Here is a 115,343-nt window from a genome sequence, read left to right on the forward strand (position 1 = left end):
TTTAATACTTATGGAACGATTTCCATTCCTCATTTATTGCGGGGCAGCGATTCTTGCCTATACTGCAGGAAAAATGGTTACACATGAAGACAGACTTGCAACCTTTTTTCATAACAATCCAAGTTTCACTACAAGCATTCCTTATTTGTTCATTTTCACTATTTTATGCATCGGCTTTATCGTACAACAAGTTCGATTACGCAATGTGAAACATTAAAAAAAACCTTCTACTATATAATAGGTAGAAGGTTTTCATATTATTATAATTAATTTACAAGACGTTGTGCTTCACGTAATTGGAACGTTCTTACTGTACGTGGTAAGAAACGACGAATTTCGTCTTCGTTGTAACCAACTTGAAGGCGTTTCTCGTCAATCATAATTGGACGACGTAAAATCCCTGGATAGTCACGAATCATCTTATATAAATCTTGAAGTGGTAAAGACTCTAAGTTTACATTCAATTCTTGGAAAACTTTCGAACGAGTAGAAATAATCTCATCCGTTCCGCTTTCTGTCATACGTAAAATCTCTTTAATTTCCTCAATCGTTAATGGATCTGAGAAAATATTACGTTCTGTATAGGGAATATGATTTTCCTCTAGCCATAATTTCGCCTTTCTACAAGACGTACAGCTTGGAGAACTATATAATGTTACCATACAAAGCTCACTCTCCTTAAAGAGTACAAATTCTGTACTAAATACAGTTTTAATTTCTAACTTCAGCAATTTTTCGCGATAACTTGTCTTATTGAAAAGTACAAAAATCGCATTTCATGTAAGCAACAACTTATAATAAACAACAATTACTTTTAATAAGTAACTTCTATAATCATTATACAATAGATTTTGCAAGAAATATACAGTAAATTTCCTGCTAGTTGAGAAAACTCTTCCGTGCATTTCACTGCTATGTAACATGATTACGCTCACTTCAGCTGTACTTTAACAATAACTTTCAATCCTTTTACTACTCACTTCTCATAGATTTTTCATATAATATATAGTTATTTATCTATAATCTTCCCTATGAAAAAGAGAACGTTTTCTTACTTTTTCTTGATAAATCAATTAAGAAATGTAAGACTATACAAATGAGAATAAAAAGGAACATTTGTTCTTATTTTAACAAATATCCTCCCTCCTGTCTACACGATTTCTAAAGTAAATTAAATATTTTTCTGACATTTCTTTCTTTTTCATTTTTTATCTCATACAATAAACATACAGACAGGCAAAGGGGGAGTTTTCAAATGATTGCTTTTTTTATTGATTTTATTACGGTTGCTGCCCTCATCATCGGAATAACAGCATTGATTGGTGTCATTACAAATAGCATCGGCGAAAAGCTCTTTGGTGGAAAAGAAAAAATGAAGTTTGTTAACAAAAGTTTGGGTGTACAATCTGGCTGGAACCAAGTTGGCGGAAAAGGCATTTATAAGAAACGAACGTATTAAAAAAAAGCAGGCGATCGCCTGCTTTTTTTCTTATTTCTCTACTGACGCCCATTTAAAGCTTAAATCGCCGCCATATTTATGGTTATACATATTTTTAATTGAATCTCTTTGTAAATATGCTCTACCACGTTGATATACTGGAACAATCGCAGCATCATCAAGTAACATTTTTTCTGCTTCTAATAAGTTCTTCCAACGAGCATTTACATCGCTTCCATCTTTTTTCGCCTTCATAATGATTTCATCGTATTTTGGATTAGAGTACTTCATCTTATTTTGTGACCCATCTGTTACAAACATATCAAGATATGTAATTGGATCTGGGAAGTCCGCACTCCATCCAGAGAATGACATGACATAATCGCCCGCATCTTCTAATTTTAGTTTTTGTGCGAATGGTTGTTGTTTAATTTTTACTGTTAAACCTGGTAAATTCTTTTCTAATTCACCTTTTAAATATTCACCAGTTTTCTTTGATAACTCTACATCTTCATTTAATAATTCTAATTCGATTTCATTTTTACCAAGTTCTTTTTTACCAGCTTCCCAATATTTCTTCGCTTCTTTCACGTTTGGTTTTACAATATCCCCGTTTACAGCACGGAAATCTTTTTTATCTGGTCCTTTAATGAAGTTATCAGGAATTAATCCTGTTGCTGGCTTAGAACCGTTATTTAATAATGTATCCACGAATGGCTTACGGTCAAAAGCAAGTGAAATTGCTTTACGAATATTTTTATTTGCTAAAGCTGGATCTTTTTGATTTAAACGAAGGAAGAATACAGATGTATCTTCTACTGTTTGGAAATCTGGTTTTCCTTTATATTTATCAATAAACTCCGCTAATAACGACGCTCGATCAATTGCATTTGTTTCATATAAGTTAATTGGCGTAGATGTATCTTTTACAATATTAAAGTTTACTTCTTCAATCTTCACTTCTTTATTGTCCCAATATGACGCGCTCTTTGTCATTTTAAAGCTACGTTCATGTTGCCAATCACTTAATGTAAATGGCCCGTTATAAAGCGTTGTATTCGCTTCCAAACCAAACTTCGTACCTTGCTCTTTCACAAACTTTTCATTCACAGGATAGAAGATTGGATATACCATTAAATCTACAAGGTATGGAATTGAATTATCTAATTCCACTTCTAATGTATAATCATCAATCGCCTTTACCCCTAATTGATCCGGACTCATCTCTTTTTTATTAATTTTCTCTGCATTTTTTATATCATACATAATGTACGCTGATTTCGCAGCTGTATCTGGGTTAATCGCTCTTTGCCATGCGTATACGAAATCTTTTGCCGTCACAGGATCACCATTTGACCATTTTGCGTCTTCACGTAATTTAAATGTATATTTTTTACCATCTTCTGATTTTTGGAATTCCTTCGCTACACCAGGAACTAGCTTATCATCTTTTCCTAAACTGTATAAGCCTTCCATCGTATTACCCATTACTCTTGAAGAAACTGCATCAGCTGATAACGCTGGATCCATCGTTGGAATTTCTTGCGTTTCAATTAAGTTAATAACTTGCTTCGCACCGCTTTTCCCGCTATCCCCTTTTGCGTTCGCTTGCGGTTCATCTTTTTGGTAGCTACATGCCCCTAACATCATGCTCATTGCTACTGTTGATACTACAAAAACTGGCATCTTTTTTTTCATACTTCCACCCTCCATAAAAATGTTAGCCCTTTCATTTTCAAACAGAAAGAAATATATATATGTTCTAATAATTCATATTATACACACAAATATATTTTTTGTATATTTATATTTCTATTTCATTAAAATTTCCTGTTAAAAAATAAATCTTTGTAAACGTTTCATATTGCTGATTATTCTTACTAAAGTGTTAAAAACAATATTTTTTACACTTTTCTAAATTATCAGAGAAAAATGAATTTTATATCTCATAATACTTTATGTATAATTATCCTTTTGTTTTTATCATAAAATAGCACTCTCTTCATAATAAAAATATGTAGGCTAAAATGAGTGCAAAGGTTAAGAAAGTATGTTACGATACATTTTGCTAAAAATAGATATCGGTAAAGAGGGGACGGACATGGCAGCAATTCAGGCAAAAAACGGGCCTACTGAGAAATTAAGTTTATTCTTATTAACATGGCCTATTTTTCTAGAAGTTTTTCTTTTTATGTTAATGGGGATCGCTGATACTTTCATGTTAAGTGCATTATCAGACGATGCTGTATCTGGGGTTGGTGCAGCGAATCAATACCTCCATATCGCTATTTTGGTACTAGAAGTCATCGGGAACGGCGCAGCTATCGTCGTATCTCAATACCTCGGTTCCAAACGCTTTATGGAAGCATCTAAAATATCAGCATTAGCCGTCACATTAAATTTAATAGTTGGGCTCGTTATAAGCGCTGGTTTTCTTTTATTTTCGAAACATATGATGCTCGCAATGAACTTACAAGGCGATGTACTAACGTATGCGCAAAACTACTTATCTATCGTCGGAGGAGCCATCTTCCTACAAGCTATTATTAACTCATTAGCCGCAATTATCCGTGTACACGGTTTCACAAAGCAAGCGATGTTTATTTCACTCGGAATGAATATGATTCATATCGCTGGAAACTATGTACTCATTTTCGGGAAATTTGGTTTCCCTGAGCTCGGTGTACAAGGGGCTGCCATTTCTTCTGCTGTCAGCCGACTTATAGCGCTTATTGTTTTCTTCTGGTTACTATACCGCGTTATGGAATATCGTGTAAAATTACAATATTATTTCACCTTATCAAAAGAATATATCGGGAAAATTTTAAAAATCGGGATTCCATCTGCTTTTGAGCAAGTTATGTATCAAGCTTGTCAAATTGTCTTCTTATACTATGCAACATATTTAGGAACGGAATCGTTAGCGGCTAGACAATACGCTACGAACATTTCTATGTTCACTTATTTATTCGCTATTGCAATTGGTATGGGAACAGCCATTATTATTGGCCGCCTCGTTGGTGGTGGCGAAAAAGATGAAGCATACGAACGCTTGTGGAAAAGTGTAAAATGGGCGATTGGTGTAACTTTATGTATGGTCGCTCTCGTTATTACATTCCGTACACAATTAATGGGACTGTTTACAGATAATCCGTACATTATCGGGTTAGGCGCAAGTGTTCTTTTACTAAGTGTACTACTTGAAACGGGACGTACGATGAATATCGTCATCATTAATTCGCTTCGTGCAGCTGGTGATGCAAAATATCCTGTTTTAATCGGTGCCTTCTCTATGGTGTTAATGAGTTTACCACTAGGTTACTTTTTCGCCTTTCATTTAGATATGGGGCTCGTTGGTATTTGGCTAGCAATCGCCATCGACGAATGGACACGTGCCATTATTATGTTCTTCCGCTGGAAAAGTAGAGCATGGGAGCGTTATGCACTTGTTAAACCTGAAGAACAAGAGGAGAATGTTTCTGTTCAAGTTCAGTAATTTTGCATATGGATATCACTAATGATACATGAGATTTATATCGGCGATTCTTTAAATATATCGACTGACCGACAAATGTATACAATTCTTTTATATAGTAGAAAAAGAGCCATCCTTCCATAACAGAAGAATGGCTCTTTTTCTTATTGATAAATCTCTTTATATTTCTTGTACTCCGCTTCCGAACATAGTACGAAATGTCCTGGGCGAATTTCACGCATTGTTGGTGCTTCACTACCATAATTATGCTGTGATGGATCATATACGATACGTTTACGATTGCGCTCATAATCTGGATCTGGAAGTGGAATCGCTGATAATAGTGATTTCGTATATGGATGAATTGGATTCGCATATAATTCATCACTTGTTGTTAACTCAACGATTTGGCCACGGTACATTACACCAATACGATCACTAATGTATTTTACCATTGATAAATCATGGGCGATGAATAAGTATGTTAAACCTTTTTCTTTTTGTAACTTTTTCAGTAAGTTTACAACTTGCGCCTGAATCGATACGTCAAGTGCTGAGATCGGCTCATCGGCAATGATAAATTCTGGGTCTACAGCAAGCGCTCGAGCGATACCGATACGCTGACGTTGTCCACCTGAGAATTCGTGTGGGAAACGGTTTGCGTGCTCTTTATTTAAACCAACTGTGTTTAATAGTTCATGAACACGGTCCATGCGCTCTTTTTTACTTTTCGCTAATCCGTGAATATCAATACCTTCTGCGATAATATCCCCTACTGTCATACGAGGATTTAATGATGCGTATGGATCTTGGAAAATCATTTGCATTTTACGGTTGAATTTCTTCAGTTCTGCGCGTGATTTCTTACCATGTACGTTTTCACCATCGAACAATACTTCACCAGCAGTTGCATCATATAAACGAATAATCGTTCTTCCAGTTGTCGATTTACCACAACCTGATTCTCCTACAAGACCAAATGTTTCTCCGCGGTAAATATCAAATGAAATATCATTAACCGCTTTGACAACACCACCACTCACGTCGAAGTGCTGCTTTACATTTTTTACTTCAATTAATTTCTCACGTTGTTTAGTCATGTTGTTCACCTGCTTTCATTTGAAGAATGCGTTTTTCAACGACTGCTGGCGGTTTTACTTCTGGAGCTTGCTCGTGAAGTAACCAAGTTGCCGCATAGTGCGTATCACTTACTTTAAATAAAGGTGGGTCCATTTCAAAATCAATTTTCAGTGCCTGCGGGTTACGTGGTGCAAAAGCATCTCCCTTTGGCGGCTTCAATAAATCTGGAGGCGTTCCAGGAATTGCATATAACTCTTCTTCTGAACCATCTAAACTTGGCATAGATGCGATTAAACCCCAAGTATATGGATGTTTCGGATTGTAGAAAATTTCATCTACAGTTCCAATTTCAACAACTTTACCAGCGTACATAACTGCCACTCGGTCCGCAACGTTTGCTACTACACCTAAGTCATGCGTAATGAAAATGATTGCTGCTTCTGTTTTTTGCTGAATGTCTTTCATAAGTTCTAAAATTTGCGCCTGAATCGTAACGTCTAGCGCTGTTGTCGGCTCATCGGCAATTAATAATTTCGGGTTACAAGCTAACGCCATCGCAATAACTACACGCTGTCTCATACCACCTGAGAATTGGTGAGGATATTGTTTTAAACGAGCTTCTGGATTTGGAATACCTACAAGGTCAATTAATTCTAAAGCAACTTTACGTGCATCTGCTTTACTCATCCCTTGGTGTTTAATTAGACCTTCCATAATTTGATTTCCAATTGTCATCGTTGGGTTTAATGATGTCATTGGATCTTGGAAAATCATCGCGATATCTTTACCGCGTACTTGCTGCATTTCTTTTTCTGTTAATTTCGTTAAGTCACGACCTTCAAATACGATTTCACCATTTTTAATGCGTCCAGGAGGATTCGGAATTAATCCCATTAACGCTTTAGAAGTAACTGATTTCCCTGAACCAGATTCTCCTACAATCGCCAATGTTTCTCCTTTTTTCAAATCAAAAGTAACGCCGCGTACAGCTTGTACTTCACCTGCATGTGTATCAAAGGAGACTTGTAAATCTTTTACCTCTAACAATGTTTTCATCTTTGCCTCTCCCCTCTTTTACTTACGCATTTTTGGATCTAACGCGTCGCGTAATCCGTCTGCCATTAAGTTAAACGCTAAAATTAATATACTGATGACAACCGCAGGGATGAACATCATATGCGGATACGTTTGAATAGATTTATAACCATCATTTACAAGAGAACCTAGTGACGCAAATGGCGGCTGAATTCCTAAACCGATGAAACTTAAGAACGCTTCACCAAACACCGCTGATGGAATTGTAAACATTGTCATTACGATAATAGGTCCCATTACGTTTGGAATTAAATGTTTCACAATTAATTGTGTATTTGTTGCACCTAATGTACGAGATGCTAATACATATTCTTGGTTTTTTAACTTTAAGATTTGTCCACGAACAATACGCGACATCCCTATCCAACCTGTAATCGCCATCGCGAGTGTAATTGACCAAATACCAGATCCCATAATGATTACCATTAAAATAACGATGATTAAGTATGGAATACCGTTAATAATCTCCATAATACGTTGCATAATGTTATCTACTCTACCGCCGTAGAATGCTGAAATACCTCCGTATGCAACCCCAATTACTAAGTCAATTGCTGCTGCTAAAAGAGCGATATATAATGATACGCGTGTACCTTCCCATGTTCTTGTCCATAAGTCACGGCCAAGATCATCTGTACCAAACCAGAAGTACTCTTTAATATCACGTTTTTCATATTGGTCAACACCATATTGATCTGTACCGTCAAATGGTAACCAATGAACATTTTCAATAACTGGAATTTTTGGTGGTAATTTCGCTCGACCTAAATCTTGCTCTTTATACGAGTGTTTACTTACCATCGGTCCAAAAATCGCTAATAGTGCAATGATAACTAATAATACAAGGCCAAGCATCGCACCTTTATGTTGGAATAAACGTCTTCTTACATCTTGCCAAAACGTTAGGCTTGGACGGGCAATGACTTCATTATCAACATTATTTTGATTGGCTTGTTGAAATAAATCTGGAGATAATTTTTGTACATCTTTCATCATTTTTTCCCTCCCGCTAAACGAATACGAGGATCAATAATTCCGTATAAAATATCTACAATGAAAATAACTAAAATGAAGATTGCACTATAGAAAATCGTAGTTCCCATAATAACTGTATAGTCATTTAAAGTAATCGATTTAACGAATTGTTCCCCAAGTCCTGGTACAGCATAAATTTGCTCGATAACAAGTGTTCCTGTAATTAATGCCGCAACCATTGGTCCTAAAATTGTTACAACTGGAATTAACGCGTTACGAAGTGCATGTTTGACAATGATAACGCCTTGGCTAATTCCTTTCGCTTTCGCTGTTAAAATGTAATCGGCTTGCATAACTTCAATTAATTCTGCACGAGAGAAACGTGCGATTGTTGCAATAACTCCCATCGATAATGCAATTGTAGGCATTACAGTAAACTCTGGTCCTTTCCAGAATGCTACTGGGAACCAGCCAAGTTTTACCCCTACGAAATATTGCAGTAATGCGGCGAATACGAATGATGGTACCGACATTCCGAGTACCGAAATAACTGTTGCACTATAATCTACCCACGTATTATTACGAAGTGCGGCAACAATACCTAAAATTAAACCGATAAATGTTCCTAATATAATCGCTTGTAAACCTAATTGGGCTGATGGTCCAATACGATCCACAATCATGTCTGTTACTGGGCGGTTATCATATTGGAATGATACCCCTAAATCACCTTTTGCTAGGTTACCTAAGTAACGTGCGTATTGAACTGGTACCGGATCATTCAATCCGTATTTTTCAAGAATGATTTCTTTTTGTGCCGGTGATAGCTTCTCCTGGTTTTTAAGCGGAGAACCCGGAAGTAATTTCATCAAAAAGAAAGTCAGTGTAGTAATTAAAAATAATGTCAAAGCCATGTACACGAAACGTTTTAATACATAACGTCCCATATCAAGCACCTCCCCGTTTTTCTCAAAAGCAATAAGATAGTTTAAAATATTCTTACTTTTATTTTTTTAAAATAAGAGCATATGCCCATCATAGGCATATACCCTTGTAAACGATGGAAAAAAAGATTATTTTTGTTCAACAGATGCCCATTTGTAAGTTAATTTACCACCATAGTTAATTGGGATAATATCTTTTACGGCACCTTTTACTACATACGCTGAACCTTTTTGGAAGATTGGAGTGATAACTGCATCCTCTTTAATTAACATCTTCTCTACTTCTAGAAGGTTGTCCCAGCGAGCTTGTAAATCTTTTGTATCTGTTTTAGCTTTTAGGATTAACTCATCATATTTCTGATTAGAATACCCTGTTTTATTTTGAGAACCATTCGTAACAAACATATCTAAATATGAGATTGGATCTGGGAAATCTGGTCCCCAAATACCAAACGCAATATCATATTGCTGAGAATCTTCTAATTTATTTTTTTGTGCGAATGGTTGCTGTTTAATTTTAATTGATAAACCTGGTAAGTTCTTTTCCATCTCACCTTTTAAGAATTCCCCAACCTTTTTAGCATCTTCATTATCAAAGTTTAAGAATTCTAGTTCGATTTTATCAGTTCCAAGCTCTTTCTTCGCTGTTTCCCAAAGCTTTTTCGCTTCTTTTGGATTTGTTTCAACTAGCTTTCCATTTTCAGCTCGGAAATCTTTTTTATTCGGACCTTCAGCGAAATCTTTTCCAACAAATCCGTAAGCTCCAATTGCACCGTTATTTAAAATAACTTTTGCAATGTTATCACGGTCAAAGGACATTGAAATTGCTTTTCTTAAGTTTTTATTACTTAAGTACTGATTACTTTGATTAAATCTTAAGTAAGCAACCCCTGCTTCTTTTCTTGTTTGGAACTCTGGACTTTTTCTAAACTTATCAACAAATTCAGACGTTAAAGCCGCTCGGTCAATCGCGTTTGTCTCATATAAATTTACATCAGTTGCTGTATTTTTTACAATATTAAAGTTGATTTCTTCGATTTTAACCGTTTTATTATCCCAATATGAAGGATTCTTCTTGAATTGGAAACTTTGTTCATGTTTCCAATCACTCATAACGAATGGACCGTTATATAATGTTGTATTTGCCTCTAAACCAAATTTATCACCTTGTGCTTTTACAAAGTTTTCATTTAGTGGGTAAAATACTGGATAAACTGTTAAATCGATAAAGTAAGGAACGGGATTGTCTAATTCTACTTCTAATGTATAATCATCAATCGCTTTTACACCTAATTGGTCAGCAGGTAATTCTTTTTTATGAATTTTCTCTGCATTTTTAATATCGAACATAATGTACGAATACGTTGCTTTTGTATCTGGATTTACTGCTCTTTTCCATGAATACACAAAATCTTTAGCTGTTACAGGTTCCCCATTCGACCATTTCGCATCTTTTCTTAATTTAAATATGTATTTCTTCCCATCATCTAGCTTTTCGACATCTTCTGCAACTCCAGGCATTCTCTTTTGATCTTTGCCAATACGATATAAACCTTCCATCGTATTATTTAATGCTGTAGAAGATGAAGAATCAGATGCCAATGATGCATCCATTGACGGAATTTCAGATAACTCTGTTAAATTAAGAATCTGTTTTCCGTTACTACTACTCGTAGCGTTCTCTTTCCCTTTTGCTTTTGCGTCATCTTTTTGGTAGCTACACGCGCTAAGCAACATACTTGCAGTTAAAGTTGATGCAAGTAATAACGGTATCTTTTTCTTCATGTTGTGTTGCCTCCCCTAATTGCACTTCCTGTACCCTCACTTGTTAAAAAGTAGAATTGAAAGAATAATCTCCAAGTTTCTACAATTTTCATTATACATATAATATAACAATTGTGAATATAGTTTTTTGTTTTTTTGTTAAAATTTTTAATAAAATATTTATATTTTTAATTTTTCGTAAAGGGATACATTAACATTGCTACCATCATCTTAAAATCAGACCTTTAATTGCGTATAATTTTCAAAAAATTAATCCTAGTACTTATTATAGCTTTTATAGTATAATAATTCTAGTAATATTTTGACGGAGGGGAATATTTTGAATAAAGTTTTTTTTCATACTTGTATACTAATTTTTATAGCGATGATTGCTTCTAGTATTGGTGCATTCCTCATTTCATCTCAATTTTTGTTGAACTTTGTCAACATTTTGTTTTATATTGCACTGTTTTTTATTCTGATCGGCGGTTTTTTATACATATTTCAAAATGGTTTTTTCAATGTAACCATTTACGCATTCCAAAGAGTATTTGGTACGAACAAAAAGATTGACTCTTTAATTGAAGAAGTCGAGGAACCTACAGATAAGAAAGAACGTATTTATAAAACATATTCATTCAAATGGACATATCCAATTTGTATTACAGGTATCTTCCTTGGGTTGTTCTCGACCCTCATTAGCTTTACTATTTTGATGTAGTTTGCAAACACTATCCCATATGATATAATAATCAGCAAAACATTTTGTTATAAAACTTTAGTTCTTTCATATTAAAAGAGCTCAAGTAACAATAAATAAATTTATATGTATGCGATGATAAAGAAGAGTACATATTGAGGCAATTTCAGAGAGCTTGTGGTTGGTGTGAACAAGTAATTGTACAGTATGGAATGGGCTTTTGAGCACCAAACCGAACCGAAAGTAGTAGGCTTTGGCGTTATATCCAAACGTTATTATGGATTAGAGAGATTTCACAGTAGTGAAATAATTAGGGTGGTACCACGGTCCATTCGTCCCTATAGTTTTTGGGATGAATGGGCTTTTTTGTTTGCCTTCTCTTCCCCACATCACGCATTCTATTTTAGGAGGAATTACTTATGTCAGTTATCTTTTCTGGTATTCAACCAAGTGGAACGATTACACTTGGAAACTATTTAGGAGCAATGAAGCAGTTTACAGAGCTTCAAAATGAACACGACTGTTATTTCTGTATTGTAAACCAACATGCGATTACAGTACCTCAAGATCCCGTCGGGCTTCGTAAAAACATCCGCAGTCTTGCTGCACTTTATGTAGCATGCGGCATCGATCCTGAAAAAGCTACTTTATTTGTACAATCAGAAGTACCAGCACACGCTCAACTAGGATGGATCATGCAATCTGTTGCTTACGTTGGAGAATTAGAACGTATGACGCAATATAAAGATAAAGCTTCTGGTAGAGATTCAGTTCCAGCTGGATTACTTACGTATCCACCATTAATGGCTGCTGATATTTTACTTTACAACACTGAAATCGTGCCGGTTGGTGATGACCAAAAGCAACATATCGAATTAACACGTGACTTAGCAGAGCGTTTCAACAAACGTTACCGCGAAATCTTCACAATGCCTGAAATTCGCATTCCAAAAGTAGGAGCTCGCGTTATGTCATTAACAGAGCCTACGAAAAAAATGAGTAAATCTGATCCGAATCCAAAATCAATGATTAGTATGCTTGATGAGCCAAAAACAATTGAAAAGAAAATTAAGAGTGCTGTAACTGACTCTGAAGGTATTGTGAAATTTGATAAGGAAAACAAACCTGGTATCTCTAATTTATTAACAATCTACTCTTCATTCTCTGGAAAAACAGTTGAAGAAATCGAAGCAATGTACGAAGGAAAAGGATACGGCGACTTCAAAGGCGACCTAGCGCAAGTAGTCGTAGAAGCTATTCGTCCAATCCAAGACAAATATAACGAACTAATCAACTCACCAGAACTAGACGAAATCCTAGACAAAGGTGCAGAAAAAGCAAACCGCGTTGCATTCAAACAACTACGCAAAGTAGAAAACGCAATGGGACTAAGCAGAAAACGTAGGTAACATATAAAGCGGAGGCGACTGCTTAGCCCTGACGGCTAAGGTTCTTTCCCACAGAAGGTGCTTTTTACCTTCTTGTGGGGAAGGTTCTTAGACGCGAAGGGTTAGGAGCCGGAGCTAGATTACATATAAAGCGGAGGCAGCTCGTTCAGCTCTGACTGGATAAGGTTCTTTCGCATAGAAGACGCTTTTTGTCTTCTTATGCGGAAGGTTCTTAGACACGAAGAGCTCGCTGCCGGAGCTGGATTTGTACATAAAGTGGAAGCGGCTCGTTTAGAATGTTCGGTGGAACTAGATTACTACAAAATTAAAAAACCGCCAATTGGCGGTTTTTTAATTTACCTTTTGCTCATTTTCCATTTCCCATAACTTTTCAAAAAATGGCTGTCCTTTTACGAGACGCTCGCATAATTGTTCGTGCTTATCAGACCAGCCTGTTTTCGCTTCATCATACAGCTTAGCCCAAATATCTTCAAATTCCATATGTTGAACCATTCCATACGCTGATGGATCCCACTCTGTGAACCAATAGCGAATTTCTGCTGTATTTTTCGTTGTATGTAATTGATCTAACGCCATAAATAATAATTGTTTTAGCTGTCTTTCTTTACGAGTCAAGCCATTCATAATGAAAGGCGATGGTGATAAAATGTGATGTTCTTTTTCTGTTTCTTCTACTTGGAACTCATACTTTTCTGCTTGTACGTTTTCTACCATCTCATATACCATTTGCTCTTGGCGTGGTATAAGTCTACTTTTGCGAATTGGTACATTGTAACCAATTGTGTCAATGGCAATAATGCCTTTCCCATCTGTAACAACAAAGCAATACTCTTGCTGCAAACGTTCATGATTTTTACGAATATAAGCCTTATGATGTACGTCTTCCAGCATTTTTTGCGGAAGCTCTAACAATTCGTTCTCGATGTAATGATATAATGTGGCATCTACTTTTAATAATGGCACTTGATCTAATAGCTCAATCGTATCATCTTTCCGCCATTCGTAAAAATGACAAACGTTATACCCATTTTCTTCACCTTCAAACCAATTTACCCATACATCATGTAGATATAACATTCACTACCCCTCACTTCACTACTGTTTGTACCAATCATTATGTTCATTTTTGCTTAACTTTATTCCACTTGAGGAAATATATTCTAATTATTATTTTTTCTTCTATTAATACTAAAAAAACAGGAAATAGAATTCCTGTTTTTTTATATATGAAATGTATTTGCTTTATTCAATATTTCTTTTGCATCTATAGATAATAAAGAAAGTGTATCTTCTCCTTCCAAAGTTACACAATCTTTGACAATATGAAATCCAAGCGCATAGCCAAGCATCTTCGGATAAGAGTGAAAGCCATTTAATAAGATGTCATGTTCCCTTGTTCCTCGTTTTATACTTATTCTTTCATGTACAACATTTTTCCAATAATAAACAGCCTCTTCTTTTGAAAGATACGCCGTCCACGGTGCATTGTTTTTTTCTGTATACCTTTCTGTTACTGCTTGTTCCGCTAGCCCTTCCATAATCATCGTATCAAGTAATGTATATTCTGTTTCTTTCGTCTCAATTTGATGTAACCTGCATATGTGATGATATTCATGCGCCAATAACACTTTTAATTCTTCTACCGAATTCCGCCCACATACGAATAAGAAAATAACATGACGCATAGATAATCCAGCCCTACCGTTATACTCTTCTTGTACAGTTCGATTATAGGAATCTGATAATAAAATAAAGACAGGGACATCTGGACCTTTTAACCAATTTTTCAGTTTATCATACTCCAGGCTCAATTCTTTCCAAATTTCCTTTTCCTCTAATTCTTTAATTTCCTTTTCTCCGCGCATGATCGGGCGATACATCCCTTTTGAAATTAAAAAGCGATACAACCTTTCTTTTGGCAACGGAATATACTTCGTAAATTTCTCACAAAGTTTTTCTGGCCGTCCATAATATAAATGTAGCCATTCAGCTGTTTCAACAATCCCCATCTTTATCCCTCCTTTTTCTTATGTATATGCTACAGGAGAAAAAGGCGTAAAAATAAATAAGGAGTTTTTTCGCAATATATTGCGAAAAAACTCCTTATTTTATCGATTATTTATACGATTTAAATACTAACACTGCGTTATGACCACCAAATCCTAATGAGTTACTTAATACTGCATTTACTTCTTGGTGTCTCGCTTGATTTGGTACGTAATCTAAGTCACATTCTGGATCTGGTGTCTCATAGTTAATTGTTGGAGGAATTACTCCGTCTGTAATTGATTTAATAGAGAAAATCGCTTCAACAGCACCAGCTGCTCCTAATAAGTGACCTGTCATTGATTTCGTTGAGCTAATTGCTACTTTATACGCGTGCTCGCCGAAAGTTTCTTTAATTGCCATCGTTTCATATTTTTCATTCGCATCCGTACTTGTACCGTGCGCATTAATGTAATCAATATCTTCTGGCTGTAGGCCTGCATCAGCTAAAGCTTGACGCATTGCGCGCACTCCGCCTTCCCCACCAGGAGCAGGCATTGTAATATGGAATGCATCTCCAGTTGCACCATAACCAGCAATTTCCGCGTAAATGTGAGCACCACGTGCTAATGCGTGCTCTAATTCTTCAAGAATTAGAATACCTGAACCTTCACCCATTACGAAACCGCTACGGTTTTTATCAAATGGACGGCAAGCCGTTGCTGGGTCTTCATTAAATGTTAATGCTTTCGCTGAGCTAAATCCTGCGAATGCCATACTTGTTAGCGGCGCTTCTGCTCCGCCTGTAATCATTGCATCAGCATCACCACGCTGAATTGCTTTAAATGCATCACCAATTGAGTTTGCACCAGATGCACAAGCCGTTACAGAACAAGTGTTAATTCCTTTTGCTCCTGTTGCGATTGATACTTGACCTGCTGCCATATCTGGAATCATCATCGGCACGAAGAATGGGCTCACGCGGCGTGGGCCTTTCTCAGTAAAAATCTTAAATTGTTCTTCGTATGTTTCCATACCGCCAATACCAGATCCAATCCATACACCAATTCGAGGTCCGTTTTCTTCTGTAATTTCAAGCTTTGCATCTGCAACTGCCATTTTCGCTGCTGCTACTGCATATTGTGTAAAGCGATCCATACGGCGCGCTTCTTTTTTATCAATATATTTCTCGACTTCAAAGTCGTTAATTTCCGCTGCTACTTTTGCTGGAAATAGTTCTGGATCAATTCTTGTAAGTCGCCCGATTCCAGATACACCCTTTTTAATGTTTTCCCACGCTGTTTCAACATCTGTTCCGACCGGTGTAACAGCTCCTAGTCCTGTAATTACGACCCTCTTTTTTTCCATACAAAATACACTCCTTTTTTTCTCTCAGTCCTTATTTACCCCAACGAAGAGCAACTGCTCCCCATGTTAATCCGCCGCCAAAACCAACAAGTATAATTAAATCACCGTCTTGAATACGTCCGTTTTGCAATTCCTCTACCATTGCAATCGGAATTGAAGAAGCTGATGTATTACCGAACTTCTCAATCGTCATACTCATTTTTTCTTGTGGTAAATTTAACCTCTCTCTTGCAGATTCCATAATACGAATGTTTGCTTGATGCGGTACTAAGAAATCCACATCTTCTTTCGTAAGACCAGCTTTATCTAAAACGCGAAGACAAGAATCACCAAGTTGACGAACGGCAAATTTAAACACTTCTCTGCCATTCATCATAACATACTCGTCTTGATAAAGGTGCTTGCCGCCACTTCCGTCTGCTCCTAATTCAAAAGATAGAACACCTTTACCTTCTGAAACAGCTCCCATTACGATAGCACCGGCTCCGTCTCCAAATAGTACTGCTGTATTTCGATCGTTCCAGTCTACAATTTTAGATAGTTTATCACTACCAACTACTAATACATTTTTATACGTTCCTGTTTGAATAAATTGCTGCGCTGTAATCATTCCGTACATAAAACCGGCACATGCTGCACTTAAATCCATTGCAGCTGCATGTTTCGCTCCTATTGCTTCTTGAATTACACAAGCAACTGCTGGAAAAGCACGATCTGGTGTTACTGTTGCTACTAAAATAAGATCGATATCCTCTCCGCTAATTCCTGCATCTTCAAGTGCTTTTTTAGAAGCCTCTACGGCCATATATGAAGTATCTATTGTATCATCGGCAATGCGTCTTTCTGCAATTCCCGTTCTCGTACGAATCCATTCATCGGATGTTTCCATTATTTTCTCTAAATCGTGATTTGTGACTACTTTTTCTGGCACATATCTTCCGATCCCTAAAATGCCCACGTTCACATCGCAGCCCTCCGTTTTATATCAATTATTATGACTTGGTACTAATTTTAAAACATAAATGTATTTTTGTCTAGAATATATTTCGCATAAAACAGAAAGCTAACGCATTATTCACGTTATTTTTCATTAAAAGAAACAGAAACATACCTCTTAAATATAAAAAGGCTCAAACCGCTTCTATTCACGGTTCGAGCCTCTCTTCCATCTTAAGAAGATGCTTTTTATTCTTGATCTGCTTTCCTTCTAAACTAGAGAGTTCTCCTCACTACTTTTCCTTTATCCTCTTCATATCTCTGGTTTTCTCCCAGGCGAGAATAAAAAAGGCCCTGACCGCTTCTATTCACGGTTCGAGCCTCTCTTCCATCTTAAGAAGATGCTTTTTATTCTTTTTATTCTTTTTATTCTTTATCTGCTTTCCCGAGCTCATAGGCCTCGTTCATAACTTTCATTAACAACTCTAACACCGGCTGTGCCTTCTCCATATCAAGTGCAATTCCATTATCATCTAAAATTGCCTTTGCTTCCGGTAAATGCTTCATTGCGATTTGTAAAAACTGCATGCTTTTTTCGTTCATATTATGCTCTTCCTCTCCATTAAAACTTTCACATACAATAGTGTAACACGCGTACTACCCTTCGTATAACTCTTTATATTTTTTCATGTGTGCCAGTTGTTTATTTAAACCGTATTCTAACGGAGTATTTCTTTTTATTGAAATTACCTCGATAGCCTCATCTCTTACTTCGTTATTATTTTTATTTACTTTATCATCCGCGCGTAAAAGATTCATACCTTTTTCCCATAATGACTGTTTACCACTAAGTAAATTGTATATACCAAGCTGCGCCCCGTTCGTTCCATTTTCCCATAAGTATTCACATACATCTTCAACGTAAAGTAAATCATTCCCCTTTTCCTCAATCGTACAACGGCACTCTTTTTCACCTAATTCTGATAAAATAAGCTGATGAAACATCATAAAGGACGGTTGCCACGGTCCATATAATGTTGGAACTCGAAATACACTATATTGTAAATTCCCTTTTTTCAATCCTTCTTCTACTTTCAAAAATAGGCGCTTATTTTCGGATTCATCTGTACTGCCTACTTCAATAGAAGAAATTAAATTTAACTTCACTTTTTGTTCTTCACACATTCTTATAATTCGCTTTAAATATTGTAATATGACTCTTTCATTCCGAAATCCACTTTGCTGATTTGGCTCATATAAGCAAAAATAAACAGTATCGAATCTCTCTTCCTCAACCGATCTCCATCCATCTTCATCTCTTATCGAATAATACGTAAATAACGCATTTCGCCCAATTAATAATAACTTCTCTTCATTAATTTTCGTCATACTATCGAATTCATCAAAATCAAGACCATAGACTTCCACTTCTTCTGCAATCATTTTATTTACAAGGTGATAACCTACAAACGTAAGTGCACCTATTATCAGCACGCGTTCCATACCACCAACCCTTTCCCTCTGAAACAAATAGCTCCTCATTTATGTATATGGGAGCTTCATAATTCTTCTTCATATTTTTTAAAGAAATCAGTCGTTTGCCTAACCATTTTATATTTCACATCTTGCAGATGGAACAAGACAGAAGTATCACATTGATTTAGTTGCCTCATTTTCTCATATCTACGCAACTGCTGTTTTCTTCCTCTTTTTTCTTGTGTTGATACGAAAATTTTAACAGGTACACAAGATGGAAGAAGCGTAAATGATTTCTTATTTATTTTTGATTCTAATTCTTCTTCTTTGGCATCATACGCCAAACTTAATTCCTTCACGAGTCTCTTGTAAAAAAATTTATGCTCTTTCTCAAAACTTACATATTCCGGTAAATCTAAACACGGATTTAGCATAACAACAGAACGAATACATTCAGGATATTTGTTCATCATTTCAAGTGCTACAAGCGCTCCCATACCATCTGCCATAATGTGCATTTTCGCATTTAACGTCTCTTTTCTCAAAACAACATCATATAAACGTTTTGCCAGACGAACAGATTGATCGTTTCCCCAATGTCTTCCGTATAAATTAGAGGAAAAGACCGTGTAGCCTTGTTCAATAAGACCATGTAAAAAATAAGATTTACCCGCATGTTGTGTCCATAAACTTGTACCATTCTCAATAAAGTAGTTATAATCACCGAGGAGCATAACAGAAAATCCATTTGGCTTCTCCGGTAAATAAATGACACATGGTTCTTTTTCTAAGTAAAAAAAACGTTCCGTAATACTCATTTTTCCCCCGCCTTATTTTCTAAACATATAAAAGTACTCTTTTATAATGTATGAACGGAATGCAAATTTGCGTTGAAAAATCTACAAATATTTTTCTATATTCTTTTTTCAATTGTGTTACAATAAGGACAGATTGAACGAATAGAGGTGTAAAATATGCGTTTCATTTGGGCATTAATTTGGTCGTTCTTACTTGTACATATGATGAGCTATGTAATCGGCTCTATGACTGGCGGTACATACGACTTTAACCAAGCGTCTATTTTCTCAGTTGTTCTTGCTGTGTTAGTACTAGCAATTTCAGCTGCAATTCCAAACGAGCCAGTAGAACAACACTAAAAAAAGAGTCCGGATTTTATCCGAACTCTTTTTTATTTTTATTTCACATGAACGACTAATTCGTTATTTTCTACATCAACAACTACGTGACTATTATCAGTAATTGTTCCTGCAATTAATTCTCGTGCTAATTTCGTTTCCACTTGACGCTGTACGTATCGTTTTAATGGACGAGCTCCGTACATTGGGTCGAAACCGGCTTCCACAACAAATTCTTTTGCTGCATCTGTTAATTCTACTGTAATGTGACGGTCAGCTAGACGACCTTGTAGTTCTTTTACAATTTTATCAACAATGCCTTTAATTTCATTCGTTGTAAGAGGTTTGAATAAAATAATTTCATCCACACGGTTTAAAAATTCAGGGCGGAAATGTCCTCTTAATTGCCCCATTACAAGGTCTCTTGATTCCTCTTTAATCGAACCATCTTCTTCTAATCCATCTAGTAAATGAGCAGATCCAATATTTGAAGTCATAATAATAACTGTATTTTTAAAGTCCACTGTACGACCTTGCGAATCTGTAATGCGTCCATCATCTAACATTTGTAATAAAATGTTGAATACTTCTGGATGTGCTTTTTCAATTTCATCTAATAAAACAACGGAATATGGTTTACGTCTTACCGCTTCTGTTAATTGACCGCCTTCTTCATATCCTACATATCCAGGAGGTGCACCAATTAAGCGAGACACGGCGTGTTTTTCCATATACTCAGACATGTCAATGCGAATCATTTGCTCTTCACTATCGAATAAAGACTGGGCTAACGTTTTTGCAAGTTCTGTTTTACCAACACCTGTTGGCCCTAAGAAGATGAAAGAACCAATCGGGCGGTTCGGATCTTTAATACCAGCCCGAGCACGAAGAACCGCGTCTGACACTAAGCTTACTGCTTCCTCTTGTCCGATGACACGCTCTGATAAGATTTGCTCTAAGCGTAATAATTTCTCGCGTTCACCTTCCACGAGTTTCGCAACAGGAATACCAGTCCAGCGTGAAACAATATCTGCAATTTCTTCTTCACTTACTTCCTCACGTAATAAACGATTTTCTTGTTTATTATGCGCGCCCATTTCTTCCGCTTCTTTTAACTCTTTTTCAATTGCGGGAATTTTCCCGTGACGAAGTTCGGCTGCTTTATTTAAATCGTAATTGCCTTCTGCTTCTTCTAATTCACGACGCAAACGTTCTAAATGCTCACGTAAGTCACGAACTTTGTGAATGTCTTCTTTTTCTTTCTCCCATTTCGCTCTCATGCCACTGGCAACTTCTTTTAAATCCGATAATTCACGTTGCAATGTTTTTAGACGCTCTTGGCTACCACGATCCGTTTCTTTCCCAAGAGCCGCTTCTTCAATTTCCAGCTGCATAATGCGGCGCGTTACTTCATCTAATTCTGTTGGCATAGAATCAATTTCTGTACGAATTGTTGCACACGCTTCGTCAACAAGATCAATTGCTTTATCTGGTAAGAAGCGATCTGAAATATATCGATCTGATAAAACAGATGCTGCTACAATCGCACGGTCATGAATATTTACACCGTGATAAATTTCAAAGCGTTCTTTTAATCCACGTAAAATGGAAATCGTATCTTCAACAGTTGGCTCTTCTGCTAATACTTGTTGGAAACGTCTTTCTAGCGCTGGATCTTTCTCAATATATTTGCGATATTCATCTAGTGTTGTGGCTCCAATACAATGCAGTTCACCACGTGCAAGCATCGGTTTTAACATATTTCCTGCATCCATGGCTCCTTCTGTTTTACCAGCTCCAACTATTGTATGAAGTTCATCAATGAATAATAAAATGCGTCCTTCACTCTTTTTAATTTCATTTAATACAGCTTGCAGACGCTCTTCGAACTCACCACGGAATTTCGCACCAGCTACGAGTGCACTCATATCTAACGCAAAAATCGTTCTATCTTTCAATCCTTCAGGTACATCCTTTTTCACAATACGCTGGGCTAGCCCTTCAACGATTGCTGTTTTACCAACACCTGGCTCCCCAATTAAAACCGGATTGTTTTTCGTTTTACGTGAAAGAATACGGATTACACGTCGTATTTCACTATCACGGCCGATTACAGGATCAATTTTCCCTGCTCTCACTTCCGCCACTAAATCACGACCATATTTTTCTAACGCTTCATAAGTTGCTTCTGGATTTTGACTCGTCACTCTTTGATTCCCCCGAACTGTCATTAAAGACTGTAATAAGTTATCTTTCGTAATATGCAATCTTGTAAATAATTGATTTATATCGCCTTTTTCTTCAGAAAAAGCAAGCAATACATGTTCTACTGAAATGTAATCATCCTGCAGTTTTTCTGCTTCTTTCCCTGCTCTTACAAGCAGTTGTTGCAGAGCGCTCGTTACATACAATTTTCCAACTTCTGCACCGCTCCCCGTTACAGAAGGTTTCTTTTTAATTAAACTTTCAGCACCTTGCTTTAATGCTTCTATATCAACATTCATTTTTTGAAATATACGTACCGCTAACCCATCTTGCTCTTCTAATAATGCAAATAATAGATGAATAGTATCCACCTCTTGGTGATGATGAGATACCGCTAAAGATTGGGCACTCATAATCGCCTCTTGTGTTTTTGTTGTCATTTGATTTAAGTCCATCTTTACAGCCCTCCAAAAGTTTGACTTTCTTTGACCTTTGATTTGATTATACGCCAACTGACTTTTTTATACAATAATTTTGCCTATGTATTTTCAAACTTATTATTTGAAAAAGAAAAAGAGAGCATTCATTATACCGCTAAAAAATACGGTAAATGAAATTACAATGTGTAACGACAAAAAAGCCGCAATAATGATTGCGGCTTCTGTTACGGTTTTCTTTTATATGTCCACTGGCGGTTATGATTCGTGTTATCCGGAAACTTTTCACCGGCAGTTAATTTCACCATTTGCGGATCTTTCACCATACTTCCCGTTTCACCAATTTCTACGTAAATGCCATCATTCGGCGCTTTTTGTCCAGAACGAAACCTGCGATTTTGTCCCATCTTCATTCTCCTTCCATGACGTCTTGCCTCATTAGTATATCCATTTTAAAAGAAAGCTTTTCTGTCATGTTTAGGAAACAGTACTACATCTCATTCTTGTACATATATATGAATGACACAAGCGTAAGCAGGGATTTCTTTCCTACTTGTAGAAAAAAAAGAAACCAACCTACTCTAGGCTAGTTTCAAAGGAGAGTCAAACATATACGAGAAGATTACATGTTCATTATATGCCTCATCACACGAGCAATGTAACCCTTTTCACAATTTGTACATAATGAAAGAAACATTGTTTGAACTTTCTAAAAAGATGTTGACTTTTCTTAATTTCCAACGATAAATAGTAGACACCACAGCACTTTGAGACGTAAGATGGATATATAGTGAAATTTCCATCTATGGTGATTTCACCGAGTCTAACCTCTTATTTCTGCATATTAAAAACGGAAATACAGATAGATACAAAAAAATTATTATAAGAGGTGAAATTATGAACAAACAACATTTAATCGCATTAGACTTAGACGGCACTTTATTAACAGACAACAAAATAATTTCCACTCGAACGAAACATACAATTGCAAAAGCAAAGGAACAGGGACATATTGTCGTTATTTCAACAGGACGTCCATTCCGTGCTAGTTATGATTACTATAAAGAACTTGATCTTAACACACCTATCGTAAACTTTAACGGCGCTTACGTACATCATCCTCTTGATTCAAACTGGGGAACACATCACTCTCCTCTTGAGCTAGCAACAGCGCAAGAAATTGTCCGAGCTTGCTTTGATTTTGGCGTAAAAAATATATACGCGGAAGTAATGGACGATGTGTATGTTCGTGAAATTGATGAAGATAAAAAACATATTTTCGAATTCGGCTCTCCTAAGATTTTTACGGGAGACTTATTAAATATTTTAAACGATCATCCAACTTGCTTATTAATTGACGCCCATGACGAGCATTCTACTGCAATTCGTCAACATTTAACCGATATGCATGCGGAAGTAATCGACCATAGAAAATGGGGCGCACCTTGGCCGATTATTGAAATTGTGAAAAGCGGATTAAATAAAGCAGTTGGATTACAAAAAATTTCTAGTCATTACAACATTCCACAAGAGCGAATTATCGCTTTCGGTGATGAAGATAATGATTTTGAAATGATTGAATTTGCTGGTCACGGCATCGCAATGGGAAATGCCATCCCTGAATTAAAATCACTCGCAAACCATACGACGTTAACGAACGAAGAAGATGGTATTGCTTTATATTTAGAAGAGGTTCTTGGGTTGTAATCTAAAAATTTCCTACTTATAGTTTCCTGCCAAATGTCCATACTATAAGTAGACGCATGAGACATTGCGTCGATTGTTTTCAGCTAAATAAAGGGGGTTTTTCGAATGGGTAAAAAGAACAAATCAAAACGTTTTATCCAACAAGGAGCCGATGCTGTTATGAAGCATGATGCAAGATTCCCGTACAGAGGTACATTAGCTGAGGCAGAAAAAGCAAGAAGTAACTCTTCTTTTGGAGGGGTTTAAATGGGGAACTTACTATTCCAACAGGCTAGAGATGCTGTTGAAAATGCCGTATCTTGTTCAAGCGGTACTGAGCAACAAGATCTCGTGTATAGAGCAAAAAATGCTTTGCAATCCGCTTACGCAAACTCTTCAACTGCTGAAAAAGTTCAGCTCCGTGAAATGCAAGAGCAATTGCAAAACATCACGAATTTACATTAAAAAAGAGGACCAACTTTGGTCCTCTTTAATCTTTCCGAAACAATCCGAACACCCCAACTGTTTGCAGTATATTTGTAAATGCACCTGGGTCCACTTGTTTAATAATCCTCTCTAATTCGTATAACTCGTAACGGGTAATAACCATCATTAACATTTCTTTATTTTCATTCGTATAAGCACCTGTTGCTGGTATCGTTGTAATCCCTCTTACTAATCGCGAGTGAATCGCCTTTCTTACGTCTGCCCCATTCTTCGTAACAATTAATGCTGTAATCTTTACATGACGAGTATGAATTGCATCAATAATTCTCGTTGATACATATAAAGTCACTAGCGTATACAACGCTTTTTCCCATCCATATACATAGCCAGCAGCGATAATGATAATTGCATTAAAAAAGAAAAAGTATGTACCGACAGGCTTATCTTTTATTTTTGATAAAATCATGGCGATAATATCTAATCCACCTGTAGAAGCACCCCACTTTAAAGCAATCCCTACTCCAATTGCCGAAATAATCCCGCCAAAAATCGCATTTAATATGATATCATTCGAAACCGCTCTAACAGGGATGATCTCTAGAAACAAAGTCATAAATATAACACAAAGAAAACTGAAAAAGGTGAAGGCCTTTCCAACCTTTTTCCACGCTAAAATAACGACAGGAATATTAAATAAGCTAAACAATACTCCCGTAGATATGTGAATCGATAAAAAATCACCTAATATTTGTGATAATAATTGAGACAATCCAGCAAAGCCGCTCGCATACACTTTTGCTGGCGTTAAAAATAAATTCATCCCAATCGCGTTTAATAAACCTGCGATGATTACAACGATTAACTTCTTTATAAGTTCAGTATAATTCAACTTCAAATCCATTTCGAATCCACCTTTACCCTTCATAAATGCACCGCTATACATAGTCTTTACGAAAAAGGAAATGATAAACGTACAACGTTTAGAAATGGAGTTGATACATATGCCACATACGAGTGATAACGACAAAAAAGCACGCGATAATAACGCAAAACGCACACAAAAAAATGAGCAAGAGCAAAAAAATATTCAGCAAGGTAAACGTGCATACTCTAAAAAGACCGATCACCTTTGATTCCATCGTACATCAACAATTATGTTGATGTACTTTTTTACATTTTAAAGGAAAAAAACATTAAAAATTCACTTCATGTTCACTTCTATATTCTACAATAGCGATAACATATTCGGATGAGGTGTTGGCATGAGAGGGAAACATATTTTCATTATTACTGCACTAATAAGTATATTGATGCTATCTGCTTGCGAACAAAAAAATGGCTCAGCTACAGTCGCTACAGCAACAGACTCGACCATTACAAAGGATAACTTCGAAAAACAATTGAAAGATCGTTACGGAAAAGACATGCTATACGAAATGATGGCACAAGACGTCATCACAAAAAAATATAAAGTACCTGATGAAGAGGTAAATAAAGAAGTAGAAAAAGTAAAAAAACAATATGGAGATCAATTCAAAAAAGTATTAGAAAATAATGGTTTAAAAGATGAAGAGGATTTTAAAAATCAAATTAAGTTCAAACTTGCTATGAATGAAGCGATTAAGAAAAGCATTACAGAGAAAGACGTAAAAGACCACTATAAGCCAGAAATTAAAGCGAGTCACATTTTAGTAAGTGACGAAAATGAAGCGAAAGAAATAAAGAGTAAACTAGATGCTGGTGCTTCATTTGAAGAATTAGCAAAACAAGAATCACAAGATCTACTATCAAAAGATAAAGGCGGAGACCTTGGATACTTCAATTCAGGTACAATGGCTCCTGAATTCGAAACGGCTGCCTACAAACTAAATGTTGGACAAATTAGCAACCCCGTAAAATCATCAAACGGTTATCACGTTATTAAATTAACTGATAAAAAAGATTTAAAACCTTACGATGAAGTAAAAAACTCTATTCGCAAAAACTTAGAGGAAGAACGTACTGCTGATCCTGTATTCAGCAAAAAATTGTTACAAGAGGAATTAAAAAAGGCAAATATTAAAATAAATGATAGTGATTTGAAAGATACATTTACTCTTGTTTCTCCGCAAGGAAATTAAAAAAAGCACACCCTTATCTTTTTAGATAAGGGTGTGCTTTTTAATCTTTCATCTTATTTCTTAAAGTAAGTCCAACCTTCTTCTTGGTAAACCTTTTCTTCTTTCATCAACTTACCAAGTGCGCGCTTAAATGCAGCTTTACTCATGTTAAAGCGTTCTTTAATATCTTCTGGATGGCTCTTATCCCAAAACGGCATTGCTCCGCCTCGTTCTTCCATATATGCATAAATTACTGCAGCATCATCTTCCATTCCTTCTTCTTTACGAGGAAGAAGTGAAATGTTAATTGTACCGTCATCTTTGACGTCAATAATACGGCCCGTTACACGCTGACCGATGCGGACTTGTTCTTTTCTTTCTGTATGGTGTAGGAAAGCACGGAAATGCTCATCCGTTAGTATGAATGAACCAACTTGAAGTGAACGATATACACGTCCGTTTACGTTTTTATTACGCATAGATGGCGTTGCATCTACGATAATTTCTTGCATATCACTGTCTCTTGCCGGAAGAGCAATTAAACGATCACGATTCGTTAATTTTAACGTACAATATAATTCGTCGCCTACTTCTGGCCATACCGGCATATAAATCGGGAACTCATCAGCTGGAATTAGTATATCTTTTGACACACCAATATCAACAAACACACCTAAACTAGGAATAACTTCTACAACCTTTACCCAGTTCCAATCATAAGTTGTAATAATTGGTTCCTTCATTGTTGCTGAAATACGATTTTGGTGATCAAGGTATAAGAATACATCAATCGTATCGCCTTCTTCAATTTCTCCAGCCACTTCGTTTTTATGTAGGAAAATTTCTTCTTCTTCATTCCCAACCATATATCCGATTTCCGTTTCGCGTAAAACAGTTACCTGTTCAATCGATCCTATTTGCAAATACATATTTTTTAATTCCCTTCTATATATATAAAATTATCTTTTTTATCATTCCAAACAAAAGTTAATTATAACATGATTTTTCCTATATTTGTCCAACTGCCCAAAATTCACTATAATAAAATGAGGTTACATGAATATAAGTACGAAAACACTTAAGTCTAGACTCGTTTTCAGCTATACTTTAGTATGTACAGTACATAAAAAGATTAGAAATTTATTTGGAGGTGCTAACTATGGCAAAAGATAGTTCTTTTGACATCGTTTCGAAAGTAGAATTACCTGAAGTAACAAACGCAATTAATATCGCATTAAAAGAAATCCAAAACCGATATGACTTTAAAGGAAGTAAAAGTGATATTAAATTAGAAAAAGAAGTACTTGTTTTAACTTCTGATGACGAGTTTAAATTAGAGCAAGTAAAAGACGTTCTTATCTCTAAACTTGTAAAACGTAACGTTCCAATTAAGAACTTAGATTACGGAAAAGTTGAAGCTGCAACTGGCAACACTGTTCGCCAACGCGCAACACTTCAACAAGGTATCGATAAAGATAACGCGAAAAAAATTAACAACATCATTAAAGAAATGAAATTAAAAGTAAAAACACAAGTACAAGATGATCAAGTACGTGTTACAGCGAAAAGCCGTGATGACTTACAAGCAGTAATCGCAGCTGTTCGTAGCGCTGATTTACCAATCGACGTACAGTTCATTAACTACCGCTAAAAAGAAAACTCCTCTTAATTAGAGGAGTTTTCTTTTTGTCTTGTAGAGACAATATTACAAGAACAAACCATAGAAAAAAGGGTATGTGCGGTAAAAATCGCTAAGTAAATTGAAAATAAGGAAAAGACACCTTAAGACGTTTTCCCTTCGATTTGAATTACTTTTCTTAGCAATTACATCCTAGGCCAAAGTCATCTTAAAAATTGCTATAACTCATAATTCCTCTCCTCGTCGAAACGTAACAATTTATGAGTATAAGAATATTTCCCAACCTTTAATATAATGTAAAATTAATAAGGAACTTAAAAAATGTTAATTAAAAAAGAGTTAGAAGTGGTTATTTGAAGAAATTAATATTATGGTTTTTATTGGCCACATTCTCCCTAAATACTGTAGGATGTTCTAATAATACGAATACACTAACGGATAAGTCTAACTGTATCAACAAAGCTTGGTACAAAAAAAATATGTCATGTAATCATTTAAAAAAACATTAAATAGTTAATGATAAAGGTCATAAAAAAAAGACACCTCAAAGTGCCTTCCTCCGACTTGAATCATCTCAATATTAACAATATTTGGATGTGATTAAAAAGAAGCATAAATTGTTAATAAAGATGCAGACTTCAAAATAAAAAGTACACCAAGTAAACTCTTATTCAAAAATTTATATTAAGCACTAATATTTTAGAAACAAGTTTATAAGTATAAAACCTACAGAGATTTTCCCTGTAGGTTTTATTATATTTCAAGTGATTTCCAAATGAATTATAAGTGACTTTTTTCAGTTTGGTTTTCAAAATATTTTTCTTTAACCATTTTTATCAGATTTTCTTTTTCTGTTAGTTCAAATATAAATAATGCTTTTTTCATGTTATTTGCAATATCTTCTTCATTCTGTTGTTTAAATCTTAATAAATTCCATCCTTTTAAATAGTAAAGTTCACCTAATAAGTATAGAGTATTTAGATTAATAGCTAATTTGATGCCCTTATCAATGTATTTTACCGCTTCTTCATATTGATAGGTCATACCTAAACATTTCGCTAAATTAAAAATGATTTTTAATTTAATCGCTTTATCTCTCGGAAAATCTAATTTATTAAAATTAGTTAAACATCTTCCTAATATAGTAATACTTTTATCATATTCTTTATTTTCCGCATAAAATATAGACATTGTCTGCATAATATCTATTTCTCTTTCTGATAAAAAATCAACATTGGTTAAAGTTAGTTTTAATGCATTATTTAAAAGCTTTAAAGCAGTTTTTATGGATCTGTTCACCTCAAATATAGCAATAGCTTCATGCCATAGGAGAAATTGTTTATCTTCTTTTGCCTGGAAATTCTTTTCATCTTTCTCTTTTTTCACGATTTCATAAAGTTCATTATATTGTTTTTGCTTTAAGCAATCTTTTATTACACATTTTACATTTTCTACATATTTTAGCTTTTTGTTTTGAGTTAATGCAAATATATTATTTGGGTCAATACCAAGTCTTTCTGATAATTGATATAACAATATACTAGATGGATAAATCATACCTTTTTCTATTTTGCTAATTTGACTTTGCGAACATATTCCATGACATAATTCGGATTGTGATATATTTTTTTTAATTCTAAGCTCTTTAATGGTAATACCCAAATCGTAAAATTCCATTTTCCCACCTACTATTTAGTACTATATTAGTATAAGAGTATTCTCTAACTTTTAATGTAATGTAAAATTAATATAGTTGCAATTATTGTTTGTTTCAAAGGTCTTTCTCTATCCGTATTGACACAAAAACAGGCTAGGAAGAAGACTTTCTCCCTAACCTGGCCCCACCGAACAAACTTACAAATCCAATAAGAAGACATGAACATAGAGTGAGTAACTTCTCATCTCATCTACGTTTCCTTTTAACTGCAATTAAAAACGCAATAAATAATACATTCACACCAACGATTAAGGAGATAAATAACCAATTCACACCTGTTTCTCCGTTAACTTTATACACGTTTGATTCTTCACGCTTTAAAACGAGATAAAATTTTCCATTTTCCTCTCTTATAATTTCATCCTGCAACAATCCTCTTAACTCTTGTTTTTCACCAATTTCACTTGCAGGTAAGGAGACTTTTTGTGTTTCTTTCGTATTATTAATTGCTACTAAAGTTACTTCATCTTTATATTTTCGTTTTAGTATACTCATCCCGCTCTTATCATACAGAAGCTCAAACGTACCGCGTCGTAAAGACGGTCTCGCCTGCCTAAGTTCACCTAGTTTTGTTATGTGCTGCATAAATTTTTCGTCTGACTTAAAATCCATTAATCGTCTATTATCGGGTACACTTCCTCCATCTAATGCAATTTCAGTTCCGTAATAAAAATTCGGAATCCCAGGTGATGTTAACAAATAAGTAAGCGCCAACTTTAAACGTGATGGCGGATAATACATATTTTCTTTTGCAATACGCGCATATCTTTTTGTTTCTTGATCATCTAAAAACGTAACAAAGTCCCCTTCTTTTTTACTCACATCGTATAACGATTTCACCGATACATCCGCTTCGGAAAACGATTCTACTATTTTTTCGTTGTATTCGCTATCCTCCTTTGTCATAATACGAAAATCTTTCTTTATCACTTGCATATCTTTTTGCGCGTTATCCCAAAAGGAACGCGGCTTTTTTTCACTATGTATAACATAACTTCCGTCTAAATCAACTTCTTTTATCCACCATTTCATTGCGTCAATTACCTGTCGTTCGTTTTCTCCAAGCGGAAATTGAAATACAACTTTCATTCCTTTTGCATGAGCTTCTTTTACAAGTTCTTTCACATCATTTTCTGTCCCGAAATGTTCATTTACCTTTTTAAAATTTCGCACGTCTAATCCATCGTACTTTCCACTTTCAAAAAGCGGCGAAAGCATAACGGTAGTAAAACCCATTTCTTTTATGTAATCCAACCTTTTTATAATTCCTCTTATATCCCCGCCTTGATACCCTTCTAAATTACCAACTTCCAATTGTTTGTCATTTTTCGGTTCTCCATTATTGAAGCGATCAATCATAATGGAGTATATAACTTCATCTTTCCACTCTCTTTTTTCGTCTGCAAAAGTATGTATTGGTACAAACAAAACAAAAGCTAAGCAAAAACAAATGAATAGTTTCCTAGTCCGTATTTTTCCCACACGCATCCCCCAAGTTTTTAATTGTAAGAATATTATACCAATTATCCAAGAGAAACGCATATGTCGATTTCAATCCTCACAAAATAATCTATGTTATATTTTCTAACATCATATATATATTTTTCTGAATTTTTAGTTGATTTTTAGTTCCTTTTCGAATATGATATGAAACATAACAAAACGATGTTATTTTTTCTAACATTATAGGAGGAGAGCTCATGAATATGGGAGATACAGTTTTTATGTTTGTGACGACAGTAATGGTCATGTTGATGACACCAGGATTGGCACTTTTTTATGGAGGTATGGTTCGCAGCAAAAATGTACTCAGTACAACGATGCATAGTTATAGTGCAATGGCTATCGTTTCGATTCAATGGATTGTTATCGGCTATTCTTTATCATTCGGACCAGATTGGCACGGGCTTATCGGTACACTTGATTGGTTCGGTCTAAACGGAGTTACCTACGCACCAAATCCAGACTACTCATCTACTATTCCTCACAATTTATTCATGATGTTTCAACTCATGTTCGCCATTTTAACTCCAGCTTTAATTTCAGGTGCATTTGCTGAAAGAATGCGATTTTCTGCCTTTCTTATTTTTATCCTTCTATGGACAACGATTGTTTACAATCCTGTCGCTCATTGGGTATGGGGCGTCGGCGGGTGGCTAAGGGAACTTGGTGCACTAGACTTCGCTGGCGGAAACGTCGTTCACATCACTTCCGGAGTTGCTGGTCTTGTATTAGCTATTTTCCTTGGAAAACGAAAAAACATAAATGGTTCTTCTCCTCACCATTTGCCATTTACAATGTTAGGCGCAGGATTATTATGGTTTGGCTGGTTCGGTTTTAACGTCGGAAGCGCATTATCTTTAAATGATGTAGCTTTAACTGCATTTATTAATACAAATATAGCTGCTGCTGCCTCAGCATTAACTTGGATACTTTCAGAGTGGTTCTTCCAATCAAAACCGACTGCGATGGGAGCTGCTTGTGGCGCCGTTTCCGGTCTAGTCGCTATTACACCAGCTTGCGGGTTCGTTACACCTTTCTCAGCTCTTCTTATCGGAGCAATTGGCGGCGTATTATGCTTCGGAGCGGTCTTTTTCTTAAAAACAAAATTCGGATACGACGATACACTCGATGCATTCGGATGTCACGGCATCGGTGGAACTTGGGGCGGTATTGCGACAGGATTATTTGCAACTACTGCCGTAAACGGTGATGGCGCTAACGGATTATTTTACGGAAACGCCTCGCTGCTGTTGAAACAACTTGTAGCGATCGGCGCAACATATGCGTTCACAATTATAATGACGTATGCCATTATTAAAGCAATCAACTTCTTCCTCCCTGTCCGGGTAGATGAGCACGAGGAACATATGGGACTTGATATTTCGATGCATGGGGAGAAAGCTTATGAGTATACTGAGCGAGTGAACTAAAAAAGAGATGCAATCTATCGATGATAGATTGCATCTCTTTTTTGCGTACCGGGCAACATACCCCACCTAGTATAACCGGAAATATATTAACGGTTTTTTGGATATATCAACGATTTTTCAAATATATCGATTGTTTCTTTCAATATATCAACGGTTCGACACAACATATCGATTTACCAACAAATTCCGACATGTTTTACATGCGAAATACCCCACATAACTTTATACAAAAAAGACGACCGAAGCCCGGTCGTCTTTTCCTATTTATTTCGGAGCATTTCCTACATATTGCGTAATATCAACATTTAATGCCTGCGCTAAACGCATACCGTATTCTTGATCTGCACGGAAGAAGTTACAAACAGCTAATAATTTTGTGCGTTCATTTACGTCTTTCAAGTCATTTGTTAAGTTTGCAATTAAGTTATCTTGCTCTTCTTTAGAGAATGAACGGTAACGCTCACCTGCTTGTTTAAAGTCATTTGGTTTCTCAATTTTTTCACGAGATACATAGCCTTCTACTTTCATAGTTGAATCGCGGTAAGCTGGGTCTTCAACTGGATTTTCAGCATGACGGCTCGGTTCGTAGTTGATTGTAGATGGGTTTTGATTTACTTGCATCGCACCATCACGTTGTTGGTTATGAACAGCTGCGTATGGGCAGTTTACAGGAATTTGTAAGTAATTTGCCCCAAGACGATAACGTTGTGTATCTGGGTAAGAGAATAAACGACCTTGTAATAATTTATCTTCCGATGGCTCAATACCATTTACAGTTGCACTTGGAGAGAACGCTACTTGTTCTACTTCTGCAAAGAAGTTTTTCGGATTACGATTTAACGTCATTGTCCCTACTTCCATTAATGGGAAGCGATCTTCTGGCCACACTTTCGTTGGATCTAGTGGATCAAAGTCTAAAGAGTCCATTTCATCTAATTGCATAACTTGTACGTGTAAATCCCATTTTGGGTGATTTCCTTTTTCGATTGCATCGAACAAGTCACGAGTTGCATGATTGAAGTCTTTCCCTTGTACTTCTTGCACTTCTTTCGCATTTAGGTTACGTACACCTTGCTGTGGTTTCCAGTGGTATTTTATATAAACAATTTTACCTTCTTCATTAATCCATTTAAATGAATGGACGCCAAAACCCTCCATTTCACGATAGCTTGCTGGTGTACCGTAATCAGAAAATACCCATGTCATCATATGTGTAGATTCTGGACTTAACGTCATGAAATCCCAATAACGATCTGGCGTTTGAATATTCGTATCAGGTGCTGGTTTTAAGGAATGTACCATATCTGGGAATTTAATTGCATCACGAATGAAGAAAACTGGTAAATGATTACCTACGATATCGTAGTTTCCTTCTTCTGTATAAAATTTAACAGCGAACCCACGTGGGTCACGTGCTGTTTCAGGAGAACCTTGACCATGAATAACCGTTGAAAAACGAACAAATACAGGCGTTTCAGTTCCTTCATTTTGTAAAAATGCCGCTTTCGTATATTGCTTCATACTATTTTTCGTTACGAATACACCGTGAGCACCTGCACCACGTGCATGCACAACGCGCTCTGGAATACGTTCACGATCAAAGTGTGCAAGTTTTTCTACTAAATGATAGTCTTCTAATAATACTGGTCCACGACGACCAGCTGTACGAGAATTTTGGTTGTCTCCAACTGGAGCACCTTGGTTTGTTGTTAAGCGATTATTTGGATTCATCTAGGGGGATCCTCCTCTTTATTTCGTAGTAATTATTATTTATTTAAAATTATTATAAATTAATTATTATTCAAAACTAAATCTTTGTCAACTATTTCCTTCACTTTTTTGGAAACAATTTCAGCCAAACAGTCGATAAATGCTGATTGTGCATTCGGCATATTTGGTCTAAAATATTTGGCATTTAATTCATCAGTTACAACTTTACATTCATAATCGTTGTCATATAAAACTTCTAAATGCTCCGCTACAAAACCAACTGGGCAATATATGAAAGATTCGTACCCATGCTCTTCATATAAATCTTTCGTTAAATCTTGCACATCTGGACCAATCCACGGATCTGGAGTATTCCCAGCACTTTGCCAACCGATTGTATAGTTTTGAATATTTGCAGCTTCTGCAATTAAATCTGCCGTATGCTTTAGTTGTTCTACATAAGGGTCTCCTGCTGCAATAATTTTTTCTGGCAAACTATGCGCTGAAAAAATTACGACTGCTTTCTCTTTATTTATAATATTAGTAAACGTCTCTTTTATTTGGTCTGCCCAATACGAAATAAACTTCGGTTCATCGTACCATTGTTCAATTGGTTCAATAACAGGACCACCGATTTCTTTTGAAAGACGAATAGCACGGTCATTATACGCTTTAATGCTAAATGTAGAGTAATGTGGCGCTAATACGATACTAATCGCTTGCTCGATCCCATCACGCTTCATTTCTTCTACCGCATCTTCTATAAATGGTGCAATATGTTTTAAACCTAAGTAACAAGTAAATTGATACTCTGTAAATATGTTATTCATTGAATCTGTTAATTTATGCGCCTGTTCTTTCGTAATTTTTGCAAGCGGCGAAATTCCACCAATCGCTTTATAGCGGCCAATTAAATCTTCAAGCGCTTCTTCTGATGGCGTACGCCCGTGACGGATATGTGTATAATATGCCTCTACATCGTCTAATGATTCTGGTGTTCCATACGCCATTACGAGTAAACCTATTTTTTTCTTTGTCATATATATAACACCTCAATTTTATAAATGAGAATACTTTTCAGAACATTCGTTTCCAATTATAACAAGTAATAATAAATACGTCAAAATAATAATTCTAATTAAATATTATTTATAAGGTGATTTTGAATTTTATATGAAAATTTCTTTAATAAAAAGCGACTTACATAATTGTAAGCCGCTTTTCCCTTATTCCTTAATATTTACCCCATATTCTTTAAACCAAACGTGAATTTGTGCTAAATGAGCTAAAAGCTGTGGCCCAGTCATCAATTGACCAAACCATGGTGTTTGAAATGCACTGCCGCCAGACTGAATTAATCCGCTCAACTGCTCTTTATCAAACAGTTCGTGTAAAATTGAACCTTTATCCGTTAATAGATTTTGAAGCCATACTGTTACTGCTTTTGTATAGTGCGGATTGTGCGTTTTCGGATAAGGACTCTTCTTTCTATATAAGATGTCATGTGGAAGTACACCTTCTAACGCTTTACGTAATAGACCTTTTTCGCGGTTTTTATACATTTTCATTTCCCAAGGAATATTCCACGCATATTCGACAAGACGATGATCTGCAAATGGAACACGTACTTCTAAGCTCGCTCCCATACTCATGCGGTCTTTTCTGTCTAATAATGTTGTCATAAACCATACCATATTTAAATAAAATAATTGGCGTCTTTTTGCTTCTAGCGGACTTTCCCCCTCTAAAATAGGAACTTCTTGAATCGACTCTTCATAGCGCCTTTGTACATATTGTTGTAAATTTAATTTATTTCTCCATTCTTTTTTTAGAAGTTGTTCACGTGCCTCTGTAGAACGCATCCACGGAAATGCACTCGATTGTAAATCATCTTCTCTATAAAACCACGGATATCCACCAAATATTTCATCTGCACATTCTCCAGATAAGCCAACGACAAAATCTTGTTTAATTTCTCGGCAAAACCATAATAATGACGAATCGATATCTGCCATACCAGGCAAATCACGAACGAGTACTGCTTCAGTTAAATACTCTGCTAATTTTTCATTCGAAATGACGCAGCGATGATGGGTTGTTTGAAATGTCTCAGTCATTAAATTAATAAACGGAGCATCTGAATTTGGCTGGAATGCATTCGCTTTAAAGTATTTGTCATTATCTTCGTAATCAATAGAATACGTGTGTAATTGCCCTTTTCCCAATCTCTCATATTCTTTCGCTGCAATAGCTGTAATAGCGCTCGAATCTACACCACCCGATAAAAAAGTACATAGTGGTACATCAGAAACAAGCTGTCTTGTAATAGCATCTTGTAATAAAAAGCGCGTTTTCTCTACTGTTTCTTCAAAAGAGTCTTCATGTTTTTTACTTTCTACATTCCAATATCTCCATATGCATAAACCGTTCTTTGAAAATGTCATCGCATGACCTGGACGCAATTCTTTTATACCAGCATAAATACCGTGGCCAGGCGTTCTTGACGGTCCGAGCCCGAATATTTCTGATAATCCTTCTAACGTTACTTCCGCCTTCACATCTGGATGCGACAATATCGCTTTTAACTCCGAACCAAATAGTAAGCGTCCGCTATCATATTTATAAAAAAGTGGCTTTACACCTAATCGATCTCTCGCAATAAATACTTGCTCTTTCTGTTCGTCCCATACTGCAAACGCATATATACCGTTTAAATGATCGACACATTCTTCTTTCCATTCAATATAAGAAGCTAATAATACTTCTGTATCAGAATGACCTTTGAACGTATATCCTCTTCTTAATAATTCCTTTCGAATGTCTTCTGTGTTATAAAGTTCACCGTTATAGCAAATGGCGTAATTCGTTTCATCTTTTAAACAAGTCATCGGCTGTTTACCGCCCTCAGGATCCACAACGATTAACCGCTTATGCCCAAATGCGACATTTCCTTTAATCCAAACTTTATTATCATCCGGCCCCCGTTTCGCTAACGTCTCAGCCATCTTCGTAACGACATCTCTTTCTCCTTCTAATGAGCGTTTATAATCCACCCATCCTGTAATCCCGCACATATAAATCATCCTTCCATCTTATTTCTTTTCTTGAACGTGCAGTAATCCCCACCCTAAGAGTGCGGATCAAAAAATGAAAAACTTGACGATAACCTACTATCCACATATGGAATAGCATTCTCACTCAGTAAAACGTGTTTTATTGTATGCCCACCTATGTCTAGATGTGTCTAGTTATAAAGAACGCACGAACTGTCTATAACAGGAATAACTACTTTTCATAAAGGAGAAATCGTGTATGATACAACGTAAACATATTTTATATAATCAGCCCCGTGCTCATACAGTCGGTAATGTAGAATATATAAACAATGAGTGGGTATTCTTTGATGATGAAAATGATGAAGCGTTTTTATTAGAAGATATTGCCGAAGATGGGTTTGAAATTTTGTATAATAACAATTGGCTACCAGCCCGTTTCTATGAACAAGATGTATTACAAATCGCCAACGAGCAACACCATTTGCAAAATGGTGAAATGATACGTATTCGAAAAAAGTTACTTCTTAGCTATAATGAATGGCTGGAGGAATTACCTGACTCTGTCTTCACATTATTAACCGAATCATTGCAATCACTTCACTACTCTTTATATGATTGCATGTATTGTCATAATTATTTATCTTTCTTACCGCAAGAGGAGTCACGCGAAGGAGTAAATATTCTTTTGTTTGATAACGAAGAAATGATCTGTACACTGCAGCACCATTTCGTCCGTCACACTACGTCAAATAAAAATATGTTCCGTTTTACGAAAGTAAATGGAGAAGAGTTGCATATCGATGCGACATAAAGTGAAACTTTAATCAGTGGGGTAGCCCACTGATTATTAGCCTTCACCAATCTGATGTTTACGGGATAAAGTAAAAAACCACCTTATAATCTCCCAAGTCTTTGAGATTATAAGGTGGCTTTATTTTTTATTAGAATACTTTCCAGCCAATCGGTAATTTCAGCCCAAGGTAAAATACTGCTACTAGCGCAACAATAAATAAGCCCCAAACCGCCCCTGTTGGTTTGTTTTTGCTCATTTTCACAAGAACCATTTCCATTCCACCGATAACTAAAATACCAGCTAACATTTTTAAGCCATACCACATGTGCATGCTACCTGTTGCTGTCTTCACAATACTCATGTACAACATGAAGCCTGTCACAATAATAATGATATACATTAGGCGAAGCCCCATATGTACACCTTTCCCTTTTCTTCCTGCTGAATAAAGTGAATACGCAACGAAGAATAAAATTAAACCTAACGCCCATGCTGTAATATGCATATGTACCATCGTATCCCTTACCTCCTCTTTTCACACTTTTTCACTCTATATGATAACATGTTCATTTATTTTCAGGAAATGTTTCGCTTTTTTACATTTAAATGCTATAATATTTAGAGTATTTACAAACTTCTTGTAATAACAAAAGGGGGAACAATCATGATTCAAACTAAGGATATTATCGAACTTACAGACACATACGGAGCAAATAACTATCACCCACTTCCAATCGTTATTTCTAAAGCAGAAGGTGTTTGGGTAGAAGATCCTGAAGGAAACCGCTATATGGACTTATTAAGTGCATATTCTGCAGTAAACCAAGGTCATCGTCACCCGAAAATTATTAACGCTTTAATTGACCAAGCTAATCGTGTTACGTTAACTTCTCGTGCTTTCCATAGCGATCAATTAGGTCCTTGGTACGAAAAAGTTGCGAAACTAACTAATAAAGAAATGGTACTTCCAATGAATACAGGTGCTGAAGCTGTTGAAACTGCAATTAAAACAGTTCGTCGCTGGGCTTATGATGTGAAGAAAGTGGAAGCAAACCGTGCTGAAATCATCGTTTGTGAAGATAACTTCCACGGACGTACAATGGGTTCTGTTTCCATGTCTTCAAATGAAGAGTACAAGCGTGGATTCGGTCCAATGCTTCCTGGCATCGTTGTAATTCCTTACGGTGATTTAGAAGCATTAAAAGCCGCAATTACACCAAACACAGCAGCATTCATTTTAGAGCCAATTCAAGGTGAAGCAGGAATTAATATCCCACCAGCTGGTTACTTAAAAGAAGCTTTTGAAGTATGTAAAAAAGAAAACGTTTTATTTGTAGCAGATGAAATCCAAACTGGCTTAGGCCGTACTGGTAAAGTATTTGCTTGTGACTGGGACAATGTAACTCCTGACATGTACATACTTGGTAAAGCACTTGGCGGCGGTGTGTTCCCAATCTCTTGCGTAGCAGCAAACCGCGACATTTTAGGTGTATTTGAACCAGGTTCTCACGGTTCTACATTCGGTGGTAATCCACTTGCATGTGCTGTTTCTATCGCGGCTCTTGAAGTGTTAGAAGAAGAAAAATTAACAGAGCGTTCTCTTCAATTAGGTGAAAAATTAGTTGGGCAATTAAAAGAGATTGATAACCCAATGATCACTGAAGTTCGTGGTAAAGGTTTATTCATCGGTATCGAATTAAACGAGCCAGCTCGTCCTTACTGTGAACAACTAAAAGCAGCTGGTCTATTATGTAAAGAAACACACGAAAATGTAATTCGTATCGCACCACCTCTAGTAATCTCTGAAGAAGATTTAGAGTGGGCATTCCAAAAAATTAAAGCTGTATTATCGTAATGATAGAGAGGTTGTCCGACATGTTGGGACAACCTCTTTCTTTTTATATTCATTTATATTAAGATGAAATTGTAATTTTCTGTATTTTAAAATCGTAAAGGAGGTGCGACATGCTATTAAGATATGGTAAACATATTAACTATTTAGCTACAGCTTTTATTTTAGTTACATTCTTTGGTTTCCTACTTTCCACAACATGGCTTCATTACTCAACTCCTACTACACTCACACTACTGAAAGCATCATTTTGGACTGCTGTTATTCTTACTATCATTGGTTTTGGACGAGAAAAAAGCGCACTTACGGTTATACTATTTGGCATTTGTACACTTGCATTCATTGGTCTTTACACTTTTGCCGTTATCGATTACCTCTATAACCCAAGGCCATAAAAAAGAGCTATCTTTTAACAAGATAGCTCTTTTCTTTATTTCACTACATTTCGTAAAGTACCAATTCCTTCTACTGTAATGACCACTTCATCACCAGCATGTAAAAACTTCGGTGGTGTAAAACCTTTTCCGACACCAGCCGGCGTTCCTGTTGCGATAATATCGCCTGGTTCTAAAGTCATTCCTTTACTTATCGTTGAAATAATTTCTTCTATTGAAAAAATCATTTTATTTGTGTTAGAAGTTTGCCTTACTTCTCCATTTACTACCGTTTCAATGTGCAATGCATTCGGCGCATTAACCACCGATTTATGAATTAAATACGGTCCCATCGGACAAAATGTATCGAAGCTTTTCCCAAGGAAAAACTGTTTATGTTTTCTTTGAATGTCTCGAGCTGTTACATCATTGATAATCGTATAACCAAAAACATGCTCAAGCGCTTTTTCTTTTTTTATTTGTTTCCCTCGCTTACCAATAATGATAGCTAATTCTCCTTCGTAATCTAGTTCGTCCGTTGCATGAGGGTGACCATTAATTTGCTCATTTATGCCAATAACTGTTGTTGGTGCTTTCGTAAAGATCATTATATTTTCTGGAATAGACTCTACTCCGCCCATTTCTACCGCATGCTCACGATAGTTTTTTCCAACGCACAAAATATTCTTTCTTGGCCTTGGAATCGGCGCTAATATTTTCACCTCTGTTAACGGATAATACGCCGCTTCCCCGTTCTCTTTTGCCCAATTTACAATTTCACATACTTTCTCAAAGCATTCAGTCCCTCTTTCAATACACTCTAACATTGTAATAGGGATTGTAACCTTTTCCCCTTTTTGTCTTTGCGCTTCTCTTAAGTGTAATACCTTTTCTTCTTCTTCATCTACAATACCTACAAATACCTTTTCTTCTTTCTTCGCCGTTACAAAACGCAATATTTCCACTCTCCATCCTAAAACTCATACCCTTTAATTGTATTCGCATCCGCAAGAAAAAAACCTTCTCATGCACGCTAATTTTTACAATATTCTTCTCATCCCCTATTCGTTACCCCTTTATCATTTGGCATAAAATGTAGAAATTTTACTTTTTTTAGCGAATGCATTTCTTTTTTATGAAGTTTTTGTATAATATGTACTACATATATACTAAAAATTTCATTTAGAGATGGAGCCGATTTCAATGTTTGAGCAAGCGATTGAAAAAAAACGTGAAAAAATGATTTATTTTGCTGAACGCTATGGAATGACTTCTCAAAAAACAGTGGATTGTAGCCAAGAACTGGACAGGCTCTTAAATGTAATTTGTCATGTACATACGGATTTACACCCTAATCAAACGTTCAAAACACACACGCAATAATGCGTGTGTTTCTTTTATTTCAAAAAAATACACATTTTATTGGAAACGCCCATACAATAGTAGAAAAGAAAATTTTAAAAGCGAAGGGTGTTTTGTATGCCAGCTATGGTCGGACATATTCGTATCGTCAATATTGGATCAAGTGGTATTTTTCATATTGGAGATGTATTTGCGATTAGGCCTATTAGTTACTCACGTGCTTTCGCCGGGGCCGGCTCTTTCAACGTTGGAGATAATGTTTCTGTCTACAATTATCAAAGTGCAACGACTGTCAACGATTCAGATGTAATCGATCAAGCGATAATTGGCTCAACTTAAAGGAGGCAATTGCATTGAATTTTTATGTAAACCAAAGTATCATCATCAACAGTATTAAAATTGATAGCATTACAACCTCTTCTGTGTTCCAAATTGGTACTGCCGGAAGTATTAAAGCCCTATCTAAATTTTCAAATACGGGCGGATTTACGGAACCGCTTCGCCCATTACAGGCGAAAGGACAAATTATTTCTATCAAACCATCAACTAGTTCTTCTTAAGACATCCTTGTCATAAATATATAGCAGGAATATTTTTACCCTCCCTATTGAAAAGGAGGTTTCACAAATGAATCAAGATATATATACTTACTTACACCAACTTCAACAAGCTCTTCAAACACAACAAGCAACCATCCTGAATTTAGAAGATCAAGTGCGCCAACTCCAAGAAGAGCTTAACGAATTAAAAAATCGCCCCTCCTCTTCTGTAGGAAAAGTGGAATACAAATTCGATCAATTAAAAGTCGAAAATTTAAATGGTACTTTAAATATTGGTTTAAACCCATTTTCAGCAAAAGGACAACAAATTGAAGATTTTCAAGTGGATACAGAAACATTGAAGGTAAACCCTGAAACCGAAACAAACCCAGACTTTTATCAAGGTATCCTCCAAGAAATGCATCGATACTTAGATGAAGAAGCATATAATCGTATTCTCCATTTTGAACAAGAAGAGAGAACACCGCTTGATGAAATGTATCGACAAATGATGGTGGATGACATAAAAAAACAGATGGAGCATCGACTCCCTTATTATTTATCACAAGCGCAATCATATGAAGGTATTTCAACAGATCCAGACTATTTACGAGATATCATTATTCAGGCAATGAAACAAGATATTGACAAAGCCTTTCTCTCCTTTATTCAGCACATACCGGGAAATTTCCGAAAGGAGTAAGTAGGTATGAACCTTAACGTTGTAAACCGTGAGTTAAAAGTCGGACAGATTAAAATGAACGGTGTATCGTCGTCCGCACTCTTTTTAATTGGAGATGCAAATCTCCTCATTCTATCTTCTATTCTCGATACACCATTTGAAACAGTTACAGAGGGTCCATTTGTACCATTAGTAACAGATGTCCCTCCTACTCCAGGTTAAGGAGACTGAAAAATTATGTTGCATCATGTGTCTATTGTCCAAAATGTTTCTATTGTTTCGTTAGGGATTGCTGCCGTATTTCAAGTTGGAGATGCCAATCAAATGGAATTAAAAAGTAGAGCTATTGCCGTCCACCGTGAAATTCCTTGTTATATACGGGGAGAAGGTAGCTTTGATGCTTTTGAAATCTTTACAGATGAACACATTACAATTCCAAAACGAACGACAGATGTAAAATTAAATATTGTAAATGAATGCCCTTTTATTGAAGTGAATAACGTTGAATTGCGCACACTTTTAAACTCTGGTGGATTTCAAATTGGAAATGTTGATTATGTTTTTAATAACTCTCGTATTATGCAAATCCGCCAATATATTACAGATGAACCTTCCGCACAATAATTCATATAGTAATTACAAAGTTTAGTAAAGTAGGTGGATGGATATGCCTTCTGTTGTTGGAAATCTCGTCGTTCAAAACAGTAACGGTTCTTTCAATTTAGGAGATTTTTATAACGTTTCTCCGAAAGAAAACACGAAAGCTTATAATGGGTCCGGAGCTTCCAATGTTGGATTTGTCGTGAATACGTTTAACGGTGTTAGTGCAACGAATACATTTGATTCTGATGTGGCAGATCAAGATCAGATTGGAACAGCGTAAAAAAAGTAGGAGATATTCTCCTACTTTTTTCTTTTATCTAATTCAAAATTATTAAAATGAAATTTTAATAAGCAAGAGCTTGACTGTCCACAAATAGTGGTATAAACAAGTAAGTAGTGAAGAGGCACTATTTTATTTAAATGATAACCCACTCTCCTCCAAAGCCTTCCTAAGCTTCGGCAAAGACGCAGGTCCCATACCATGCAGTTTTAAAATTTCTTTTTCACTATATTTTGAGAGTTCTTCTACAGTTTGAATTCCACGGTGCTCTAATGCCCTTCTTGCTGGCGCTGAAAGAAGAGAGAGAAAACCTTCTTTTGGTTTTCTCTCTTTCTCACAGACTGGGCAAGTTGGACAATCGCTACTTTTATAGTACTCGTGTCCCTGTTCACAAGTTCTTAACGTTTTTTCCGTTACCATTTTCAAGCCCCTCTATTCTTCAATATTTACAACGTGATTCCCATCAAAGAAGTATAAACATTTCTCTTTTACAGGATGTTGTAAGCTTTTCTCCAGTGCTTTTGCATATAAAGAAAGCTGCACTTTATATCGATCTTCTAAAATTGGTTTCGCTTGTTCGAATCCGCCTGGGAATTTCCCTTCAATCGTATCTGTTTTGAAGTCGATTAACGTAATGCCATCTTCCTCTTCAATCATGCAGTCGATAACCCCTTGGACAAGAATCATTTCCCCGCTCTTCCCTTGCCAATCTTGATATGCTTCTTCTGCTGCAAGCATCATCGTAAATGGTACTTCACGCTCAACACTTTTCGCCGCTAATACCCTTTTACCTAAGTCACTGTCAAAGAATGAAATTACTTTTTCAATCGCTATTTCTTCCGCCTGCTCGAATGTTAATAATTCCTTATTTACCATTCCAGCAATTTGCTCTTGAAGAACTTCAACCGTAATCGGCTTCTTCAAATCAACATGCTGCATAACGGCATGGACTGCTGTTCCGCGCTCTGCGTACGTTAACCCTTTTTTCTCCATAAATCGCGGGCGTGTTTTAATTGGTGCACGTAGTTTTTTAATAAAGGCGTTATCGCTACCTTCTTCAGATTGATAATTTCTCTTTATTTCTGTAACAGATTGCTTCGCACGATGAGATGTCGCATCCTCATATCCGTACTTCCACATTAATCTGTCGTACACTTCTTCTTTCCGTTCACTTTGCAGGGGAACAGCCTGTTTCTCACGAAGCGCTTCTAACAATTCTTGTTTCTCTTCTTGAACTGGCTCTGGTGCAAGTAGCGTGTTACCGTCCACAACTTCTACTTTCCAGCTAGTGTCATACTCGTAAATTTCATCTGGAATACTTCCTTGTCCTAATTCAAGAAGCATTTCACTATCACGGTGTCTATATAATGAAGGTGCAATCCAGTCTAAATAACAAGACGCTCCAGCACGTATGTGATCTGGTAATAACCATTCACTATGTTCCCTCGCATCAAGCCATTTTTCCATTTCCTTATTTGCATCCTTAACTGTGCCGATTAAAATTAACTTCTCTTTCGCACGCGTCAATGCTACGTATAGTACGCGCATTTCTTCCGCAATTAATTCCATTTTCATTTTACGCTTAATCGCAAGCTGTGATAATGTTGTATATTTAATTCGTTTACGCGGATCGATAAATTGCGAACCGAAACCGAAATCTTTATGCAATAAGAAACGTTTCATTAAGTCTTGTGTATTAAAACGACGACCGAGTCCAGCTACAAATACAACTGGGAACTCTAACCCTTTACTTTTATGAATTGTCATAATGCGAACAACGTCTTCTTGTTCACCGAGAGCCCTCGCCGTACCCATATCATCACCGCGTTCTAAAATACGTTCAATAAAACGTAAGAAGCGGAATAATCCTCTAAATGATGTTGCTTCATATTGTCTTGCGCGGTCATATAGTACGCGTAAGTTTGCCTGCCTTTGCTTTCCAGCCGGTAAACCGCCAACGAAGTCGTAATAACCTGTCTCACCGTACACTTTCCAAATTAAATCAGAAAGTGATTGTTGACGGGCGAATTCACGCCATCCTTGCAGTAAGTTATAAAACCACTCTAATTTATCATGAAGTTCTTGCTCCTCTTCAAGCGGTGCCCCTTTTAAGAATGAGCTCATTACTTCATAAAACGAGCCTTTCTTTCCATGAGCACGAAGCGTTGCAAGTTCTTCATCGCTCAATCCAACGATTGGGGAACGAAGTACAGCGGCAAGCGGAATATCTTGCATCGGATTATCAATAACGCGGAATACGTTCATCATAATATTTACTTCTGTCGCTTCAAAATAACCAGTCGCGAGGTCAGCGTATACTGGAATTCCTTGTAATTTTAACTCTTCCATAATTTGCGGGGCCCACGGCATGGAGCGAAGTAAAATAACGAAGTCGCGGTATTGTACCGGACGCATACTATCATTTTTACGGTCATACACTTCATAACCGGAATCAACCATCGCTTTAATGCGCTGCGCCATAAGGCGAGCTTCAAGCTGTGCTTTTTCGACTTCTGCACCTTCTTCACCGTCTATTACTTCTTCTTCCGTTTGCTGAATACATAGTAATTCTGCTGCTACATCTTCACCTTCTGGATAGGTAGCACCTAGCTTTAGTTCAGCGTCAGCATCGTAGTCAATTTCCCCAACTTCTTCGCCCATAATTTGTTTGAAAATAAAGTTCGTACCTGCTAGTACTTCATGACGACTACGGAAGTTTTTCGCTAAGTCAATCTTCATTCCGCCGCCTAATCCTTCTTGTGTGAAGCGTTTATATTTTCCTAGGAATAGTCCTGGCTCGGCTAGTCGGAAACGATAAATCGACTGCTTTACGTCACCAACCATGAACAAGTTTCCTTCACTCTCAGAATCTTTCGTTACGAATTTAATAATCGATTCTTGTACGAAATTCGTATCTTGATATTCATCGACTAATACTTCAGCAAATTTATTACGATATTGGAGCGCCACTGCTGACGGATTCATTTCACCATTTTCACTTTGTTCACTTAAAATTTGTAAACAGAAATGCTCTAAATCTGTGAAATCGACCATTCCTTTATCTCTCTTCATCGCTTGGAAACGCTCTGTAAATACTTTTACAAGTTGAACAAGCTTTTCTAATACTGGGTGCATATCTTGAAAATCTCGTAAGAAACTTTCAGGTTTGCGGCTAAATAACTCTTCTTGTAATTTCTTCACTTCATCTTTCGCTTTATTACGAAGAGAGTCTACTTGTTTTACAACATCTTCATTGTAATCACTTTTCTTAATACGCTTTAACGTTTGCCACGATACGTTTTGCATCGCTTCATACACACTTGTCCATGACTCACGAGCAGCTGATGATAGCGTTCCAAGTAATGCTACATCTGCTTGCAGGGTTTCAATGCGAGGCGCTGGACCGTCAGGAAGCATTGCGAGTTCAGTTGCCTTACGAATATGCTGTTCCGCTGTTTCAAGCTGGAATTTCACATCTTCTAATAAATAAGAAGCATACACTAAATCTTCAATTGTCTTTCCTTCTACGTCATATGCTTCTACTAATTTATCAAGCCATTTTTCCGGATTTGGATGCGCTCTTGACTCTGTATGAAGCACTAAAATCATACGTTGTAAGTCATCATCACTACGGTCACTCGTATAACGATCAACAAGTTCAAAGAAGATTGTATTATCTTCGATTCCGTACTCTTCTTCTAATATGTCATCTAGCACTTCTTCTTTTAACAATTCATTTTCTGTTTGATTCGCAATACGGAAACGAGGATCAACATCAAGCATGTAGTAATATCCTCTAATTACTTGTAAACAAAATGAGTGAATTGTTGAAATGGAAGCTTTATTTAATAGGCTCAGCTGCTTTCTTACGTGTTGAGAACCTGGTTCATCAATTAATACCTTTTCTAACGCTTCCCCGATTCGGTTTTTCATCTCTTGCGCTGCTGCATTCGTAAATGTTACAACGAGCAGGCGGTCGACATCGACTGGATTCTCTTCATTAATAATCTTTTTAATAATACGTTCAACTAATACTGCTGTTTTACCTGATCCAGCTGCAGCCGCAACTAAAATATCACGCCCGTTCGCTACAACAGCTTTCCACTGGTCATCTGTCCATTGACTACCTTCTGGTTTTTTAGGACAATTTTCTATCATTCTCCGCCAACCTCCTCTCTTATTTTCTCCATCGCTTCGCTATCTTTCATATCTTTTAACGATCGGAACTGATTATCTTCCAGTGACTCATCAAATTGACAAACAGACTTGAAGTTACAGAACGTACATGCTGCTTTATTTCCCATTTTATAAGGAGCAATATCGATAACACCTTCTGTAATATCTTTTCCGATATTTTCAAACGTATGGTGTACATATTTTTGCAGTACGTTAAACTCTTGCTCACTTGCAATACTTGAACGCGCACTAAAGCTACCGTCTTTTTTCAGGCCAGCAGAAATAATATCTGAGCTTCCTGTTGAAAGTTTGTTATCCATTAAACGAACAACGTCAGCATCTCCTAATACGAGTCCTTTCATTTTAAATTTCTTTAAAATTTCTTTTTCAATTTCAGCTTCAGATGCGTCACCTTTCATCTCAACGATTGGGTTATGAATATGGAAATACAATACACCAGCTGGTGATGCTGCGTGGCCTTTTTTCATCCACGTCTGTGCATTCGAAGTAACGACATCTAAATACGTTAACATTTGAAGTGCTAATCCGTAATACACTTCCGTTAAATCTAACGCTTTTGAACTTGATTTATAATCAATAATACGTAAGAACGTCCCGTTTTCATCTTCTGCCTTATCAACACGGTCAATACGACCGACTACTTCCATCTTCACACCATTTGGTAATGAGAATTCCATCGGCGGAAGTGATCCTGTACCACCCATACCGAACGGCACTTCTAAATCAACTGGTACGAATCCGCTTGACTTCGCATGTTCACGAAGAATGATTGAAGTACGGAAAATGATTTGTTGTAGTTTTTGTTTTAAATAGAAATGACGGTTTGAACTTAATAAAATTTGTCGTTGTAATAACGGTGCGATTTCTTCTATTACTAAAACAGAAAGATGCTCACACTCTTTTATGGATAAATCCGCCCAAGTACGGTTTTCACGCAATAACTTGTCCGCAATTTTCTTTAATGCCGCATGGAATAATTCGCCGATGTCTGGCGCATCAAGCTTGAAAATATCACGCTCTCTAAGCGATAAACCGTGCTGCGCAAAATGAGCGTATGCACAACGGTTAAATAGTTCCATACGAGAGACACTTCCTTTAATTATATCTCCGTATAAATCTCTACTTACTGCTGTACTTAATTTCTTCGCACGATTTCGATAGAATAAACTTGATAAGACGCGGCTGCTTTTTTGTTTCCATTCATCTGAAGTTACGTAGAAATTATATACGTCCCACCAAAAGTCTAAATTCCCTTCAAATCCGTATCGCTTCCACGTTTGTAGTTGCTGCATAACGTAAGATAACGTTACTTCTGGCGTTGCTACGTATGAAATTTGTTCTGAACGTGATAAATCGTTTACATCATTCGTAATAAATGAATCTTTCACATTAGGGAACATTCTTTTTATTTTCTTAATAAAGCTAGACGCAAGTAACGTCTTTCCTTCTTCATCTGCAAGCGGGCATGAAATGTATAGCTTCTCAGATGCTCTCGTTACCATTTGATACATAACGAACTGTTCTTCTAACAAAGTTTGTCTCGTCGTTGGCCCTAATTCAATCCCTGCTGCACCAAGAACTTCTCTTTCTTCATCAGAAAGCATACCTTCGTCCATAGGTGCTGCTGGAATAACACCCTCATTTACACCTATAATAAACGTTGCTTTCACGTCAGATAATCTGGAGTGATCAATATTAGCAATTAACACTTGGTCTAATGACGGCGGAATGTTAGCAAATTGAAGCGCCTCAAGACCAGTCGACATAACGTCCGTAAACATAGAAAGAGACATTTTCTCCTCACCAAGCATCTCTACAAACGTATCAAGAAGGCTCATTACTTCTTCCCATACTTGTTCATGATCTGTCGCAAATAAGAAATCTCCACTTTCTTCTGCACGTATACGTAATTCTTCTAGTTTTTTCGGAACATCCAGTTCTTCTAAAAATAAGTAAACTGCTTCACACATTTGCATAACTGTTCCTGCACGCTTTAACCTTTTTTGCATGCGAATAACAGGTGTTCTTACAACGTCACGTAACCTATTTATTTTCTCTTCCATTTCACGTTCACTGTCTGTGATCATCCCGTTCGTATCATCAAGAGAACGATAACGGCGATACATCCATGGATCCTCTGAAGTCCATCTCTTTCCTTGTACACCGTACGCTAAACAGTAATTTTCAAATTCATCCATTTCTTCACGCATCGTTTCTTTTCTTACGTCTAATGGATATAAAAGCTCTGTTTTCACGCAACGGAACACCGCATCATAACGCCAATTCCCACTAATAATCTCGAGTGCAGAACGAATACATTCTACTAATGGGTGGTGTGACATCGGGCGCTTTTCATCGATGAAGTGCGGGATATTATAATCTGTAAATAACGTTCGCATCACATCGTAATAACTTTCCCCATTACGAAGAAGCACTGCAATATCCCGGTAACGATATTTTTCATTCGCAACAAGTTTACGAATTTCACGCGCAACACCTTCTACCTCCGCTCGTAAATTCGCAGCTGTACTAATCGTTACACTCGCTTCACCGTTAAATTTTTCATTCGGACGCGCTTCATAATGAGCTTCTAAATGCGCTAATGCCGGAGAATGAAAACGCGGCTGTTCCATAAGTGGAATTGTTTTTTCAATTTCTATTTTCTCTTCACGCGCTACTTGTTTTATTTTTTCATACGTTAACGTCGTTTCATAAAATAAATCGAGTTCATTTACTGGCTGCGCTAACGTTTTTTCATCTATCGTTAACGTGATTGTAACTCTCGCTCCGCAAATCATAAGCTGTCTTACAATCTCTAACTCTTGCGGGGAGAATGAATGAAATCCATCTATATAAATTTCCGCACCATTTACATATTCAGACTGCGGAAGCTTTTCCACTAGCAATTGCAGGTAGTCTTCTGAATCTAAGTATTTTCCAATTAAAGCACGTTCAAAATCATCGTATAATAGCTGTAAATCATACACTTTATTCGCTAGTAACTTTTGTTCGGCACTGCTACTATGCGCATCTAATTGTTGCCACATTTCATATACGTTAGATGGCGTTACATTGTAACGTTTAAACTCTGCAATCATACTGCCAAGATGTTCAAAGAAACCGTTTTGCTCCGCTGCTTTTTGGAACACCGATAATCCATCTTTACGAGACTCTACAATTTTACGGAGTAACATATGTACACCAGCTTCATCAATATGAAGACGACTCGCTCCGCCAACTTCTTGCAGTACCTTCCACGCTAATCGTGAAAAACTAAAAACTTGTGCCCGAATAGAACCTCTTACATCCTCACTTCCAATTAACGCCTGCTGCGTCTGGAATGTCATCTGTTCTGGCACAAGATATAATATTGTTTTCCCTCTCGGGCGTTGTTTTAACTCTTCTTGCACTTCGCGTAAACAAAGTGTACTTTTTCCACTTCCCGCTCTACCAATCACAAATCGAAGTGACATGTAACCCCACCTTTCACTTACATAACGAACGTTAGTTTGCTACTATAATTGTATTATAGGACACGAAAAAAGACAAACTGAGTTGTTTGCCTTTTTCTATACTTCTATCTATTATATCAACCTTTTGAAAAATTCGTTTGCACCTCTTGAATTGGCCAATATCGCAAATCAACTTTACCGACGACTGTATCAGCTTTTACAAAGCCAAAGTGTCTACTATCCCAGCTCCCGAGCCGGTTATCACCTACTACAAAAATAAACCCAGGTGGCACCAGTTTTTCTTTCGTTAACTCTTCTAATGTAAAGTCGCCTGTTAGTTGCCTTCCGTTTATCTCTTTCTTATACTTCTCTAAATACGGCTCATCAATAAATTGACCGTTTATATATAACTTATCCTGCTTATATTCAATATGATCTCCAGGTAAACCGATAATCCGCTTTACATAGTCCTCTTTTTTATTCGCATGAAATACCACAACGTCAAATCTGTTCAAGTCCCCAACTTGATAACTCACCTTATTTACAACTAGCATATTGCCATCTTGCAATGTCGGCATCATTGACTTCCCCTCTACAACATACGTTGAAAAGAAAAACGTTCGAAAAAATACAGCTAATAATACACCAATTAAAATTGTTCGTATCCACTCCATGCCTTCTTTTTTCAAAGTTTTCTTCATCTGCTTCTCCCCTTATCCTTTAATACTGAAGCTTTCCTTTACAAAGAAGACTATTCTTAATGTAGTTCTAACTTTACTTCGATTTTCTTACCGACATACCATAAAATAAAAATACCAATCGCTACAATAACTGATTTCACCGGATTATGAATAAATGACATTAAATCATGACCGATATACGTTAAAATAAAAATCATCACAAGTTTTCCGAATGCTAACGCTAGACCAAACTGTTTTACACTAATTCGGGATAAACCAGCGACAACATTTATGAGCGCTGACGGTGTAAACGGAAAACAAAATATAACAAAAATCGGTGCGAATCCTTTCCTTTCAATCCACCCCATTGCTTTTCGTACTCTCTCATGCTTATTTACAAACGAAAAGAAACGACTGCGACCAAAATGGCGGATGATGAAAAAGACAAGTAATGCACCCATTACTGATCCAAGCCATGAATAAAGAAAACCGAGCCAAAAGCCAAATGCAACAGCATTCGCCAGTACAAATACGATAAGCGGTAATGCTGGAATCAACGCCTCTATCATCGGTAAACCAATACCAAGAAGTGGTCCGAACGCTTTATAACTCTCAACAATATGATCCATATTTTCTGGTGAAAAATACTCTTTGATTGTCTGAAAATCCATTCTACACTTTACCCCTTTACTCTAAATACTATCCCTACTGTATCATTGCTTATATGAAAGAGGAAATGGTAGATACGACATATGGAGATGTATTTATTAAAGTTTCCATATCTTTCATAAGAATTCCTTCATTATTTAGCTATGATAATCTATCAATATTCGACAGGACGTGTCGTTCGTTTTGTTATTTAGATTGTTTTTTGATTTTTTCGGTAAATGAAATTACAATGGTGATTTTCTAAATATAACAATTACAACTCGGTTTTTCTAATATATCGCCTTACCTACAAAGACTGATAAAGTGAAACTTTAATCAGTGGGGATTTTGTTGATACCCCGCTTAACTTCTTTGCTTTCGCTGAATTTTGAGGCGGGGTCTTACTGCCCACAAATAACAGGATAAACAAAAAAAGAATGGGGATTCCCCCATCCTTTCACACTTCGCCTTCCTTTACAAAATACACACTCTCATAAGCGGGTCTTAATGTTGATTCCTCTTTTTTATCAACCTCTTTAAAACAAGGATTCCCTTGTTTTTTCCTACGATCTTCATATTCAGTACGTAATTTTGCTGTACGATTTTGTTGATTTTCAAAACTAGTTTTTGATATCTCTAATTTCACAGCAAAGCCATTTATAAATCTAATAATAAGATTTCCATCTTTTAATTCTTTATTACTTTCAATATAAAAATGAGACAACCAAGCACACTCTTTTCTAGAGTAAGAATAGGTAGGGAAAAAATAAAGTTGATCTGCTGGACTAATCGCAATCGGTGCTTTATGTGTAATATGAGTTAACTCTTTCGTTCCTTCTTTTCTGCCTAAGAAACTAGAGCCATGCTTGCGGCAACTTCTTTCTATAATATCTAGAGGTTTTTGAAATACGAAAAAAGAATCATTCATTTCAACGACTCGCGTAACAATTTTCTTTTCACTTAGAATAACAGGAAGTAAGGCCATCGTATTTTTCGTTACAACATAATTTTCGACATAGCGTTCCACTTTACTTTCCATACTCCATTATCTCCTTTTTTCCATTTATATTAGCAGCTGCATATATAATTTTAGCATCTATGAAAAGGAAATAGCTTACAAGTTCCGCTTTTTTACAATTTTTTATCATTTATCAAACATTTGTTAAATAAAAAAATCACGATATAGTAATGATTTAATTTTAAAGTTATAAAAACAGCATTTATACTACCTATAAATATTTATTATCCCTTCCTATTTTCACATCATGAAAACAATTAACTTTGCTATAATTAAAATGTAAATCCAATATATGGAGGGCCACTATGGAAGAAAAAGAGATCCAACCATCGATTCAAATGAAAAATAGTAGCGTCATTATCGTGAAAAACTCAGCTAGTATTATATTCGGTTTATTTTTCATTCTGCTATTCTTTGCTAAACCGTTTCGTAAATCAAAATGTCCAGAATGTAAAAAACGTGAGAAGACAAAATCATGACAAGAACAATAAAAGGCCTTCCTTTATGGAATGCCTTTTTACATTCGTAGTATCATTTTATTTATTCTTCTTCCCCCTAAAAAACGACTATATTTTCTTCCAAGGTTCTCTACATCTTTTTTGATTTGTAATATGATCCTTATATAAAACATGAGAAAGAGTATTACTTGTTACCCGCTTTTAATTTTTATTAAACACTTCAAATTTGTACATCTTTATCCATCACTAACAATTCGTTAATTAGTTAACTTTGTAATATAAGTTTTGTATATAATGTCATTCAAAAACACAATATATATAAGTAGCTATTTATAATTACATTGCTTTTTATCGAATTCTAAAAAGGAGTTGTATACTATGGATAAAGAAAATCCATTAAATCAGCAGGTTAATAGCATTCCCTCAGATGCTCTGAATACCCCTAGTAAGGAACAAGAACAACTGTTAGAAACATCATCTCAAAACGTACAAAATTCCAACAACAATGCTAACAAAAAAGATGTTACTCAAGGTCTATCTGAAAAAGATTCCCCTATTTCAATAGAGAATACAAATTTATAGTTATTTACTATCATACGCAGCAAATGCTCTTGCTGAACTAATTCTTCTACAGAAACTAATACGCATTCCAGATAATTTTTCACCCGTTGTAACATAGAAAAAGAGATTTAGATATAAAAACAGGCTCTGAAAAAACTTTCCCCACAACAAAAAAAGGATGGCATTAGCCATCCTTTTTTCCATCATCAACTATAAAATTATAGTTTGATTACGTTTTTAGCTTGAGGTCCACGGTTACCGTCTTCGATTTCGAAGCTAACTTTTTGACCTTCTTCTAAAGATTTGAAACCGTCAGTTTCGATTGCTGAGAAGTGTACGAATACGTCGTTTTCGCCTGGAACTTCGATGAAACCGAAACCTTTTTCGTTGTTAAACCATTTTACTTGTCCTGTTACTGCCATAATTATTTCCTCCTAAGAAAATACAAATTTTAAATTTTTTAGTCTTCCTGTCTAAAAAAAGAATCCACACATTATCAAATACGAAACATAAACTAGTTCTCACATACTTTTTCTCGTTCGTTTTCAGCACTTGATAACATATGGATTGCTTAATTTAACTATTCAACTGACATCATCATAGCACATTAAAATAAAATGTACAATCTTTTTCGAAAATAGAATTTCTAATTTTTAGTATTTCTTATAAAATATACTTATCTCTATTCTAAATAAGGAGGAGTTTATGACCAATAAAATTCCTAGAAAAACATTAAAAAGAATTGAAGAGGATATTGAAAATAATAATCTTGGAAAAGCAAGAGATAGATTGCACGGCCTCATCTTTACATACCCAAATGAATTACATCTTCGAAAACAACTCGGAGATATTTATTATACATTACAATATCCAGAAATGGCTGGACGTTACTGGTATCTAGAAGAGCATAAAACAGATATTATGCATGAATCATGTTTATTATTTGAAAAATCAATGGGAAATAGTCCTCATCATATTGCACGTGCTTTAAAGTTTAAAGGCGATTCTAACCATATAAAAGGTTTGTATAAAGATCAACCTTTATCTTCAGTGCAGAAGAAAGTAGCAGAGGAGTTAATTTATGAGTATAAAGAAACATGGCAAGATAAGCTAGTTCCTTTTGGCTGTCTAGCATTGCTTGCTTCCCTTCTCTTTTCTGCCGTTGTTGGTCTATTCACTATTTGGAATTGGATTTTTTAATTACAGGGGGAATTTTCACATGTCAAACTACGCTAAAGAAGAAAGGCTAACAGGGGGAAACGTCTCAAGCGTATATCGTTCTGAAAATACTGTTCGGCGAGAGTTAAAGCCAGGCAGTGAAAAGATTCATAAGCTATTGCAACATTTAGAAAACAAAGGATTTCATTATGCTCCAAAGTTTTTAGGTGTAGATGAAAAGGATAGAGAGATTTTATCCTTTATTGAAGGAGAAGCTGGCAATTATCCTTTAAAAGAATATATGCGATCTAATGATGTATTAAAAGAAATAGCAAAGATGCTCCGCCTTTACCATGATGCTGTAAGTGATTTTCCGTTATTAGATGATTGGAAACCGATGGATCATACTCCAAATAACATTGAGGTTTTATGTCACAATGATTTTGCCATATATAACATTATTTTTAATAATGAGAAGCCAGTAGGGATTATTGATTTCGATGTTGCTGCTCCTGGTCCAAGACTATGGGATATCGCTTATACACTTTATACTTGTGTGCCTTTAAGTAGAGTATATTATACAGAATCCGGTGAAGCCGTTCATTATGACTCATCGCAACATGCAGATCGTATTAAAGAGAGAGTGAATTTGTTCGTTCAGTCCTATGATAAAAATATGGATGAAGATTACTTAGGAATGGTGTTGCTTCGATTAGAAGGGTTATGTACATATATGAAACGAAAAGCTCAAGAAGGCGACTTGAATTTCCAAAGAATGATCGATGAAGGACATCTAGAGCATTATGAGAAAGATATGAAGTTTATTCGTGATCATAGGGCTGAGTGGAGTTGATTTAGTAATAAAGAAAAGTTAGTATCGTTTTTTGCCGAAAACTCAATCTCTCTTTTCGAATCGTTTAGAAAATAACAAGGGGCACCTTTCAAAAAGGTGCCCCTTCCTTTTATTTCGTAAACTGTGCTTCTTCCGTAGATCCTTTTAACGCTGTCGTTGATGAAGTTCCGCCTGTAATCACTTGTGCCACTTCATCAAAGTAACCTGTTCCTACTTCGCGTTGATGACGTGTTGCAGAGTAGCCATGTTTTTCAGCTGCGAATTCTGCTTGTTGTAGTTCAGAGTATGCTGCCATGCCGCGCTCTTTATAGCCACGTGCTAGTTCAAACATACCGTAATTTAATGAATGGAATCCAGCAAGTGTTACGAATTGGAACTTGTAACCGTAAGATGCGATTTCCTTTTGGAAGCTTGCAATTGTTTTTTCATCTAGTTTTTGTTTCCAGTTGAATGAAGGTGAGCAGTTATATGCAAGTAGCTTCCCTGGATGCTCCTTATGAATTGCGTCCGCAAATCGTTTTGCATCTTCTAAATTTGGTTCTGACGTTTCACACCAAACGAGGTCTGCGTACGGTGCATACGCTAAACCGCGCGCAATTGCTTGATCAAGACCTGCATTCGTACGGTAAAATCCTTCTGGTGTTCTTTCTCCTGTAATAAATGCTTTATCAACAGGATCAATATCGCTCGTAATTAAATCAGCTGCATCCGCATCTGTTCTTGCAACGATAATTGTCGGCACTCCCATTACATCTGCTGCAAGGCGTGCAGAAATTAAATTGCGTACTGCTGTTTGCGTTGGTAGTAGTACTTTTCCGCCTAAATGGCCACATTTTTTCTCTGAAGATAATTGATCTTCAAAATGCACACCTGATGCACCTGCTTCAATCATACCTTTCATCAGTTCGAATACATTTAATTGCCCACCAAATCCAGCTTCAGCATCTGCTACAATCGGTACGAAATAGTCTGTATCATCGCTTCCTTCCATATGCTGAATTTGATCCGCACGTTGAAGCGTTTGATTAATTCGTTTTACTACAGCAGGTACGCTGTTCGCTGGATATAAACTTTGGTCTGGATACATATGCCCAGAAAGGTTTGCATCAGCTGCTACTTGCCAACCACTTAAGTAAATCGCTTTTAACCCAGCTTTTACTTGTTGCATCGCTTGGTTTCCTGTTAATGCGCCAAGTGCGTTAATATAGTCTTCTGTATGAAGCGATGTCCAAAGCTTCTCAGCACCACGACGCGCTAACGTATGTTCAATATCAATTGACCCGCGCAGGCGAATTACATCTTCTGCCGAATATGGACGTGTGATCCCTTTCCAACGCTCATCTAATTCCCAGCTTTCTTGTAACTTCTCGATTCTTTCGTTTTTCATTTGTTCCATCCCCTTTTCATTTTTTATAAAATTTCATAACCCGGTAATGTTAAAAATGGTACGAATTCATCATTTCGAACGAGATTTGTAAACAACGTTGTCGCCTCTTGGAATCTCCCTTTCTTAAAGGCTTCCTTACCAATCTCTCTTTCTATTTTTGCTAATTCTTCTTCTTTTAATTCTTCCATTAATTCAAGCGTAATATTACGACCATCATTTAGTTTTCCACCTTCATGACGAATCCATTGCCATACTTGTGCTCTTGAAATTTCAGCTGTTGCCGCATCTTCCATTAAGTTATAAATGGGTGCTGCTCCCCGTCCGCTTAACCAAGATGCAATATATTGAATACCTACGCTAATATTCATGCGAAGGCCCTCTTCTGTAATCGTTCCCACCGGTACCTCTAGTAAATCGCTTTCTGTTACACATATTTCTTCACGTTTTCTAAAAATTTGATTTGGTGTTTTCATAATGTGATTAAACACTTCCATTGCAACCGGTACAAGTCCAGGGTGGGCAACCCAAGTCCCGTCATGACCGTCTAAAGCTTCGCGTTCCTTATCAGCACGCACTTTTTCAAAAGCTGCTTCATTTGCTTCTGGATTATTTTTAATCGGAATTTGTGCCGCCATTCCTCCAATTGCTGGTGCATTACGGCGGTGACATGTTTGAATTACTTTCAAAGAATACGAACGCATAAATGGCGCCGTCATCGTGACTTGTGCTCTATCTGGTAGTAAGAATTTATTATGATTACGGAAACTCTTTAAAAAGCTAAAAATATAATCCCATCTTCCGCAGTTTAAGCCAGCAGAATGATCTTTTAGCTCATACAAAATTTCATCCATTTCAAACGAAGCGTGAATCGTTTCCAGTAACACAGTTGCTTTAATCGTTCCATTTGGAATGCCGATATATTTTTGAGCAAATACGAATACATCATTCCATAATCTCGCTTCTAAATAACTTTCCATTTTCGGTAAGTAAAAGTATGGGCTGCTCCCTTTTGCTAAAAGAGCTTTCGCATTATGGAAAAAGTACAAACCGAAGTCTACTAAGCTACCCGACATATTTTTCCCATCAACTTGCATATGCTTTTCCTCTAAATGCCATCCTCTTGGACGTACAATGAGTACAGCTGTTTTCTCATTTAATCTATATTCTTTCCCTTTATCATTTTCATGTGAAATCGTTCCCTTTACTGCATCTCGTAAATTGATTTGGCCTTCCACTGCATTTTCCCAAGTTGGTGAATTCGAATCTTCAAAATCCGCCATAAAAAGATGCGCTCCTGAATTTAAAGCGTTAATGACCATCTTTCTATCTACCGGTCCAGTAATCTCTACACGGCGATCCTCTAAGTCTTTTGGCAGCTTGGCAATTGTCCAATCCGCTTCACGTATGTGTTTTGTTTCTTCTAGAAACTTCGGAAACTCCCCTGCATCAATTCTCTTTTGTTTTTCTACACGTTTTTGTAAAAGTTCTATGCGGCGCTCATTAAAATTCTCATGTAGTTCCTTCAAAAAACTAAGCACCTCAGGTGTCAATATTTCGCTGTACGCTGGTAACATTTCTCCAACGAGTGTAACCCGTGAAGTTTGCGTCGACATATTAGCATCCCCTTCTTAAACTGTTTTATAACAGATTTGATTTCATGTTTTATATTATATAACAAATCTTCAGAAAAGGAAGTTTTTTTTGAAAATTCATTTCGTTTTTTTTCAAAACGCCATTCTTTCGCGCTTTATTTCATACAAAAAAGGCCACTGTTATACAACAACGACCTTTTTGTATTATTTTTGAATTTCACTTTGACTAGTTAAACTTTATTACTGCCCTTGTTCCATATCATGCAATATTGCTCTATGTAAAAACTGTGCGTATTGTTCTCTCGTTACCTTCATAGACGGACCGAATTTACCTTCTCCGATTCCCATTGTAATACCATTTGTTTGTACTGCACTAATTGCATTCGTTGCCCATGAATTTGCTGAAACATCATTAAAGTTATGAGATCCCTTTGCCTGTAAGTCAAAAGCATTCGTAAGAACTTGTGCCATTTCTGCACGCGTTAACGTCGCCTTCGGTCTAAAGTTTCCATTCTCGTCTCCCTGGAAAATTCCGATTTCCGTTAAAGCCAATATCTCCTCGATAAAGCTTGTTGAATTTTCATCGATATCTCCATATGGGTTTTCATATTCATCTTGTTCTTCCATATCAAACACACGGTAAATTAAAGCTGCAACTTGCTCACGTGTTACATTATCCCCAAAACCGAATATTCCATCGCCATATCCCAAAATTATTTCTTGTTCCGCTAATTCATGAATTGCCTCATATGCCCAATGTCCTTTTGGTACATCTTTAAATACAATTGTATTTGCTTTTTGCAACGGTGCACTTTCCGCTTTTACACTATTACTCTCTGCTGAGAATAACACCCCACCCATAATTGTTAATGCTGTAGCTGTTTTTAATAATTTTTTGCTCATCAAATTATCTCCCCAATATGTATATGTTTTTTTAAAAATATACAGAATAAATGGTATAGTGACAATATATTTTCCGACACATTTCGTGACGGTTTTGTGAATCATATTACACATCATGTCTTTTTCATCGGGTTGATTATAAAGCTTGTTTATAACCATAAAAATACATAAATACGAATAATAATTCTTTTTTAAACAAACAAAAAAGCACAAATTTTTCTATTTGTGCTTTCATATTTCACTCTACTTCCAATCCTCTTTCAAATGATAATTAATAATCGCATTATTAATAAACTGAGCATATTGTTCTCTAGGTACAGGGCGATTTAATTCATACATGCCATTCCCAGTTCCTCTCACAACATTATTAGATTGTAACGCACTAATTGCATCTTCTGCCCAGTGACCTTTTGGAATATCTTTAAATGTATGTTTTTGTTTCGTTTCAAAATTAAATGCTCGTTTTAAAATGACAGCCATTTCCGCTCTAGAGATTGGTGCTTTCGGCCTAAAATCCCCTTGGCCATCCCCTGTAAAAACACCACGTTTTGTTAACGCTAAAATTTCCTTTTTAAAAGTTGTTGTACTATCAGAAACATCTTTATACGGATTCGCTACTGGCCCTTCTTCTTTTATCTCAAGTGTTCTGTAAATAGTCCCAGCTACTTGTTCACGTGTTATAAGATCGCCAACACCATACTTCCCGTTTCCATACCCTAATATAATTTTATGATATGCTAAATCCATAATAGCATCATATGCCCAAAATCCGTATGGAACATCTTCAAACACAATCATTTGTGGATACTCTTCCGCTTTTACAGGCGTCACATTCGTCCCTGCAAATATACCTCCTGCCATTGTCGCAATCATCATTACACCCAATATTTTTTTCTTCATTGTCCTCTCTCCCTATTTCATTCAAATAAAATGAACTTCATTGTTTCAGGAGTATTATTTTTTGGTGAATGTAAGATAAAATGTAAATCTTCTAGAAGAAATATTTCCACTACCTTTCTGCTTTATACTCCCTTCTTTCTTTTTCAAAAAGGAAGTTGTCACATCTAAGGTGTTATATACTAAAACATTCTACAATCTCTTTATAAACTCCTTTTCACTTTATAACTTCCCTTTATTGGCACCTAAAGGAGATACATAGTGGAGGCTACTATATTCATGGTTTATATTTCAGAGGTAGCATTCCCCTTCACTGATAACTCGTTTTCGCTGATTTTTGAGGTGGGGTCTTACTGCCCAGCAAATAGCGGGATAAAAAAATCATCCTTTTTTCTTAAAAGAGGATGATTTTTTTATATTTATTAACACTCAAATATGCTACTACTTTTGAAGAGTAAATTGGGCAACTATTTGTTTTAATTTTCCTGCTGCGTTATGCATATGTTCAATTGAAACCGAAATCTCTTGAACAGATTTTTCTTGCTGTTGAATAGACTCTTTTACCCTATCAGTTCGGTCAGATGATCTTTGGGAAATTTGAGCCATGTCTTCTGCAGAAGCCGAGATTTCCTCACTACTCGCTGCAATTTCATCTGTAGACATAGATACCGTTTGAATTTGCTCAGATACTTGCTGTACTTTTTCTGTAATTGTTCCAAATACTTTTTCTGTATGCATTACTACTTGTGTACCTGCCTGTACCTCATTATCTACTTTCCCCATCATATGTACCGTATGGTTCGTTGTTCCCATAACTTGAGTAATAAGATTCTCAATTTGTTTTGCAGAATCACTAGATTGTTCTGCTAATTTCCGCACTTCATCTGCCACAATTGCAAATCCTCTACCACTTTCACCAGCACGTGCAGCCTCAATTGCGGCGTTTAATGCTAATAAGTTAATCTGGGAGGTAATACCTTGCATAACATCAATGATTTTAACAATTTCTTCTGATTGTTCTTTCATAGTCTCTACTTGTTTCACACCGCTATGTACCGAATTTTGGATTGTATCCATCTGTTGAATCATTTGTTTCATTAATTTGTTACCACTCTCTGCATCTAATGCTGATTGAGCAGATAATTCATTTACAGAGGATGATGTATTGACTATACTCTGCATTCCTTGCGTCAACTCTTCCATCGCACCCGCAGTTTGTTCCATTGCTTGCATTTGACTCTCTGCACCATTTGCAACTTCTTCAATATCCATAGTGATTTTCTTCGCTGCACTACTAGATACTTCTGATGCAGATACTACTCCGTCTGCATGTTGGAATAAAAGCTGAATATTATTCTCTACTTCTTGCATATTTGTTCTTAGCCCTGCAATCATCTCGTTAAAATTACTTACTAATACACCTAATTCATCCTTAGCAGTATAATCACCATGTACGGTTAAATCTCCTTCTTTCGCTCTTTCCATCATACGACTAACCGTTTGTAAAGGAGCAACTATGAGCTTGCTAATAATATAACTTACTATACATATAACGATTGTAGTAACTACTACAAGAATGATAAAGGTAATAACGGAACGATCAATCATTTTTTGAGAATCTTTAAATACTTGGTCAGCTAAATTTGAAACATACGATTCTAGATCCACTGCATAACCAGCTAACTCTATTCCCTTCGGTTTTAATTCCTTCTGAAATTCATTTACCATTTGTGGCTCATTTGTTGCCTTCGCCTTTTCAAATAATTTTTTATATGTATCTTTATAACTTGGCAAAGATTTCTTCATCTTCTGAAATAGTTCATCCTCTTGCTTACTTAAATTAAAACCATCATCATATTCTTTTAATAAAGAATCATATTTTTTAAGATCCTTTTCAATATTATCAATTATCCCCTCTTTATTTGCCACTTCATTTTGTGATGCCGTAATTAATTCTAGTAAGTTATATTCTAATGAATTTTGTGTACGAAGCATTCCTTCTAATAAAATTGCAGAATATTGATAATCATCTACTACAACCTCTGTATCGTGCTTAATCTTATTAATAGAATGAATTGCTACACTGCTCATAATTACCATACCTAAAACTGCTAATGAAATAAGCGCTAATAATTTATATTTCACTTTTAAATTTTGTAAAAAATACATTTTTCCACCTTTATTCCTTTATATATAGATTTTTAGAATTTTATAGCTTATTATTTACAAAATCGTAATAAAAAGCAATGATAAATATTCCCAATATGAAACTTATATCTCTATAAAAAAAGAAGTAGCTATCATGCTACTCCTTTTTGCTTTGTTTCTCATATTGTTCAAACGTATGAATTCTTTCAAAAATTGGTGGGTGCGTGTATAAGAAAAATTTTACTAACGCAGGCGGATTTACTTGGCTTAAACTTGTTTTTGATAAATATTGAAAAGTTTTCACACCAGATTTCCCATCCTTCGTCATATTTAAAGCATATTGATCTGCCGCTCTTTCTTCTATACGTGAAACGTAGTTTGTTGCTGGTTGTGCTGCAAAAGAGAGGACAGAAGAAATTAAGAAAAATAAAGGTAACATGGAGAAACATGCTACTTTTGAAATTTGCAATGTATCTCCCCATTTGCGAATACACATATTTATAATACGACTAATTAAAAACATACCTATAAACGATAGCAATACATAACTTGCAACGCCAAAATATATATGTTTCATAACATAATGCCCCATTTCATGGGCCATTATAAATAAAATCTCTTTATCTTTTAACTGCTTAAGTGTTGTATCCCACATTACAATACGGGCGTTAGGGCCAATTCCTGTTACGTAAGCATTTAATGCATTCGTTTTTTCTGACATATTTACTTCATATACGTGTTTAGCAGGAATGTCCGCTTTGTCTGCTATCGCTAAAATTTTCGTTTCTAATTCTTTATTTTTCAGCGTCGAGAAGTCGTTATACAGTGGATCAATAACGACAGGCTGTATGAATGTTAAAAAGATTGTAAATGGAACAGAGAGCGCCCATCCTGCGAGCCACCATCTCTTCGGAAATTTACGGATAAGCCATAATAGAACGGTAACTACGATTAACATAGTCGCATAACTTTCCCAAAAACCGATAACATGATCTTTTATCCAGCTTTGTGTACTTTGTGTTGAAATGCCGTAATCAACGGACACTTTCCGGCCAATCCATTGCATCGGTAAGGCAAGCACTGTTGTCAGTAATGATAAATAAAAGAAATAAATCGCAACTTGCAAAACACTTATTTTAGTCGTTTCCTTCGACCATTTCTCAAACTTTCTTGAAATACCTAGCACAAGTACAAATAATAAAATAATCCATTCAAGAGGCGCCGCTAAAAAGTATAGTAAATTTTTCACGCGCGAATAATCTTGGCTTAGCGTAAGCTCTCTCGTACTCATAAACGTTTCTGGATCTGCACTCGTTCCCTTATACATGTCCGGAATAAGTTCATGATTCCATCCAAATAAATACCAATATATAAGTAACGCAAATCCAACGTACAAAAAAAGCGACCAACCGATAACCTTCTTCACGCTATTCCCTCCTCTATGCTGCCTGTCTATTATTATTGTAAGTTCGTACACGCTAAATTAGAACAAGCTTATTATGTGAATTGCTCTGGATCTTTTTATTTACATAAAAAAACTCTTCTACATAAGAAGAGTTTTACCTATCTTTAAACACTTTCTTCGGTTCACAATCCGTACACTTACAAACCAACACGTACCCTACTTCCTTTTTAGATAAAATAAAAAGCCTCTTTAAGGAAGTACATCTATTAATAAACTAAAATCTTGTAAAGAGAAAGAACTATATTTCATAATACCCTGTACGGCTAAAAGTAAAACAAGACCGATCACACACATATAGTTAACGCTTTCTTCATTCTTTTTTTCAGTAACGACTCCACCACTTATACATAAAATCCCTAGCAAATGGAGCGCTAAATACATGAAAAAATAAGCTTCCTCCCAGCGCAAAATAACATTCACTGTCGTTATTAACACTAGACTAAGTAAAATCAAATAAAAAAACTTATTTGATGATATCGTTTCATTCATATAATTTTATACATCCCTTTCAAATTTCGAATTAATGATGTTTCAAAGCTATAAAGTAAATGATTGTTTTTATACCATAAAACAAAAGGAAAGCCACCATTACTTTCTCGAATACTTTATGAATCCACATATACTTCTCTTCATTCTTTTTGAAGATGCGCTTCATCATTTCTTCTACAATTAGACCAAATATTAGTAAAACCCCGAACACAATAAGAAGAGAAATAATATTTTCTTTTAAATGAGTACTAGAAAATAAGTAATACTCTGGAAACACAATCGTATCTACTACAGGTTGAAGCCAATGACAAACGCTTTTATCACACATATCTGTAATAGACGTAGAATCTATAATGTCTTTTAATATTTTTTCAACCGTCTTCTTCATCTTATTTACTCCCGACTACATCTGAAAAGCTCTTTTCCTGCTCTGCATATATAACCGGCACTTCTTTACTCCAATATTTGCGATTAACAAATAAAAAGATAAGTACTAAGTTTAATCCTGTTATAAAAATAATAAGTCCAGGAAAGAATGTCGTATAATTTGAGAAATCGGCAAAACTAATAATTTTTTCTCTACTTATTAGAAAAGACGCACCTATTACAAATGCATTGTTTAACATATGTATTGCAATTGGCATGAGTAAACTTTTCGTACGAATATATACGATTGACAATACGATGCTGAATATGGCTGCACCGAGGAAATCAACATGTAACAACGCAAACAATATTGCTACAACGATGGTCGCTATGCTCGTTCCCCATTTTGTTGCAAAACGTTGAAGTAAAAATCCGCGAAAAACAAATTCCCCGATAATTGGTGCGATGAATACGACCCTAATGACTTGAGATACATATCCCCCAGTACTATCTACAATTGGTTCATGCAGGGCGTTCATAATAAAGTCCGGTGTAATCCATGCAAAACTATACATATACAAAATAAGATACCCGTAACTAAACATGCATAACATAACCGTAATGTATAAAACTTGTACCAAGTTAAATGTTTCATTTTTATTAACAAATAATGAAAATGAAATGTGGTGCTTTCTATACTCATAAGAAATCCATACCATCGGAAGGATATAGAATATAAGGATATTTATAAAAGAAGAATTTTGTATATGAAATATACTTGTTAGTAACTCGCCACTACTTCTCGCTATTAAAATTAATAGTGCAAATACAATTAAAAAATATCTAGCTCGCATCACTTGAAACGGATTCACACTCATCTCCTCCCCTATGTTACTTTTATCATATCATTTGATTCTTAATTTTTTGCGAAAGAAAACCTTAAAATTTCCTTAAAAATTCCATAAGTTACAAAATGATGATATGATATTCGAGGAAATTAGGAGGGATGTTTATGTACCAAGCAAATATTTTACTCGTTGATGATGAAACAGCAATTTTACAATTACTAACTACCATTCTTGAAAAAGAAGGCTTTTCTCATATTACAACTGCAACATCAGCTGAAATAGCTTTATCTCTAACTAAGCAAAACAATTACGATTTAATTATTTTAGATGTAATGCTTCCTGGACAATCTGGTTTTGATATTTGTCCAATCATTCGCCAACAAACAGATTGTCCAATTTTCTTCCTATCAGCAAAAGCATCTGATTTAGATAAAATATCCGGATTTTCATACGGTGCAGATGATTATATTACGAAGCCCTTTAATCCATTAGAAGTAGTAGCACGCATGAAAGCACAGCTTCGGAGACATATGAAACAAACCATACCACACGAACAAAAATCACACTCGATTTCATTTGGAAGATTTGAAATTGATCAGCACTCTGCAGAACTAACAGTAGATGGGCACATTGTCGAATGCTCCGCTCAACTCTTTCAACTACTACTCTTCTTTTGCGAGAATCCGAACTACGTATTTTCGAAAGAGGAAATATACGAAAAAGTTTGGGGAGCACCTGCCTATAATGGCGATGACAACACTGTTATGGTCCACATTCGAAAACTACGTGAAAAAATTGAACATGATCCAAGTAAACCAGAATATATAAAAACCGTTCGCGGCCTTGGTTATAAGTTCGTTACAAAGTAGGGTGACGATATGAATTTTAATAAACGACTTATTATTCAATTTATCATGCAACACGTTTTTGTTTTAGTTACATTACTTATCGCTGTAGTTGCTGCTTTTACTTATTTAATTTTTCTTCTTACTAGTACTTTATACGAACCTAACATTCCAGATTCTGATAGTTTTACAATTTCAAGATACATCTCTTCAGAAGATGGGCATATTTCGTTACAATCTGAAGTGCAAGATTTAATAAAGGAGAAAAATGATTGGCTCCAAGTTGTAGATGAAAACGGAAAAATCCTCTACCACTTTAATACACCAAATGATGTTCCGAATGCTTATACGAAGACATCTTTAGTCGCATATATACAACATCATATCGAAAGCAATTATAAATTTACATATTGGGAAATTGAATTAGAAGAAAAGAAAGCACTTGTTATTTATGGTGGTATGTTAAAAAGCAATGCGTTACTTACAGCAATTCAAAAGGATCACTCCTCTTTAACGATGGATTCGTTCACATTAACAGATCAAGAAAAACAGTTACTGTCTAAAGAAAAAGCAGCACTTCAAATATTTAATCAAAATGGCGAAGAGGTTTTTTCCTATCCAACTGGAAAGAAAAAAACATTTTCAGCAATACAAATTGCCCTTAATGAAAAAGAACCGTGGAATCATAAAGAAAACACGTCTAGCTTTTACGATGCAAATAGTGGCAACCTTCTCGTTGTAACTGCAAAAAATGAGCACTACTATCCAGATGACGAAATTGAAGATGTATTTACTAAGAAGTTTCTCATCGGATGCGGATTAATCCTTCTTATCGTATTTGTTTATTTAGTCATTCTTTCTATTTGGTACGGTAATAAATTCGGAAAACCGTTATTACATGCGATGCGCTGGCTAAAAAATATCGCTGGTGGAAAGTATGAAGAACCTATTAGTAAAAAAGGAAAACCTGTCAGGTTCCGGCGATCTGGTAAAGAAAAATGGTCATTCCGTTTGTTTAGAGATGTAACAAGTTCACTAGAACACCTTTCTATTACACTCAAAAAAAATGATGCGATGAGGCAAGTACTCCAGCAAACACGAGAAGAATGGATTACCGGTCTAACGCATGATTTAAAAACACCACTTAGCTCTATATATGGCTACGCATTATTACTCGAATCGAATCAATATAACTGGACTGATCGTGATATTCAGCAATTTGGTAGTGTTATGAAAGAGAAATCTCAATATATGACGACATTAATTGATGATTTAAGCTTAACGTATCAATTAAAAAATAACAGCCTTCCTGCCCAACACGTAAACGTTGAAATCAATCAGTTCGTTCAAAAAGTATTATTGCAATTTATTAACAATCCAACACTCCAAAATCAAAATATTGAATTCGTACCGAGCTCAAATAAAATTCAATATTTCATTGAAGAAAAATGGTTCCAGCGTATTATCGAAAACTTACTCGTAAATGCTGTAAAACATAATAATGAAACAACTACTGTCATCGTAAAACTATCACAAAACGCTAATTCCTTTACACTCTCCATTTCAGATGATGGAAAAGGAATGGATGAAAAAACGAAAGAACTTCTATTTGAACGATATTACCGCGGAACAAACACAGAAGAAAGCAACATCGGAACTGGACTTGGCCTAGCCATTACAAAACAGCTCGTTCATGCTCATAACGGAACAATTTCCGTTGATAGTGCACTCGGAAAAGGAACGACGATTATTCTTGTATTTCCGTTTCGTTCGTAGGAAAGACGCTATGTGGCGTCTTTTTTTCTTTTCTGGGAGAATTTCGCGGTAATTGAAATTATGCGAATCGTTTTTTTTGAGGTGTTTTAACGGTATATGAAATTATACCGGCGATTTTTTGAATATATCAGCGCAACTCGAATTATATCAGCGATTTTTTGAATATATCAGCGCAACTCGAATTATATCAGCGATTTTCTAGATATATCGACTTACCGACAAAAACCGACAATACTAACCTGCTTCCCTACTATACAAAGTAAAAATAAAACTATTAACAAATACATTTCTAAACTGTTATACTATAAATAGAAGTATAAACTAACTAAGTTTTGCATAAAATGAAGTAGACGAGGTGCTTCCAACACCCCGTCACTGCAACTAATTACCGCAAGGTGGAAGGTTGCAACTAAAGCTTATTTGCGCTTAGAAGACTTCCCACGCTTCGCAGGCAGACGGGTGGTCTTCTTTTTGCGCTTTTTTTGCCGTTAATTTCTTAAATCCAAAAACTATACCTTCTCTAGCTATAGTTTTTGTAATTTCCAACAAAATTTGCAAAAGAAATTCCATACGATTGCACCTCCTTTCTTCACAAAATGAAGAAAGGGCATAACCTTCCACCCGCAATATTTAATTGCTATTTTATTTTACCATTTTCATATGTATTACAGATAAAACAATACAAATTTAACAATCCACTTATAAAAAAAGCGAACCATCTCCCAATGATTCGCTCTTACCCTATTATTTTTTCTTCACCGGTATCCAAAGCTCTACTTGTGCAAACTCACTCTTATCTTCGTGGCAACGCTCATCGTATAATTCAAACTCTGTAACTCCGCAATGTTCATAGCCTGAATGCGGAAACCATTCTGAGAATACTGCATTCCAAGTTTGGTGGATAGACGATACCATTTCTTCATGAGGAACTTTCGGCGTTGTAAATACTGCATATGTTGCTGCCGGGAAAGTACGCTTTGCAATTTCATTTGGTACATTTTCAAAGTCTGTAACTTCCATTCCGATAATATAAGTGAAGTCTCCTGTTTCTAAATTAAAATCAGTACATAATCCAAGCTCTACCCATTGGCTCGTATCTTTACGATTCGGAATCGTCGTTCCAAGATCTTTTTGTAAATATTCTTGCCAAAATGCTGGAATGTCTTGATGGTTTTTCCCTTCTTTACTTGTCGTCTTCAGTTCATAACCCGCCACTAAAAATTCTGGTTTATTTACAATACGATATTCCATTTGTATGCCTCCTAAATACGGATTTAATTTTCTTTGCTTTACATTTACTCTGTAATACATCGGTGTTTCGATTTCTTGTTTTCGATATTCACTCGGTGTCATTTGAAATAATTTTTTAAAGGCTCTCGTGAACGTTTCGTGAGATTGAAAGCCATGTTCAAACGCGATATCAATAACTTTTTCATCCGTATGAGAAAGTTGATAAGCTGCCCGGGCTAACCTCCTCTTTCGAACATACTCCATTACCGTATCACCTACTAACGCCTGAAATACACGATGAAAATGAGACTCAGAAAAACCTGCAACCCGCGCTAAATTACGCAGCGTTTGTTTTTCCATTACATCTTCCTCAATATAATCAATTGACCTTTGAATTTGTGTTTCATAGCTTTCCATCTCTGTTCACCCGCCTTATATGTATTATGATAAAAGAGAACGCAATCCAATTCTTGACGTTTTTTACTATAATTCCATAAAAAATTGTAACTTTTTTATATGTATTTCGTTGTTATGTATGAAGGGAGGGAAATGTAGTGAAACGTAAACAATCATTAGAAGAAATTTACTCAGAGCATATGCAAGATTTATTTCGCTATCTTCTCTCCCTAACCGGAGATTCCCACTATGCGGAAGATCTCATGCAAGAAACATTTTACCGAATGCTCGTCCATATTGACTATTATAAAGGAGAAGAAATTAGGCCGTGGTTATTTACAATTGCCTACAATGCCTTTATCGATTGGTATCGAAAAGAAAAAAAGTATAAAACAACTACAGTGGAAGAATTCCATTTACCAAACGTGCCAAGTACAGAACATGAATATTTCGTAAAACATGAGATTGCTAGTTGGTTAGACAGTTTATACGCTCTTCCGCTCGAAAGACGAAATGTCCTACTACTACGAGATTACTATGGATTCTCCTATAAGGAAATAGCAGAAATGACTGGTCTCTCATTAGCGAAAGTGAAAATTGAATTACACAGGGGACGGAAAGACACGAAAAGCATAAAGGAGTGATACGGATGGGTTGTACAGAATTTAAAAAACTATGGAAGAAGTATGAAAATGGAACGCTCACGCATGATGAACAAGAACTGTTAGAAAGTCATATTGAGTCATGTGAAGAGTGTGAAGCTTACTTAGATGAGCTGTTAACAAAAACAGAACCAATTAAGAAAAAGTTACCTCCAAAAGATTTTAAAGTTCCTTTTTGGAAGATTAAGTGGAAACATCGTTTACAAACGTTTGGTTTTATATTATCAATTTGCATCGTTATCTATATAATCGGCGGGGTATTATCAGCCTTTTATTTTCAAGCTAATAATGATAAAAGGCTAGAAGAAATTAGAGAGGTTCCTTCGCTTGCACTTGAAGCAACGATCCCAAATAGCCGTGTTATGGGAGGCGGAACAAGTGTAGAAGCTTTTTTCCGTACGAATAGCCAATTTGATTTAGTACGAACCGTCGGTAAAAAAGAAATGCCCCTCGGTACAATAGAAACAAAAAGCTTCTTATCATCTGTAGATGTTACGAAGCGAACTTGGATGAATCCGTTCTATCAACCAAAACTCTTCTTTGTTCATCCAAAAACAGAGCAGGGTGATTATTTAAAGGATTCATCAAAAAAAGTATGGGATACACTTGCAAAAGTACATGATGGAACCGTTGCAGAAGTAGCAATTTCTTTTGATAAAGCTTACACTTTAAAAGAATTAGAACCGCTTTTATATAGCATATTTGAGGCACAAGAACTCCCTCCAACTCCTTTATGGTATGCTTTAGATACAGGACAAGAAAGAAAAAATGTAGATGACTATATCCTACATGGCGGAGAAGCTATAGGGTTTCCAGAACATGTAAGATTCCTCGCTAATGAAACTGACGGGCAGAAAACGCAAGAAGACAAAGTAACCGAAATGATGCGCATCCTTTCTATCCATAAAAAAACGGTAAGCAAAATAGCAGCGCTTTCTGAGAAAGAACTAAACTTAGATAAACGTTATCAATATGTAAAGGACAACGGTGTAAAAGTATACGGAATTGTTATTACTGGCCCATCGAAAGAGTTATTAAAATTACAAAACTCCCCGCACGTACGTTATGCGACTCTTGGAGATATTGAGATTTGGAATTGGTTTGATCATTAATAAAAAAGAAGTAGCGCTCTAAAAACGATGCGCTACTTCTTTTTTAATTCGAAATCACTTTCACATACATCCCTCTCACCGCTTTTTCATAAGCAATATCACTTATCTGTCTTATGTTTTCTGACACAACAGATGACTGAACGATTTTCCCTTCACGAAGTAACGGCGGATCAATAAGACGCACTTTATTTTTCTGATGTAAATCATAATCGTTTCTATCTTCTTTTACCTTTACATTTGGATGAACTTTGCTTAATAAAGCTTCTACTTCGGGGTCATTACATTGCTGCAATTTCGAAATAAGCTCCTCATCTTCAAGAAGAAAATCATCTGCATGAATAATCCTTTTATGAAGAGCTACCTTTAACGTTTTCGCTAACATATCATTTCCGTAAATATTCATTGGTTCCATAAAGAAATCGATTACTTCCTTGTAATACGTTTCTGTAAACCATTCTGCCATTTCGACACTTTGAACAACCATTTTCCCATCTACAGCGATGACATCTTCTAAAAAACTGTGAACTTCTTCTAAAGAAACATACCCATATGTATACATATCTCGTAATGTATAATCCACTCTGTCTGCGCATAATTCTGGTGCTGACCTTTCGAGTAACGTCCATTTCGAATCATCTAACAAAATATCTTCATAGTTATAACCATACTTCGCAAGAATCGCTGGAATTTCTGAGTTTTTCACAACAGAACTAAATATCTCTTCATGATAACTTTCATCTTCATTATCAAAAACGTAATCAATCACATGGGAAAAAGCAGTATGCGATACGTCATGCAGTAAACTAGCAATCTGTTCTTTTACTGAACCACCTAATTTTTTAACTAATAACATAACACCAACTGAATGATCAAAGCGCGTTACATTCCATTTCTCGTTCATTAAGTAACTTGCGCCATTTTGATGAATACCTTTTAGCCTTTGCATAGACTTACTTGAAATTAATTCTTCTACTACTTGATCCACTTCAAATTCTCCGTATAGTACATCTGATATGATCACTTACAATCCCCCTTTATTTTAATCGAGTCTTATAATCTTATCTCTTTTATGAAATTAGCACCAACATAAATATTTATTGTTATTTGTTTTTATTTAAAAAAATAGAGAGCCATCAGCTCTCTATTTCATAACCCCTATTCAAATGTAACTTCTACCTGCACAATTTCCGACCTACTACCAAGTCTAAGCGGTGGTCCCCAGAATCCGAAACCAGAAGAAACAATCGCGTGGAATGCACCTTTTTGTGCGTATCCCCAGTCTAGCTCGTACATTCTTCTCGTTACAATATGATTGGGCGCCATTTGTCCGCGGTGTGTATGACCGGATAATAATAAATCTACACCTGCCGCTGCTGCTTGTTTCAACTCAAATGGCTGGTGATCCATTGCGATAACAGGCATCGATTTATCTACCGTACTCATTAATTGTTCAAAGCTTTGACGATCTCGCTCTGTTTTATCTCTTCTTCCAACGAGATAAAAGTCATCTTCAATTGTAATTACTTCATCTAAAAGAATACGAATATCAATCTTATCCATCTCTTGTAAAAACTCTGGAACCGCTCTACCGTAGTATTCATGGTTCCCTAAAACACCATATACGCCTAATGGTGCTTTCATTTGTTTCATGATTGGTCCCATATTCTTTTGAATGAACACACCTGGATGATCATCGATAATATCACCTGGTAGCAAAATAATATCGGGCTCCATCTCATTTACATGACGAACAAGTCTTTTTAAATGCGAAACGCCAGACAGTTTACCGAAATGCATATCAGAAGCCATCGCAATGCGTAAACTTTTACGTCCCTCTACCTTTTTCGATATGTGCACCTCGTACTTTCTTACTACCGGGCTATACGCATTAAATACTCCATACGCAAAGATAAAGATAAATGCAGCTATCACAGCCGCCCCTGTCCAAATAATTGCCGCTTCTTTCTCTACTGAAAACTGTAAAAGAAAGACCATAATATTAGCTAATGGCAACAGCATAAGCGCATATTGTATAACCGCAAACCAAATCGAACCTATCGTTCGCAGAAATGGCAAAAACTTAAACACTTGCACGAGAATGTACGCATATGAAATAAATGCAACTATAAAAGCATAATATCCCCAAGATTCCCAGCCAAATACCGCATGAAGCCAAACCCATCCGTTCCAGCCGATGTAAAACATAAGTAGTGTGTATATAATTAATATGGTAAATATATTGAGATAACGAAGATTCTTCACAGCCAGCCTCCTTATTGATTTCTTTTATTATAACTTGTTATGCACTTATAACGTAAATATTAAGCGCTTCAATCTTCATAATAAGAACATTGATAAACATATTATCTTAAAATTTTTAAGAACGGCTGTAATGGACATTTTTGAGTCTTAAGTGTTGGATGAAATTCTATTATCTTTATCGTTCAAAACTCACCTATGCAATTATGCATAACCATCCATTCCGTTTTATTTTCATGTTACGATATAAATGCAATACGACATATATCGACAAAGATAAAAGGAAGTGATTGTATGAAACGTTCTAAAACATACTTAAAGTGTTTAGCATTATCCGCTGTTTTTGCTAGTAGCGCTGTAACTCTTTCAACACCTGCTGCTTACGCTCAAACGACGTCACAAGTTGTAACAGATATCGGGCAAAATGCAAAAACACATACGAGCTATAATACATTTAATAATGATCAAGCTGATAATATGACAATGTCTTTAAAGGTAACTTTTATCGATGACCCGAGCGCTGATAAACAGATTGCCGTTATTAATACAACTGGTAGTTTTCTAAAAGCAAATCCTACTATAAGTGATGCACCTATTGATAACTACCCAATCCCTGGTGCTAGTGCAACATTACGTTATCCTTCACAATATGATGTTGCATTTAACCTTCAAGATAACAGCGCTCGTTTCTTTAACGTAGCACCTACAAATGCTGTAGAAGAAACGACTGTAACATCTAGCGTATCTTATCAACTTGGTGGCTCTGTTAAAGCTTCTGTAACGCCTAATGGCCCTAGCGGTGAAGCTGGTGCAACTGGTCAAGTCACTTGGTCTGACTCTGTAAGCTATAAACAAACTAGTTATAAAACAAATTTAATTGACCAAACAAACAAAAACGTAAAGTGGAACGTATTCTTTAACGGATATAACAATCAAAACTGGGGTATTTACACACGTGACTCCTATCATTCTTTATATGGAAACCAACTTTTCATGTACTCTCGCACATACCTATATGAATCTGATGCAAAAGGTAATTTAATACCGATGGATCAACTTCCAGCATTAACAAATAGCGGTTTCTCTCCTGGTATGATTGCTGTTGTTATCTCTGAAAAAAATACAGATCAATCTAACTTACAAGTCGCTTATACAAAACACGCCGACGATTACCAACTTCGTCCAGGCTACACATTCGGAACTGCAAACTGGGTTGGAAACAACGTAAAAGACGTTGATCAAAAAACATTTAATAAATCATTTACACTAGATTGGAAGAATAAAAAGTTAGTAGAGAAAAAATAAAGTAAAACTTTAATGAGTGGGGGGGCTTCATCCCCTACTCATTATTTTATTAGTTAAATCAATCGGGTATTAACTGGTATTTTAAAATTTCACATGTTATATTGTGATGCACATTTTGGAATTAATGCAGCAAAATATATAAAGATTATAAAAAATGCACTCAATAATTTCGGTGCATTTTTCATTTCATGTTTTATCGCTTTTTATTTTAATTCATAATATTCTTCAATATCATCATCAAACTCATCCCACGCTAAAGACATAATTGGATATGCATCCTTTGACGGTACCTCTATATTTTTATATACAAGGCAAATACGTTCTTTTGGATAACTCTTTTTCTTTAATGGAAACACTTCTATGTACTGAAATCCTTTTTGAAAATATTGATTTAATCCTTCTTTCATTCCCATCGTGAGAATTTCATCTTTATCAGGAATATTTCGTCCAATCCAGTCACATAACATCAATACTGGATATGCATTTCCAGCATACTCATTCACACCCACGACTTTTAGTATAATGTACTGCCCGCTTAATAACCGATACGTAATTACATCTCCAATTTCCAGCTCAGTTTTTAGAATTACTCTTCTTTTTACCTTTTTCGGTTTTGGGAAAGGTGAAACTAAATTCTTTTTTAATTTCTCCAAAACAAGCTCTCTTTTCTTCTTTAATTCCGGTTCTCTCCACCATCGTTTTAAATCTGATTTACTTTCAATAATACAAATGGCTTTTTCCTTAACTTGAGGATTCAATCTTCCTAGTTCCCATTGAATTGCAGCCAACGCTAGCCAAAAAATATTTTCTTCATGTTTTCGTAAAGATGAAATATATGTATTCACCATCATCTCAGTAGCTTCTTCTGAGCTATAGCCTTCACTAATCAAATCTTGGAAATCAAACTTTATATCTTCAGATAGATTATCTTCAAAAATACCTACTCCTGATACATACATTCGGCACCTCTACTCACTAGATTTATAGTAAATCAAATTCACCTTCACTAGGATAAATCTGTACATAATCTTCCTCATCGTTTACATAGGCAATCTTCACACCATCTAACAACTGCTGATTTTCTAATTCATTTAGAATTGTTTTCAACGCTTTATCAACGTCAATTACAAAGTTAAATATGTTAATCGTCCCGCTACCAATATCTCCACCATCACAATGGCCATTTCCAGACCACCCTAACGCTTCATCCATTATCTCTTGAACTTGGTTTCGTTTTTCCAATACTTCTTCCAACTGATTTTCTATGTAATCATATTGCAAAACAAATTCTATTAGCTCTTCCTCATCGAGTACCTTATAGCCATCCGCCAACTGTTCATCCGCTAACTCTTTCATTTCTTTTTCAACACGTTGAAATGGATACAGTTCTATTTCATACATTTCACCTGTATCACCAACACAGCCACAATGTACAATTAAAGTTTTCTCCGCCTCTTTCCATATTTCCCAAAACAACATTTTATCCTTTTCTTGCTTAACCAGTTTAATCATATAGACACCCCATTTTTTATGTCTTCCTTATTCATAATAAGATCCCGCGAGTAATACCGTCGCTATGAAATTCCATGATATATTTTTAGGCATCTCTTCATCTTTATTTTGAAAAGCACCATCACAATCACTTAGCCATGCTTCCAATGATTCTAAGTAATTTTCTAACGTTATATTCTCCCACTCATCTTTATTTTCTTTAAAATCTTTTTGAAGATAAAACAGGAATTCTACTAATTTTTCTTTTGAATCTACACCAGTAGCTAGCTCATACATATCCATATTATTACTCCTTTCAAATACAAGTAAAATCCGCTATCTCTTCAACACAAAAACATTCTTTTTTATAAAACGCTATATTTCTCTTCCAACCAATCTTCTATAACATATTGTCCTGCTATCCCTGAAGGATTTTTAATTTTCTTACCTTCTTCTTCACTAACCATTTCAAAATCGATTAAAGGACCATCTGCTCTCCCTCGGCTCACAAAATAATTCCCCTGATTCTTATTCTCAAACACAAAATCTGGAAGATTATACTCCCCCGGATCAAACAATTCCATTGGTAATCCACCAATAATTTTCCAATCACCATCTAACCAACCAGACCAGGCAGTATACGCCGTAAATAATACTTCTTTTTGATTCTTGTAATAGTTTTTAAACTCGCTTATCCGTATTTTTTCATCTGTAAATAAAGAAAAATATTCTACATATGTTTCCCCATCATATGGCCTCGTAACATTTTGTCCTTTCACTAACATTCCGTACCCATACTTATTAATATTTTTAAGATTTATCGCAAAAACTATCCCTGGCTTAAATGATTTTTTGCGACGTTTCTTTAATTTAAACTTACAATCTACTACTTCTTGTTCCTCTAAAGAAAAACTATCACTCTGCATTTCTAATGCATTTTTCAACATAATCTCTAACTCATTTATATGTGGTAATCTGCGAGGCCCTTCATTATATATCTTTTCAATCTCTTGAAAAGCATCCATTAAAATATCAATGCTTTCATCACTTATAATCAATTTATCCCCTTTTATTTCCTCTTTATAAAAAGACATATTTTCTCTCCTTTACTCTCTTATACATATCCCTTGAAGACTCTCTTTTTCTTTCTATCACACTAAACCACGCACCACTTCTTCTAATAATAAACTCAACCATTCATCCAATTTGTTTCAAAACACTCTAATACACTCAGCTTTCTTTCCATAGTACTATCTCGACATTATACTCATTCTTTAGAAAAGAAAAAGCACTTCTCATTGCTTCATCTACTACAATAAGACTAGAATAAATTAATCCTCTTTGAGCATCGTCATATCCAATGAAATGTAATACTTCTTTTGTATATAACATGAAATCTTCTAATTCTAATTGCACACCAAAGTCCCAATTTTCATGTGCATACCATACAATAATCTTCTTAGACAATAAACTAGTTAATTCACGTTCAAATTCTTTTATTTCATTGATAACTTGTTCAGCATTTAATTCACTCATAACTTTGATAGGATTCGGTGTTTCATCAATTAAAAAGTTTACTAATGAAGCAATTTTCTTCCCGCTAATAATCTCAAATTCTTTTATAGACGGACATAACATTAAAAACTTTTCTCTAGTAGCCTTTTCCTCTACCCTTTCTCTTAACATTGCAATTTTCTTTAGACGTTCATTCACATTTATCACCTCATACATTCAGTAAATTAACATAATAAAGCGTATCATCCGTTTGAAAATACATAACCGATCCACGGCTATAATAATTAACAAATTGAATCGGCTCTCCAAAATGTTCATAGTATTTTTTCTGAATGTCACTTAATTTATTTTTTCGAAAAAAATTCATTTATGCTCTACAACCCTCTTTCTACTATATAACCTTGTTATTAAAGATAGATTTCTTCTTTCCAACTACTGGATTTAGATTGAACTACTATTAGATTTTCACTTTCCCATTTTAATGTCCCTAAGAATCTAGAATATACCATTTCGTTACCTACCTCTTCCACCAATAGTTGATCTCGAATCTTTAATCCCTTTTCATCATACACTTCACATCGTAGCTGGAAACCTTTAACACGATGAATTCCTTTTAATATCGCTATCTTCTTACGGCCTGGGCTTTTCTTAGGTGTCTTCCCAACTAAAAATATTCCTTCATAGTTTTGCTTCACAATTTCATCTAAAGATTCCTCTATATACCCTTTAACAACAGATGATGAAAGAGTAGAGTTTTCTTCAAGTCCAGGGACAACATATTGGCGTACTAATTTGCAAAACTCTTTGTATTTCTCTTCAACTGAATTTAATGCTAAAAAGTCCATAAAATCATATGGAACATATATACGAATTTCACCCAAAGCTCTATTCACTTCATATGAAATATCAGTGTTTTCGTTAGCTAAACAAAAGACAGTTACTTTTTCAATCTCTCTTAATCCCATCTCAAACTCGCTAACTTTCTTTGAGAAAATTAGCTCAAAAATTCTAATTTCATGTACAAGCAAATAATGTTTTTTAGGACGTTTTTTTTTCCAATCGTAAAACTTTACTTCAAGCAATATAATTCACTCCTTTAAATTTATCACCATGCATCGGGGACCTATGATACCTTTTATTAATTTATTAAACTGTACTCCTTTTTCATTCTACCTTATCTATATTTTTAATATGCTCTACTCACAACGCACACGGTGACATAACAGCCATAAATACATCACTTCTCTCACCTGGTGCTATATACACTCCTTCTGCATCTAAATATTCAATGGAAAAGGCTGCTAGCTCATACGCCATTTCTTGATCACATTCAAAAAGTGAATTTATAAAAACTTCATTTCCTGTAATATTTTGTAGATCTTTCAAACAGTTAGACTTACTTCTTGCATAATCAGCCACATTCTCATTAGCCCAAGACCACATCCAACTGTTACTCTTTCCAGACCAAGACCCTATAAAAACAACACTAAATTCAAGTAACACTTGACCATTTTTTTCAAACTGTAATATACATCGATCTTGATCATACCAATACTCATCAAAGTTATAGATATTATAATCCGAAATGAATTTTTGCTGTTTACTTTCTAATTTGTCATAACACATAACAAGATAATTCTCGAATTGTTCATCCATCATTGCCAATTATCACACGCTCCCTTCATTCAAGATCTCCGCTACAAACAATATATCTTATATCTTACTCTCTCAAATCCTATATAAAGTGAAACTTTAATTAGTCCTTACCAATCGGGCTTTTACCGGTAGCCCCCCGCCCACATATCATATACGTTTCTACCACTAAGATATCTTAATATATACAAAGAAAGAAGAACTTATATAAGCCCTTCTTTCCATAAATTGTTTCTTTACTCCATGTAATTTGTTTTATCACGATAAATAAATTCAATATTACACAAATGTATCCCAACCATCTGTATATCCACCAAACTCTTCACCCAGTTTATTCAATTCCTTTTGCATCTCTACGATATCCTCATAAATTAAGAACATTTCTTTAGAACAAGTACATGTCCAATCTTCAAATTCTTCATTATAATCTAACTCACAATTTAAGCCCAGCGCTTGTAGTCTGCCAATTATTTTTTCTCCATTACCTTGATCAGGAATTGCAATAAAGAAATCTACTATATGTTTTTTATTAAAATCTATACCTTGCTTGTATAACATATTTAATACTTGTCCATCTTCATCTTTTGGGAATTTCATTATAATAACCTCCTATTTACCATTAAAACTCTTATTTTTATGCGAATAATGCCTCTTATCCATAAAGCTACCAAATTCTATCCCTTTACAGACACTAAAATTATCATCTACAACATTACTTTCTGTAAAAGAGAACTACTTTAATCTACACAATGTTTCTATAAAACTTATTGTAGGTACATCCCCACAACTAAAAATATTTAGGACCTCTAAATATTACATAGCAGAAAAATCTTCAATTAGACCTTGCAGTAGCTTTAATTTTAATTCTTTTTTGTTCATATAATTCCTTCCGCTCTCTATTTTGATTTGTCCAACGAGGATTAGATACATGTCCTATCCTATATATAAAGAAAAAAGAGCCTATATTTGCTCTTCCTTCATATACACATTTAACAAATGCATCTTTCTAACCACTAACTTTTCTGATGATATATTAATAGCCTCTAAAAGCAAACTGAATATACATGTATGTACCAACACCATAAATAACAAAAGCAACTATAGTGATTAGCCAATTTTCACGAGTTTTTTGTACATACTTCGAGCATGCCCAAAAAAGAAGTAAAATAATTAATTGAATTGCAGTCACTTTTGAGACAGCAATTATAGTAGTTTCCGTAACAAATACTATCCACATTCCCATTAAAATACGTGTGACTTGAATAATTAACAAGATCCTATTATTAGTAATACTTTCTTTAATATCAAACAGATAATTTTCTTGAAAAAAAACGACCAATGTTAATATAAGACTTAAACTCAAAACTATAATAAACTCTAAAAATTCTAGAAACGCTATCCACATCAACAATTCCCTCTTTCTTTTCCTATAGCATAAGGTTCATTGTAAATTTTTAATGCAGCTATTCTATTTTTACTAGAAAGATTCAACAATCGTTTTGCATTCACATCATACTAATATGTAACATTACCATGCATCTTAAACTACCATTAATTTGTTATCAACATTATACCGATACGTAACAAGAATCCTTTGCTCCATATTTTTTTAATTACGTTGATATTCCTTCAGCATACACCATATTTTTTGGGATAGATTCAAAATACATAGAATTTAAGATAGTGTCATGGTTATGCGCCAAACGCCCTAATGCCTTCACTCTTTTTTTAGGTGAAGTTAGTTCAAAAATAATTCTATCCTGGATTTTTTTTTTTAAAACTCCTAACTATGAGTTCTTCATATTCTTTATCCATGTATCTTTTATCCTCCTATATTCTTAAAGTCACCTTTTCTGAAAAATATAAGTGGTGTGACATATATATTAATTAACTTTGGACATCTCCAGTATCTCCTTGCGCTAAAAAAATCATTTAATTACATCTTATTATTTTCATGTTGCACAAATATCAAAATTATTACTAGCAATTGTTAAAAGCGCACCATCATATTGGATAAATGCACACGCCGATGATGGAACTAATTCGATTTGTGGTACAACACATTCTCCCATTAAACACTTCATCAATTTACTTTGATTTATTTCCTCTAGTTTAATACCAACGCTATTTCCTAAACTGATAATAGCAAAAGTATTTTCTATACTTACACCATAAAAATACTTGATTATATATGATACTTCTGTCCTTGGGATAGAATCAAAAACAAAGAAAATGTTCCTTCTTCCCGAATCAAAAACTGTGTAGGAAATGTTTTTAGACTCTATTTCTTCTTTCACATTTTTTTCCTCAGATTTATCTACATGTACAATAAACTGATTAATCCTCTCTTGAACAAGTAAACTTAAATTATCAACATTACGATTATAATCATCAAATAAATCTGTTTCATAAATATCAGTTACATTACTAATACGGTATATATTTGCATCTTCAATACGTTGAACCTTTTCGAATGTAAACTCCATAATACACCTTCTTTTCTCTCAAAGTCATATTTATCCCTATTCCATCCTACTATTCTCATTTAATAATATTAAGTTTATCTATTCCTATTTGTTTTTATAAATCAATAATAATTTAATTCTCCTCACAGAGAATCCGCTTTTCACCTTATAATACGCTACTTGTAGAGTATGCATACCATTCCCTTTTCCATATCTGTTTCGTATAACGGATTAATGTTGTCTCCATTAAAATCAAAATTCTGAATTATAGCCATTTAAATCCCTAGCTTCTTTAAAGTAATTTCTAAATTTATCATCAATATTTATATCGTTACTTAATAACAACATTAAACTGGAATCCCAACAAACAATTTCAAGTTTTGCTTGAGGGTGCTGAATATTTGGACTTGGTACCCAGAGCCCTTCGTTTCCATTTGCATAGGGCTCTACAAGCAAATTATTAATATCAATGTTTATAGACTTATCAAACGCAGATAGTACGCCCCAAATAAATTGAGGATTATATTTCTTTACGAGATTTGAAAGATCTTCACCTGCTATCCAAACTATTGGATGCGACATTTTAGGATAATCTCGGATAAGTTTCTCTTCCTGATGTGCGACAATCTCCATGTCTGTTATAAGCCAATTATACTCTTTTTCCCTACCTTGAAATGAGTCAAAAACGGAAGCTAAAACTGTATGTTTAGATCCATGTAAAATGAAGTTCATCCAATCCCTCCAATTAGTAACAATCGATAAGTTAGCCTTCTTGAACTTATTATGTGTAGATAATTAAACAAATACCAATGAATACTGTTACTATACACAATATAATAGTTGTTGCAGTATCTAGCAAAATGCTTACGGCTAAGAAAATTATTGATTTAAGAGCAAAAGAAGGCCCTTTTTCTTTCCATTGCCGATAGATTTGTATCATTGCATAAATTAATGGAATCATACCACCTATAATCAGAATAATCCCTATTATTTTCTCCATGTTTCCTCTCCTTTTAAAGATTCGAATCAATAAATATACTATATAATCATACGCCCTCAGAATATATCCTTATATTTTTAGAGTTATTTTACACATACAAAACTCTCTAATCATAGCTACACTCGTATTAAGCGCATTGTTAAAAGTTATATAATCTTTCATTCTGTAATTAACGGAACTTTCCATCTGCTAAAAACATTGCCATACAGCTTAACATTTTCTAAGGTATTAAATTTCCTAAGATATCAATTAGCTCTTCTAATGCTCTTCCCAAATCGTTTATATTGTCTCGTTCATCAAAACCTTTTTCCATTAATTCATCTACTATAATATCTCTCAATTTATTTATTTTTTCAGTTTCTATCATACTTAAGTCTTCATAAACATTTAACCATAGTAAATGTTTATTTTGTGATTCTAATGTCTGTTTCAATAAAATCTGCATCTCTTTATTTAATTTAAACAACCTTATCTTCTCCTTTCCCAGTTTATTTTGAACCCTTAGCAAAAGTTGTAATTACTTTACCTTTTTTATTTAAAACTACTACAGCCTGTTTACTAGTAGATTTAGTTCTACCGCCACTTTGTATAACTTTTTCGCCAGTTTTAACAGCATTTAAAATCACCTTAGATGATACTCCTACACCATTACGACTAATTGCCTATACCATTTCTTTTCTTTCATAAACTCACCTCGCTGAAATATTTTTTAACACAATAATGTTACATATCCAAATCTAAATAAAATAAAGAGTAAAGTAAATACAGTTTAAAAATAAATACATCTATCATAAAAAAGAAAAGACGATTTCTTTTCTCATTAATGCTTGTAGTATCCCAATCCATTTAACGATTGATAAAATAAGACAAGGGCTTTTTTGGAATCATCGGTTAAACTTGCAATTTAGTTGAAGAAGGAACAAACTGATGATGCGGAAAAACGCAGTATATAGAAGACTATGTAAGGAGTTTGTCATATGATTGATAACAGAATTTCGAAAGATTATGATCATGAAATAGATGATTCTTTAAAAGAAATTACAGATACAACCATCTTACTTAATTTTCAAAAAGCGATTGTAAGTTTATATCCTCATCTAATACCAATTCATGCTTTTGCCTATGACGCATGGGATGATATTGTAATGCCATTGTTTTATGAGATGGTATATAAAACTTTTGCTTTTAAATACGGGATAGATATTAACTTTAAAGAAACTCATACCTATATGTTTTCGCTTAATAGTTATAAAGGAATACATCACATCGAGTGTGTTCCAAAGTGCACGACATTTAAGATTTATATTAACGAAGAATGGATTGAAATGGATAATAAAAGTTTGAAAGAAAATGTATTTGTATTTAAGTCATTTGGGGATGGATTGCATTTTCTAACTGGTGGAATTGAAATTGAAGATGCTTATCGTGTAGGGTTTGACCTTGTTGAGGTTGATATTGTTTCTACCATAACAGGTCTTCCATCTAAAACAAGTATTTTTATTGATAAAGAGCATGTAGACTTTGTGTTTGTTGCAGAAACATATGATACAAATATCCAAAATTAAAAATTTTATGTAAGAACGTAGGAAGAATATCTTCATTACTACTCGTATCAAATAGTTGTTTGAACACGCTCCGCTATTATATATACAAACTTCCTACTACATTTCATATGAGAAAAAGTTATTACGATAAACAAAGAAAAGGTCTCCTAAAATATCTTTTAGGAGACCTTTTCTTATTAATAGATTTTGTAATTTAAGAGTGAACACTCTTAAATTACAAAATCCTCCGGAATAAACACTTTCACTTCTTTCGGCTGTACGTATACGCAATCACCCGCTTGAATGTTCAGCTGCTTGAACTGTTCTTTCGTAATTTCTGCTTCTAAATATTCATCTGTTCCGTCTCGTTTTAATTCTACATATACGACATTTCCGACTGCGTGAGAATAAGATACTTTTGCCGGGATTGCATCTATGCTTTGTTTCGTACGAGAGATTGATAAGTCATGCGGCCTTACGTAGGCTATTCCGTCTACGTTGGAAACGTGCTTATGCTCTGGTGCTTCTAGTTCGACCGATCCTACATTTAGCTTTCCTTTATGAACGCGGCCGTGAAATAAATTTACATTTCCTAAAAAGTCATATACAAACGGACTTGCTGGGTTTTCATATACTTCTTCCGGTGTTCCCATTTGTTCAATGCAGCCTTCATTCATTACAACGATGCGGTCTGCAACGTCTAACGCCTCTTCTTGATCATGTGTTACGAATACGCTCGTAATTTGAAATTCGTCATGTAATTTTCGGAGCCATCTGCGTAATTCTTTTCTCACCTTCGCATCGAGTGCACCGAACGGTTCATCGAGTAATAAAATTTTCGGTTCCACTGCAAGTGCTCGGGCTAGTGCAATACGTTGACGTTGTCCACCAGATAATTGCGCTGGATAACGTTTAGCAAAGCCATCCATTTTTACGAGCTTTAATAATTCTGTTACCTTTTCTTCTATCGCTTCTGCTGACGGTCTTAAGCTTTTCTTTCTTACTTTTAAACCGAAAGCGACATTCTCAAATACATTCATATGCTTAAAGAGCGCATAGTGCTGAAAGACGAAACCGACTTGCCTGTTTTTCACGTGAATGTCTGTTAAATCTTCTCCATCAAATGAAATAGAGCCTCCATCCGCTTCTTCTAATCCTGCAATAATGCGTAATAACGTCGTTTTCCCAGAACCTGACGGGCCTAATAAGGCAACAAGTTCGCCTTTTGGAATATCCAAATGAATGTCTGTTAGTGCTTGAAATGTACCATATTGCTTTGATACACCTTGAATTTGAATACTCACCGTAATCCCCCTCTTATTGTCGTTTTTCCATTCGCCATTCAATCCAGTTTTTTATAACGAGTGTAAACACTGCAATTAATGACATTAACGTCGCTACTGCAAATGCTGCTGAAAATTGATATTCATTGTACAAAATTTCAATATGGAGCGGCATCGTGTTCGTAATGCCACGCACGTGACCTGATACGACAGAAACGGCTCCAAACTCACCGATAGCACGGGCATTACATAGAATCATGCCGTATAAAAGACCCCATTTGATATTCGGAAGCGTAACGCGCCAAAACATTTTCCAGCCACTTGCGCCAAGTGATAAAGCTGCCTCTTCTTCACTTTTCCCTTGCGCCTGCATAATCGGAATTAATTCACGTGCAACGAACGGGAAGGTTACAAAGATTGTTGCGATAATAATGCCTGGTACAGAGAAAATGAGTTTCACTCCATGTTCAAGTAACCATTCGCCAAGAGCACCCCTCGGTGTGAAAAGTAAAACGAATACTAATCCTGCGATAACTGGCGACACAGCAAACGGCAGTTCAATAAGAGAGAGTAATACTTGTTTTCCTTTAAACTGAAACTTTGTAATAAGCCACGCGGCCGCTATCCCAAATATCGTATTAAGCGGCACAACGATTAACGCAACGAGAAGCGTTAACCTAATTGCTGAAAATGCTTCTTGATCAGTGATAGCGGCAAAGTATACATCCATCCCTCTTTCAAAGGCTTTTAGAAAAATAGTTATGAGTGGCAGTAATAGAAAGAGAGATAAAAATAAAACTGTAATCGTAATTAATACGCCTGGTACAAGCTTAGATTCTTTTTTAGCTGATACGCTTTTTACTATTTTCTTTTCTAATACTGTTGGTTCCATTTTCTCTCCCCCTATTCACTTTTTAGTTCATGCCTTCTACTCCAGCTTTGAATCATATTAATAAGAAGAAGGAAAAGGAGAGAAATAATAAGCATCACGGTCGCTACAGCTGTTGCCCCCGCGTAATCATATTGTTCTAGTTTCGTCATAATCATCAGTGGTGCAATTTCTGTTTTCATCGGCATATTACCTGCGATGAAAACGACAGATCCGTATTCTCCTAATGCTCTTGCAAATGCAAGTGAAAAACCGGCAAGAAGAGCGGGAAAGATCTCTGGTAAAATGATTTTCACAAATATTTGCAAGCGGGATGCACCTAAACTCGAAGCCGCCTCTTCTACTTCTTTATCAATATTTTGCAGCACTGGTTGCACCATTCGAACGACAAATGGTAAACCGATAAAAGTAAGCGCAACGATAATTCCGAGTGGTGTAAAAGCTACTTTTATATGAAACAGACTAAATATTTTCCCAATCCATCCATTTTCCGCATAAAGCGTTGTAAGTGTAATACCAGCTACAGCTGTCGGAAGTGCAAACGGTAAATCAATGAGTCCATCTAATAGTCGTTTCCCTGGAAATTTGTAGCGTACGAGCACCCATGCTATTAATAAACCAAAAATGGCATTTACAATAGCAGCTGCAAATGAAGTTGTAAAACTAACTTGATAGGAATGCAACACACGCTCGTTCGTTATAACCCCAGCGAACTTCTTCCAACCTAACTGTGAAGTTTGAATGAATACGATAGAAAGTGGTATAAGTACGAATAAACTCATGTACAACATTGTAAATCCAAGCGATAATCCAAACCCTGGTAAAACACGTTTCTTCCTCATCCTCTTTCACCTCATCCCCCTTTAGCAGTACGCATTATTTTTGATAAATTTTATCGAACACGCCGCCGTCATTAAAGTGTTTCTCTTGTGCTTTTTTCCAGCCACCAAATAGTTCATCTACCGTAAATAATTGAACTTTCGGAAATTGGGATGTATATTTTTCTGCTACTTTTTCATTACGCGGACGATAAAAGTTTTTTGCCGCAATTTCCTGTCCTTTTTCTGAGTACAAATATTCAAGATACCCTTCTGCTACTTTTTTCGTTCCTTTTTTATCAACGACTTTATCTACAACCGCTACTGGTGGTTCTGCAAGTACACTAATAGAAGGAGTTACAATTTCAAATTTATCTTTTCCAAGCTCTTTTTGGGATAATAGCGCTTCATTTTCCCATGCGATTAATACGTCACCAATTCCTTTTTCAACAAATGTTGTCGTTGCTCCGCGCGCTCCTGAATCTAATACTTCTACGTTTTTATAAATTTGGCTAACAAACTCTTTCGCCTTATCTTCACTATTATTATATTTTTTCAATGCGTATCCCCACGCCGCTAAATAGTTCCAACGTGCTCCGCCTGATGTTTTTGGATTTGGTGTAATGACAGACACACCTTTTTTCGTTAAATCATCCCAGTCTTTAATTCCTTTCGGGTTTCCTTTTCGAACAAGAAATACAATCGTTGACGTGTATGGAGTGGAATTATTCGCAAGTCGCTTCTGCCAATCTTCTGCTAGTTGTTTTTTCTTGCTAATGGCATCAATATCATAAGCAAGTGCTAGTGTAACAACGTCTGCTTCTAAGCCATCAATAACAGAGCGTGCTTGACTTCCAGATCCCCCATGTGATTGTTTTACATTTACTGTTTGCCCATGCTTCTCTTTCCAATACTTCGCAAAATCTTTATTAAAATCTTGATATAACTCCCTAGTTGGATCATAAGAAACATTTAAAAGCTCAACTGTTTTTTTATCTCCACTTCCTTCAGAATTACTAGTGGATGTTGCCGAACCACACCCTGATAAAAGTACAACTGCTGATAATACAACACCTGTACTTTTCATAAACGCTGTCTTACCCCACTTTTTCATCGTTAAGCCCCCTTAGTTTATACAATAGAAAAAGGCACACAATATATTCACAAATGTGAACATTGTGCGCCTTCAGTTTATCTGATTAGCTTCTAATGTATTGTATTCGATTTCTTTTCATTTTAATTCTGTAATTCATATGTGTCAACTTGGAATTTGAATTTTCTTACTAAACTAAAATATTGGCATACTTCGAGCCCAATGATTTTTCAAATCAGCAAATTCTTTTGGTAACTTACTATTTTCATTCCATTCTAATTTATATGCATTTACTAACACCGTAGCCATTGATTCACGGTTCATTACTTCATTTTGATTAAAATTACCGTTCTTATCATTTTCAGAGTTCATTTCATCCATAATATCACAAATAAGATATTGCACTCGCCGTAAGCGTTAATTCCTTCTGTTCTACGTATATCTCCTCCTTGTTGGTCATATGAAGGTTTAAATATATGGCACCACCGCTTAATCAATACATAAAAATGAGGCAACCACCTTCAAAGATGGTTGCCTCATTTTTACACTTGCATCGCTTTCTCTCTCAATGCTCTTCTTAACAACTTACCAGTCGTATTCTTCGGTAATTCTATTAAAAACTCAATACTTTTTGGCACTTTATATTTCGCTAAATGTAACGTACAGTAATGCATTAGTTCTTCTTCTGTTACGTTCGTTTGTTTCAGAACGACGTAAGCTCGCACTGCTTCTCCTAAGTTTTCATCAGGAACACCGATTACAACAACTTCCGCTACTGATTCGTGCGTATATAATACTTCTTCTACTTCACGAGGGTATACGTTATAACCGCCAACTAAGACGATATCTTTTTTACGATCAACGATATAGAAGTAACCTTCTTCATCCATTTTCGCCAAGTCACCTGTATATAGCCAGCCGTCTTTCAATGTCGCAGCTGTATCTTCTGGTGCATTATAGTATCCTTTCATAACGTTAGGTCCGCGAACGATTAATTCGCCGACTGCGCCGACAGGTACTTCTTCCCCAAGTTCATTTACAATTTTATTTTCTACATGCCAAATATTTGTGCCAATCGACCCTGGTTTACGAGGACGATCTAGCGGATTGAAACAAGTAACTGGTGATGCTTCTGATAAACCGTATCCTTCTGAAACAATAACGTTAAAACGTTTTTCAAAGTTTTGTAGAAGAGCAACAGGCATCGATGCGCCACCGGAAATACAAAGACGAAGCGTCTTCACATCTTCTGCACTTGCTTCTTCAAATAAATATAAATAATTGTACATCGTCGGTACGCCAGCAAAGATCGTTGGTTCGTACGTACGACAAATACGGAATACTTCTTTCGGACTAAATTTCGGTAACATTAAAATCGTTGCCCCGTTCACAATCGGTGCATTTACCGCAACTGTTAAACAGAATACATGGAACATAGGCAGTGCCGCAACAACACGGTCATCAGCCGTATATTGTAAATACGAAGCCACATCGCTCGCATTACTATATAAATTTTTATGTGTAAGCATAGCGCCTTTCGGTTTTCCAGTTGTGCCGGAAGTGTATAGGATAACCGCTACATCTTCTTCATCTAGTTCAGGACCTTCGTAAGTTGTATCTCCAGTCCCCACAAAACTAGTAAACGTTTTCATTTTTTCGGTTTCTGTATGGTTAAAATCTGATGAGGTTTCGCATATGATGATGTTTTCTAATGAAGGAAGTCTTGTTGTAAGAGATTGTATAACAGGTAGAAGGACGTCGAGTACGATGATTGTTTTTACATCTCCATTTTGTAAAATATAATGCATTTCGTCTGCTGTATAAATTGGATTAACTGGAATAACAGTTGCTCCGGCTTTCATTGTTCCGTATAAACCGACCAAAAAATGTGGTGAGTTCCCAACAACTAATGCGACATTGTCCCCTTTTCCAATGCCCATTTCTGCTAAATTGCCAGAAAACCTTGTGACCATTTTGTTTAATTGGTCATATGAGACCGACTGATCCATAAATATATAAGCCGGTTTATCCCCCTTCTTTTTTGCCGTTTCAGCCAAAGATTGAACGAGATTCACAAAAACCCCACCTTTATAAAATTTAGAATATTTAAAAATTCTAAATTAATTATATTAAAAGAAAATTAAAGTGGCAAGTGATATTCTATTAACTGCATATAGACAGACCACCTTCTCTTAGTTTACTTTGGAAAAATAAGGGGATTTTATTTGTAAGTAATTTATGAAACTAGACCAGAAATCATTTTAGGATAATATGCATTCATCTTTTCTCTAAGTTTATTAAGTTCCTCTTTATTTAACGTCGTATGCTCGCCGTGCAAGTTAAGAGCGTCCGCTCCATCTTCATGAAAATACACCGTAACATATAACGTCGGTAACCCTGTATTGTCTTCATCTATTGATAAGATGACATCTGGTGTTTTATTAACAGTGCTGAATGTTTCATTTCTTTTCCACTTCTTATTTTGAAACATGTCTTGTATATCATGTATCTTTCGTTTGTTATCTGTATGCGTAAAATATATAACATTATCCTCCGCTGGTTTTCCGATAGACAAAATTGTACGACTTGAGGGCGATCCACTGCTACACGCTGTCATTCCGACGACGAAGCTGAGTAATAATACAACGTACATTACCCTTTTCATTTCGATTCGCCTCCTTTTGAATATATATATTCCTTTACGAGGGGCAAATGTCCTGTGATTTTATGTTTTTTGGTAAATGAAATTATATGAGCGATTTTTCAGTTATATCAGCGCAACTCAATTTATATCGGCGATTTTTCAAATATATCGACTTACCGACAAAACCTGACAATCTACGCAAAAAGAAAGAGGCTGCCCGTTATGGAAGCCTCCCTCATTTTTAGAAGAATAAATGTAAGAAATCTTCTGTTGTAATGTTACCGAAGTAGCGTGCAATATCTACGCCTTCTAAAGCTGCAGTGAATGCATCTTTATCGAACTGAACGCCTGTTAGACGCTCTTCGATATCATGAACATCTAATGAACCGAAGAAGTCGCCGTAAATTTTACATTCTGTTACTGTTCCTTTTTTCACTTCAAGACGAACATCAACTTGTCCAACTGGGAAGCGGTGTGAATGTTGTAAGTTGAACTTCGGTGATTTTCCGTAGTTCCAATCCCAATTTTGGTAACGTTCTTCAGAAAGTTTGTGGATCTCTTTCCAATCATTTTCTGTTAATTCATACGTTGGGATTTCTGTTTCTCCTTCGAAAATTGTTTCTAGAAGAAGTTGTCTAAACTCCTCTGTCGTCATTTCTTCGTTTAGGAACTCTGTAATGTTCGCAACGCGGCTACGGATTGACTTAATTCCTTTTGATTGAATCTTATCCATTTTTACTTTTAACGCTGATACGACGTGATCGATTTCAGAGTCAAATAGTAACGTACCGTGGCTGAACATACGACCTTTCGTTGCGAACTGTGCGTTACCTGAAATTTTTCTACCTTCAGCTAAAATGTCGTTACGACCACTTAGTTCTGCATTTACGCCTAATTTACTAAGCGCTTTCGTTACAGGCTCTGTGAATTTTTTGAAGTTGCTGAAACTGTCTCCATCATCTTTCGTAATAAAACTGAAGTTTAAGTTTCCTAAATCATGATATACTGCGCCTCCGCCTGATAGACGACGAACGACATGAATACCTTTTTCTTTTACGTAATCTGCATTAATTTCTTCTACTGTGTTTTGGTTTTTACCAATGATAATTGAAGGCTCATTAATGTAAAACAGTAAATATGTTTCGTTAATATCTAAATTTTTCACACAATATTCTTCAATCGCTAAGTTTATTCTAGGGTCTGTAATTCCTTTATTATCAATAAATAACATCATATCACCTCATGAGTTCCATACGTAGCCACTATGCGCTAGCGTAATGTGACCACTGAAAATTTGTTTTGCTTCTGTTACTAAATCAGATGGGTTGCCTGTATGCGGTAAGTGCGTTAATAAAAGTTCTTTTACATTCGCATCTTTTGCAATACTTGCTACTTCTGTACTATTCATATGCCCTGCTTTTGCAGCCTCTTGATGTGCATACATATTACACTCACAAATGAAAAGATCAGCATCTTTTGTGAATGGAATGAATTCAGGAATATAACTTGAATCAGCGCTGTATACTACAGCACCATCTCCAGCTGTAATACGCATCGCAAAGCATGTAACAGGATGAACAGTTTTTAAGAATGAAATCGAGAACGGTCCAATTTGAAGTGTTTCTTCTGGATTGTACGGGATTCCTTTCGTATGCGGTTCATGCGTTAAAGAATGGAATCCATTCTCATCAAATGTATGACCGTATATTGGTAGTTCTGGTAGTTGCCTTGTTGTCGCACTCGTAATTAGTCTCGCATATTGCAATACCCCAATGTCTGCAACATGATCGTGATGATAGTGCGACAGTACAACTGCATCTATATCAGACGGTGTTATATATTTTTGAAGCTGTGCTAGTACACCACTACCACAGTCTACAAGTAAACGAAAACCATCGTGTTCAAACAAATACCCCGACGTTGCTTCTCCCGCTTCTGGAAAGCCGCCCCAAAAGCCGACAACAGTCATTTTCATATGTATCCATCCTTTCTAAAACCGAGTAGAAATGCATGTTTTGCTTACATCCTACATTGTTAACTATAATCCATTTCCTAAACTTTTTCATTAATTTTCAATTTTGTTATAAAACAGTTGTTGACTTTTATTTTTTGTACTAATACAATGATAGTAAGAAATGGAAATGGAGGGATTGACATGATCGATCAACCAATGGAGTTTTTCAGAAATTTACCGACGAAAACTTGTGCGCACTGCGGGAAAGAAATTGATGAGCAGCACGAAGCATACCATAACAAATGTGATGATTGCGTTCACGAAGAATAGTAGTTTGTGAACATAAAAAAAACCTAGCAGACATAGTCTACTAGGCTAATAACATCTTATCCTTCATCGTTGAACCTTTCACCAAGAGCTCCAGTTCAAACTCATACAATTCTTTTTTTCGATAATTTTTCGTATGAATTTTATCCATCATTAGGTCGACAACTTTTCGGGCCATTTCATCAATTGGCTGTTCAATTGTCGTAATACCTGGTTCTGTAATCTGCGATAATATTTGATTATCAAAACCGATAACAGCGAGATCATCTGGAATGCTCCAGTTATGGCGTTTCGCCTCTGAGATAATTCCAGCTGCTACCTCATCGCCTCCTGCCAAAATCGCGGTAGGATTTTTTTTGTCCTTTAATACTTCATGGAATATTCGTTTTCCATCTTCCCAAGAGAAAGCGTTTTCAAGAAAGTCAATCGCTTCTACTTGGCGGCTCTTCTCAGTTATTGCACGTAAAAAGCCCATTTTTCGCTGCTGGCTAACGACTTTGGTTTCGTTACCACGGCAAAAAATAAGATTACGATATCCTTGATCTAACACATGCTTCGCAGCTATGTATGCTCCTTGCGCATGATCAAATTTCACTGTTGGAATATTTGCTTCCTCAATATATTCATTACACAACACGATTGGACCGTGCTGTAAGTATGGCTCTACATCTTCCCACGGATTTTCTAGTGAACATAGAATAATCCCATCTACTTGTTTCGTAGATAATAATTGTAAATACTCCATCTCTTTTTCCGGTAAATATCTTGTTTGACAAATAATCAGTTTATATTTATGTTCAGAAGCAGCAATCTCGATTGCTTCGATAAATCTACTGAAGAAAGGATTTGTAATCCTTGGAACGAGCACCGCAATTGTTTCCGTTTTTTGTTTACGAAGCCTTCTCGCCGCAGAATTAGGAACGAAGCCTAAATGCTTCATTGCTAGTTGAACCCTTTTTTTCTTCTCATCTGAAACATATGGATGATTATTAATCACCCTAGAAACCGTTGTCCTTGATAACCCCGCTAATTTCGCCACGTCCTCTATAGTCGACACGAAATTCTCCCCCTTTGCATGAAAACGTTTTCTTAAATTGATTATATAGTATATTATTGGAAACTGCAATATCGGTTGTTATGATTTTACTATATTAATATTATACATAGGGAAAAGTCTGTTAATGCAGGGGCAATATACTACTTTTAGAAATTTACGTTATGTACATTCCTTTTCTTAATACCATATATCCTTTATTCAATATAAAACCCCATCAATACGTCATCTCCATATGATCCATCTTCATATTTAATTTGCTTTCGTTGTCTACCTTCTTCTACAAAGCCCATACGTTTGTACACTTTAATTGCCCGATCATTAACAGAAACTACACCTAAACAAATTTTTTCTAAACCTTTCTGCCCTTTCGCCCATCTAATAAGAAATTCAATTAATTTCGTGCCTATGCCTTGATTACAATACGCCTCTTTAATCCCCATTCCCATTGTGCCTGCGTGTTGTAACCGTTCTAGTTCATATCGGTTGAAAATTAAAAAGCCAACTACCTTCCCATCTACTTCATACACGATATAAAGATTACCTTTCTCATTACTTTTCCGTATCTTTTCTCTTTCTGCATTCATATCATTCGGTAACTTCTTTGGGGATACTATGAAAAATTTTGTAGTAGTTTCCGATAATATAATTTCTTTTCTAATATTCATAATTGCTTCTGCATCAGTCTCTTTTACTAACCGTATCATTGAATCACCTCGTACTTTTTCTTTTTAAAAATAATATTACAACTATAAAACGGCCAATATGCAATATTACATATTGAGAATCTTTTTACTCTTGATACAATATTCATATATCAAAATAAAAGGAATGTATACAATGAATCCAATCTTAACAGCTGCAAAACAACTATTACATAAAGAAGAAAAAATTTTATCTACTTTAAAATGTTCACTTACTGGCTATACGATTACGCATAAAGTCCCGTATCCTGGCATGTTACTTGCTACTAATCAAAGACTTCTCTTTTTTAGCCAATATAAAAATACATTCATTGCCGAATTTGATTATGAAGAAATTCTATCCATAGAAACGAAGAGAAGAATCTTTGACAAAAAAATAATATTTTACTATGAAGATGAATATATAACGCTTGGATACATTACAAGTTCGAATGTTGAAGCGTTCATAGACTTACTACAAAGAAACAGCAAGACTAGCACAGGCTTATAATCAGCGGGGATCCCCTCGCTGATTCATTATTTTAACTCCTCCCACTTCTTCCAAACTTCTCTCCCGTTTATACAGTACATATTATCCTCTCTATTCATAAACCCCTGTACAATAAATTCACGTCTAATTGTACAAAAATCATCATGATATTGTTTTATAAATGTATTAATTTCTTTTTCTGTATATTGATTTTCAGCATTTAACTTGCTAATTAAATGCTCTAACAATACTAGTTTTTTCTTCTTTTGACCTGGAATCGATTTTAAACGATCCTCTTTATCGAAAAAGTTACGAATGGTCGTATCCCGGAATTTCATTTCACTTTCAGTCATTTTGTTATCCTCCATCACTTTTTTTCTTTATCTTTTCACTTAAAATATCAATAAAGTAATATCCACTCATTAACACATAATAGAACGTAAGTATTCCAAATGCATCTTTCATACTTGTATATACTTCTTTATCAAACAATATAGGTGAAAGGGCATAAACAAGAAAGATTATTAGCGGATTTACGATAAAATAATAAGTAAGATTGCCTTTCATCATATCAACTCCTCTACCCTATGTTTCTCTGTAAATTGTTGTAATTCCTTTTCTTTCGTTTCTATAGCTTTTAGAAAGATTTATAGATGAACTAAGGAAAAGATGCCCTCTATTAAAATAAAAAAGCACCAAAAAGGTGCTTTTTTCTAAGCTTCAATCGATTGATTTTCCGCAATATTTCTAAATTGTCGTTTGTGCATCCAAGTTAAGGATGCAATTGTTCCAAGTGATAATACAACAATGAAAATCATGAGCACCCCTACGTTTTGCCACATGAAGTCAAAGTCTCCGCTTGATACGACTGCTTTCAGTCCTGATACAGAATATGTCATCGGTAACCAAGCATTGAATGGTTGTAAAAACTTCGGAATCAACTCTAACGGGAATGTTCCAGCACTTGTTGTAAGCTGCATAATTAATGTGATGATGGCGATAAAACGGCCTGCATCACCGAATGCTGTTACTAAACATTGAATTAATGCGATAAATGCTAAACTTGTAATGATACTAAAGAGTATGAAGTATGGAATGCTTTGTACTTCTACACCCAATCCGAACAGTAATATAACATCTGCTACTATCGCTTGAATAATACCAACTGATAGTAGTACGCCAAACTTACTAATAAACCAACTAAACCCTGATTTCGGAACGCCGACTGTATCACGTAATGGATATACGATTGATAATAGTAATGCCCCAACGAATAAACCGAGTGATAAGAAGTACGGCGTAAATCCAGTTCCGTAGTTTGGAACTTCCGCCATTTTCTCCGTCTTCACTTTTACAGGACTTGCAAACATATCATACGTTTTATCTGTTCCTTTCACTTCACCAGTTTTTTCTGCTCCTTCGCCAAGTTTCTCTGCAAGTTCACCTGAACCATCGTTTACTTTCACTAGTCCATCAGTTACTTTTCCTGATCCGTCTGCTAGTTTATTTACTCCGTCGATTAGCTGGGTTGAGCCATTTGATAATGTACCTAAGCCTGTTGTTACTTGACCGGAACCGTTTGCTAACTTGTTTACTCCATCAACTAATTGACCGGTTCCTCCTGATAATGTGCCTAAGCCTGTTGTTACTTGACTGGAACCGTTTGCTAACTTGTTTACTCCATCAACTAGTTGACCGGTTCCCACTGATAATGTGCCTAAGCCTGTTGTTACTTGGCCGGAGCCTTCTGTGACTTGACTAGCTCCCCCTGCTAACTGATTTATCCCCACTGCCATTTGATTGGCGCCGATAGATAATTCACCTAAACCACCATTTAGTTTTTCTAAACCATTTGTCACTTTTCCAGAGCCATCCGCTAATTGATTTACACCTGTAATTAATTGATTGGATCCTGTAGATAATTCACCTAAGCCACCACTTAGCTTACCTGCACCATTTTTCAATTCATTAACTCCACTTACAAGCTTCGGCCCATTTTCAGCCAATTTGCTAACACCAAAATTTAATTCTTTACTTCCCTCTGTTACATTACTTGCTCCAAGTTTTGCTACCCCTAATCCTTGACCAAATCCTTGGAAATTAGCAAGAAATTTATTTTGCTCTTTTGCTAATTTTTCGATACCAGCTACTAAACCATTTAGATTTTCTGGACTTGATACCCTTATTTGTGCTCCCTCTCTCTCCTCACTCATTACACTTTTTAACTCTAATACATTTTTATTTGCTGTATTTGTTGTCCCTACAAGTTCTGTTGATTTCTTTTGAACTGCCTCTGTGCTTTTCTTAACATTTGCTATAAATGGTTCTAACTTATCTTGATATTCTTGTGGGAGACTTGCGATTTGTTCTTTCAAAGCTGCAACATCTTTTGTCATTTGATTTGCATTCTCTACATTAGATAGCGAATCTTCTTTTAGTTGCCCAACGCTTTCCACTGTTTTATTTATCTCTGCATTTACTTGTTGTACTGTATTGGATGATTTCTGTTCATTTGATTGATTCGTTACAACACTGTGTACTTGATTATTTAAATCTTGCAAACCTTGCTGAATTTTTTGTGCGCCTTCTTCTAATTGATTTTTTGTACCATCTAGTTTCTCTAAACCACTTGAAAGTTCGCCTGTACCTTTTTCTAATTTGTTAGAGCCTGCAGACACACTTTTCAAGCCATTATTTAATTCAATAGATTTATCCTCTAATTCTTTTAAACCACCATACAATTGCCCTGAGCCATCAGAAAGATTTCCTATCCCTTTTTGTAACTCACCCGATTTATTAACAAGTAAATTTAAACCACTATTAACTTGACTAGAACCATCGTAAAGCTGCCCTGCTCCATTTACTAGTTCAGTAATTCCACTCTTCATTTCTCCTGTTTTACCGTTTAATACATTTAAACCATTGGTTACTTTACTTGAGCCATCTGTTACCTGACCTGAGCCATCTAACAATTTATTAATACCTGTTGCCATCTCCCCTGACTTCCCTTGCAACGTATACAAACCAGATGTTACCTGACCTGAGCCATCTAACAGTTTATTAATACCAATTGTCATTTCCCCTGATTTTCCTTGCAACGTATAAAGGCCATCTGTCACTTTTCCAGAGCCATCTATTAACCTACCAACTCCATCCTTCATCTCCCCAGATTTCCCTTGAAGCGTATGAAGGCCATCCGTCACTTTACTTGAACCATCATGCAATTCACTTGATCCGTCATGTAGTTTATTTGCTCCTTCCGCCCCATCTGCTAATCCTTTTGAGACATCTTTAATAGAATCAAACATTTTCTCTGCATATGTTTTCGTTAACGTACTTGCTACTTCAGTTTTAATCTTTTCAATGGCTGTTCCTCCAATTTGTGAAGATAAGAAGTTTAAACTTTCGTTTGGAATGTACTCTAAGTTTAATGGCTTTGGATTGTCTTTTAGTAACGTTGTAGCGTTACTTGAGAAGTCATCTGGAATGCGCACTAACATGTAATACTTTCTACCTTCCATTCCTTTCTTTGCTTCTTTTTCACTTACGAACTCCCATTTAAAACTTTTATTATCTTTTAAATTATCAACGAGCCCTTTTCCGACCTCAATTGGTTTCCCATCAAATACTGCGCCTTTATCTAAATTGACTACTGCAACTGGTAAGTCATCTAACTGTTTATACGGATCCCAAAAGGCCCACAAAAACATCCCTGCATATAAAATCGGTACGAATAAGACCGCAATAATTGGAATTAATATTTTTTTACTTTTTATAATTTCCGTGAACTCTTTCCGAAGTAACTGATTCCCTTTCATCATTTCTCCCCCTTTTATAAAATGACCAAAATGTTCATATAGTCATTTTTACCCAAACAAAAAGGCTATACTTGTTCATACATATGCCTTATTCCCGAATTTATTACTATGCAACTTTTTCTCATTATGATTATATTTTTTCTATATCCCCCCTTAACTTAAATATATGACCACATTGTTCATTCGGTCATTTTTTTATAAAATTAAAAGGATTATCTTAGTTTGACAATCCTTTTAGTAAATAAAGTTCAAATAACTCTGCAATTTTTTCTTTTTCTAGCGGTTCATGATTTTTTTCCCAATCAAAAATAAGCGATACATATAGACGAAGCATAATAAATGCTGTAATTTCTGGATCACATTTGCTAATTTCACCTTTTTCAATCGCAATCTTTAAATACGATTGAATAACAGAAACGATTTCCACATCAACTTGTTGCATAACTTCTTGTACTTCTTTCGTTCCCATATCGCGCTCTTCTTGAATTAATTTAATCATAAGCTGATGTTCTTTTCTAAATTCCAAGATGCTATATAATGCTCTATGTACATTTTCAAAAAATGAAACATCTGAACGAATTGCACTTTCTGCAACTTGCTTCATTTCTGTAATTAAATTAGAAATAATTTCACCAAATAGCTCTTCTTTATTTTTGAAAAAAGTATAAATCGTTCCTTTTCCTACATTCGCTAACTTCGCTACTTGATCCATCGTTGTTGCTTTATAGCCGAACGCTGAAAAAGACTTTGTTGCAGCCTCAATAATAGAACGTTTTCGATCTATTGCCACATCATCACCTCCAAAAATGACCAATTGGATAATATAGTCAATCAGTACATCTTTGATATTACCACACGCTTACATTCTATACAAGTTCTCTTTTTATTATTTCCAGTATAAAAAAATTTCAGTCAGTGTATATCATACTTTCCATAGTTTATCAGAAGAAAAGAGAAAAGGAAAAGATGTTCTAGAGATATACATCTTAAGAACACCTTTTTGCTATTTCAACATAGAAAGCATAATTTTCTCTAATTCTTCTTTATTTACATTCTTATCGAATACTGCTTCTCCTGGGTTCTCTAAACTATGATTAATAATAACGATTTGGTATGCACTATTTTTCCCTTTTGCTGGAACAATCATCTTCATACCTTGTAAATTACTATCCGAGTGATGAGTAGCGTAGAATATTTGATTACCTTCTAGTTCGTACTTTTCTATATTTTCAGGCACTATAAACTGGTGGCTAAATGGGTCTTTGCTTTCCCCAAAAACTTGCGATTGAGAAATTGTATAATTTCCTTTTCCGTTCGTATATTCTAATTCAATAGTGAATTCCGGTTTTATCTTAAGATAATAATTCACTCTTTCGTCTTTTTGGGTATATCCTTTAATTGTATAAGTTGGCCTCTTGATTTGGAAATCAACATGTTGCTGCACTTCTTCAACTGTATATGTTAAATATTTCCCTACCTTATCCTCATAAGGAGTTGTTTTATTATGAATTTCTTTTAATTTTTCACGATTTTCTGTACTTAAGCGCTCTTCTTTCACCTCTTTTATATCCCCTTGGAAATTTTCGGGTAAGTTTAATCTAACTAATCCTTTTTTCTCGATCTGCAATACCTCTTTATATAACTGCACATAATTCTCAAACTCTTCCTTTGTTAAAGCTTTTTCAGCATGATATAAAAAGGCTGTTCGGTTTTCATATTGCCATTTTGACATCCCCCACTCTTTTCTCGCCTTTTCCTCTGTACCAAATAATGTATCTACAGCATTTTGGAAAGCATCCTTTGACTGCTCTACTTTATCCTCTTGCTTTTCTTTTCCTTCCGTTGTACGTGCGTTGAATAAAGAAAGGGATGCTATAGCAACTATGACAATAACTCCGAGTAAAGAAAGACGATACGATTTCTTTTGGAATTTTTTAATCATAATGATTCTCCTTTTTAGTGTTCGTTTATTTCTACTTAAATTTGCTAGGCTTGGTACTTGATAGGAATAGTGTTGTAGAAGGGTAATAATTGTATGTCCGTATGCAATTTGCTCCTCTTTATCTATAAAAGTAAGTGCATATGCATCACAGGCTAATTCTTGATCTTCTCGCATACAAAAATAGGCGTACCAAAGAATCGGATTGAACCAATTTAATAGGATTAAACTGTACATAATCCAATTTACAGCTACATCGTTTCTCTTAATATGAGCTAACTCATGGTAAAAGACATATTGTAATTGTTGTTTATTTAATACTTTCATATGTTTTTTTGATAGTAATACTTTCGGACGAAAGAAACTAAACACAGTTGGGCTCGCAATCTTTCCCGCTAGACGTAACGAAACTGCCTTCTTCATTTTCATAGACTGCTTACAGCGATTAAACACTGTAGTGACCTGTTCGTCCGTAATATCCGGTTGTTTCTTTATGTAAGAATATAAACGTCTATTTGTAAGAAACGTGATGGCTGCTAATATGATTACCCCAGCTAGCCAAACATACAAAGCAACTTTGTATAAAGACAATGTAGTCTGTTTTTCCGAACTGACTTCTACTTCCGGTTCGCTAGTTTTTGTCACCATTTTAGGATTTGATTCCAATTCCACTTTACGGTCGCTTTCTATGTTCACTATATTCTCAGTAGCCGGCATATTTTTTGGAATAACTTCCGATACACTAGAACTATAGGAAAGTAATGAGTAAATGCTATAAGAGCTATCTGGCGACCACGGTAAAAGGAGTCTTATCATTAATACGATCCACAGCATATATTGCCATCGGGGGGTTAATTTATTTCTAAATAGAACTTTTATACATAAAATAAATCCAACTAATATGCTGGCCATAAGTGACGTTTCTATAAGCCAATCAAAAAAATGAGGAAGGTATACATTTATAAGCGTGTTTATCATTTTTATCGATCCTTCCTCTTATTCTCCTCTGTCTTCTCATCTAAAATGCGTTTTAATTCATTAATATCTTCTGAAGATAATTTCTCCTCTTTTAAGAAATTAACAAGTAATGGCTTAAACGCTGCACCGCAAAAACGTTTTAGTAAAGATTTCGTTTCCACTTGCAAATAATTATGTTGTGATACTAACGGGTAATAAGCGTACATACGCCCTTTATCTTGATGGTAAGAAACGGCTTCCTTTTGCACTAATCGATTAATTAATGTGCGGATTGTTTTCGGTTTCCAGTCCATTGCATCTTCCAGTTCTTCTATAATTTCATTCGCTGTTTGCGGAGAACTCGACCAAAGTACTTTCATAATTTCTAATTCCGCTTCAGATATTTTAGGTAATTGATTTGTCATCGTATGTTTCACTCCTAAGTATTACATTTGTAATCTATAATTAAGATTACAAATGTAATACTTAATTGTCAACCATATTTTAGAAAAATTAATTTCAGCTAAACCTTACTTACCAACAACAAATTTCCTCTTTTTCAAATAATCAAATAAAAAAACAAGAAAATCTTTACAATTAATAGTAATATAGAAAATAGACAAGTTTATCAAAACAGTGGAGGCTTTTTCAGTCATGATGCGTGCACTTCGTTTAAATATAAAGCAAGCTTTTTGTAATCGTGTTTCTTTAATTATTATGTTTAGTGGATTTGTTCTTATTTGTATTTATCATTATTATTATGTAATTCGTTATTTAGGAGACGCTGCGAATGGACCTATATCGACGGATATTAAATGGATTGGATTTCGTGGAAATGAAATGGATGTTTATTTATTATTAATGCCAGTTATTGCAAGTCTTCCCTTTAGTACAAGTTATAACTCGGATAAGTCCGATGGTTTTAAACCGTTTGTCAGTAAAGAAATTTCTTTATTTTCTTATTCAGTAACGAAATATATCGTTACATTTTTTTGCGGCGGACTTCTTTATACATTTCCATTCATCTTATCGTTATTATTTTGCAAATTAACCATTCCAGACGGAGTACCAACGGCTGGTTCAGGCATTATAAATGATAACGGGATGTTCGCAAACTTATATGAAACTTCTCCCATCACTTACATTGCTGTATATATCGGAATTAATTTTTTATTTGCAGGTCTGATGGCTCTTTTAGGACTTGCTGCATCTGCATGGTCCCAAAAGGACTATATGGCGCTTCTATTTCCATTTGCAACTACCTCTATTCCTTACGTCCTGCTAAATACGGTACTCCCTACAATAGGTGGAGCGCCTATTCATTTATATGATCCAAGGCAGCCGCTGCATGGCATGTCACCATATATTTTGACAATACAATGTGCCTTCTTCCTCCTCGTTAGCTTAATCATGTATATACAAGGAGTAAAACGTGATAGAAAAAAATATAGAAGAAGGTTGCAAAAAAGAGAGCGGTGTAGAAAGGCGTTTCAAGTATAATAAAACCCTAATTTCCTTACTATATTGGAAATTAGGGTTTTATTTACTATTCACTTACGGTGTACCTGCCAATCCCCATAAAATAACAACCGCTACAAAATAAATCGCTTTAATCGCTACTACTAAACATAATGAAACAATTGCATATTTACTTAATTCTCTTCTTGCACCTATTAAAGTGAAAATAACCGCCAAACTAAATGTTATATAAGAAGCTGCTGTATGTATTAAGTTATACGTAATATCTAGATTGCTTATAAGTCCTGTTATATCAGCTACAAACTGAAGCATGACGATCGTACTAAAAAAAATTGCAAACTGATTCATTACCTTTCCATTTATTTGTAACTGCATTGTTGTCCTCCTTTTTAAAAACTAAATATTCAATCAATTTTATCATTAGATTACAAAAAAAGGAATCATCTCTTTATACTATTCTATAACGATGCAAAAAAAGAACGCTTAGTCACCTAAGCGTTCCTTTCTTTAAGAAGCTTTCTTCAAATCAATTTGAGCAAGTACTGGGTCATGGTCGCTTACACGCCCGTGCTCTTTCATTATATTTGAGTTTAAGTGCACTGGATCTACAATTGTGTGTGGTGCGATATTATTTGTTACTAAAATATGATCTAACACTTGTGCATTTCCTTCGTGAATGTACGTGTAACGATTCTCTTTTGGCACTGTGTTTAACATATCTTTTAAGATTGTTCCCTCTAGTGTTTTTAGTGGTTTAGAGAATTCGAAATCGTTCATATCACCTAACACGACAACTGGTGCATTCGTATTCTTTTTCTGAATTCCTTGCACGAAATGATTTACTTCTTGTGCTAACTGAATTCGTTTGTCTTCACTTTTTAATACGAGCGGCTGCACTTTTCCAAATGGCGTTGCATCTCCTAGTTTTGAGTTTAAGTGATTTGCAACGACAACAATGTTTTGTCCTTGGAACGTAAATTCTGCCGCTAACGGTTTACGTGTACTTTCAAATAATGGATTTTCGTCTCCAATACGAACAACATTTTTATCAAGTAACTTTGGTACCGTCGCTAATTTCACGCGTGATGGATTGTAGAAGAAGCCGACGCGAATATTCGCTCCTGGTGCTCCTCCGTCTTGATTATTGTTTGGAGCGATTTCTACATACTCATACTTCGGTCCACGAATTTCTAGCACTGCATCAATGATACGTTTTGCGCTTAATGACGCATCTGTTGTACCGTCATTAATTGATCCGTTATTATCTTGCATTTCCTCTACACCGATAATATCTGGCATTTTTAAGTTGTATTTAATAGAATACGCTAACGCTTTTACCTTTTCATCTGTTGTTTCTTTTTTATTCGCTGAGAAGTTTTCAATGTTATATGTAGCAACCGTTAACTTATCAAGACGTGGCTGAATATTTGCGCCTACTTGCTTAAATCCACCATCCACTACAGCTGGCAGTTCTGTTATTGGCGAAATACGGAAAGAACCGTAATCATATCCTACTACCCCTGTTATATCTCCAGTAAAAATATCTCCTACTTTTGCTACATAATCGCGAGGTACTTTTACAGAAAGACGCTCTGGGTTTAATTGGTTTTCATCTAATAGAGGTGTGCCATATTGTGTTACTATTTTATCTCCACCATTTTTTACTGTTACATATAAATTTCCATTTTTCTGAGGTGCAATAATTTTTGGTGTTGGCATCGTAACACGCATGCCTTCTATACTTTCATAAAAGTCGATTGCATCTTCATTTGGATCAAATAAACCGAATGCATCATTATCAATAATCTGGTCCGGGATTTTCACACCGTTTTCCCCAAGTACAATCGGTGCTGGCAAAGATTGATCTTTTGCGATTACAGCAACGCGACTCGCCTTAATTTCTGTCGTCGTTAAGTCTGTTTCAAATCGCTCTGCATATCCTGGTCCAACATATTCTTCTACTACTCCATCAACTTGAATAAGATCTCCTACTGCTACATTCGCATCTTTTTTATATACGTACATACCTTCTGAAGTAGCTGGATCATTATCTGGCTGATTGTCTTCTATATAAAAGCCGTTTTTATCAAGCGCTGTGACAACGCCTTCCACATTGTTTACTTTCTTCCCGTTGTAAGGAGACATATGTGATTTTCCTTGAATGTCATGAATACGAACTGGTTCATTATTTACGATAATAAATGAAAATGTCGAAATTGCTGAAGAAGTAAGTCCTTCTTTTTCTGCGATTGCTTTCACTACACTATTTTCATTCACTATAATCTGTCCATTATAAAGAACACTTTTATTAGTAGGATTAGAGCCATCTAACGTATAGTAAATCGTTGCACCTTCTGTATTCGTCGTTAATGTTACCGCTGTTCCTTTAGCAACTTCTCCACCGTTCGGTGAAGCTACTACATCGCTAACACGGTTTTGTCCTTCACCTTGAAACTTATAAGCTGTTACTGATTTTAAACCTGGGTTACTAAAATATAATTCAAGAGTCCCAGTCAAACTAACTTTCTTCCCGATATTTTCAGGGTGATCTTTTACATTCACTGCCGTTCTCACATCACCTTTTGGCAACTGAACGGGCATGATTTTGTCTGGATTCGTTTCGTTTGGCGAATCTGCAATTGCTACGTTTGTATCATCAAACTTAGCTGGATCCTTCGTATATTTAGAAGAACTTTGCGTATATCCGACAATATATCCTTCCACAATCCCCTTCGTTTTCCCTTGCTGCTTAAATACTTGAATTGCTTTTTCTACTGACATAGAAGCAGTTTCTTCTGCTTGCGCTAAAGTTCCAGTAAATGAAAGCAATAGCAAGAATGATAAAAAGACACTTAACAATTTCTTCACAGCCATTTTCCTCTCCCTATTTCATATTTTCTCAGCATTTCTATCATAACAAATGATTCGTTATATAGAACTATTTTTCGACAAATTTTACAAAAGATTTATTTAATTTACAAGCTTTCAAACTATAATACAAAATAATAATTTTACACCTTCTACAAATGCACTCTATAATGTTAGAGAGAGAAAACAGAAAATATCGACATTTGATTGGCATGTAAAATGGATTCATTTGAATAGGAGTGATTGGATGGAAGTGCAAACAGAAACATACCGCGCAGCTATGAATGGAACATTAGAACGTCATTTTTCAGATATGATTGCTGTTATACCAACTAGAATTACAATTGAGCAGTTAAAACAACGGCTAGAAAATATCGCTACTAAAGTTGATGAGTTAAAAATTGTTTATAGTGATGAGACAAGCCTTATTGTTGAGTTACATATGGATGAAACAATCATACCGTATGAACTGCATATTGATGAGGCGAATGACCCAGAAGAATATAAAATGTACAATAGACAAGATTCTACAATTGTAGATCGTAATTTTGAAGATGCGGCTTTCGGTACTGAAATTTTCACTCGTACGCTATTTGTAGGCGATGTACTCGACTGCTTTTTCCAGCAAATACAATTTTTATGGAACCTCGCCCCAGATTTGTTATTTGTAATCGATTCAAGTGCAGCAATGAAAGTGATATCTAGAAACTATATTGAATATCACGTTGAAAATGAATTATTACCTGACATTCCTGACTTATACGTTATTCATTCCGTTTATGAAGACGATAAAGAAGGTGAGCCTACGCAATATTGGTTTCATACACACGGCCTTTTAAGAGCGGGCGTAACTGAAATAGAGTTAATTATTCCAAATCGCATTTCTTCCTACTACGGCATTGGCGATCTCTTTCAAACATTTGCTAATAATGCCGTTGAGAATGGACAAGTCCCTATGAATGAGCCTATCGTTATCGCGCATAGTCAGCAAGGTTCTATACATACAGTCGCTGTTCCGTGGGAGAAAGGATTATCTTATATAGGGCATAAAACGAGTATGGACCAATTATCTTCAATCGAGGATGAAGAAGTGAAATTACAGCCAATAGATGCACAAAATACATTCTTAGGCGGAATGGATGCCCGAGATGAATACCATCAATCTCCATCCGTTCTCTTATTCAAATTTAATACTTCAGAAGAATATATTGAAAGTTTTTTCAAAGAAAACGAGGAAGCTACAGGGCTCATGTTCTATAAAACAAATAGTGAAACCGATCGTATGGCTTATAATGCGAAAAATACTTTCGGGTATTTCAGCAACATTTTTCAAATTGAAAAATCAAATGAAGAGTTTCGTTTTCTCGCTAAGTTTGGTGTTTCCTATGAAGAGGGTAAAAGCGAACATATGTGGTTTGAAATGCAAAACATTACGGAAGATTTCATTCAAGGAATACTCATCAATGAACCATATTTTATAGAAGATATGAGTGAAGGAAATAGTTATCATTTAGATTTTGATAACTTAACAGATTGGGTTATTTATGCAGGAGATGCTGTTATAAAGCCAAATAACTTATATATGTTTATTGGCGAATAAGTATTTTATATAATAAACGAAACGCCTTCAATATGATTGAAGGCGTTTCTTATAATTTATTGTGCGATTAATTCAGCATCTATTACTTTCTCCAAATGAGATAATACACGCTTTGCAGCTTCCTCACCTTGATTCATACAGTCTGGAAGTCCAGCACCAGCATAGGAGCTACCTGCCAAGTATATACCTGGCAACTCTTTCTCCATAAATGTTGTGAGCTTTTTCATTCGCTCGTTATGGCCCACTGTATATTGAGGCATCGCTTCTTTCCAGCGACTTACGATTGTAAACTCTGGATCCTCTGTAATATCCATCGTCTTCCTTAAATCTTCTAGTACGAGCTGAACGAGTTCTTCTTCAGTTTGTTCTACAACCGCTTCATCACCAGCACGTCCAACGTAACAGCGAAGGAGTGTTTTTCCTTCTGGCGTTGTATGTGGCCATTTTTTATGCGTCCACGTACATGCTGTAATGGTGTAATCGCTATTTCGTGATACGACAAATCCTGTACCATTAATATCGCGCTGGATTGCAGACTTTTGGAAAGCAAGTGCCACATTCGCAACGGATGTGGATGGAATATTACGGAAGAAACGAAACTGCTTGTACTGAGCAAACATGGACGGCAATACTTTATGCGAAGTTGCCACTACGATGGCGTCCGCTTCTATTTCTTTTCCGTTACTAAGAGTAATCGTATAACCATCACCCTGTTTCGCAACTTTTTCAATGCGAGTTCCCTTTATTATCGTACCTTCATGCATCTTTGCTTCGAGAGATTTTACGATAGATTCTAAACCTGTTTTCACTGTTTGGAACATTCCCTTTTTCGGTTCAGCTTTCTCTTCTTTCGGAGCGAGCGTACGCATACCGAGTGAAATACTGCGATGTTTCTGCTCAATTTGATACATTTGCGGGAATGTTGACATTAAGCTCATTTCATCAATATCCCCTGCATAAATACCCGATAGTAACGGCTCTATTAAGTTTTCAACCACTTCGTTTCCAAGACGATGTCTGAAAAATTGTCCGAGTGATTGGTCAGATACTGGCTTTGACCTCGGCATTAATAGATCAAAGCCAGCTCTTAGTTTACCAATTGGGGAGAACAGCCCGGAAAATAGAAACGGCGTAATTTGCGTTGGAATTCCCATCATTGATCCATTCGGCATTTTATGTAACCGATTGTTTACAAGGATAAATGATTGACCGGCTTGATTATTTACAAGTTCATCGCCAAGACCTAATTCTTTCACTAATCTAGCTGCACTTTCTTTTCGTGCTAAGAAAGAATCTGGTCCGCGCTCAATTGTAAATCCATCTTTTCGAACGGTTTGAATTTTTCCGCCAAGTTTACCCGATGCTTCTATAAGTAATGTATCAATCGGCAAGTTTTTTTCATGAATATTTTTTTGTAAGTTATACATTGCTGTTAATCCAGTGATGCCTCCGCCGACGATCACAACTTTTTTCCTCAAGCAGGCTCCTCCTTTCTTCTTACAGTACAGATTCTTTTTTCTTTAATACAACATCTGTTAAACAATCAATAAATGCCTCCGATGCATTTGGCATTTCTGGACGATAATATTTTGCACCAATTTCATCCGTTACAACTTTACACTCAAAGTCGTTGTCATATAAAACTTCTAAATGTTCCGCAACAAATCCAACTGGTGCATATACGAATGAAGTATAACCGTGCTTTTCATTTAGTTCTCTCGTTAAATCTTGTACATCTGGACCAATCCAAGGATCTGGTGTGTTTCCTGCACTTTGCCAGCCTACTGCATAGTTTGCTACTTCAGCTCCGCGCGCGATATAATCCGCTGTTTCATTTAATTGATCTGGATATGGATCGCCCATTGCAATAATTTTCTCTGGTAAGCTATGTGCAGATACGATTAATACTGCTTTTTCACGCTCTGCATCTGACATACCGTTATATATACCTTTCACTGCATCAACCCAGTACTGGATGAATTTCGGCTCTTTATACCAGCTATCAATGCCGTGAATTGTTAAGTTTCCAAGTTTCTCAGCTTCTTCTTGTGCTCGTCCAACGTACGATTTCACGCTAAACGTAGAATAGTGAGGTGCAAGAACAAGTGCGATTGCATCTTGTATTCCGTCGTTATGCATATCTTTCACCGCATCTTCAATAAACGGTTCAATATGTTTTAAGCCAAGATACATATGGTACTCTACTTCATCTTGTACTTCATTTAAACGCTTCTCTAACTTCTTAGCTTGCTCTAATGTAATAGTAGCTAAAGGAGAAATACCACCAATTGCACGGTAACGCTCTGTTAAATCTTCCAGCATTTCAGGACTTGGCTTTCTTCCTCTGCGAATATGTGTATAGTAACGTTCAATATCTTCTTCTTTATATGGCGTTCCGTATGCCATTACAAGCAAACCAATTTTCTTTTTCATACAGCAATGCTCCTTTACTTCGCTAACTGCCCTTTAGAGTATTCATGAATAAATGTAGTTAAACGTTTTAATGTATCTGGATTTACTTCTGGGAATACACCGTGACCTAGGTTAAAGATATAACCAGGCTGTTTCATCCCTTGATCTAAAATACCTTTTACATGTTCTTCAATAACAGACCATGGTGCAAGTAAGAATGAAGGGTCCATATTACCTTGTACCGCCTTATGAACGCCCCGTGCACGTGCTTCTTCAATCGGTAAGCGCCAATCTAAGCCGACTACATCAAGCGGTAAGTCGTGCCACTCATTCACTAAGTGTGCAGCTCCTACGCCGTGCATAATCATTGGAACACCCATCTTACGAACTTCTGCAAAAATACGCTCCATTGCTGGTTTAATAAATACGCGATAATCCGCTACATTTACTGTTCCAACCCAAGAATCGAAAATTTGAACTGCTTTTGCTCCTGCGTTAATTTGCGCTTTTAAATATGTAATAACCATATCTGCTAGTTTATCCATTAAAGCAAACCAAGCTTTTGGCTCTGCATACATGAACGCTTTCGTATTATGGTAGTTACGAGATGGACCGCCTTCAATCATATAGCTCGCTAATGTAAATGGAGCTCCTGAAAAACCGATTAACGGTACGTCTAACATTTCTGTCGTTAATAAACGAATTGTATCTAGTATGTACGGTACGTCATCTTCTGGATTGATTTCCCCTAGTTTTTCTACATCTTGTAAAGAACGGATTGGGTTATCGATAACTGGGCCAATACCTGATTTAATTTCTACATCCACACCAATTGCAGGTAGTGGTGACATAATATCTTTATAAAGAATTGCTGCGTCTACGTTATACTGATCAACCGGCAATTTTGTAACGTAAGCACATAACTCTGGATTGTGTGTAATTTCAAATAAAGAATACTTTTCTTTAATCTTTCTATATTCCGGCTGTGAACGACCTGCTTGACGCATATACCATGCTGGTACATAATCGGTACGTTCCCCCCTACATGCTTTTAAAAATGTCTCATTTATAGTTCTTACCAAGACCCTTGCTCCCTTCCTTACCAATGCTTCGAATACGTTCGATATTTATCTTTTTTTACTATACAGCTTGTAAAAACAAAATGCATAATATTATGTACGTTGTTCATTAAATTGACACAAACACTCGTAAAAACGCTTACTATTTTCACAACATTCTTATTATAACACAGAGAAAAACTATGGTTTAGCTACTTTTGACTTTTCTCCTTCACGATTCGTTTGTGTATTATATGGTACAACGTAAAAGCTCGGTTTTGAAAATATGTTAATGAACTTTTCCTCATATTCCCCAGCACCATTTACAGTGCTAACATGCGTATGAATTCCATTCTCCACTCTATAGATTCGGTACATAATTCTGTTATCTGGAAGTGGTGTCCAGCTTAATTTTGCTTTAAATAAACCGAAAGGGCTAAATGATAATTTCATTTTTACATCTTCAATTTTGCGCAGCCGAATCGGAGCGCCGATTGTTTCCACACCTTCAGGCTTCATAAACTTCTCTTTATGTTCTACATTAGCCTTCGTTAAAATTTTCTTAAACAATTTTGTCGCAGATGCACTTTCTCCTTGCAACTGATGCTCCTTATCCGTACGGTCATAACCAATCCAAACAGCGCCTACTAAGTTCGGTGTATAACCAACGAACCACATATCTCTTGCTCCCTTATCGTCATTTGGCAATGAAGTTGTACCCGTTTTTCCAGCTAACGCACCGTTATATACACCAACTCTCGCTGTTCCTTCCTTCACAACTCCTTCTAACATTTTCGTCATATACCATGCTGTCTGCTTCGAGAAGATTTTTGTCTCTACTTTTGGAGATTCCCCAATGACTGCACCGTGTCTATTTAATACTTTATCAATAACGTGCGGCTCGATAATATTTCCATTTGCTAAAAATGAACGATACATTTTTACAAGATCAAATGTTGAAACGCCATTTTTCAATCCGCCAAGCGCTGTACTTAAACCAGCATCTGCAATATGAACATTTCCTTTTTCTAAATATTGCTTTCCTTCTTCTACCCCTAACTCATTTAATAAAGAAACTGCCGGTACATTTGCCGACTCTAAAATCGCATCATACATCGTCATTTCTTTTGAATACTCATGATTATAATTTCGAGGTTCATACCCTTCAAAAGAATTTCTTTCGTTCGTTAATAAAGAATACGGATTATACTTTTTCGTTTCTAGTGCTGGTGCATAAACGATAAGTGGTTTTAAAACAGATCCAGGCTGCCTTTTGGCAAAAACACGATTAAATCCTCTCGGGACGTACTTTCTTCCCCCAATCGCCGCTTTAATCCCTCCCGTACGATTATCCATTAATAAGAAAGCACCTTGCGCCCCCTCTTCTTTCCCAGGGAAATTCCTTGCA

121 protein-coding genes, 2 pseudogenes and 1 other annotated feature (2 of these 124 cut by a window edge) are annotated in these 115,343 nt (G+C 35.6%); of the genes and pseudogenes, 39 read left to right on the forward strand and 84 right to left on the reverse strand.

All coding sequences use genetic code 11. The features are described 5' to 3' along the window. On the forward strand, window positions 1-217 hold the 3' portion of the coding sequence (locus HMAS_RS18155; protein ID WP_000362607.1) for a TerC family protein. It extends 458 nt beyond the left edge of the window; only the last 217 of its 675 coding nucleotides appear in the window; the start codon falls outside the window, past its left edge; the stop codon is at window positions 215-217. Window positions 218-266: 49 nt separating this feature from the next. On the opposite strand, the gene spx is transcribed toward HMAS_RS18155, so the two are convergent. Further along, a complete protein-coding gene (spx, locus tag HMAS_RS18160; protein WP_000258267.1) occupies window positions 267-662 on the reverse strand; it encodes a transcriptional regulator Spx in 396 nt (131 codons plus the stop codon). Window positions 663-1,255: 593 nt separating this feature from the next. On the opposite strand from spx, the gene HMAS_RS18165 reads away from it, so the two are divergent. Next, a complete protein-coding gene (locus HMAS_RS18165; protein ID WP_000559972.1) occupies window positions 1,256-1,459 on the forward strand; it encodes a hypothetical protein in 204 nt (67 codons plus the stop codon). Window positions 1,460-1,489: 30 nt separating this feature from the next. Here the strand turns inward: HMAS_RS18165 and HMAS_RS18170 are convergent, their stop codons facing one another. Then, complete coding sequence (locus HMAS_RS18170) at window positions 1,490-3,136, reverse strand: peptide ABC transporter substrate-binding protein (protein WP_000728609.1); 1,647 nt, start codon at window positions 3,134-3,136, stop codon at window positions 1,490-1,492. A gap of 352 nt (window positions 3,137-3,488) precedes the next feature. On the opposite strand from HMAS_RS18170, the gene HMAS_RS18175 reads away from it, so the two are divergent. Then, complete coding sequence (locus HMAS_RS18175; RefSeq protein ID WP_002164600.1) at window positions 3,489-4,934, forward strand: MATE family efflux transporter; 1,446 nt, start codon at window positions 3,489-3,491, stop codon at window positions 4,932-4,934. 143 nt (window positions 4,935-5,077) lie between these two features. Here HMAS_RS18175 and HMAS_RS18180 read toward each other — a convergent pair whose 3' ends face one another. The 5 genes from HMAS_RS18180 to HMAS_RS18200 all read right to left on the reverse strand — a co-directional run bounded on the left by HMAS_RS18180 (window position 5,078) and on the right by HMAS_RS18200 (window position 10,792). Beyond that, complete coding sequence (locus HMAS_RS18180) at window positions 5,078-6,013, reverse strand: ABC transporter ATP-binding protein (protein ID WP_000166348.1); 936 nt, start codon at window positions 6,011-6,013, stop codon at window positions 5,078-5,080. Further along, window positions 6,006-7,049, reverse strand: coding sequence for an ABC transporter ATP-binding protein (locus HMAS_RS18185; protein WP_000854346.1), 1,044 nt, complete (start codon window positions 7,047-7,049; stop codon window positions 6,006-6,008). Before HMAS_RS18185 ends, HMAS_RS18180 begins: the two co-directional genes overlap by 8 nt. 18 nt (window positions 7,050-7,067) lie before the next feature. After that, window positions 7,068-8,084: an oligopeptide ABC transporter permease gene (gene opp3C, locus HMAS_RS18190; RefSeq protein WP_000974106.1), complete on the reverse strand. Its 1,017-nt coding sequence runs from the start codon at window positions 8,082-8,084 to the stop codon at window positions 7,068-7,070. Next, entirely contained in the window at window positions 8,081-9,010 is a 930-nt protein-coding gene (gene opp3b, locus HMAS_RS18195; RefSeq protein WP_000534167.1) for an oligopeptide ABC transporter permease, read from the reverse strand. Before opp3b ends, opp3C begins: the two co-directional genes overlap by 4 nt. A 126-nt stretch (window positions 9,011-9,136) precedes the next feature. Beyond that, on the reverse strand, window positions 9,137-10,792 hold the full coding sequence (locus tag HMAS_RS18200; protein WP_000727217.1) for a peptide ABC transporter substrate-binding protein: 1,656 nt from the start codon (window positions 10,790-10,792) through the stop codon (window positions 9,137-9,139). A gap of 319 nt (window positions 10,793-11,111) precedes the next feature. On the opposite strand from HMAS_RS18200, the gene HMAS_RS18210 reads away from it, so the two are divergent. From HMAS_RS18210 to HMAS_RS27955, 3 genes are all read left to right on the forward strand, one after another. Then, complete coding sequence (locus HMAS_RS18210) at window positions 11,112-11,492, forward strand: DUF3899 domain-containing protein (protein ID WP_001044997.1); 381 nt, start codon at window positions 11,112-11,114, stop codon at window positions 11,490-11,492. A gap of 105 nt (window positions 11,493-11,597) precedes the next feature. Continuing rightward, window positions 11,598-11,814, forward strand: a binding site (T-box leader). 76 nt (window positions 11,815-11,890) lie between these two features. Then, window positions 11,891-12,880 carry a tryptophan--tRNA ligase gene (gene trpS, locus HMAS_RS18215; RefSeq protein WP_000110982.1) on the forward strand — a complete coding sequence of 330 codons (990 nt, stop codon included), beginning with the start codon at window positions 11,891-11,893 and terminating at the stop codon, window positions 12,878-12,880. 198 nt (window positions 12,881-13,078) lie between these two features. Continuing rightward, entirely contained in the window at window positions 13,079-13,246 is a 168-nt protein-coding gene (locus HMAS_RS27955; protein WP_205420393.1) for a hypothetical protein, read from the forward strand. Here the strand turns inward: HMAS_RS27955 and HMAS_RS18220 are convergent. The 7 genes from HMAS_RS18220 to HMAS_RS18250 all read right to left on the reverse strand — a co-directional run bounded on the left by HMAS_RS18220 (window position 13,211) and on the right by HMAS_RS18250 (window position 19,464). Further along, entirely contained in the window at window positions 13,211-13,957 is a 747-nt protein-coding gene (locus HMAS_RS18220) for a YjbA family protein (RefSeq protein ID WP_000966127.1), read from the reverse strand. The genes HMAS_RS27955 and HMAS_RS18220 overlap by 36 nt on opposite strands. Window positions 13,958-14,100: 143 nt before the next feature. Continuing rightward, window positions 14,101-14,889, reverse strand: a complete 789-nt coding sequence (locus tag HMAS_RS18225) for a DUF2268 domain-containing protein (RefSeq protein ID WP_000513277.1) — start codon at window positions 14,887-14,889, stop codon at window positions 14,101-14,103. 106 nt (window positions 14,890-14,995) lie between these two features. Continuing rightward, the gene (gene fabF, locus HMAS_RS18230; RefSeq protein ID WP_000412656.1) at window positions 14,996-16,234 is read right to left on the reverse strand and encodes a beta-ketoacyl-ACP synthase II; all 1,239 of its coding nucleotides are present in this window, start codon (window positions 16,232-16,234) and stop codon (window positions 14,996-14,998) included. A 31-nt stretch (window positions 16,235-16,265) separates the two neighbouring features. After that, window positions 16,266-17,198, reverse strand: a complete 933-nt coding sequence (fabH, locus tag HMAS_RS18235) for a beta-ketoacyl-ACP synthase III (protein ID WP_001100545.1) — start codon at window positions 17,196-17,198, stop codon at window positions 16,266-16,268. Between the two features lie 398 nt (window positions 17,199-17,596). Next, window positions 17,597-17,773, reverse strand: a complete 177-nt coding sequence (locus HMAS_RS18240; RefSeq protein WP_001986215.1) for a ComZ family protein — start codon at window positions 17,771-17,773, stop codon at window positions 17,597-17,599. Between the two features lie 54 nt (window positions 17,774-17,827). Further along, window positions 17,828-18,700, reverse strand: a complete 873-nt coding sequence (locus HMAS_RS18245; protein WP_006921015.1) for an NAD-dependent epimerase/dehydratase family protein — start codon at window positions 18,698-18,700, stop codon at window positions 17,828-17,830. A gap of 29 nt (window positions 18,701-18,729) precedes the next feature. Next, window positions 18,730-19,464 (reverse strand): hydrolase, encoded by a 735-nt coding sequence (locus HMAS_RS18250; RefSeq protein WP_000028691.1) that lies wholly within the window; start codon window positions 19,462-19,464, stop codon window positions 18,730-18,732. 156 nt (window positions 19,465-19,620) lie between these two features. On the opposite strand from HMAS_RS18250, the gene HMAS_RS18255 reads away from it, so the two are divergent. Beyond that, the gene (locus HMAS_RS18255) at window positions 19,621-19,803 is read left to right on the forward strand and encodes a YjzD family protein (RefSeq protein ID WP_001211116.1); all 183 of its coding nucleotides are present in this window, start codon (window positions 19,621-19,623) and stop codon (window positions 19,801-19,803) included. 38 nt (window positions 19,804-19,841) lie between these two features. Here the strand turns inward: HMAS_RS18255 and clpB are convergent, their stop codons facing one another. Both clpB and HMAS_RS18265 read right to left on the reverse strand, forming a co-directional pair. Next, the gene (gene clpB, locus HMAS_RS18260; RefSeq protein WP_016122101.1) at window positions 19,842-22,442 is read right to left on the reverse strand and encodes an ATP-dependent chaperone ClpB; all 2,601 of its coding nucleotides are present in this window, start codon (window positions 22,440-22,442) and stop codon (window positions 19,842-19,844) included. A 209-nt stretch (window positions 22,443-22,651) separates the two neighbouring features. Beyond that, on the reverse strand, window positions 22,652-22,831 hold the full coding sequence (locus HMAS_RS18265; RefSeq protein ID WP_000531421.1) for a YjzC family protein: 180 nt from the start codon (window positions 22,829-22,831) through the stop codon (window positions 22,652-22,654). Window positions 22,832-23,321: 490 nt separating this feature from the next. On the opposite strand from HMAS_RS18265, the gene HMAS_RS18270 reads away from it, so the two are divergent. The 3 genes from HMAS_RS18270 to HMAS_RS18280 all read left to right on the forward strand — a co-directional run bounded on the left by HMAS_RS18270 (window position 23,322) and on the right by HMAS_RS18280 (window position 24,575). Next, window positions 23,322-24,131, forward strand: coding sequence for a Cof-type HAD-IIB family hydrolase (locus HMAS_RS18270; RefSeq protein WP_001041232.1), 810 nt, complete (start codon window positions 23,322-23,324; stop codon window positions 24,129-24,131). A gap of 105 nt (window positions 24,132-24,236) precedes the next feature. Beyond that, on the forward strand, window positions 24,237-24,377 hold the full coding sequence (locus HMAS_RS18275) for a hypothetical protein (RefSeq protein ID WP_000516816.1): 141 nt from the start codon (window positions 24,237-24,239) through the stop codon (window positions 24,375-24,377). Further along, window positions 24,378-24,575, forward strand: coding sequence for a DUF3813 domain-containing protein (locus HMAS_RS18280; RefSeq protein WP_000527407.1), 198 nt, complete (start codon window positions 24,378-24,380; stop codon window positions 24,573-24,575). A 25-nt stretch (window positions 24,576-24,600) separates the two neighbouring features. On the opposite strand, the gene HMAS_RS18285 is transcribed toward HMAS_RS18280, so the two are convergent. After that, entirely contained in the window at window positions 24,601-25,458 is an 858-nt protein-coding gene (locus HMAS_RS18285; protein WP_000364431.1) for a YitT family protein, read from the reverse strand. 100 nt (window positions 25,459-25,558) lie between these two features. On the opposite strand from HMAS_RS18285, the gene HMAS_RS18290 reads away from it, so the two are divergent. Continuing rightward, a complete protein-coding gene (locus HMAS_RS18290) occupies window positions 25,559-25,690 on the forward strand; it encodes a DUF3941 domain-containing protein (protein WP_001120851.1) in 132 nt (43 codons plus the stop codon). Between the two features lie 129 nt (window positions 25,691-25,819). Further along, entirely contained in the window at window positions 25,820-26,677 is an 858-nt protein-coding gene (prsA, locus tag HMAS_RS18295; RefSeq protein WP_001214202.1) for a peptidylprolyl isomerase PrsA, read from the forward strand. A 53-nt stretch (window positions 26,678-26,730) separates the two neighbouring features. Here prsA and HMAS_RS18300 read toward each other — a convergent pair whose 3' ends face one another. Beyond that, complete coding sequence (locus tag HMAS_RS18300; protein WP_000281260.1) at window positions 26,731-27,585, reverse strand: CvfB family protein; 855 nt, start codon at window positions 27,583-27,585, stop codon at window positions 26,731-26,733. Between the two features lie 230 nt (window positions 27,586-27,815). Between HMAS_RS18300 and HMAS_RS18305 the strand changes: the two genes are divergently transcribed. Then, a complete protein-coding gene (locus tag HMAS_RS18305) occupies window positions 27,816-28,307 on the forward strand; it encodes a YajQ family cyclic di-GMP-binding protein (RefSeq protein WP_001040149.1) in 492 nt (163 codons plus the stop codon). A gap of 768 nt (window positions 28,308-29,075) precedes the next feature. Here HMAS_RS18305 and HMAS_RS18315 read toward each other — a convergent pair. Both HMAS_RS18315 and HMAS_RS18320 read right to left on the reverse strand, forming a co-directional pair. Beyond that, the gene (locus HMAS_RS18315) at window positions 29,076-29,972 is read right to left on the reverse strand and encodes a helix-turn-helix domain-containing protein (RefSeq protein ID WP_000397876.1); all 897 of its coding nucleotides are present in this window, start codon (window positions 29,970-29,972) and stop codon (window positions 29,076-29,078) included. A gap of 226 nt (window positions 29,973-30,198) precedes the next feature. Next, a complete protein-coding gene (locus HMAS_RS18320; protein WP_050595097.1) occupies window positions 30,199-31,554 on the reverse strand; it encodes an alpha-amylase family glycosyl hydrolase in 1,356 nt (451 codons plus the stop codon). A 158-nt stretch (window positions 31,555-31,712) separates the two neighbouring features. Here HMAS_RS18320 and HMAS_RS18325 point away from each other — a divergent pair, with 158 nt between their 5' ends. Beyond that, window positions 31,713-32,945 (forward strand): ammonium transporter, encoded by a 1,233-nt coding sequence (locus HMAS_RS18325; RefSeq protein WP_046392459.1) that lies wholly within the window; start codon window positions 31,713-31,715, stop codon window positions 32,943-32,945. A gap of 264 nt (window positions 32,946-33,209) precedes the next feature. On the opposite strand, the gene katB is transcribed toward HMAS_RS18325, so the two are convergent. From katB to asnB, 3 genes are all read right to left on the reverse strand, one after another. Continuing rightward, window positions 33,210-34,676, reverse strand: coding sequence for a catalase KatB (katB, locus tag HMAS_RS18330; RefSeq protein ID WP_001069179.1), 1,467 nt, complete (start codon window positions 34,674-34,676; stop codon window positions 33,210-33,212). Between the two features lie 59 nt (window positions 34,677-34,735). After that, window positions 34,736-35,695 (reverse strand): ferrochelatase, encoded by a 960-nt coding sequence (gene hemH / locus HMAS_RS18335; RefSeq protein ID WP_000162629.1) that lies wholly within the window; start codon window positions 35,693-35,695, stop codon window positions 34,736-34,738. Window positions 35,696-35,881: 186 nt separating this feature from the next. Beyond that, window positions 35,882-37,729: an asparagine synthase (glutamine-hydrolyzing) gene (gene asnB / locus HMAS_RS18340; protein WP_000333997.1), complete on the reverse strand. Its 1,848-nt coding sequence runs from the start codon at window positions 37,727-37,729 to the stop codon at window positions 35,882-35,884. A 238-nt stretch (window positions 37,730-37,967) separates the two neighbouring features. Here asnB and HMAS_RS18345 point away from each other — a divergent pair, with 238 nt between their 5' ends. Further along, window positions 37,968-38,522 carry a DUF2777 domain-containing protein gene (locus tag HMAS_RS18345; protein ID WP_000616046.1) on the forward strand — a complete coding sequence of 185 codons (555 nt, stop codon included), beginning with the start codon at window positions 37,968-37,970 and terminating at the stop codon, window positions 38,520-38,522. A 130-nt stretch (window positions 38,523-38,652) separates the two neighbouring features. On the opposite strand, the gene HMAS_RS18350 is transcribed toward HMAS_RS18345, so the two are convergent. Beyond that, entirely contained in the window at window positions 38,653-39,018 is a 366-nt protein-coding gene (locus HMAS_RS18350) for a YisL family protein (protein WP_000233494.1), read from the reverse strand. Window positions 39,019-39,168: 150 nt separating this feature from the next. Here HMAS_RS18350 and rocD point away from each other — a divergent pair, with 150 nt between their 5' ends. Next, window positions 39,169-40,359, forward strand: a complete 1,191-nt coding sequence (gene rocD / locus HMAS_RS18355) for an ornithine aminotransferase (RefSeq protein ID WP_000616658.1) — start codon at window positions 39,169-39,171, stop codon at window positions 40,357-40,359. Between the two features lie 110 nt (window positions 40,360-40,469). After that, window positions 40,470-40,751, forward strand: coding sequence for a hypothetical protein (locus HMAS_RS18360; RefSeq protein WP_000926857.1), 282 nt, complete (start codon window positions 40,470-40,472; stop codon window positions 40,749-40,751). A 35-nt stretch (window positions 40,752-40,786) separates the two neighbouring features. Here the strand turns inward: HMAS_RS18360 and HMAS_RS18365 are convergent, their stop codons facing one another. Then, a complete protein-coding gene (locus HMAS_RS18365; protein ID WP_001213071.1) occupies window positions 40,787-41,686 on the reverse strand; it encodes a fumarylacetoacetate hydrolase family protein in 900 nt (299 codons plus the stop codon). Between the two features lie 247 nt (window positions 41,687-41,933). On the opposite strand from HMAS_RS18365, the gene HMAS_RS18370 reads away from it, so the two are divergent. From HMAS_RS18370 to gerPF, 7 genes are all read left to right on the forward strand, one after another. Beyond that, on the forward strand, window positions 41,934-42,113 hold the full coding sequence (locus tag HMAS_RS18370; RefSeq protein WP_000462841.1) for an aspartyl-phosphate phosphatase Spo0E family protein: 180 nt from the start codon (window positions 41,934-41,936) through the stop codon (window positions 42,111-42,113). A 96-nt stretch (window positions 42,114-42,209) separates the two neighbouring features. Next, window positions 42,210-42,431 (forward strand): spore germination protein GerPA, encoded by a 222-nt coding sequence (gene gerPA, locus HMAS_RS18375; protein WP_001111187.1) that lies wholly within the window; start codon window positions 42,210-42,212, stop codon window positions 42,429-42,431. A 14-nt stretch (window positions 42,432-42,445) separates the two neighbouring features. Further along, entirely contained in the window at window positions 42,446-42,652 is a 207-nt protein-coding gene (gene gerPB / locus HMAS_RS18380; protein WP_001012508.1) for a spore germination protein GerPB, read from the forward strand. A gap of 67 nt (window positions 42,653-42,719) precedes the next feature. Beyond that, on the forward strand, window positions 42,720-43,334 hold the full coding sequence (gerPC, locus tag HMAS_RS18385) for a spore germination protein GerPC (RefSeq protein WP_025709865.1): 615 nt from the start codon (window positions 42,720-42,722) through the stop codon (window positions 43,332-43,334). Window positions 43,335-43,340: 6 nt separating this feature from the next. Continuing rightward, on the forward strand, window positions 43,341-43,535 hold the full coding sequence (gerPD, locus tag HMAS_RS18390) for a spore germination protein GerPD (RefSeq protein WP_001052807.1): 195 nt from the start codon (window positions 43,341-43,343) through the stop codon (window positions 43,533-43,535). A 15-nt stretch (window positions 43,536-43,550) separates the two neighbouring features. Beyond that, the gene (locus tag HMAS_RS18395) at window positions 43,551-43,937 is read left to right on the forward strand and encodes a spore germination protein GerPE (protein WP_000902333.1); all 387 of its coding nucleotides are present in this window, start codon (window positions 43,551-43,553) and stop codon (window positions 43,935-43,937) included. A 43-nt stretch (window positions 43,938-43,980) separates the two neighbouring features. Beyond that, on the forward strand, window positions 43,981-44,196 hold the full coding sequence (gene gerPF, locus HMAS_RS18400; protein WP_001141566.1) for a spore germination protein GerPF: 216 nt from the start codon (window positions 43,981-43,983) through the stop codon (window positions 44,194-44,196). 132 nt (window positions 44,197-44,328) lie between these two features. On the opposite strand, the gene HMAS_RS18405 is transcribed toward gerPF, so the two are convergent. From HMAS_RS18405 to HMAS_RS18430, 6 genes are all read right to left on the reverse strand, one after another. Next, window positions 44,329-44,616: an RNA polymerase alpha subunit C-terminal domain-containing protein gene (locus tag HMAS_RS18405; protein ID WP_000255728.1), complete on the reverse strand. Its 288-nt coding sequence runs from the start codon at window positions 44,614-44,616 to the stop codon at window positions 44,329-44,331. Window positions 44,617-44,628: 12 nt separating this feature from the next. After that, on the reverse strand, window positions 44,629-48,354 hold the full coding sequence (gene addA / locus HMAS_RS18410; RefSeq protein WP_116344950.1) for a helicase-exonuclease AddAB subunit AddA: 3,726 nt from the start codon (window positions 48,352-48,354) through the stop codon (window positions 44,629-44,631). After that, the gene (addB, locus tag HMAS_RS18415; protein WP_025709863.1) at window positions 48,351-51,866 is read right to left on the reverse strand and encodes a helicase-exonuclease AddAB subunit AddB; all 3,516 of its coding nucleotides are present in this window, start codon (window positions 51,864-51,866) and stop codon (window positions 48,351-48,353) included. Before addB ends, addA begins: the two co-directional genes overlap by 4 nt. Window positions 51,867-51,982: 116 nt before the next feature. Next, window positions 51,983-52,546 (reverse strand): signal peptidase I, encoded by a 564-nt coding sequence (gene lepB, locus HMAS_RS18420; protein WP_000751919.1) that lies wholly within the window; start codon window positions 52,544-52,546, stop codon window positions 51,983-51,985. 56 nt (window positions 52,547-52,602) lie between these two features. Continuing rightward, the gene (locus tag HMAS_RS18425; RefSeq protein WP_000347517.1) at window positions 52,603-53,196 is read right to left on the reverse strand and encodes a TVP38/TMEM64 family protein; all 594 of its coding nucleotides are present in this window, start codon (window positions 53,194-53,196) and stop codon (window positions 52,603-52,605) included. 434 nt (window positions 53,197-53,630) lie between these two features. Next, window positions 53,631-54,212 carry a competence protein ComK gene (locus tag HMAS_RS18430; RefSeq protein ID WP_000444443.1) on the reverse strand — a complete coding sequence of 194 codons (582 nt, stop codon included), beginning with the start codon at window positions 54,210-54,212 and terminating at the stop codon, window positions 53,631-53,633. Between the two features lie 284 nt (window positions 54,213-54,496). On the opposite strand from HMAS_RS18430, the gene HMAS_RS27755 reads away from it, so the two are divergent. Beyond that, on the forward strand, window positions 54,497-54,670 hold the full coding sequence (locus HMAS_RS27755) for a hypothetical protein (RefSeq protein ID WP_000391374.1): 174 nt from the start codon (window positions 54,497-54,499) through the stop codon (window positions 54,668-54,670). 357 nt (window positions 54,671-55,027) lie between these two features. Further along, entirely contained in the window at window positions 55,028-55,231 is a 204-nt protein-coding gene (locus HMAS_RS18435) for a hypothetical protein (protein WP_025709862.1), read from the forward strand. A gap of 197 nt (window positions 55,232-55,428) precedes the next feature. Here the strand turns inward: HMAS_RS18435 and cspA are convergent, their stop codons facing one another. After that, complete coding sequence (cspA, locus tag HMAS_RS18440) at window positions 55,429-55,632, reverse strand: RNA chaperone/antiterminator CspA (protein ID WP_000301518.1); 204 nt, start codon at window positions 55,630-55,632, stop codon at window positions 55,429-55,431. Between the two features lie 283 nt (window positions 55,633-55,915). Between cspA and HMAS_RS18445 the strand changes: the two genes are divergently transcribed. Both HMAS_RS18445 and HMAS_RS18450 read left to right on the forward strand, forming a co-directional pair. Next, entirely contained in the window at window positions 55,916-56,410 is a 495-nt protein-coding gene (locus HMAS_RS18445; RefSeq protein WP_000182396.1) for a DUF6584 family protein, read from the forward strand. Between the two features lie 19 nt (window positions 56,411-56,429). Further along, window positions 56,430-57,221, forward strand: a complete 792-nt coding sequence (locus HMAS_RS18450) for a phosphotransferase (protein WP_000073794.1) — start codon at window positions 56,430-56,432, stop codon at window positions 57,219-57,221. Between the two features lie 109 nt (window positions 57,222-57,330). On the opposite strand, the gene aceA is transcribed toward HMAS_RS18450, so the two are convergent. The 10 genes and pseudogenes from aceA to HMAS_RS18495 form a co-directional block, all read right to left on the reverse strand. Beyond that, entirely contained in the window at window positions 57,331-58,608 is a 1,278-nt protein-coding gene (aceA, locus tag HMAS_RS18455; protein ID WP_000787346.1) for an isocitrate lyase, read from the reverse strand. A gap of 23 nt (window positions 58,609-58,631) precedes the next feature. Further along, window positions 58,632-60,221: a malate synthase A gene (gene aceB, locus HMAS_RS18460; RefSeq protein WP_116344951.1), complete on the reverse strand. Its 1,590-nt coding sequence runs from the start codon at window positions 60,219-60,221 to the stop codon at window positions 58,632-58,634. 219 nt (window positions 60,222-60,440) lie between these two features. Further along, window positions 60,441-61,208, reverse strand: coding sequence for an S-layer homology domain-containing protein (locus tag HMAS_RS18465; RefSeq protein WP_114159535.1), 768 nt, complete (start codon window positions 61,206-61,208; stop codon window positions 60,441-60,443). A 138-nt stretch (window positions 61,209-61,346) separates the two neighbouring features. Beyond that, on the reverse strand, window positions 61,347-62,003 hold the full coding sequence (locus HMAS_RS18470; protein WP_016082513.1) for an S-layer homology domain-containing protein: 657 nt from the start codon (window positions 62,001-62,003) through the stop codon (window positions 61,347-61,349). A 438-nt stretch (window positions 62,004-62,441) separates the two neighbouring features. After that, complete coding sequence (locus tag HMAS_RS28420; protein WP_409194079.1) at window positions 62,442-63,395, reverse strand: methyl-accepting chemotaxis protein; 954 nt, start codon at window positions 63,393-63,395, stop codon at window positions 62,442-62,444. Further along, window positions 63,390-64,169: pseudogene (locus HMAS_RS28425) on the reverse strand (MCP four helix bundle domain-containing protein); the annotation flags it as partial. The gene HMAS_RS28420 and the pseudogene HMAS_RS28425, both read right to left, overlap by 6 nt. Window positions 64,170-64,305: 136 nt before the next feature. Then, window positions 64,306-65,574, reverse strand: coding sequence for a M48 family metallopeptidase (locus HMAS_RS18480; protein ID WP_025709860.1), 1,269 nt, complete (start codon window positions 65,572-65,574; stop codon window positions 64,306-64,308). A 228-nt stretch (window positions 65,575-65,802) separates the two neighbouring features. Beyond that, window positions 65,803-66,102: a DUF2101 family protein gene (locus HMAS_RS18485; protein WP_001006050.1), complete on the reverse strand. Its 300-nt coding sequence runs from the start codon at window positions 66,100-66,102 to the stop codon at window positions 65,803-65,805. A 31-nt stretch (window positions 66,103-66,133) separates the two neighbouring features. Beyond that, window positions 66,134-66,490, reverse strand: coding sequence for a hypothetical protein (locus HMAS_RS18490; protein ID WP_000754332.1), 357 nt, complete (start codon window positions 66,488-66,490; stop codon window positions 66,134-66,136). Window position 66,491: 1 nt separating this feature from the next. Next, a complete protein-coding gene (locus HMAS_RS18495) occupies window positions 66,492-67,340 on the reverse strand; it encodes a CPBP family intramembrane glutamic endopeptidase (RefSeq protein WP_025709859.1) in 849 nt (282 codons plus the stop codon). A gap of 140 nt (window positions 67,341-67,480) precedes the next feature. Here HMAS_RS18495 and HMAS_RS18500 point away from each other — a divergent pair, with 140 nt between their 5' ends. Next, the gene (locus tag HMAS_RS18500) at window positions 67,481-68,185 is read left to right on the forward strand and encodes a response regulator transcription factor (RefSeq protein WP_000283863.1); all 705 of its coding nucleotides are present in this window, start codon (window positions 67,481-67,483) and stop codon (window positions 68,183-68,185) included. A gap of 9 nt (window positions 68,186-68,194) precedes the next feature. Next, window positions 68,195-69,937, forward strand: a complete 1,743-nt coding sequence (locus HMAS_RS18505; protein WP_025709892.1) for a sensor histidine kinase — start codon at window positions 68,195-68,197, stop codon at window positions 69,935-69,937. A gap of 426 nt (window positions 69,938-70,363) precedes the next feature. Here the strand turns inward: HMAS_RS18505 and HMAS_RS27760 are convergent, their stop codons facing one another. Beyond that, complete coding sequence (locus HMAS_RS27760) at window positions 70,364-70,507, reverse strand: hypothetical protein (protein WP_006916098.1); 144 nt, start codon at window positions 70,505-70,507, stop codon at window positions 70,364-70,366. 174 nt (window positions 70,508-70,681) lie between these two features. Then, entirely contained in the window at window positions 70,682-71,584 is a 903-nt protein-coding gene (locus tag HMAS_RS18510; RefSeq protein WP_000446855.1) for an AraC family transcriptional regulator, read from the reverse strand. Between the two features lie 137 nt (window positions 71,585-71,721). Here HMAS_RS18510 and HMAS_RS18515 point away from each other — a divergent pair, with 137 nt between their 5' ends. Together HMAS_RS18515 and HMAS_RS18520 are read left to right on the forward strand one after the other, a co-directional pair. Beyond that, window positions 71,722-72,207 carry an RNA polymerase sigma factor gene (locus HMAS_RS18515; protein ID WP_000824008.1) on the forward strand — a complete coding sequence of 162 codons (486 nt, stop codon included), beginning with the start codon at window positions 71,722-71,724 and terminating at the stop codon, window positions 72,205-72,207. A 5-nt stretch (window positions 72,208-72,212) separates the two neighbouring features. After that, window positions 72,213-73,337 (forward strand): anti-sigma factor, encoded by a 1,125-nt coding sequence (locus HMAS_RS18520; RefSeq protein WP_116344952.1) that lies wholly within the window; start codon window positions 72,213-72,215, stop codon window positions 73,335-73,337. A gap of 43 nt (window positions 73,338-73,380) precedes the next feature. On the opposite strand, the gene HMAS_RS18525 is transcribed toward HMAS_RS18520, so the two are convergent. Continuing rightward, window positions 73,381-74,358: an HD domain-containing protein gene (locus HMAS_RS18525; protein WP_025709857.1), complete on the reverse strand. Its 978-nt coding sequence runs from the start codon at window positions 74,356-74,358 to the stop codon at window positions 73,381-73,383. A 134-nt stretch (window positions 74,359-74,492) separates the two neighbouring features. Further along, a complete protein-coding gene (locus tag HMAS_RS18530) occupies window positions 74,493-75,599 on the reverse strand; it encodes a metallophosphoesterase (protein WP_025709856.1) in 1,107 nt (368 codons plus the stop codon). 34 nt (window positions 75,600-75,633) lie between these two features. Here HMAS_RS18530 and HMAS_RS28350 point away from each other — a divergent pair. Together HMAS_RS28350 and cytK2 are read left to right on the forward strand one after the other, a co-directional pair. Further along, window positions 75,634-75,747 (forward strand): annotated as a pseudogene (locus HMAS_RS28350) (TetR family transcriptional regulator); the annotation flags it as partial. A 143-nt stretch (window positions 75,748-75,890) separates the two neighbouring features. After that, window positions 75,891-76,901, forward strand: a complete 1,011-nt coding sequence (gene cytK2, locus HMAS_RS18540) for a beta-channel forming cytolysin CytK2 (protein WP_048558825.1) — start codon at window positions 75,891-75,893, stop codon at window positions 76,899-76,901. Between the two features lie 203 nt (window positions 76,902-77,104). Here cytK2 and HMAS_RS18545 read toward each other — a convergent pair whose 3' ends face one another. The 15 genes from HMAS_RS18545 to HMAS_RS27770 form a co-directional block, all read right to left on the reverse strand. Then, entirely contained in the window at window positions 77,105-77,860 is a 756-nt protein-coding gene (locus HMAS_RS18545) for a hypothetical protein (RefSeq protein WP_000289514.1), read from the reverse strand. A 22-nt stretch (window positions 77,861-77,882) separates the two neighbouring features. Further along, window positions 77,883-78,413 (reverse strand): hypothetical protein, encoded by a 531-nt coding sequence (locus tag HMAS_RS18550; RefSeq protein ID WP_116344953.1) that lies wholly within the window; start codon window positions 78,411-78,413, stop codon window positions 77,883-77,885. 27 nt (window positions 78,414-78,440) lie between these two features. After that, on the reverse strand, window positions 78,441-78,695 hold the full coding sequence (locus tag HMAS_RS18555; RefSeq protein WP_048558826.1) for a DUF7660 family protein: 255 nt from the start codon (window positions 78,693-78,695) through the stop codon (window positions 78,441-78,443). 62 nt (window positions 78,696-78,757) lie between these two features. Further along, window positions 78,758-79,486: an Imm26 family immunity protein gene (locus HMAS_RS18560; RefSeq protein WP_048558827.1), complete on the reverse strand. Its 729-nt coding sequence runs from the start codon at window positions 79,484-79,486 to the stop codon at window positions 78,758-78,760. 136 nt (window positions 79,487-79,622) lie between these two features. Beyond that, window positions 79,623-80,105: a hypothetical protein gene (locus tag HMAS_RS18565; protein WP_016122081.1), complete on the reverse strand. Its 483-nt coding sequence runs from the start codon at window positions 80,103-80,105 to the stop codon at window positions 79,623-79,625. Window positions 80,106-80,115: 10 nt separating this feature from the next. Next, the gene (locus tag HMAS_RS27765; RefSeq protein ID WP_162871155.1) at window positions 80,116-80,274 is read right to left on the reverse strand and encodes a hypothetical protein; all 159 of its coding nucleotides are present in this window, start codon (window positions 80,272-80,274) and stop codon (window positions 80,116-80,118) included. Window positions 80,275-80,314: 40 nt separating this feature from the next. Next, entirely contained in the window at window positions 80,315-80,989 is a 675-nt protein-coding gene (locus HMAS_RS18570) for a hypothetical protein (protein WP_044306661.1), read from the reverse strand. 118 nt (window positions 80,990-81,107) lie between these two features. Continuing rightward, the gene (locus HMAS_RS18575) at window positions 81,108-81,572 is read right to left on the reverse strand and encodes a DUF6882 domain-containing protein (RefSeq protein WP_044306662.1); all 465 of its coding nucleotides are present in this window, start codon (window positions 81,570-81,572) and stop codon (window positions 81,108-81,110) included. A 267-nt stretch (window positions 81,573-81,839) separates the two neighbouring features. Next, window positions 81,840-82,157, reverse strand: coding sequence for a ribonuclease E inhibitor RraB (locus HMAS_RS18580; protein WP_044306663.1), 318 nt, complete (start codon window positions 82,155-82,157; stop codon window positions 81,840-81,842). A 436-nt stretch (window positions 82,158-82,593) separates the two neighbouring features. After that, window positions 82,594-82,965 (reverse strand): hypothetical protein, encoded by a 372-nt coding sequence (locus HMAS_RS18585; protein WP_044306664.1) that lies wholly within the window; start codon window positions 82,963-82,965, stop codon window positions 82,594-82,596. Between the two features lie 547 nt (window positions 82,966-83,512). After that, window positions 83,513-84,046 carry a hypothetical protein gene (locus HMAS_RS18595; RefSeq protein ID WP_044306665.1) on the reverse strand — a complete coding sequence of 178 codons (534 nt, stop codon included), beginning with the start codon at window positions 84,044-84,046 and terminating at the stop codon, window positions 83,513-83,515. A 231-nt stretch (window positions 84,047-84,277) separates the two neighbouring features. Continuing rightward, window positions 84,278-84,757, reverse strand: coding sequence for a hypothetical protein (locus HMAS_RS18600; RefSeq protein ID WP_044306666.1), 480 nt, complete (start codon window positions 84,755-84,757; stop codon window positions 84,278-84,280). Between the two features lie 49 nt (window positions 84,758-84,806). Beyond that, window positions 84,807-85,025, reverse strand: coding sequence for a hypothetical protein (locus HMAS_RS18605; protein ID WP_000411162.1), 219 nt, complete (start codon window positions 85,023-85,025; stop codon window positions 84,807-84,809). Window positions 85,026-85,245: 220 nt separating this feature from the next. Further along, on the reverse strand, window positions 85,246-85,491 hold the full coding sequence (locus HMAS_RS18610; protein WP_000475564.1) for a hypothetical protein: 246 nt from the start codon (window positions 85,489-85,491) through the stop codon (window positions 85,246-85,248). A gap of 22 nt (window positions 85,492-85,513) precedes the next feature. Beyond that, on the reverse strand, window positions 85,514-85,651 hold the full coding sequence (locus tag HMAS_RS27770) for a hypothetical protein (RefSeq protein ID WP_000602520.1): 138 nt from the start codon (window positions 85,649-85,651) through the stop codon (window positions 85,514-85,516). A 351-nt stretch (window positions 85,652-86,002) separates the two neighbouring features. Between HMAS_RS27770 and HMAS_RS18615 the strand changes: the two genes are divergently transcribed. Beyond that, window positions 86,003-86,590, forward strand: a complete 588-nt coding sequence (locus HMAS_RS18615) for a hypothetical protein (protein WP_000566764.1) — start codon at window positions 86,003-86,005, stop codon at window positions 86,588-86,590. A gap of 209 nt (window positions 86,591-86,799) precedes the next feature. On the opposite strand, the gene HMAS_RS18625 is transcribed toward HMAS_RS18615, so the two are convergent. From HMAS_RS18625 to HMAS_RS18665, 9 genes are all read right to left on the reverse strand, one after another. Beyond that, window positions 86,800-87,873, reverse strand: a complete 1,074-nt coding sequence (locus tag HMAS_RS18625) for a sulfate/molybdate ABC transporter ATP-binding protein (RefSeq protein ID WP_000027094.1) — start codon at window positions 87,871-87,873, stop codon at window positions 86,800-86,802. A gap of 13 nt (window positions 87,874-87,886) precedes the next feature. Then, the gene (gene cysW, locus HMAS_RS18630; RefSeq protein ID WP_000433861.1) at window positions 87,887-88,744 is read right to left on the reverse strand and encodes a sulfate ABC transporter permease subunit CysW; all 858 of its coding nucleotides are present in this window, start codon (window positions 88,742-88,744) and stop codon (window positions 87,887-87,889) included. Window positions 88,745-88,755: 11 nt separating this feature from the next. Continuing rightward, entirely contained in the window at window positions 88,756-89,583 is an 828-nt protein-coding gene (gene cysT / locus HMAS_RS18635) for a sulfate ABC transporter permease subunit CysT (RefSeq protein WP_001227879.1), read from the reverse strand. A 34-nt stretch (window positions 89,584-89,617) separates the two neighbouring features. Next, on the reverse strand, window positions 89,618-90,673 hold the full coding sequence (locus HMAS_RS18640; RefSeq protein ID WP_025710372.1) for a sulfate ABC transporter substrate-binding protein: 1,056 nt from the start codon (window positions 90,671-90,673) through the stop codon (window positions 89,618-89,620). A 174-nt stretch (window positions 90,674-90,847) separates the two neighbouring features. Then, window positions 90,848-91,024 (reverse strand): hypothetical protein, encoded by a 177-nt coding sequence (locus HMAS_RS18645; protein WP_033687693.1) that lies wholly within the window; start codon window positions 91,022-91,024, stop codon window positions 90,848-90,850. Window positions 91,025-91,194: 170 nt separating this feature from the next. Beyond that, window positions 91,195-92,727, reverse strand: a complete 1,533-nt coding sequence (locus tag HMAS_RS18650; RefSeq protein WP_006916060.1) for a fatty acid--CoA ligase family protein — start codon at window positions 92,725-92,727, stop codon at window positions 91,195-91,197. 161 nt (window positions 92,728-92,888) lie between these two features. Continuing rightward, window positions 92,889-93,317: a hypothetical protein gene (locus HMAS_RS18655; RefSeq protein WP_000832638.1), complete on the reverse strand. Its 429-nt coding sequence runs from the start codon at window positions 93,315-93,317 to the stop codon at window positions 92,889-92,891. 220 nt (window positions 93,318-93,537) lie between these two features. Further along, window positions 93,538-94,527, reverse strand: coding sequence for a lipoate--protein ligase (locus tag HMAS_RS18660; RefSeq protein WP_000897277.1), 990 nt, complete (start codon window positions 94,525-94,527; stop codon window positions 93,538-93,540). Window positions 94,528-94,536: 9 nt separating this feature from the next. After that, window positions 94,537-95,271 carry an MBL fold metallo-hydrolase gene (locus HMAS_RS18665; protein ID WP_000784674.1) on the reverse strand — a complete coding sequence of 245 codons (735 nt, stop codon included), beginning with the start codon at window positions 95,269-95,271 and terminating at the stop codon, window positions 94,537-94,539. 180 nt (window positions 95,272-95,451) lie between these two features. On the opposite strand from HMAS_RS18665, the gene yhfH reads away from it, so the two are divergent. Further along, on the forward strand, window positions 95,452-95,580 hold the full coding sequence (gene yhfH / locus HMAS_RS18670; RefSeq protein WP_000567010.1) for a protein YhfH: 129 nt from the start codon (window positions 95,452-95,454) through the stop codon (window positions 95,578-95,580). A gap of 40 nt (window positions 95,581-95,620) precedes the next feature. On the opposite strand, the gene HMAS_RS18675 is transcribed toward yhfH, so the two are convergent. Beyond that, complete coding sequence (locus HMAS_RS18675; RefSeq protein WP_000103715.1) at window positions 95,621-96,634, reverse strand: LacI family DNA-binding transcriptional regulator; 1,014 nt, start codon at window positions 96,632-96,634, stop codon at window positions 95,621-95,623. Window positions 96,635-96,828: 194 nt separating this feature from the next. Then, window positions 96,829-97,338 (reverse strand): GNAT family N-acetyltransferase, encoded by a 510-nt coding sequence (locus tag HMAS_RS18680; protein WP_000620466.1) that lies wholly within the window; start codon window positions 97,336-97,338, stop codon window positions 96,829-96,831. Between the two features lie 133 nt (window positions 97,339-97,471). On the opposite strand from HMAS_RS18680, the gene HMAS_RS18685 reads away from it, so the two are divergent. Next, entirely contained in the window at window positions 97,472-97,825 is a 354-nt protein-coding gene (locus HMAS_RS18685) for a PH domain-containing protein (protein ID WP_001068223.1), read from the forward strand. 26 nt (window positions 97,826-97,851) lie between these two features. Here the strand turns inward: HMAS_RS18685 and HMAS_RS18690 are convergent, their stop codons facing one another. From HMAS_RS18690 to HMAS_RS18715, 6 genes are all read right to left on the reverse strand, one after another. Continuing rightward, window positions 97,852-98,157, reverse strand: coding sequence for a DUF2087 domain-containing protein (locus tag HMAS_RS18690; RefSeq protein ID WP_000140290.1), 306 nt, complete (start codon window positions 98,155-98,157; stop codon window positions 97,852-97,854). 4 nt (window positions 98,158-98,161) lie between these two features. Further along, window positions 98,162-98,374: a hypothetical protein gene (locus HMAS_RS18695; RefSeq protein ID WP_025710375.1), complete on the reverse strand. Its 213-nt coding sequence runs from the start codon at window positions 98,372-98,374 to the stop codon at window positions 98,162-98,164. Window positions 98,375-98,517: 143 nt separating this feature from the next. Next, window positions 98,518-101,622 (reverse strand): YhgE/Pip domain-containing protein, encoded by a 3,105-nt coding sequence (locus HMAS_RS18700; protein WP_070179172.1) that lies wholly within the window; start codon window positions 101,620-101,622, stop codon window positions 98,518-98,520. Window positions 101,623-101,839: 217 nt separating this feature from the next. Continuing rightward, complete coding sequence (locus HMAS_RS18705; RefSeq protein ID WP_000963381.1) at window positions 101,840-102,412, reverse strand: TetR/AcrR family transcriptional regulator; 573 nt, start codon at window positions 102,410-102,412, stop codon at window positions 101,840-101,842. 213 nt (window positions 102,413-102,625) lie between these two features. Further along, entirely contained in the window at window positions 102,626-104,539 is a 1,914-nt protein-coding gene (locus HMAS_RS18710) for a M56 family metallopeptidase (RefSeq protein WP_033686608.1), read from the reverse strand. A gap of 2 nt (window positions 104,540-104,541) precedes the next feature. Then, the gene (locus HMAS_RS18715) at window positions 104,542-104,943 is read right to left on the reverse strand and encodes a BlaI/MecI/CopY family transcriptional regulator (protein WP_000184510.1); all 402 of its coding nucleotides are present in this window, start codon (window positions 104,941-104,943) and stop codon (window positions 104,542-104,544) included. A gap of 229 nt (window positions 104,944-105,172) precedes the next feature. Between HMAS_RS18715 and HMAS_RS18720 the strand changes: the two genes are divergently transcribed. Then, on the forward strand, window positions 105,173-106,018 hold the full coding sequence (locus HMAS_RS18720; RefSeq protein ID WP_000984146.1) for a membrane protein: 846 nt from the start codon (window positions 105,173-105,175) through the stop codon (window positions 106,016-106,018). 54 nt (window positions 106,019-106,072) lie between these two features. Here the strand turns inward: HMAS_RS18720 and HMAS_RS18725 are convergent, their stop codons facing one another. Both HMAS_RS18725 and HMAS_RS18730 read right to left on the reverse strand, forming a co-directional pair. Further along, window positions 106,073-106,372 carry a hypothetical protein gene (locus HMAS_RS18725; protein WP_001176847.1) on the reverse strand — a complete coding sequence of 100 codons (300 nt, stop codon included), beginning with the start codon at window positions 106,370-106,372 and terminating at the stop codon, window positions 106,073-106,075. Window positions 106,373-106,504: 132 nt separating this feature from the next. Beyond that, the gene (locus tag HMAS_RS18730) at window positions 106,505-108,871 is read right to left on the reverse strand and encodes a DUF6359 domain-containing protein (RefSeq protein ID WP_000279273.1); all 2,367 of its coding nucleotides are present in this window, start codon (window positions 108,869-108,871) and stop codon (window positions 106,505-106,507) included. 241 nt (window positions 108,872-109,112) lie between these two features. On the opposite strand from HMAS_RS18730, the gene HMAS_RS18735 reads away from it, so the two are divergent. Further along, complete coding sequence (locus HMAS_RS18735) at window positions 109,113-110,465, forward strand: DUF4026 domain-containing protein (protein WP_000453706.1); 1,353 nt, start codon at window positions 109,113-109,115, stop codon at window positions 110,463-110,465. Between the two features lie 56 nt (window positions 110,466-110,521). Here the strand turns inward: HMAS_RS18735 and hemY are convergent, their stop codons facing one another. The 4 genes from hemY to HMAS_RS18755 all read right to left on the reverse strand — a co-directional run. Further along, window positions 110,522-111,943 (reverse strand): protoporphyrinogen oxidase, encoded by a 1,422-nt coding sequence (gene hemY / locus HMAS_RS18740; RefSeq protein WP_001228101.1) that lies wholly within the window; start codon window positions 111,941-111,943, stop codon window positions 110,522-110,524. A 19-nt stretch (window positions 111,944-111,962) separates the two neighbouring features. Continuing rightward, window positions 111,963-112,898 (reverse strand): ferrochelatase, encoded by a 936-nt coding sequence (hemH, locus tag HMAS_RS18745; RefSeq protein ID WP_000726779.1) that lies wholly within the window; start codon window positions 112,896-112,898, stop codon window positions 111,963-111,965. A 14-nt stretch (window positions 112,899-112,912) separates the two neighbouring features. After that, entirely contained in the window at window positions 112,913-113,959 is a 1,047-nt protein-coding gene (gene hemE / locus HMAS_RS18750) for a uroporphyrinogen decarboxylase (protein ID WP_000252605.1), read from the reverse strand. Window positions 113,960-114,136: 177 nt separating this feature from the next. Continuing rightward, window positions 114,137-115,343, reverse strand: partial view of a transglycosylase domain-containing protein gene (locus HMAS_RS18755; protein ID WP_000756287.1) — the 3' portion only. It continues 911 nt past the right edge of the window; the window shows 1,207 of its 2,118 coding nt (coding positions 912-2,118); its start codon lies off the right edge, out of view — the gene reads right to left on this strand; its stop codon occupies window positions 114,137-114,139.

It is taken from the genome of Bacillus sp. HMA207, from assembly GCF_003402455.1.
Taxonomy (GTDB): domain Bacteria; phylum Bacillota; class Bacilli; order Bacillales; family Bacillaceae_G; genus Bacillus_A; species Bacillus_A cereus.

Bases quoted from the DNA above. Each gene is read 5' to 3' on its own strand.
- HMAS_RS18720 (WP_000984146.1), top strand. From the start codon at position 105,173: ATGATGCGTGCACTTCGTTTAAATATAAAGCAAGCTTTTTGTAATCGT.
- HMAS_RS18200 (WP_000727217.1), bottom strand. From the start codon at position 10,792: ATGAAGAAAAAGATACCGTTATTACTTGCATCAACTTTAACTGCAAGT.
- HMAS_RS18730 (WP_000279273.1), bottom strand. From the start codon at position 108,871: ATGGCTGTGAAGAAATTGTTAAGTGTCTTTTTATCATTCTTGCTATTG.
- aceB (WP_116344951.1), bottom strand. From the start codon at position 60,221: ATGTCGACGCAAACTTCACGGGTTACACTCGTTGGAGAAATGTTACCA.
- HMAS_RS18470 (WP_016082513.1), bottom strand. From the start codon at position 62,003: ATGAAGAAAAAAATATTGGGTGTAATGATGATTGCGACAATGGCAGGA.
- HMAS_RS18505 (WP_025709892.1), top strand. From the start codon at position 68,195: ATGAATTTTAATAAACGACTTATTATTCAATTTATCATGCAACACGTT.
- HMAS_RS28420 (WP_409194079.1), bottom strand. From the start codon at position 63,395: ATGATTGCAGGGCTAAGAACAAATATGCAAGAAGTAGAGAATAATATT.
- HMAS_RS18585 (WP_044306664.1), bottom strand. From the start codon at position 82,965: ATGTGGATAGCGTTTCTAGAATTTTTAGAGTTTATTATAGTTTTGAGT.
- HMAS_RS18435 (WP_025709862.1), top strand. From the start codon at position 55,028: ATGGATAAAGAAAATCCATTAAATCAGCAGGTTAATAGCATTCCCTCA.
- HMAS_RS18710 (WP_033686608.1), bottom strand. From the start codon at position 104,539: ATGATAAACACGCTTATAAATGTATACCTTCCTCATTTTTTTGATTGG.
- gerPC (WP_025709865.1), top strand. From the start codon at position 42,720: ATGAATCAAGATATATATACTTACTTACACCAACTTCAACAAGCTCTT.
- HMAS_RS18555 (WP_048558826.1), bottom strand. From the start codon at position 78,695: ATGGATATGTATGAGCTAGCTACTGGTGTAGATTCAAAAGAAAAATTA.
- HMAS_RS18560 (WP_048558827.1), bottom strand. From the start codon at position 79,486: ATGTCTTTTTATAAAGAGGAAATAAAAGGGGATAAATTGATTATAAGT.
- HMAS_RS18370 (WP_000462841.1), top strand. From the start codon at position 41,934: ATGTTTGAGCAAGCGATTGAAAAAAAACGTGAAAAAATGATTTATTTT.
- cysW (WP_000433861.1), bottom strand. From the start codon at position 88,744: ATGGAACCAACAGTATTAGAAAAGAAAATAGTAAAAAGCGTATCAGCT.
- HMAS_RS18425 (WP_000347517.1), bottom strand. From the start codon at position 53,196: ATGGATTTTCAGACAATCAAAGAGTATTTTTCACCAGAAAATATGGAT.
- HMAS_RS18360 (WP_000926857.1), top strand. From the start codon at position 40,470: ATGCTATTAAGATATGGTAAACATATTAACTATTTAGCTACAGCTTTT.
- cysT (WP_001227879.1), bottom strand. From the start codon at position 89,583: ATGAGGAAGAAACGTGTTTTACCAGGGTTTGGATTATCGCTTGGATTT.
- HMAS_RS18430 (WP_000444443.1), bottom strand. From the start codon at position 54,212: ATGGAAAGTAAAGTGGAACGCTATGTCGAAAATTATGTTGTAACGAAA.
- trpS (WP_000110982.1), top strand. From the start codon at position 11,891: ATGTCAGTTATCTTTTCTGGTATTCAACCAAGTGGAACGATTACACTT.
- HMAS_RS18580 (WP_044306663.1), bottom strand. From the start codon at position 82,157: ATGAAATTCCCAAAAGATGAAGATGGACAAGTATTAAATATGTTATAC.
- gerPA (WP_001111187.1), top strand. From the start codon at position 42,210: ATGCCAGCTATGGTCGGACATATTCGTATCGTCAATATTGGATCAAGT.
- HMAS_RS18345 (WP_000616046.1), top strand. From the start codon at position 37,968: ATGATACAACGTAAACATATTTTATATAATCAGCCCCGTGCTCATACA.
- HMAS_RS18250 (WP_000028691.1), bottom strand. From the start codon at position 19,464: ATGAGTATTACGGAACGTTTTTTTTACTTAGAAAAAGAACCATGTGTC.
- addA (WP_116344950.1), bottom strand. From the start codon at position 48,354: ATGATAGAAAATTGTCCTAAAAAACCAGAAGGTAGTCAATGGACAGAT.
- HMAS_RS18285 (WP_000364431.1), bottom strand. From the start codon at position 25,458: ATGGATTTGAAGTTGAATTATACTGAACTTATAAAGAAGTTAATCGTT.
- hemH (WP_000162629.1), bottom strand. From the start codon at position 35,695: ATGACAAAGAAAAAAATAGGTTTACTCGTAATGGCGTATGGAACACCA.
- hemH (WP_000726779.1), bottom strand. From the start codon at position 112,898: ATGAAAAAGAAAATTGGTTTGCTTGTAATGGCATACGGAACGCCATAT.
- opp3b (WP_000534167.1), bottom strand. From the start codon at position 9,010: ATGGGACGTTATGTATTAAAACGTTTCGTGTACATGGCTTTGACATTA.
- HMAS_RS18550 (WP_116344953.1), bottom strand. From the start codon at position 78,413: ATGATTAAACTGGTTAAGCAAGAAAAGGATAAAATGTTGTTTTGGGAA.
- HMAS_RS18175 (WP_002164600.1), top strand. From the start codon at position 3,489: ATGTTACGATACATTTTGCTAAAAATAGATATCGGTAAAGAGGGGACG.
- prsA (WP_001214202.1), top strand. From the start codon at position 25,820: ATGAGAGGGAAACATATTTTCATTATTACTGCACTAATAAGTATATTG.
- HMAS_RS27955 (WP_205420393.1), top strand. From the start codon at position 13,079: ATGCGGAAGGTTCTTAGACACGAAGAGCTCGCTGCCGGAGCTGGATTT.
- HMAS_RS27755 (WP_000391374.1), top strand. From the start codon at position 54,497: ATGGAAGAAAAAGAGATCCAACCATCGATTCAAATGAAAAATAGTAGC.
- gerPD (WP_001052807.1), top strand. From the start codon at position 43,341: ATGAACCTTAACGTTGTAAACCGTGAGTTAAAAGTCGGACAGATTAAA.
- cspA (WP_000301518.1), bottom strand. From the start codon at position 55,632: ATGGCAGTAACAGGACAAGTAAAATGGTTTAACAACGAAAAAGGTTTC.
- HMAS_RS18655 (WP_000832638.1), bottom strand. From the start codon at position 93,317: ATGAAAAGGGTAATGTACGTTGTATTATTACTCAGCTTCGTCGTCGGA.
- HMAS_RS18280 (WP_000527407.1), top strand. From the start codon at position 24,378: ATGGGGAACTTACTATTCCAACAGGCTAGAGATGCTGTTGAAAATGCC.
- HMAS_RS18165 (WP_000559972.1), top strand. From the start codon at position 1,256: ATGATTGCTTTTTTTATTGATTTTATTACGGTTGCTGCCCTCATCATC.
- clpB (WP_016122101.1), bottom strand. From the start codon at position 22,442: ATGGACTTAAATCAAATGACAACAAAAACACAAGAGGCGATTATGAGT.
- HMAS_RS27765 (WP_162871155.1), bottom strand. From the start codon at position 80,274: ATGAATTTTTTTCGAAAAAATAAATTAAGTGACATTCAGAAAAAATAC.
- fabF (WP_000412656.1), bottom strand. From the start codon at position 16,234: ATGGAAAAAAAGAGGGTCGTAATTACAGGACTAGGAGCTGTTACACCG.
- HMAS_RS18225 (WP_000513277.1), bottom strand. From the start codon at position 14,889: ATGGGGATTGTTGAAACAGCTGAATGGCTACATTTATATTATGGACGG.
- HMAS_RS18690 (WP_000140290.1), bottom strand. From the start codon at position 98,157: ATGACTGAAAGTGAAATGAAATTCCGGGATACGACCATTCGTAACTTT.
- HMAS_RS18545 (WP_000289514.1), bottom strand. From the start codon at position 77,860: ATGTATGTATCAGGAGTAGGTATTTTTGAAGATAATCTATCTGAAGAT.
- addB (WP_025709863.1), bottom strand. From the start codon at position 51,866: ATGTCACTTCGATTTGTGATTGGTAGAGCGGGAAGTGGAAAAAGTACA.
- HMAS_RS18220 (WP_000966127.1), bottom strand. From the start codon at position 13,957: ATGTTATATCTACATGATGTATGGGTAAATTGGTTTGAAGGTGAAGAA.
- HMAS_RS18275 (WP_000516816.1), top strand. From the start codon at position 24,237: ATGGGTAAAAAGAACAAATCAAAACGTTTTATCCAACAAGGAGCCGAT.
- HMAS_RS18240 (WP_001986215.1), bottom strand. From the start codon at position 17,773: ATGAACGAAAAAAGCATGCAGTTTTTACAAATCGCAATGAAGCATTTA.
- HMAS_RS18270 (WP_001041232.1), top strand. From the start codon at position 23,322: ATGAACAAACAACATTTAATCGCATTAGACTTAGACGGCACTTTATTA.
- HMAS_RS18170 (WP_000728609.1), bottom strand. From the start codon at position 3,136: ATGAAAAAAAAGATGCCAGTTTTTGTAGTATCAACAGTAGCAATGAGC.
- HMAS_RS18185 (WP_000854346.1), bottom strand. From the start codon at position 7,049: ATGAAAACATTGTTAGAGGTAAAAGATTTACAAGTCTCCTTTGATACA.
- HMAS_RS18600 (WP_044306666.1), bottom strand. From the start codon at position 84,757: ATGAACTTCATTTTACATGGATCTAAACATACAGTTTTAGCTTCCGTT.
- HMAS_RS18325 (WP_046392459.1), top strand. From the start codon at position 31,713: ATGAATATGGGAGATACAGTTTTTATGTTTGTGACGACAGTAATGGTC.
- HMAS_RS18640 (WP_025710372.1), bottom strand. From the start codon at position 90,673: ATGAAAAAGTGGGGTAAGACAGCGTTTATGAAAAGTACAGGTGTTGTA.
- HMAS_RS18645 (WP_033687693.1), bottom strand. From the start codon at position 91,024: ATGAACTCTGAAAATGATAAGAACGGTAATTTTAATCAAAATGAAGTA.
- asnB (WP_000333997.1), bottom strand. From the start codon at position 37,729: ATGTGCGGGATTACAGGATGGGTGGATTATAAACGCTCATTAGAAGGA.
- HMAS_RS18290 (WP_001120851.1), top strand. From the start codon at position 25,559: ATGCCACATACGAGTGATAACGACAAAAAAGCACGCGATAATAACGCA.
- HMAS_RS18490 (WP_000754332.1), bottom strand. From the start codon at position 66,490: ATGAAGAAGACGGTTGAAAAAATATTAAAAGACATTATAGATTCTACG.
- HMAS_RS18265 (WP_000531421.1), bottom strand. From the start codon at position 22,831: ATGGGACAAAATCGCAGGTTTCGTTCTGGACAAAAAGCGCCGAATGAT.
- HMAS_RS18465 (WP_114159535.1), bottom strand. From the start codon at position 61,208: ATGATTCACAAAACCGTCACGAAATGTGTCGGAAAATATATTGTCACT.
- HMAS_RS18395 (WP_000902333.1), top strand. From the start codon at position 43,551: ATGTTGCATCATGTGTCTATTGTCCAAAATGTTTCTATTGTTTCGTTA.
- HMAS_RS18510 (WP_000446855.1), bottom strand. From the start codon at position 71,584: ATGGAAAGCTATGAAACACAAATTCAAAGGTCAATTGATTATATTGAG.
- HMAS_RS18485 (WP_001006050.1), bottom strand. From the start codon at position 66,102: ATGAATGAAACGATATCATCAAATAAGTTTTTTTATTTGATTTTACTT.
- cytK2 (WP_048558825.1), top strand. From the start codon at position 75,891: ATGAAACGTTCTAAAACATACTTAAAGTGTTTAGCATTATCCGCTGTT.
- HMAS_RS27760 (WP_006916098.1), bottom strand. From the start codon at position 70,507: ATGGAATTTCTTTTGCAAATTTTGTTGGAAATTACAAAAACTATAGCT.
- katB (WP_001069179.1), bottom strand. From the start codon at position 34,676: ATGAATCCAAATAATCGCTTAACAACAAACCAAGGTGCTCCAGTTGGA.
- HMAS_RS18500 (WP_000283863.1), top strand. From the start codon at position 67,481: ATGTACCAAGCAAATATTTTACTCGTTGATGATGAAACAGCAATTTTA.
- HMAS_RS18605 (WP_000411162.1), bottom strand. From the start codon at position 85,025: ATGGAGAAAATAATAGGGATTATTCTGATTATAGGTGGTATGATTCCA.
- HMAS_RS18695 (WP_025710375.1), bottom strand. From the start codon at position 98,374: ATGATGAAAGGCAATCTTACTTATTATTTTATCGTAAATCCGCTAATA.
- lepB (WP_000751919.1), bottom strand. From the start codon at position 52,546: ATGAAGAAAACTTTGAAAAAAGAAGGCATGGAGTGGATACGAACAATT.
- gerPF (WP_001141566.1), top strand. From the start codon at position 43,981: ATGCCTTCTGTTGTTGGAAATCTCGTCGTTCAAAACAGTAACGGTTCT.
- HMAS_RS18615 (WP_000566764.1), top strand. From the start codon at position 86,003: ATGATTGATAACAGAATTTCGAAAGATTATGATCATGAAATAGATGAT.
- HMAS_RS18680 (WP_000620466.1), bottom strand. From the start codon at position 97,338: ATGATACGGTTAGTAAAAGAGACTGATGCAGAAGCAATTATGAATATT.
- HMAS_RS18715 (WP_000184510.1), bottom strand. From the start codon at position 104,943: ATGACAAATCAATTACCTAAAATATCTGAAGCGGAATTAGAAATTATG.
- HMAS_RS18700 (WP_070179172.1), bottom strand. From the start codon at position 101,622: ATGAAAGGGAATCAGTTACTTCGGAAAGAGTTCACGGAAATTATAAAA.
- opp3C (WP_000974106.1), bottom strand. From the start codon at position 8,084: ATGATGAAAGATGTACAAAAATTATCTCCAGATTTATTTCAACAAGCC.
- HMAS_RS18520 (WP_116344952.1), top strand. From the start codon at position 72,213: ATGGGTTGTACAGAATTTAAAAAACTATGGAAGAAGTATGAAAATGGA.
- HMAS_RS18255 (WP_001211116.1), top strand. From the start codon at position 19,621: ATGCGTTTCATTTGGGCATTAATTTGGTCGTTCTTACTTGTACATATG.
- HMAS_RS18300 (WP_000281260.1), bottom strand. From the start codon at position 27,585: ATGTATTTGCAAATAGGATCGATTGAACAGGTAACTGTTTTACGCGAA.
- yhfH (WP_000567010.1), top strand. From the start codon at position 95,452: ATGATCGATCAACCAATGGAGTTTTTCAGAAATTTACCGACGAAAACT.
- HMAS_RS18450 (WP_000073794.1), top strand. From the start codon at position 56,430: ATGTCAAACTACGCTAAAGAAGAAAGGCTAACAGGGGGAAACGTCTCA.
- HMAS_RS18180 (WP_000166348.1), bottom strand. From the start codon at position 6,013: ATGACTAAACAACGTGAGAAATTAATTGAAGTAAAAAATGTAAAGCAG.
- HMAS_RS18315 (WP_000397876.1), bottom strand. From the start codon at position 29,972: ATGGAATTTTACGATTTGGGTATTACCATTAAAGAGCTTAGAATTAAA.
- HMAS_RS18725 (WP_001176847.1), bottom strand. From the start codon at position 106,372: ATGCAGTTACAAATAAATGGAAAGGTAATGAATCAGTTTGCAATTTTT.
- HMAS_RS18595 (WP_044306665.1), bottom strand. From the start codon at position 84,046: ATGGAGTTTACATTCGAAAAGGTTCAACGTATTGAAGATGCAAATATA.
- HMAS_RS18405 (WP_000255728.1), bottom strand. From the start codon at position 44,616: ATGGTAACGGAAAAAACGTTAAGAACTTGTGAACAGGGACACGAGTAC.
- HMAS_RS18445 (WP_000182396.1), top strand. From the start codon at position 55,916: ATGACCAATAAAATTCCTAGAAAAACATTAAAAAGAATTGAAGAGGAT.
- HMAS_RS18685 (WP_001068223.1), top strand. From the start codon at position 97,472: ATGAATCCAATCTTAACAGCTGCAAAACAACTATTACATAAAGAAGAA.
- HMAS_RS18320 (WP_050595097.1), bottom strand. From the start codon at position 31,554: ATGCGTTTCTCTTGGATAATTGGTATAATATTCTTACAATTAAAAACT.
- HMAS_RS18305 (WP_001040149.1), top strand. From the start codon at position 27,816: ATGGCAAAAGATAGTTCTTTTGACATCGTTTCGAAAGTAGAATTACCT.
- HMAS_RS18735 (WP_000453706.1), top strand. From the start codon at position 109,113: ATGGAAGTGCAAACAGAAACATACCGCGCAGCTATGAATGGAACATTA.
- spx (WP_000258267.1), bottom strand. From the start codon at position 662: ATGGTAACATTATATAGTTCTCCAAGCTGTACGTCTTGTAGAAAGGCG.
- HMAS_RS18660 (WP_000897277.1), bottom strand. From the start codon at position 94,527: ATGTTATTTATTGATAATAAAGGAATTACAGACCCTAGAATAAACTTA.
- HMAS_RS18665 (WP_000784674.1), bottom strand. From the start codon at position 95,271: ATGAAAATGACTGTTGTCGGCTTTTGGGGCGGCTTTCCAGAAGCGGGA.
- aceA (WP_000787346.1), bottom strand. From the start codon at position 58,608: ATGAAAAACGAAAGAATCGAGAAGTTACAAGAAAGCTGGGAATTAGAT.
- HMAS_RS18350 (WP_000233494.1), bottom strand. From the start codon at position 39,018: ATGGTACATATGCATATTACAGCATGGGCGTTAGGTTTAATTTTATTC.
- rocD (WP_000616658.1), top strand. From the start codon at position 39,169: ATGATTCAAACTAAGGATATTATCGAACTTACAGACACATACGGAGCA.